The following is a 113,193-nucleotide window of genomic DNA, read 5'->3' as shown; positions in this document are numbered from 1 at the left end:
TACCGGCACCTTCCGGGGCAACCAGCTCGCCTTCGCCGCGGGGGCGGAGGCGGTCCGGATCCTGCACCGCGACGAGATCCTGGCCAACGTCCGCGAGCGCGGGGCGCAGGTGGCCGACCGGCTCGGCGAGCTGCGGGCCCACCCGGTGGTGCGCGAGGTGCGCGGCCGGGGCCTGATGTGGGGCGTCGAGCTTGCCGACCCGGGCGACGGGCGCTCGGCCGGGCAGCTGGCCCGCCAGGTGCAGGCTCGGGCGCTGCGCCGCGGCCTGATCGTCGAACTCGGCGGCCGGGACGACTGCGTGATCCGTATCCTGCCGCCGCTGAACGTGACCGCCGAGGTCATCGACACCGCGTGCGGCATCGTCATCGACGCCATCGAGGAGTCGTGCCGCCCCGGCGCCGAGGCCGACGAGCCGACGACCGCACGCACCGGAGCGGACGGCATGGGCTGAGCGGCGGGCGCCGCCAAGCGCCCCCGCCTGAAAGCGGTCTGTCCGGCGCGCCGCCCCGCGCGGCGTGCCGGGCAGGCGACCGCCTCGCCGAACGCGGCCCCCGCCTCACCCGGGCCGGCCCGTTCCGCTCAGCCGTCCTAGTCGTCCGCGGAGGGAGAAGCCCATGAGCACACGCGTCCTCGATGTCAATGATCTTCCTGAGTTCCCTGACGTCGAACCCGGTCGCAACGGAGGTCTCGTGCTGACCTGCCCGGGCTACGAACACGAGCCGCGCTGGCGGCCGGGCGAGCGGTTGCCGCAGCTGTTCGAGCAGCAGTGCGACCGGCTGCGCCGGTACGGCCGGGGCGAGCAGCTCGCCGTGGACACCGGCGAGGAGGCGCTCACCTACGACGAGCTCGACGCGCGCGCCAACCGGCTGGCCAGGCACCTGATCAGCCGCGGGGCCCGGCCCGGCGACCGGGTCGCGCTGCTGTTCGACCAGCCCGTGCAGTCGTACGTCGGCATGCTCGCCATCGGGAAGATCCACGCCGCGTACGTGCCGCTGGACACCGGATTCCCCGCCGACCGGCTGGCCTACATCGTCGGCGACTCCGGGGCGCGGCTGGTGCTGTCGGTGTCGCATCTGCGCGAGCACCTGGCCGAGGTCGCCGAGGCCGAGGTGCTCTGCCTGGACGAGATCACCGCCGAGCTGGCGGCCGCCGCCGACGACCGGTTGACCAGCGACGAGCGCGGCGAGCCCGCCGACGAGCTGGCGTACATCATCTACACGTCCGGCTCCACCGGCCGGCCCAAGGGCGTCGCCGTCGAGCACGCTGCCATCGTCAACTTCGTCCGGGTCGCCGCCGAGCTGTACGGGGTGCGCCCGGAGGACCGGATGTACCAGGGCATGACCATCGCCTTCGACTTCTCGGTCGAGGAGATCTGGGTGTCCTGGATGGTCGGCGCGACCCTGGTGCCCAAACCCGGCGGGGCCAGCCTGCTCGGCCGGGACCTGTGGGAGTTCCTCACCGCGCGCGGCGTCACCGCGATGTGCTGTGTGCCGACGCTGCTGGCCACGCTCGACGAGGACCTGCCCGACCTGCGCTTCCTGCTGGTCTCCGGCGAGGCCTGCCCGCAGGACCTGGTCTCCCGCTGGCATCGGCCGAACCGCCGCTTCCTCAACGTGTACGGGCCCACCGAGGCGACCGTCACCGCGACCTGGACGCCGGTGCACCCGGACAAGCCGATCACGCTGGGCCTGCCGCTGCCGACGTACGCCACCGTCATCCTCGACCCCGACGCGCCCCGCGCCCTGCCCCCGGGCGAGCTGGGCGAGATCGGCATCGCGGGCGTCGGCCTGGCCGTCGGCTACGTCAACCGCGACGACCTGACCGAGCGCGCCTTCATCCCCGACTTCCTGAAGCTCAAGAACAACCCCTCCGGGCGCATCTACCGCACCGGGGACCTGGGCCGGGTCAACGAGGCCGGTGAGATCGAATACCTGGGGCGCATCGACACCCAGGTGAAGATCCGCGGGTACCGCATCGAGCTGACCGAGATCGAGTCGGTGCTGCTGCAGGTGCCGGGCGTGGCTCAGGCCGTGGTGGACACGCACCGCCCCGAGCCGGGCGTGACCGAGCTGGTCGGCTACTACAGCCTGCGCAAGGACACCGTCGCGCTGGACCGCCAGCAGATCTACGCCTGGCTGCGGGAACGGCTGCCGGGGTACATGATCCCGTCGTACCTGGAGCAGCTCGACGCGATCCCGATGCTGCCCAGCGACAAGGCCGACCGCAAGAGCCTGCCGCCGCCGGGCAACCGCAGACTGGCCGCCCCGCCCACCGACGCCGCCGCTCCCGCCACCCCGGTCGAGCAGGGGTACGCCGAGGTGCTGGCCGAGGTGGTGCGGGTGGACCGAGTCGGCGTGGAGAGCCACTTCTTCGAGGAGGTGGGCGCGGACTCGCTGCTCATGGCGCGCTTCTGCGCCAAGGTGCGGCAGCGCGGCGACCTGCCCTCGGTGTCCATGCGTGACGTGTACGTGTACCCCACCGTGCGGGCACTGGCCGCCGCCGTCGCCCCGGTCGCCGCCGCCGAGAACGCGCGGCCGCGCACCGCGCCGGTCCCGGCGCGCCAGACCCGCCGGGCGAGCTCGCTCCAGTACTGGGCCTGCGGCCTGGTGCAGCTGCTGATGGGGCTGGGCAGCGCGGTGATGGCCGGCTACCTGCTGATCTTCGCGTTCCGCTTCATGGCCGCCGCGAACGGCTACCTCGACCTGTACCTGCGCTCGGCGGCCTTCAGCATCGTCGGCTTCCTGATCCTGACCATCTATCCGATCGCCGTGAAATGGCTGCTCATCGGGCGGTGGAAGGAACAGGAGATCCCCCTGTGGGGGCTGACCTACCTGCGCTTCTGGTACGTGCGCATGTGCATGGGCGCCAGCCGCCTGCTGATGTTCTACGGCACGCCGCTCTACCCGTGGTACCTGCGCCTGCTCGGCGCGAAGATCGGCCGCAACGTGGTGATCCTGTCGCCGGTCATGCCGATCTGCACCGACCTGCTGACGATCGGCGACAACACGGTCATCCGCAAGGACTGCTACTTCATGGGCTACCGCGCCCAGTCCGGCTACATCCAGACCGGCCGGATCACCATCGGCAGCGACGTGATCGTCGGCGAGCACACCGCGCTGGACATCAACTCGACCATCGGCGACGGCGCGCGGCTCGGGCACTCCTCGACGCTGCCGCCGGGATACACGGTGCCGGCCGGCGAGAGCTGGCAGGGCATGCCGGCCCAGCCGGGCCACCCCGGCCTGCCGCCGGTGCCCGCGCGCAGCTGCGGCTGGCTGCGCAAGACCGTCTACAGCGGCGTGAAGATCGCCAACCAGGTGCTCACCCGCGGCCCGCTGTTCTTCGGCGCGCTGGTCGCGCTGGTCACCCAGGTGCCGCTGCTGAAGGGCCTGGTCGACGGCAAGTCGTTCTCGATCAGCAGCATGATCTACCTGGACCTCGTGCTGGCCTCGGCGGTGCTCTTCGTGGTCGGGCTGCTGCTCGGCCTGGCCTCCATCGTGGTCATCCCGCGGCTGCTCAACCTGCTGTGGAAGCCCGACACCGTCTACCCGCTCTACAGCTTCCGGTACTGGCTCGCCTCGACGATCTCCGGGATGACCAATTCCGCGCTGTTCATGCGCCTGTTCGGCGACAGTTCGTACGTCGTCAACTACCTGCGCTGGATCGGCGTCGACCTGCAGCAGGTCGTGCAGACCGGGTCCAACTTCGGCATCGAGTTCCGCTTCGACACGCCGTTCCTGTGCACCATCGGCACCGGCACGATGGTGTCCGACGGCCTGTCCATGGTGAACGCCGACTACTCGACGACCTCGTTCATGATGTCGCGGGTCGTCGTCGGCGCCCGCTCCTTCGTCGGCAACGACGTCACCTTCCCGGCGGGCCACGCCGTCGGCCAGAACGTCCTCTACGCGACCAAGGCCACGGTGCCCACCGACGGCCCGATCCGCCACGACACCGGCCTGCTCGGCTCGCCGTCGTTCCCGATCGCGCGGGTCGTCACCCGAGAGGCCGGGTGCGAGGCGCCCACGGGGGACGCGCTGCGGCGGCAGTTGACCCTGAAGAACCACTACAACCTGCGCTCGATGGCCCTGTTCCTGTTCGTGATGTGGATCTCGGGTGCGGTCGGCCTGGTCGTGCTCGCCGCCGCGCTGGACATGTACTCCGAGTGGAGCGTGCTGGTCATCCCCGCCGCGGGCGTGGTCATGCTGGCCTTCCAGCTCTGCTACAGCGTGCTGGTGGAGCGGCTGGTCGGCGGGTTCCGGCGGCTGCGCCCGCGGCGCTGCTCCATCTACGACCCGTACTACTGGTGGCACGAGCGGCTGTGGAAGCTGGAGGCGCCGGTCCCGTTCGCGGGCACCCCGTTCCGCCCGCTGATCTGGCGGCTGCTGGGCGTGCGGATGGGCAAGCGGGTGTACGACGACGGCGCGTACATGTCCGAGCGGACCATGATGACCGTCGGCGACGACGCCTGCCTCAACGCGGGCGTGGTGATCCAGTGCCACTCCCAGGAGGACGGCATGTTCCGGTCCGAGCCGACCGTCATCGGCTCCGGCGCGACGCTGGGCGTCAAGGCGTTCGTGCACTACGGCGTCACCGTCGGCGAGAACGCGGTGCTCGGCGCGCACGCCTTCCTGATGAAGGGCGAGCAGATCCCCGACGGCGAGGACTGGACCGGCAACCCGGCCCGGCAGGTGTGCGAGCCGCTGCCCGCCGCGCCGCGCCGGACCAGGCCCGCGCCCTGCGTGTCCGGCCCCCGGGCCGGCTCCCGGGCGGCGGCCCGCGCCCTGCTCACCGAGCTGCGGGCGACGCCCTCGCCGCGGCGGCGGCGTCCGGCGGGCGTGGCGGTCTCCCTGTTCGCGCTGGCCGCGTGCCGGCGGCGGGAGAAGGACCTGGCCCAGTTCCTCAGCGCGGACGAGCGGGCCGAGGCCGCGAGCATGCGCTCGGACGAGCGCCGCAGCTCCTTCGTCGTCACCCGGGCGCTGGTCCGCATGATCCTGTCGATCGAGTGGCACGGTGAGGTCGCGCCGCGCAACTGGAGCCTGCACTACGGCGGATTCGGCAAGCTGACCGTGTCCGGGCCGCTGTCCGGCATCGACGTGAGCGTCTCGCTGACCGACTCGGCGATCGCGGTGGCGGTCTCCGACGCGTACGACATCGGGGTGGATCTTGAACCGGCGGGCCGGGAGGGCGCGTCGCTGCCCTGGACGGTGCTGTCCGCCGCGGAGCACGCCCGCCTGATGGAGGCCGACGACCAGGGGGAGCAGCTGCTGCGGATGTGGACGCTGAAGGAGGCCTTCACCCGCTGCGCCGGCGACGACGGCGAGGTCCGCTTCGAGCAGCTGGACACGCTGCTGGAACCGCTGCAGGTGGTCGGCTCCGCGCCGAACGGCCGCCAGCGCTACTGGTTCCACCAGGAGCAGTGGGGCAGCGCCGCCGAGCAGCACTGGGTGACCGTCGCGGTGCGGCGGCGGCCCACCGGCCGGCGCGGGCGCAGACCGGCCGGGCGGGGCGTACGTCCCGCGGTCGCCAAGTCGGTCGGCCGCGCCCCGCGCCCCGCCACCCGCTCCGCCGCGGGCCAGGACGTGATGATGCAGATCCTGGCCGGTGGCCGGGTCACCGCCCGCACCGTGGCGTCGCCGAACAGCGCATCCGGCGGGGGCGCCTGATCCTGCGCGGGCACGGGCGTCACCGGTCGCGTCGCCGCACAGGCGCCGACCGGTGACGCCTAGACTGCGGGGTCATGGGCGTCACACACCACGGGCGCACCGAGCGCCTCGACCTCGCCGATCCGACCCTGCGCGACTGGACCTGCACCGTGCTGGCCGCCGATGCCGAACAGGGCATCGTGCTGGACCGCTCGGCCTTCTACCCGGGCGGCGGCGGCCAGCCGCCGGACCACGGCGTGCTGCTCTGGCAGGGCGTGCAGACCCGGATCACCGGCACCCGCAAGGGCGACGACCTGTGGCTGATCCCGGCCGAGGGGGACCCGGTTCCGCCGGTCGGCACGCAGGTCGCGGGAGCGGTCGAGGACACCCGGCGCACCCTGCTCATGCGTACCCACTCCGGGCTGCACGTGCTGTGCGGGGTGGTGTTCCGCGACTTCGGCGCGCTGGTCACCGGCGGCAACATGGAGCCGGGCGAGGCCCGGATGGACTTCAACCTGCCCGAGGTGCCCGCCGACTTCAAGGCGCGGCTGGAGGAGCTGGTCAACACCGAGGTCGGCGCGGACCGCCAGGTGGTGACCAAGGTGCTCGGCCGGGACGAGGCGCTGGCCCTGCCCGACATCATCCGCACCCAGTCCAACCTGATCCCCGCCGACGAGCAGGAGATCCGCATCGTCGACATCGTCGGCCTGGACGTGCAGGCCGACGGCGGCACCCACGTCGCCTCGACCGCCCAGATCGGCAAACTCCAGGTCGTCAAGGTCGAGTCCAAGGGCAAGGCCAACCGCCGCGTCCGCGTCCGCCTGGTCTGACCGCGCCGGCCTTCGCGCGGCCGCGCTGCGCACCGCGCGCCGCTCATGATCGTCCGACTTGCCGGGCACCTGTGCGTACCTTGAACGCGCTTTCGCCCAGGTGCCTGGCAAGTCGAGCGATCATGGCGGGCGGGCCGGCGGGCCAGCGGGCCGGCGGCGGACGGCCGCGCGAGGCGCGTGGGCGGGCGGGTGTTTGGGCGGGCGAGTGGTGTGGGCGGGTCAGGCGGGGCGGCCGGGGTCGGCCGGAGGCGGGGCGTCTTCGACGGTGCCCTCGTAGACGGGGCCGGCGGCCTGGGCGGGCAGGGCGTTCGCCGGGACCGTCTGGTGGCGGTAGCGCTTGAAGCGGTGCTCGTCCTTGGGCGGGCGGTCGTTCGCCAGGATCACGGCCAGCCAGGGCAGCAGCACCATGCCCAGGCCGCACAGCGGCAGCCACAGCCACAGCAGCGGCACCTGCAGCATGGCCAGCACCGAGCCCAGGATCAGGCAGCCCGCGCGCAGCAGCATCATGAAGATGTAGCGCCGCTCGCGGCGACGTAGCTCGACCTCCGGGCTCTCCGCCGCATCGGTGATCAGCGCCGGGCGGTCCGCCTGCCTTTTCACGATGCCTCCCGCACGATGCCTCCTGATAGCCGGGGAACCCTTCCATCCTGCTCCCCTCCGATCGGCATGCCGACAGCGGGCCGCGGACCGTGCCGGACGCCACGGGTCAGGCCGACGGCAGGGGCGGGCGGGCCCCGACGATGCCGACCGCGCGAGCGCCCAGGCGGCAGCCCGCGAGCAGGGCGTCGTGCGGCCCGGCCCCGGCTGACCAGGCGGCCAGCAGGCCCGCGGCGAAGGCGTCGCCCGCGCCGGTGGCGTCCACGATCGGCACCGGGTCGCCCATGACGTGCACCACGCCGGCCGGACCGGCCCACAGCGCTCCGTGCGCGCCGAGCTTCACGACCACGTCGCCGCCGATCGCGTACGACATCCGCAGCGCCTGGTCCGCCGGGTCTCCGGGGCCGGCCAGCGCGGTCGCCTCGTCGGCGTTGGCCAGCAGCAGGTCCACCCCGCGCACCCAGTCCAGGAACGGGTGCCCGGTCACCCCGTCCTCGATCAGCTCGGTGGTGACCGCGTACAGCGGCGCGGCCGAGGCGGCGTCGACACAGGTGCGCAGCCCCGCCGCGCGGGCCGAGGCGAGCGCGTAGCGCCCGGACGGGCGGGACGGCTGGTCCAGCAGGGTGTATCCGGACAGGTGCAGCAGCGACGCGCCCTGAGCGATGGCGGCGTCCACGTCGGCGGAGGCCAGCAGCAGGTTCGCGCCCCGATCGCTGATCATGGTGCGCTCACCGCCGTGCGTCAGCACCACGATGCTGCCGGTGCTCGCCCCGGGGCGCACGCTCACCTGGGTGCGTACGCCCGCCTGGTGCAGCTCGGCCAGCCGGTCGCGACCGGCCTGGTCGTCGCCGACCGCGCCCACGAAGGTCACCGGCGCGCCCAGCGCGGCCAGCCACGCGGCGGTGTTCGCGGCCTGGCCGCCCCCGGCGACGTGCACCGTCGCCGGGGTGTCCGAGCCCTGTGCCAGCGGCGCCCGCAGCACCGCCAGCACGTCGGTGACCAGGTCTCCGACGGAGAGGATCACTGCTGCCCGGCCGCGACGGCGATCTGCGCGGCCAGCGCCGCGTTGCGCAGGATGATGCGTACGTTGACCGCCAGGCTCTGCCCCCGCGTCGCGGCGTGGAAGTGCGACAGCAGCACCGGCGTGACGCGCTTGCCGGTCACCCCGTCGCGTTCCACGATCGCCAGGCCCTCGGCCAGGGTGCGGTCGTGCAGCTCGCGGTCGAGCTGCTCGTCCTCGGGCAGCGGGTTGGCCACCACCAGCGCGCCGCGGTGCACGCCCTGGTCGCGCTGCGCGCGCATGGCCGCCGCGATCTGCTCGGGGGAGTCCAGCCGCCAGTCCACGCCGAACCCGCTGTCCCGGATGAAGAAGCCCGGGAAGCGGTCCGTGCGGTAGCCGGCCACCCCGACGCCGAGCGTCTCCAGCCGCTCCAGGGTCGCGCCCACGTCGAGGATCGACTTCACCCCGGCGCAGACCACCACGATCGGGGTCTGCGCGAGCGTCCACAGGTCGGCGGACTCGTCGAAGGTCTGCGCGGCCTCGCGGTGCACCCCGCCCAGGCCGCCCGTCGCGAACACGCCGATCCCGGCCGCGGCGGCGATCGCCGAGGTGCTGGCGACCGTGGTCGCGCCGTCGGCGCCGAGCGCGGCCGCGATGGCCAGGTCGCGCACCGAGAGCTTCGCCACGTTCTCGCCCGTGGCCAGCCGGGTGAGCGCCTCGTCGTCGAGCCCCGCCACCAGCCGGCCGCCGACCATGCCGATCGTCGCCGGGACCGCGCCGTTGTCGCGTACCACCTGCTCGATCTCGCGGGCGACGCGCAGGTTGTCCGGTCGCGGCAGGCCGTGCGAGACGATCGTGCTCTCCAGCGCCACCACCGGCTGCCCGGCGGCCAGCGCCGCCTTGACCTCGTCACCCAGCTGAATGCTCACACCAGTCACGATCATGAGCTTACGGGTTGCCTGGCGACGGGCTCCTGCCAGCGTGGCGTGATATCAGGCTGGGCTGCCAGCCGGTGACCTGAGACAATGTTCGGGTGACCACACCAGTGACGAACCCCAGCACCATCCTTGATGAGCGCGTTGCGACGGACTATCGCCTAGATGAGGGCGACCACGAGCGTTTGTCGCACTATGCGCCCAAGGACAAACTGCTCGAAGCCATGATCGAGGGAACGCCGGTGCGCGCCCTGTGCGGCAAGGTCTGGGTGCCCACCAGAGACCCGAACCGCTTTCCGGTGTGCCCGGAGTGCAAAGAGATCTACGAGAACCTCTCCGAATGATCCGGCTCGCGCGCCGACGGACGGCCGGGTGGGCCGTGCGGCACGGGGGTCTCGGCGCGCCGCCAGGAGCCCGCGTTGCGGGCTCCGTCAGGTCGTAGCGCCCGCGGGCGCAGCGAGGAGCGGGTATGACCGCGAGCGTGGTCGTCGTGGGCAGCGCGAACATGGACCTGGTGGTGGCGACTCCCACCCTGCCGCGCCCCGGCGAGACCGTGCTCGGCGACGGATTCTCGACTGTTCCCGGTGGTAAGGGCGCCAACCAGGCGGTCGCCGCCGCGCGGGCCGGAGCCCGGTGCCATTTCCTGGGCGCGGTCGGACTGGACGCCTTCGGTGACGAGCTCAAGGGCTGTCTGGCCGCGGCGGGCGTGGAACTGGACGGGCTGCGCCGGGTGGCCGGGCCCTCCGGCGTGGCGCTGATCGCCGTCGACGCCGCCGCGGAGAACCTCATCGTCGTCGCGCCCGGAGCGAACGCATTGCTCACCGAGCTGGACGCGGTCGACCGTGAGCTGATCGAGAGCTGTGACGTGCTGCTCTGCCAGCTGGAGATCCCGCTGGAGACGGTCACCCAGGCAGCGGTGGCCGCCCGTGCGGGCCGGACGGTCTTCGTGCTCAACGCCGCCCCCGCCCGCGCCCTGCCGGGCGAGCTGCTGGCCCTGGTGGACGTGCTGGTGGTGAACCAGACCGAGGCCGCCGCGCTGGCCGGGCTCGACGGCGGCCGCGACCCGTCCCGGGCCGACAACGTGCCCGAGCTGATGGCGAACCTGCTGGCCTCGGTGCCGCGGGTGGTGCTGACCCTCGGCGCGGCCGGGGCCGCGTACGCCGACCGCGACGGGACGCGGCTGGAGGTCGGCGCGCCGCCCGTCGCCGCGGTGGACACCACCGCCGCCGGGGATGCCTTCACCGGCGCGTTCGCGGTGGCCTGGGCGCAGGGCAGGCCGGTCGAGGAAGCGCTGCGCTGGGCCTGCGCGGCGGGCGCGGCCTGCGCCCAGCACTGGGGCGCGTCCTCGTCCCTGCCGCTGCAGGCCGACATCGACGCCCTCTACGAGCGCGCCTACCAGCCCCAGAACTGATCCGGCCGGTTGCCGCCGCCCCGGCACGGTGCCGTGGCCCGCTTGGGGGATCGTGAGCCACCGGGCTGCGGGGCCGGTTCCGGTGGGTGGTCGGCGGCGAGGCGGCGCGGGGGTACGGCACACCGCGTCGTAGCCTGCGCCGGTGGACAGTTCGTCGGCCCTGCTCGTCGGGGACCTCACCGGGGTCGCCGTCTTCGCCGCCTCGGGCGGCTCCGCCGCGGTCGGCAAACGGCTCGACCTGTTCGGCGTCGTGTTCGTGGGTTTCGTGGCCGCGCTGGGTGGCGGCATCCTGCGCGACCTGGTGATCAACCAGGTGCCGCCGCTGGCGTTCGCCGACTGGCGCTATCCGGCCACCGCGGTCGTCGCCTCGCTGGCCGTGTTCTGGCTGCACCCGCACCTGGACCGGCTGCGGCGTACCGTGCTCGGCCTGGACGCGGCAGGGCTGGGGCTGTTCACGGTCACCAGCACGCTCAAGGCGCTCGACGCCGGGGTGCCGGCCGTCGGCTCGTGCCTGCTGGGCATGCTGACCGGCATCGGCGGGGGACTGGTCCGCGACCTGCTGCTCAACGAGATCCCGGTGGTGCTGCGCCGGGAGATCTACGCGGTCGCCTCGCTGCTCGGCGCGATCGCGGTGGCGTCCCTGGTCCGGTTCGGCTGGGGAAGCGTGCTCACCTTCACCGGCGCGGCGCTGCTCGTCTTCGTGGTGCGTATCACGGCCCTCTACCGCCACTGGTCGGCGCCGCGGCCGCGCCTGGGCGGCGGTGCGACCACGGATTCCGGCTGACCGCGGCCGCCGGATCGGGTGGTGTGCAAAGCGACTCACCACATTCGGGCCGACAGTCGCGCGGACCTGTCCTGACGAGCCGATAGACTCAGGGCCCGCCTTCGAGGTCCGGCCGGCCTCCCTCCGGTAGTGGCCGACCCGAGGGCTCTTTCGTGCGATCCCCCGTCTGAGCAGGAGGCTGCCGCGTGGCGCTGGCCCGCCCCGTCCCCGAGTCGTTCCCGGCGCTGCGCGCCTGGCAGCGCAAGGCACTGGTCGAATACATCCGCCGGCGCTCACCCGACTTCCTGGCGGTCGCCACGCCCGGCGCGGGCAAGACCACGTTCGCCCTGCGCATCGCGGCCGAGCTGCTGGCCGACGGCAGCGTGGACGCGGTCACCGTGGTCGCCCCGACCGAGCACCTGAAGCTCCAGTGGGCGCAGGCGGCGGCCAGGGTGGGCATCCAGCTCGACGCCATGTTCCGCAACGCCGACCTGCACACCAGCTCCGACTTCCACGGTGCGGTGGTGACGTACGCGCAGGTCGGCATGGCACCGCAGGTGCACCTGCGGCGCACCCTGACCCGCAAGACGCTGGTCATCCTGGACGAGATCCACCACGCGGGCGACTCGCGCAGCTGGGGCGACGGCGTGAAGGCGGCGTTCGAGCCCGCCGTGCGGCGGCTGATGCTGACCGGGACGCCGTTCCGGTCCGACGAGAACCCGATCCCGTTCGTCACGTACGAGCGGGTCGGCGAGGTGCAGCGCTCGCGGGCGGACTCGGTGTACGGCTACGCCGACGCGCTCGCCGACGGCGTCGTCCGGCCTGTGATCTTCCTCGCCTACTCGGGCGAGACCCGCTGGCGCACCAGCGCCGGCGACGAGCTCGCGGTGCGCCTCGGCGAGCCGCTCACCCAGGACCTGATCGCGCACGCCTGGCGCACCGCGCTGGACCCCAAGGGCGACTGGATGCCGCAGGTGCTGCGGGCCGCCGACGCGCGGCTGCAGGTGCTGCGCTCCGGGGGCATCCCGGACGCCGGGGGCCTGATCATCGCCTCGGACCAGCAGACCGCCCGCGCGTACGCCAAGCTGATCGAGACGATCTCCGGCGAGAAGGCCGTGGTGGTGCTCTCCGACGACACCGGGGCGTCGGCCAAGATCGCTGAATTCAGCGCCTCCCAGCAGCGCTGGATGGTCGCGGTGCGCATGGTGTCCGAAGGCGTCGACATCCCGCGCCTGGCCGTCGGCGTGTACGCCACCAGCGCCTCCACGCCGCTGTACTTCGCCCAGGCGATCGGCCGCTTCGTGCGTGCCCGCCGCCCCGGGGAGACGGCGAGCGTCTTCGTGCCCAGCGTGCCGACGCTGCTCGGGCTGGCCAGCGAGATGGAGCTGGAGCGCGATCACGTGCTCGGCGGTCCCAAGGCCAAGGACGGCCTGGACGACGAGCTGCTGGAGCGCGCGCAGAAGGCGGAGGACGCCAGCGGAGAGCTGACCAAGTCGTTCGAGGCGCTGTCCGCCACCGCCGAGCTCGACCAGGTGATCTTCGACGGCGCCACCTTCGGGCTGCCCGCCCAGGCCGGCACGCCCGAGGAGGAGGACTTCCTGGGGCTGCCCGGCCTGCTCAGCGCCGACCAGGTGGCCGCCCTGCTGAGCAAGCGCCAGGCGGAGCAGGCGGCCGCCGTACGCCGCAACCGGGCCGAGCAGACCCCCGCCCAGCGCGAGCCGGTGGCCCGCGACATGTCCGCCACCGAGCGCCGCATCCACCTGCGCCGCCAGCTCAACGCCCTGGTGGCCGCCCACCACCACCGCACCAACCTGCCCCACGGCAAGATCCACGCCGAACTGCGCTCCAAGTGCGGCGGCCCCCCCAGCGCCCAGGCCACCATCGAACAGCTCGAAGAACGCATCGCGACGATCCAGTCCTTCTGACCCGAATCCGCGTGCTCGCGTCCGGCCGCCGACGTGGGCCGCGCCGTCGGCCCCGTCGGCCCTGCAGGCCCCGTCGCGCCGCCGGGGCGCGGCCATGATCGCTCGCACGGAACACGCCGAAGGGGGCACCGCTGGTGCGGTGCCCCCTTCGGGTCAAGCCTGTGGTGTTACTTGGCCATCATGTCGGCGCCCCGCCAGGTGAACTCGGGGTCGGCCGCCACTTCCACGGCAATCTTGACAAGGTCGTCGGCGTACTTGTTGGCGTGGTGTCCGCAGAACACCAGCTCGCCCCCACCGGCCAGCTTCACACGCAATTTGCCCGCCGCGTTACAGCGGTCGCACCGTTCATCGGCGGCTGGGGCAGCCACCGTTTCCGGCGGCGGCGTGAGGGTCTGGGTCATCGCCTTCCTCCTCTGGTCGTCACCGATGCTGATATCCATCGTCGATCCGCCGAGTCCAGCAGCGCCGAACCCGCCATTGTCATTCAGCTCGTTGCCCATGTAAGCCTCCAACACCGGCCGTGCCGAAGGGCTTCCCGGATGGGGCCTCGGGGGGACCGGGGTCACAGCCGTCGAGCGGTCGAGCCTACCTGGTCAGACGGGTTATCGGGGTGATGACCCGTCCTGCACAGTGTGCCGTCCCACCAGAGTGCCACGTCAACGATCGCGCGTCGAACAGAAACAGAGCGCCTACCCGTCTATGTACGCACGGTGAGTATCTCTGTACGTTCGGTGGATACCAAACGCCCGATATGCGCGGAGTGTCGACTTGACTTACTGGCTTTAGTCGAGGTAGTCGCGCAGGACCTGCGAGCGCGACGGGTGCCGGAGCTTCGACATGGTCTTGGACTCGATCTGCCGGATCCGCTCGCGCGTGACCCCGTACACCTGGCCGATCTCGTCTAAAGTCCGTGGCTGGCCGTCGGTGAGGCCGAACCGCAGCCGCACCACGCCCGCCTCGCGCTCCGACAGCGTCTGCAGCACCTGCTGGAGCTGGTCCTGCAGCAGCGAGAAGGAGACCGCGTCGACGGCCACGACCGCCTCGGAGTCCTCGATGAAGTCGCCGAGCTGGCTGTCACCCTCGTCGCCGATGGTCTGGTCCAGCGAGATGGGCTCCCGGGCGTACTGCTGGATCTCCAGCACCTTCTCCGGGGTGATGTCCATCTCCTTGGCCAGCTCCTCCGGGGTGGGCTCGCGGCCCAGGTCCTGGAGCAGCTCGCGCTGGATGCGGCCGAGCTTGTTGATCACTTCGACCATGTGCACCGGGATGCGGATGGTGCGGGCCTGGTCGGCCATGGCGCGGGTGATGGCCTGGCGGATCCACCAGGTGGCGTACGTGGAGAACTTGTAGCCCTTGGTGTAGTCGAACTTCTCGACGGCGCGGATGAGGCCGAGGTTGCCCTCCTGGATCAGGTCCAGGAACGCCATGCCGCGGCCGGTGTAGCGCTTGGCCAGCGACACCACCAGGCGGAGGTTGGCCTCCAGCAGGTGGTTCTTGGCGCGCTCACCGTCCCGGGAGACCCACAGCAGGTCCCGCTGCATGTCGCGGGTGAGCTGCAGGCCCTCCTCCTCGGCCTGGCGCAGCCGCTCGGCGGCGTACAGGCCGGCCTCGATGCGCTTGGCGAGCTCGACCTCCTGCTCCGCGTTGAGCAGCGGCACCTTGCCGATCTGCTTGAGGTACGCCCGGACGGAGTCGGCCGATGCGGTCAGCTCGGCGTCCTTGCGGGCCTGCTTGAGCGCCTCGGACTCCTCGGCGTCCCACTCGAAGTCGTCGGAGGCGGCGGCGTCGGCCTCGGCGGCCTGGGCCACCTCGACCGGCTCGTCGACCACGACGTCCTCGAGGTCGGCGGCCAGCTCCTCGATCGAGAGGTCGGCGCCGTCCGGCTCGTCGCCCTCGCCCGGCTCGCCCTTCTTGGCGGCCTTGGCGGGCGCGGCCTTCTCGGGTGTCTTCTTCTCGACAGCCTTCTTGGCAGCGGCCTTCTTGGCGGGCGCGGCCTTGGCGGCGGCCTTCTCCTCCGCGCCGTCCTCCGCCTTCGCGGGGGCGGCCTTCGCGGCGGCCTTCACCGGCTTGGCCGCGGGGGCGGCCTTGGCCGGAGCGGCCTTCGGGGCCAGCTTGACCGGAGCGGGCGCGTCGGCGCCGCTCTCGGTGGGCGTGGCCTGCTTGGGTGCGGCCGGCTTGGCGGCCTTCGACGCGGCGGGCGGGGCCGCCTTCGCGGTGGTGGCCTTCGACGCCGGGGTCGCGGCCCGCGCGGCGGCCACCTTGCGGCGGCCGTTGGCGGAGTCGTCGACCTCGACCGTCACGCCCGCCTCGAGCAGAGCGCGAAGCATCTTCTTGGCCTGGGCGGGGGTGACGTCGGCAGCCTCCACGGTGCGCGCGACATCCGCAGGCGTGAGCCGGCCGCCGGCGCCTGCGGCTTGGGCGAGCAGCATGTCGGTGAGCGAGCGAACGTCGGCGCTGATCTGGCGGGCTTCAGTCACGGACGACCTTCCGGAGGCGAGTATCAAACAAGAATCTGCGGCTTCGGCCGCGTCGCATGGCGCGTCGCGGTGGGTCAGCCAGTGTGATGTGTGGATGCGCCTCGCACCTTCGGCACGACGCAGGCGTGAATTGTAGCGCCGTACTCGGCGATCATCTCGGCGCGCACGCCGCAGGAGGTCCGCGAGCGGGCTCCGGAGCCTTGGCAGGATGGCACCAGGTGACGAGGAGGACGGTCGTGAACGAGCTGGAACTGCTGGATATCGCGGTACAGGTGGCCGCTGACGCGGCCGACACCGCCCGCCGTATGCGTAACGAGGCGATCACCGATGTCGGCACGAAATCCACGGCCACGGACGTCGTGACGGCCGCGGACCGCGCGGTCGAGCAACAGGTGATCGCCGCGCTGGCGGCGCGGCGCCCGGGTGACACGGTACTCGGCGAGGAGTACGGCGGCGCGGGAATTGCCGGTGAGAGCCGGGTCCGCTGGATCGTCGACCCGATCGACGGGACCGTGAACTACCTCTACGGGCTGGCCCAGTACGCCGTGTCGATCGCCGCGGAGGTGGACGGGGAGGTCGTGGCGGGGGTGGTGCGCAACGCCGCGACAGGGGAGACCTGGACGGCCGCACGGGGCCACGGGGCGTTTCGGGACGGGCGGCGGCTGACCGGATCGTCGGCCACCGAGCTGCCCCTGTCGCTGGTCGGCACGGGATTCGCGTACGCCCGGGAGCGGCGGGCGCACCAGGCGGCGGTGGTCGCGCACGTGCTGCCGCAGGTGCGCGACATCCGGCGGATGGGCGCGGCGGCGCTGGACCTGTGCGCGGCCGCCGAGGGCATGCTGGACGCCTACTACGAGAAGGGCCTGGCCGAGTGGGACCTGGCCGCCGGCGGCCTGATCGCCCGCGAGGCGGGCCTGCTGGTCACCGGCCTGTCCGGCCGCCCCGCCGGGGGTCAGATGGTCCTGGCGGCCCCACCGGCCCTGCACGCCCCGCTGGAAGCCCTGCTCACCGAACTCGACGCGGACGGCGGCCCGTAGCCCTCAAAGCCATCCGGGACGGGCGAGAAAGCCATCCGGGACGGGCGAGGCCCGGCTCCACGTGGTGGGGCCGGGCCTCGCCTCACGAGGAGGGCGGCAGGTCAGGGCTTCTCGGCGCAGGTGCCTTCGGGCAGCTCGGGCCGACCCAGCGCGGCGACCGCCTGGCGCATCTCGGTGGGCGTGGCGAGCTGCTTGAACTGCCCGCCGATGATCACGTCGATGGTGTCGTTCTCGCGCTTGATGTCGAACACGGGCTCGACGTCGTTGAGGAAGTAGGCCTTCAGCAGCTGTGCCGCGCCGACCGTCTTCGGGCCGTAGCGCAGCTCCGCGACGATGTCCGGCTGGGCCTTCTTCTCGTTGCCCGTCTTCTCCACCTTGAACTTGCGGTTGGTGAAGTCCGCGGCCACGTTGCGGGCGAGATCCGGGGTGTTCGTGGCGTTGTAAACGTTGATTTTGACCTGACTCTCGGAGTCGGGCAGCGTGTCGTCGACGGGCACCCAGCCCGCGGGGCAGCTCTTGGCCACCGGAGCCTCGCTCTGCGTGTCACGATTGAGCGTGATCACGGCGAGGGTGATACCGATGATCGCCAGGGTGCTGATGATGGCGATCGCCCGAATTCGTGCTAGTTGCATCTCGGTGCCGCTCCCCGTGAGCCAGAGGTCCGCTGCCGCCACTTTGACGGCATGGGCCAGAGGTTATCGGTTGACCGGCCCGCCGGGGGCCGCGACCCGACAGACGGCCGGAATTGGCCGTACGTTCCCGGCGCGCCGACCGTGATCGGCGGGCGGCTGCCCCTACCTTGGTCTCGCCTGACCCGACGGCCCCATGACGCTGTCTGCTCAGTCACATCGGGAACAACTTCGTGTGCGGGAGCGTACAACTCCCACACGGGCGCGCTAAAGTACCGCGCTCGTTGAGAGTGACAACGAGCGCGCGCATGACGGACGAGTACACAAATTGGGAGTGTGACAATCGATGGCCACCGACTACGACGCCCCGCGCCGTGACGAGGCCGACCTCGGTGAGGACAGCCTCGAGGAGCTGAAGGCCCGGCGTGTCGACACACAGTCGGGCAGCGTGGACGTGGATGAGACCGACCTCGCCGAGAACTTCGAACTGCCCGGCGGCGACCTCGCCGACGAGGAGCTCACGGTGAAGGTCGTGCCGATGCAGGCCGACGAGTTCCGCTGCTCGCGGTGCTTCCTGGTGCATCACCGCAGCCAGCTGGCAGGCGAGCGCAACGGCGAGCCGATCTGCCGCGAGTGCGCCTGAGCGCGTGAGCCGGCCGGGCGCTTCCGGGGCTTGACGCGATGGGGTGAGATGGCGCAGAACATCTGGGTACACGGATCGAGGCACGCCGCAACGGACGCGGCGTGCCGCACACGGTCCGGGTCCGCAGCGGGCCCGACGACCGTCGTGGACCGGATGCCGTCTCAGCCGACAGGAGCCAGCCATGACCACGAGCCCCGACCAGGTGCCCGGCGACGCTGAGTCATCGACAGGCGTGTCGGGCACTGCCGCACCCGGCGCCGCCGCGGGCAAGCCCGACGAACTGGCCCTGGCCGTGGCGGGGCTCGCCGACGAGGACCTGGACAAGGCGGGGCGGCGCAAGCTGCTCGGGCGGATGCTGGTGGGCCTGCGCGAGCGCGGCGTCAAAGAAGTGTTCATGCCGCGCAAGGCGATCAACTGGATCACCGAGGCGGTCTCCGACCTGGCCCCGCACGTGCCGGTGCGGAACCTGGAGACGCTGCGGCGGCACTACCCGGGGCTCGACGACGAGGCGCTCGCCGAGCGCCTGATCCGCAACGCGGCCCGCGCCGCGGCGGGTGTCGGCGCGGTCGGCGGCGGCATGGCCTCCATCGAGTGGGCGGTGCCGCCCACCCTGCTGTCCACGCCGGTCCTGCTGGCGACCGAGACGGTCGGCGTGGTCGGCATCGAGCTCAAGCTCATCGGCGAGCTGCACGAGGTGTACGGCCAGCCGGTGGTGGGCACGCCGACCCAGCGGGCGGTCAGCCTCATGCAGGGCTGGGCCAGCCACCGGGGCATCAGCCCGATGCTGCCCGGCGCGGCCGCGGCCACGGTGCTCGGCACGGCCACCCGCAAGCAGCTGCGCGACATGATCCTCAAGCGGTTCGGGCGCAACCTGACCACGCTCGGGCCGCTGCTGACCGGCGCGGCCATCGCCAGCTACCTCAACCGCAAGGCCACTCGCCGGCTCGGCGACGACATCCGCAACGATCTGCGCAGGCAGCGGCGCGGTCCGGCGCTGCCGCCCGGGTCAGCCGACGCGGCGTAGCGCGCGGGCCAGGTCCTCGGGCCGGCGGCTGCTGATCACCCAGTACGGCGTGACGTCGTCGGGGTCGTCGAGCACCACCTGCACGGCGCCCGGGACCCAGGGCCGCTGGATCACGAAGGCCATCGGGTCGGCGCTCGGCCCGAGCAGCTCGCGCTTGGTGGCGGCGTCCAGCGGGATCGCCTGCGCCACGTGGCGCAGCGGCAGCCGGGCGTCGTCCACCAGGAACTCGTCCTGCGTCACGCTGATCCGGATCCGGCCCAGCCGCCACAGGCCGACGGCGACCAGGGTCAGCACCACCGGGTACGCCACCCAGCCGCGCGGTCCGGCGGCGCCCAACCCGACCTGAGCGGCCAACACCGCTCCGACCAGCAAAGACGGCAGCCACAGCCACCACGGGACGGACAGGCGCTCGGTGTGACCGGACACAAGCCGTGCCGCGCTGCCCCCTGTCGCCGTTGTGCCTGAGGATGCCGTGCCGCTGCCAGGATGTGTCACAGCATCGAGGGTAGGGCCCGCCGGGTCCACCGGGCGCGGCAGGATAGAGGCAAGGAGACGCAGCTCCCCGTCGCGGGCGCGCGTCAGTCACTTCCCCCGGAGGTTTGACCGTTGTATCCCCCTGCGACCCCACCCGTCGTGGTGCCGATCCGCCGGCTCGACCCGGACCTGCCGCCGCCGTCGTACGCCCATCCGGGCGACGCGGGCGCTGACCTGTACGCCGCCGAGGAAGTCGTGCTCGCCCCGGGCGAGCGCCGGCTGGTGCCCACGGGCCTGGCCATCGCCCTGCCGGACGGGTTCGTCGGATTGGTCCACCCCCGGTCCGGTCTGGCGGCGAAAATGGGGGTGACCGTGCTCAACGCTCCCGGCACCGTCGACGCGGGCTACCGGGGCGAGATCCTGGTTCAGCTGATCAACCACGACCGGGCGAACACCGCCAAGATCTCTCGCGGCGACCGCATCGCGCAACTTGTCGTGCAGCGGGTGGAGCGGGCACACTTCCACGACGTCGCCGAACTGCCGGAGTCCGTACGGGGCACCGGTGGTCACGGCTCGACGGGGAAATGAGGAGGAACAGTGATCTTCTCGCGACGACGTGCGGCCAGCGGTGGTCGGCACGCCAAGGCCGAGGAGCCGAAGTTCGTGGACGCCCGCGCCGCTCGGCGCGCCGCGCTGCTCGGCGAGGACTGGCAGCCCGACGACGAGGTTGACGCCCGCGACGCCCAGACCGCCAACGGCACGAACGGCTCCCACTTCCCTGCCGAGTCCTCGATCTTCGGCGACGACGGCCCGTACGACCTCTCGGACGCGCCCGACGCGCCCCGCCTGGACCTGGGCAGCCTGCTGCTGCCCGCGGTCGACGGGGTCGAGATCCGGGTGCAGGCCGGCGAGCAGGGCCTGATCCAGCAGATCGCGCTCGTGCACGGCCCCAACGCGCTCCAGCTCGGCGTCTTCGCGGCGCCGCGCACCGAGGGCATCTGGGACGAGGTGCGCGAGGAGATCCGCAAGTCCCTGTTCGCCGACGGGGTCGGCGCCGAGGAGGTGAACGGGCGCTGGGGCATCGAGCTGCGCGCCCGCATCCGCACCCCCGAGGGCTTCAACGACCTGCGCTTCATCGGGGTCGACGGCCCGCGCTGGATGGTCCGCGCCGTGTTCCAGGGCCCGGCGGCGATCGACGTCACCGAGGCCGGTCCGCTCACGCTGGTGCTGACCGGCCTGGCGGTCCGCCGCGACGACACCGCCCGCCCGGTCCGGGAGGCGCTGCCGCTGCGCCTGCCGCCGAACATGGCCGAGGAGGCCGCCGCCCGGCAGGCCGCACAGGCCGAGCCCGAGCCGCCCGTCGAGCAGTCCCGCCCGCCGCAGTACGGCGAGGGAGCCTACGGCGGCGACCCGTACGGCGGTTCCGGCAGCCGGCTGGTGCCCGGCCGGGTGCCGCCGACGCCCGCGCCGACGCCGTTCGGCTCGATCGCACCGGCGGGCGGCAGTGGCGGCGCGGCCCCCGCCCCGGGTGACGCGCCGCGGCGCAAGCCGTCCCCCCGCCCGCGTCGCGACTGACCCAGGTCGGCCCCGGAAGCGCCGCCGTCGCAGCGGCGCGCCGGGGCCGTCCCATGTTCGGGCCGGGGTGTCCCCACCCGGGTCGCCCCGCAGTAGGCTGGCTGTTACGCGCCGCTCGGGGACCTCGCCCCGGTGGGGAAGGATGAAGCAGGTCATGTCGACCGACGACGCTCGATCACGGCACAAGGGGCTGCGTGGCATGCTCCACCGGCTCACCGCCACCGACTCCGAACTCGAGTCGGAGGAGCTGCGCCGGGACACCGAACTCGCGGGCTGCGTCTGCGCGGACACCGTGCACCGCGGCGATCTCGTCAACGTCAGCGGTCGGCTGCGCACGGTCGTCTACACGCCGCGCACCAACCTGCCCACCCTGGAAGCCGACCTCTATGACGGCACGGACCTGATCACCCTGGTGTTCCTGGGCCGCCGGCACATCAACGGCATCGAGCCGGGGCGCGGGCTGCACGTGCGCGGCCGCGTCGCCGTACGCGACGGGCGCAAGGTCATCTACAACCCTTACTACGAGCTGGAAGCGGCCGCGTGAGCGAGCGATCCGCACGCAGCGAGGAGCAGTCATGAACGAGCCTGTCACTGACCGTAATCGGACCCTGACAGAGGAGGATCCCGAGCAGCTCCCGCCGTTCGCCGAGCAGGTGGCGCAGCAGCTGGGCGGCTGGCGCGGGATGACCGAGGCGGCCATCCCGGTCATCGTGTTCGTGCTGACCAACATCGTGCTGGGCTTCTGGTTCCCGGCGGAGGAGTCGCGCACCGCGCTGCAATTCGCCATCGGCGCGTCCGCGGCGGTGGCGATCGGCGTGGCGGTGGTGCGGCTGATCCAGAAGCGGCCTGTGCGCTTCGCGCTGAACGGACTGTTCGGCATCGGGCTGGGGGCCTGGATGGCCTGGGACTCCGGCAAGGAGGTCGACTTCTACCTGCCGGGCATCTGGATCACCATGGGCCAGATCGTGATCCTGCTGGGCTCGATCGCGCTGCGCCACCCGATGGTGGGCTGGTTCTGGTCGGTGATCGCCAACGGCGGGCGCAACGACTGGCGCGAGGACAACCGGCTGGTACGCGTCTTCTCCCAGCTGACCGCGCTGTGGGCGGTGGTGTTCGCGATCAAGGTCGCCGTCCAGGGCGGGCTGTGGATGACCGAGCAGGGCACCGCCCTCGGCATCGCTCGCATCGTGATGGGCACGCCGCTGTTCGCCCTGCTCGTGGTGATCAGCTTCGGCGTCGTCCGCCGCGTCCGCCGGGACGCGCCCCAGCCTGCCTGATCGCCCTCCGCTTGGCGAGTGCGCCGCACCGGCCTCCGGGTCGGTGCGGCGCTGTCGTTCCGGTGCGCGGGAAGCGCTGGTTCCGGTCAAGATCTGCGGTCAGACGCCGTCTCGACCGGAAACGGCGATCTTGCCAGACCGGCGGCCGAGAGTGGGTCAGCGCCGGCGGGAGCGGGTCTTCTCGACGCTGTCGGCGCCGAGCATGACCGAGCGGACCTGCTCCTCGACCTCGACCGTGCAGACGAAGACCAGCTCGTCGCCGGCCTCGACCGGGTCGTCGGGGGTCGGCGTGAGCACGCGGCGGCCGCGCACGATGGCGACGAGGGCGCTGTCCGGCGGCAGCGGGATGGAGCGGATCGGCAGGCCGACGTGCGGGGCGTCCTCGGGCAGGGTGATCTCCACCAGGTTGGCCTCGCCGTGCCGGAAGGTCATCAGCCGGACCAGGTCGCCGACCGTCACCGCCTCCTCGACCAGGGCCGCCATGACGCGTGGCTTGGAGACGGAGACGTCCACGCCCCACTGCTCGGTGAACAGCCACTCGTTCTCGGCCCGGTTGACCCGGGCGACCACCCGCGGCACCGCGAACTCGGTCTTGGCCAGCAGCGACACCACCAGGTTGACTTTGTCGTCGCCGGTGGCGGCGACGACCACGTCGCAGGCGGCGAGGTTGATCTCCTGGAGGCTGGACAATTCGCAGGCGTCGGCGAGCACCCAGTCCGCGGCGGGCACCCGCTCGGGGCGCAGCATGCGCGGCTGGCGCTCCAGCAGCATGACCTGGTGGCCGTTCTCGATGAGCTCCTGGGCGATGGAGCGCCCGACGTTGCCCGCCCCGGCGATGGCGACCCGCATGGTGACTCCTCCTAGGCCGCGGCCGGCGGCGCGGCGGCGATCTTGGTGACGGTTTCCGCGATGTCGTCCGTGACCAGCATGAACACCTGGTCGCCATCCTGCAGCACGGTCGACGCAGTGGTCAGCGTGCCGAGGCCGAAGCGCATCAGGAAGGCGGTGCGGGTGCCGGTCGCCTCCTCCAGCGCGTGCAGCGGGTGGCCGATCCAAGCCGGGTTCACCGGGGTCTCGATGATGGCGACGGTGCTGGTGGGGTCGCGGTACAGCTCGGAGGCGCCCTCGGGCACCAGGTGCCGCACGATGCGGTCGGCGGTCCAGCGCACGGTCGCGACGGTGGGGATGCCCAGCCGCTCGTACACCTCGGCGCGGCGCTGGTCGTAGATGCGGGCCACGACGCGCTGCACGCCGAACGTCTCGCGCGCCAGCCGGGCGGAGATGATGTTGGAGTTGTCGCCGCTGGAGACCGCAGCGAAGGCGTCGGCCCGTTCGATGCCGGCCTGGATGAGGACCTCGCGGTCGAAGCCGACGCCGGTGACCGTGGTGCCCGCGAAATCGGGGGAGAGCCGGCGGAACGCGTCGGCGTCCTGATCGATGATCGAGACGGAGTGCCCGCGCGCCTCCAGGCTGTGCGCGAGCGTCGAGCCGACCCGGCCGCACCCCATGATCACAACGTGCACGTCACGCCCTCCCGACCGGCGTCCTGGCCCCCGCGGCAGCGGCTCGACCCGGCGCGGTGCCGCTCCGGACTGCCACCTTCGCCCAGCCTGCCATGCGCGCGTACGGCGCGCGACATCAGAGTGCCACGTGCCTTCGCGCCCGGGCGTCGTAGGCTCCCACATGTGGCGAGCCCTACCTCCCTGCTGAAGCGTCTCCTGCTAGGCAGGCCGTTCCGTTCCGACCGACTGCAGCACACCCTGCTGCCCAAGCGCCTCGCTCTGCCGATCTTCGCTTCGGACGCGCTGTCCAGCGTCGCCTACGCGCCGGGTGAGATCCTGCTGACCCTGTCGATCGCGGGCGCGGCCGCCTACGCGTACTCCCCCTGGGTGGCATTGGCGGTCGTGGTGGTGATGCTGACCGTCGTCGCGAGCTACCGGCAGAACGTGCACGCGTACCCGTCCGGCGGCGGCGACTACGAGGTCGCCACGGTCAATCTGGGGTCCAAGTCGGGTCTGGCCGTGGCCAGCGCGCTGCTGGTGGACTACGTGCTCACGGTGGCGGTGTCGATCTCGTCAGGCGTGGAGAACCTCGGGTCCGCGATCCCGCTGATCCGCCAGCACGAGGTGATCACCGCGGTGCTGCTGATCGCGTTGCTGGCCGCGCTGAACCTGCGCGGCCTGCGCGAGTCGGGCTTCATGTTCGCGATCCCGACCTACCTGTTCATGCTCGCCATGCTCGGCCTGATCGGCTGGGGCATCATCCGGATCTTCGTGCTGGGCGAGGACCTGAAGGCCCCGAGCGCGGAGCTGACCATCCTGCCCGAGCACGGCCTGCAGGTCGGCACGAGCTTCGCCTTCGCTTTCCTGCTGGTGCGGGCCTTCTCCTCGGGATGTGCGGCGCTGACCGGTGTCGAGGCAATCTCCAACGGCGTGCCCGCCTTCAAGCCGCCCAAGAGCAAGAACGCCGCCACCACGCTGCTGATGCTCGGCCTGCTGTCGATCATCATGCTGGTCTCGATCGTGGCGCTGAGCCTCAAGACCGGCCTGCAGTACGTGGAGAGCCCGGCCGAGCAGATCGTGGGGGCCGCCCCGAACTACGAGCAGCCGACCGTCACCGCGCAGCTCGCCGAGACCATCTTCGACCACTTCCCGCCGGGGTTCTACCTGGTGATCGCGATGACCGCGCTCATCCTGGTGCTGGCCGCCAACACCGCGTTCAACGGCTTCCCGGTGCTGGGCTCGATCCTGGCGCAGGACCGCTACCTGCCGCGCCAGCTGCACACCCGCGGCGACCGGCTGGCCTTCTCCAACGGCATCCTGCTGCTGGCCTTCTTCGCGGCGGTGCTGGTCATCGCGTTCCAGGCGGAGACCACCCGGCTGATCCAGCTGTACATCGTCGGGGTGTTCGTGTCGTTCACGCTGTCGCAGATCGGCATGCTGCGGCACTGGAACCGGCTGCTGCGCACCGAGCGGGACGTGTCGGCCCGCCGCCGGATGCAGCGGGCTCGGGCGATCAACGGCTTCGGCGCGGTGCTGACCGGCTTCGTGCTGATCCTCGTGCTGGCGACGAAGTTCACCCACGGGGCGTGGATCTCGATTGCGGCGATGGCGGTGATCTACGCGATCATGGTGGGTATCCGCAAGCACTACGACACGGTGGCCCGCGAGCTGGTGCCGTCGGAGGAGCGGCCGGTGCTGCCGGCCCGCAACCACGCCATCGTGCTGGTCAGCAAGCTGCACCTGCCGACCATGCGGGCGCTGGCGTACGCGAAGGCGACCCGGCCGGACACGCTGACCGCGCTGACCGTCAACGTGGACGTCGCGGACACCCGGGCCATCCAGGCCGAGTGGGAGCGCCGGGGCATCAACACCCCGCTGACCGTGGTCGACTCGCCCTACCGGGAGATCAGCCGGCCCATCATCGACTACGTGAAGTCGCTGCGCCGGGCCTCACCGCGCGACGTGGTGACCGTCTACATCCCCGAGTACGTGGTGGGCCGGTGGTGGGAGCACCTCCTGCACAACCAGTCCGCGCTGCGCATCAAGGGCCGGTTGCTGTACGAGCCGGGCGTGATGGTCACCAGCGTGCCCTGGCAGCTGGCCTCCACCAACAGCACCGACCTGGACCGGCTGGACCGCGACCTGGTGCGCACCCCGGCGCGCGGCCCGCGCGCCGGTGAGGACGTCTGATGGCCGCCGTGACCGAGCTCTACGAGGGCGACAAGGTCGAGGTGACGGTCGGGCCGATCGCGCACGGCGGGCACTGCGTGGCCCGGCACGAGGGTCAGGTGATCTTCGTGCGGCACGCGCTGCCCGGTGAGCGGGTGGTCGTGGAGATCACCGAGCTGCACAAGGCCTACCTGCGCGGCGACTGCGTCGAGGTGTTGCAGGCGTCCCCGGACCGGATCACCCCGCGCTGCCCGTACGCCCATGCGAACGGCTGCGGAGGCTGCGACCTGCAGCATGTCGCGTCCCCGGCGCAGCGGGAGTGGAAGGCGGCCGTGGTGCGCGAGCAGCTCGTCCGGCTCGGGAAACTGGGTGCGGCCGAGGTGGACGCGCTCGGTGTGACGGTCGCCGAGCTGCCCGGCGGGGACGAGGGCTGGCGCACCAGGGTCCGCTACCGGGCGGACGCGCTGGGTCGGCCGGGCCTGCTCAAGCACCGCTCCAACGAGGTGGTGGCGATCGGCCGCTGCCGGATCGCGCACCCGGAGATCCAGGCGCTCGACGTGCTGGAGCGGCGCTGGCCGGACGCCGACCTGATCGACGTGGTCAAGCCGTCGAGCGCCCCCGCGCAGCTGGTCCAGGACCCGCCGCAGCGGATCGTGGAGCGGGCCGCCGGGCACGACTTCACGATCTCCGCGGGCGGCTTCTGGCAGGTGCACCCGGCTGCGGCGGACACGCTGGTGGAGGCGGTGCTGGAGCTGCTGGACCCGCGCCCCGGCGAGCACGCCTGGGACCTGTACGGGGGCGCCGGCCTGTTCGCCGCCGCCCTGGCCGACCGGGTCGGGGTGACCGGCGCGGTGACCCTGGTCGAGTCGGCACGGGACGGCGTCGCGGCGGCCCGGGGCAACCTGTCCGCGCTGCCGGTACGCGTCGTCGAGGCGACCGTGGAGCGGGCCCTGCACCGCGACCGGCGGCCCAAGGAACGGCTGCCGCACCCCGACGTGGTGGTGCTGGACCCGCCGCGCACCGGAGCCGGTGCCGCCGTGGTCAAGGCGATCACCGCGGCAGGACCGCGAGCGGTGGCCTACGTCGCCTGCGACCCGGCCGCTCTGGGCCGTGACGTGCGCACCTTCCGCGAGCAAGGCTGGAAGTTGACGGCCCTGCGGGCCTACGACTGCTTCCCGCAGACGCACCACGTGGAATGTGTCGCGCTGCTGAACCCGGGGGAGTGACATGGTGTCGCCCAGGCGGCGGCCAGGAGTGAGTGAAGGTCTCGTGAAGGGGTGGCGAGCCGGTGAGCGGCCGTGCGTGCTGCCGATAGACTTCCCCGGCATGGGTAAGCGGAACGTGAGGCACCCCCACCGGAGTGCTGTGCGGTACGGCAGCGAGGAGAAGTCATGAACGAGGGTGTGACCCTGCTGAGCTCGGTCAAAGGGCCGCAGGACCTCAAGACGCTGTCCCCGGAGCAGCTGACCGGCCTGGCGGCCGAGATCCGCGACTTCCTGATCGCCAAGGTCGCGCGCACCGGCGGGCACATCGGGCCGAACCTCGGTGTGGTGGAACTCACCCTGGCCATGCACCGGGTCTTCGACTCCCCGGCCGACCGCTTCGTCTTCGACACCGGCCACCAGGCGTACGTGCACAAGATGGTCACCGGCCGGATGGACGGCTTCGACCAGCTGCGCCAGCGCGGCGGCCTCACCGGCTACCCGAACCAGGCCGAGAGCGAGCACGACCTGGTCGAGAACTGCCACGCCTCGACCGCGCTCTCCTACGCCGACGGCATGGCCAAAGGCTACGCGCTGCGCGGCGAGAAGCGCCACGTGGTCGCGGTCGTCGGTGACGGCGCGCTGACCGGCGGCATGTGCTGGGAGGCGCTGAACAACATCGCCGCCACGGACAACCCGCTGGTGATCATCGTCAACGACAACGGGCGCTCGTACGCCCCGACCATCGGCGGCCTGGCCGACCACCTCGCCACGCTGCGCCTGAACCCGGGTTACGAGAAGGTCCTGGACCTGGTCAAGGACGCGCTGGAGAAGACCCCGCTGGTCGGCAAGCCGCTGTTCGACGCCCTGCACGCGGTCAAGAAGGGCATCAAGGACGCGGTCGCCCCGCAGGCGATGTTCGAGGACCTGGGCCTGAAGTACATCGGGCCGGTGGACGGGCACGACCAGGCCGCGCTGGAGTCGGCGCTGGGCCGCGCCCGCCGCTTCGGCGGCCCGGTGATCGTGCACGCGGTCACCGCGAAGGGCTACGGCTACCAGCCGGCCCTCAACGACGAGGCCGACCGCTTCCACGCGCCGAGCGCGTTCGACCCGGAGACCGGCAAGCTGCTGGCCGCGCCCAGCCTCAAGTGGACCAAGGTGTTCGCCGAGGAACTGGTCGAGATCGCGGGCGAGCGGCCCGACGTCGTCGGCATCACCGCCGCGATGCCCGAGTCCACCGGCATCGACCGGCTCGCCGCGGCGTACCCGGACCGGGCGTACGACGTGGGCATCGCCGAGCAGCACGCGACGACCTCTGCGGCGGGTCTGGCGCTGGCCGGCCTGCACCCCGTGGTCGCCATCTACGCGACCTTCCTCAACCGGGCCTTCGACCAGGTCCTGCTCGACGTGGCGCTGCACAGGCTGCCGGTCACATTCGTGCTGGACCGGGCGGGCATCACCGGGCCCGACGGCCCGAGCCACTACGGCATCTGGGACATGTCGGTGTTCGGCGTGGTGCCGGGCCTGCGCATCGCCGCGCCCCGCGACGCCGAGACGCTGCGCGAGGAGCTGCGCGAGGCGGTCGGCATCTCCGACGGCCCGACCATCGTGCGCTTCCCGACCGGTTCGGTGCCCGCGGCGCTGCCCGCGCTGCGCCGCGTCGGCGGCTCGGACGGCCTGGGCGGCCTCGACGTGCTGGCCGAGGCCGAGCGCAAGGACGTGCTGCTGGTGTCCGTCGGCGCGTTCGCGCACCTGTCGGTGCAGGTCGCCGCGAAGCTCGCCGAGCGTGGCTACGGCGTGACCGTGGTCGACCCGCGCTGGGTGCGCCCGGCCCCGGTGGATCTGGTGCCGCTGGCCCGCGAGCACAAACTGGTGGTGACGCTGGAGGACGGCGTACGGGCCGGCGGTGTCGGCGACGCGGTCTCCAAGCTGCTGCGCGACAACGAGGTGGACGTGCCGCTGCGCGACCTGGGCGTGCCGTCGACGTGGATCGAGCACGGCACCCGCGCCGAGATCCTCGCCGAGATCGGGCTCACGGTTCCGGAGATCACCGAGAAGGTGACCAAGTGGGCCGCCGCGGTGACGCCCGCCGCCCCGGCCCCGCTCGCGACCTCGGTGCGCGGCTGACCCGTACCGCGTGACCGAAGCCGCCGACGACAACCCGTCGGCGGCTTCGGCGCGTCTGAGCACGCGGAGCCGGAGGACGGACGCGTGAGGTGGTGCGGGCGTGGTGCGTGAGCCGGACGGCGGCGCGGTCATCGACCTCGGGGTGCTGCCGTCCGACGAGCCCGACGAGCCCGCCGGGCCGGTGGTCGCGTCCGGGCGGGTGCGCCTGCTGGCGGCGGTGCTGGCCGTGGCGGCGGTGCTGACCGGGGTGACCGCGGCTGATCCGTTCCCCCGGCAGCGGGTGTCCACGCTGGCTCTCCTGCCCTCGTCGACGGGTAGCACGTGGGTGGTCGACGACGCGCTCGTCATGGTCTTCGAGAACCAACGCGCGGTGGCCTACGACCCGCGCGGCTGGCACGAGCTGTGGTCGGTCCAGGAGGCCGCGATCGTGCACGCGGTCGCGTACGACGACCTGGTGGTGCTGTTCCGCGGTGACGCGATGAACGAGCCCGCCGCGGAGAAGCCCGAGTGGGCCCTGGCCGTGGACCGGGCGACCGGGCAGCGGCGCTGGAGCAGCGAGCGGCAGGTCGAGGTGCGCGGCGACGTCATGGTCGCCTATGAGCCCGCCGCCGTGGTGCCGGACATCGAGGTGCGCGACACCCGCACCGGCCGGGTGCGCTGGCGCGTGCCGGAAGCGCTCAGCTGGACGGTCGACTCGCGGCGGTCGGCGCTGTGGCGGATCGCCCCGGCCGGCGAGCTGGTGGAGCACGATCTGCGCACGGGAGCGGTGCGCCGGGCGGCCCGGGTGCCGCTGCCCGAGCCGCGCCGGTACCTCAACCTGACGCTCGGCCGCGGCGCGGTGGGCCTCACCGGGTTCGGCGACGGCGGCTGGGGTCGCAGCACGACGTTCTGGTACTCCGCGACCGACCTCACCGCGCTCGGCGCAGCCGACCAGTGGGCCTGGGAGCAGGACTGCGGCCGAGGTGTGCGCTGTGCGCACACCTTCGACGGCGAGCAGGTGTTCCTGGTCGACCCGGCCACCGGCGGCGTCCTGCGCACCCTGCCCGCCGGAGAGACGACCGGCAGCCCGCTGGGCCCGCTGGTCCTCGGACCGGACGGCCAGACCGAGTTCAGCGTGCCGACGGTGCGCGGGGTGCTCGATCCGCGGACCGGGGAGCTGCGAACCGGCTTGAAGGGCTGGCGGGTGCTCGGGGTCAACGACGATCTCGTACGCGTGCTCGGCTACTACGACCTGCCGAACCGGCGCACGTACCTGGCGGAGCTGACCGAGCGGGAGGCGGTGCGCCTCGGGGCGGTGCCGTACCTGCTGCGGGAGTGCACGCTGACCGGGCGGACCCTGGTCTGCGCCACGATGGCGGGGGAGATCGTGGTGCTGCGGGTCGAGCAGGAGCAGCGGTGACCGGGCCCGGTCTGTCCGGCGCCGCCGTGATCGACCTTGGTGAGGGCTGGGCCGCCGATCCGGCCGGTCAACCGGCGCAGCGACGCCGCTGGACCGCGCCCGCCGCCGCGGTCTGCCTCGCGCTGCTCGCCCTCACCGTGACCGCGGACCGGCCGCGGCCGCCCGCCCGGCTGACCGAGCTGGCCCGGTGGGCCGAGCCGCAGGCGTTCCTGCTCGCCCCGGCCGGCACCGACACGCTGCTGGTGCAGACCCACGACGCGATCACGGCGTACGACGCGGCCGACGGCCGGCCGCGCTGGAGCCTGCCGCGCGTGGTGGACTCCATCCACGACGCCGGTGGCCTGCTCGTGCTGGGAATGTCCACACCGGAGGGCGAGTCGACGGAGCCGCGGTACGCCTCGAACGAGGCGGTGGCCGTGGACCGGATCACCGGGCAGGTGCGCTGGCGCGCGCAGGCCTACCTGCAGCCGGTCGGCGGCCTGCTGCTCGCGTACTCCGGCGACCCGGATCGCCCGGCGGTCGAGGTGCGCGATCCGGCGACGTACGCGTTGCGCTGGCGAGTGCCGGCCCGGTCGTTCGCCGTGGACGCCTGGGGCTCGGCGCTGTGGGAACTGGCCGGGGACGGGGAACTGGTGGAGCACGATCTCGCCACGGGCGAGGTACGCCGCCGGGCGAGGGTCGGGCTGCCCGAGGGCACGCGGCGGGCCGTCCTGGCCGGCCGTGACGCGGTCGGTGTTTTCGGATACCGGTTCGACGCCGACGGGCTGGAACAGATCGCCGGGGTGCGGTGGTACGCCCGGGACGGGCTGGCCCCCGTGGGCGCGCAGCACCGGTGGATCGGCGAGTACGACTGCGGAGCCGGAACCTCCTGCGCCTATCCGGCCGACGGGGCGACGCCCTTCCTGATCGACAGCGCCACCGGCACGCCGATCCGGTCCCTGCCGGACACGGCGCACGTCGGCAGCGATGCGGGCCTGCTGGTGTTCGCGGACGGCAGAGTCGGGAGCGACGTCAGCGGCCGGCTGGAACCGGGCAGCGGCCGGTTGCGCACGGATGTGGCGGGCTGGCGCGTCCTGTCCACGACGGGGCAGGTGGCCCGGATCCTCGGGCACGAGGATCATGATCCGTTCGCCACCCACGTCGCCGAGCTGACCGCCGACGGACTGCGCCCGCTCGGCCGGGAGCCGCACGGGCTGGTGCAGTGCGCCACCGTGCCACGGGCGGCGGTCTGCACCACGACGTCCGGCGAGGTCGTCATCTGGCGTATCGGGGAGGAGCTGCCATGAACACCGTGTCGCAGGGCACGGACGCGGTCATCGACCTGGGCGGCGGCTGGCGCGAACCACTGCCCGAACCCGGTGCGACGGGCCGCCGCCTCCGGGCCGCCGCGCTGGCGCTGGCCGCGGTGCTGCCGCTGGCGCTCGGCGGTGCGGCCCCGCCGACGGTGGGCCTGGTCGAGGTGGCTCGGGTGTCGGTGGCCGACGCGCGGGCCACCGACCTGGTGTTCGCCGGGGGAGCGGTGCTGCTGCGCGGGCAGGGCCGGCTCACCGCGTACGAGCTGGCCGACGGCGCGCCCCGCTGGAGCGTGGAGTTGCCGGACCGGCCCGAGATGAGCAACATCGTGGTCTCGCCCGCGGTGCCCGACGTCGCCGTGATCGCGCAGTCGGACGGGAGCGGAGCGGAGTTCAGCGTCGCGCTCGACCTCGCCACCGGGACCGAACTGTGGCGGACCGACCAGCTGATGGTGCCGGCCGGCGACACCGTGTACACCACGGGCTCGGTGTACGGGACGAACGGCGCTCCCGCGATCCACGTCCACGACCTGCGAACCGGAGCCCGGCTCTGGACCATGCCGGACGCGGTGAACGCCGCATTCGACGACAAGGGCGGCACAGCCTGGACGGTGAGCCCAGACGGGCTGGTGACGGCGTACGCCGGGCGCGACGGCCGGGTGCTGCGCAGCGGCAGGGTGCGGTTGCCCGCGACGGTCGATTCCGCATTCGCCGCCGGTGGTGAGCTCGCCGTCGGCTACCCGACCGAAGCCGGCCACCGGGTGGCCTGGTTCGACGGGACGACGCTCGCGGAGCTGCCCAGCCCCGCGCCGGACGGGTGGGGTGTCGACTGCGGTGCGCTGCTGCGATGCGTACGGACGTCCGACCCGGCCCCGGGCCTGGAGGTGATCGACAGGGCGACCGGCACGGTGGTGCGTCGGCTGACCACAGGGTCGTATCTGTCCAGAGGCTCCTACCTGCTCATCTTCGACCGCGAGGGCGACATGGACGGCGGGCTCGGCCTCCGCCCGCGCACGCTGATCGACCTGGGCACCGGCCGGGCGACCGACGTCGCGGGCTGGGAGGTGCTGTGGCAGCAGGTGCCGGTCACGGTGCTGGTGCGGCTGGTGGAGAAGGGCAAGGTGCTGCAGGTGGCCCGGCTCGGCCCGGACGGGCCCGAGATCCTGGCGCAGTTGCCCGGTGATGTGCAACGGTGTGCGTTCGAGCAGCGGACCCTGCTCTGCACACGGTACGGCGGCCAGGCGATCCTCTGGCGGCTGCGCGACTGATCAGGCCCGGCGGGAGGCAGGGTGACCGTGCTCATCGACCTCGGCGACCCGCGCGGGCTCGCGGATGAGCCGGACGACGGGCCGCGGCTGTCCCGGTCGGGCCGGCGGGCCCTGGCGCTGCTGACCGTTGCGCTCGCCGGGCTGCTGGCCTGCGGCGGGTCCGCGCCCGTGCCTGCCGCGCCGCTGCGCTGGACCACCCAGCTCGCGCCCCCGCTCGCCGCACCCGTGGTGTTCGCGGGCGATCTGGTGCTGGCGATGCACCGCGGGGAGGCCGCCCGGAGCCTGGTCGCCGTCGGCGGCGACGGCACGCAGCGCTGGCGGCTGCCGCTGGACGGCGACTCCACCGAGGTGCACGAAGCCCGGCAGGTCGGCACAACCCTGCTGGTGACGGTGCTCGACAGCGCCGCAGCGGCCGAGCCGTGGACCACGTACGGGCTGGACCCGGCGACCGGGGCGCGGCTGTGGCAGGAGCGGGCGTATCTGCTGGGCGTGGGACCCGGCGGCGCGACCGCGGTGCTGGTCGGCATGTCCGCCGCACTCGACTGGTACGGCGGCTGGGACGTGGCGACCGGGCGGCGGCTGTGGCGGCGCACCCTCGACAAATCCTTCTGGCTCGCCCCGCACCTGGTCGACGGGCAGCTCGCCGGGGCGGTGCTGGTCGACACCCGTGACGGCGACCGGGTACGCATGGTCGGCCTCGACGGAGGGCTGAGTGCCGCTCACCCGCTGCCACCGCAGGCGAGCGGCATGCAGGTGGTCGGCGGCCTGGCGGTGGTGGCGTACGAGCGCGACGGGCGGCGGCGGGTCGCCGCGCTGCGGCTGCCCACGCTGAAGACGGCGTGGGACGTCGCGCCGACGTTCGACAGCCGCCACGTCTACCTGACCGCCTGCTCGCCCCTGGTCTGCGCCAGCGCGGCGGACGAGGTGTGGCTGCTCGACCCCGCCGACGGCGCGGTGCGCTGGCAGGGGCAGGTCGGCGGGTTCACCCCGCTCGGGCCGGGCCGGGTGCTCACCGGCACCGACGAGCGCCCGCTGTCCGGTGTGCTGCGCGACGTCACGACCGGGGCGGAGCTGCTGCGGCTGGACGGCTGGACACCGGCCGGGACCGACGGCAGCAGGCTGGTGCTGACCCGGACCGACGGCGACCGGACCTGGTTCGGGGTGGTCGACATGGCCCGGCCGGACCGGGTCCGGCTGGTCGGCACCGGCGGGATCACCCTGGACCGGTGCTGGCTGGGCGGCGCGACGCTGGTCTGCCAGTCCCTGATCGGCCTGGACGTCTACCGCCTCACGGACTGACGCGGGCCGCGCGCCGTCACCAGTTGGCCTGGCCCGGCGGGGTCGGCAGTGGCACGGACGCGGGATGGATGACGTACACCACGCCGCGGCTGCTGTTGAGCCAGGCGGACTCCCACTCGGCCCGGCCGACGGGCTTGCGCACCTGCGCGTTGCTGGCCGAGTTCGGGTCGTTGAGCACCGGGTCGCCGTCGGCGGTGAAGCCGACCAGCGTCATCAGGTGGCCGCTGGTGCTGTAGTCCAGGCCGGGGACCTGGCCTTTCTTGTAGGACGCCGAGGCGACCAGCGGGATGCCCGCGGCGATGAACCGCTCGGCCTCGTTGAGCGAGCGCAGCCGGGTCACGAAGCCGCGCAGCCCGAACCGGCCCGCGTACGCGGTGTTGAACGGCCAGTTGCCGCACCCGTCGAAGTCGTGGTCGAAGGTGTGCCGGGCGGCGAAGTCGACCCACGGGTCGGCGTAGGAGGGGTCCACCCAGGCGTAGTCCGCGGGGGTGGGGCCGACGCCCCAGTAGGCCAGCACCATCGACGTGGAGGTGGGGCTGCACCACGCCTCGCCGCCGCCGTTCCACTGCGGGTACTCGCCCTGGTGGATCTGCTGCGAGTACTGCGGCACGTCGAGCACGACGCCCTGCGCCGCGAGCGGCACGCTCGGGGTGAGCTTGCCGGGGGCGGGCAGCGCCGAGGCGACCGCGCCGACGGTGCGCAGCACCGGCACGTCCGTGCTGCCGACCGGGCGCAGCAGGGTCGCCCGCAGCCGCCAGGAGGCCAGGGCGCGCCCGTCGGCCGCGACGTAGGTGTCGGCGTACACGGTGCCGTCCGCGTCGCCCTGGCCGCGCACGGAGGTGCGCCGGAAGGACACGTCGTCGGCGGCCCAGCGGCCGAGGTCGAACCACTTCGTGGTGGTGCCCGCGACGGTCGTGCCGCTCAGCTCGATCCGGACGAAGCAGGCGCCGGGGGTGTCGGCGGTCCAGGACGGGATGACCTCGGTGGCGGCGAAGCCGACCGCGGTCTCCGGCCCGGTCCAGGCGGCGGTCTCGTAGTCGGTGGTCAGCCCGGTGACGGGGTCGGTGTGCGAGAAGGTCCCGGTCGGGGCGACGAAGGTGAGACCTCCGGTGCCGGCGAAGACGCCGCTGCCCGTACCCTCTGCCCAGCGCTGCGGCGAGTCCCACCGGCGGAAGGCGATGTCCCGGCCGGCGGGCGGCTTCTTGCCCGCCGCGGCGGCCTGCTCGGCCGGCACGGCGGTGGCCGCGACGACCGCGCCCGCGGCGGTACGCAGGACGTTGCGTCGGTTCATCGGTGCCTCCCGTGGTGCGCCGAGCGCTGGCGATTCTCTGCAATGAGAGTTCTATAGACGAAGATTTTTTGCAATGGCTCCGGGGTTCTATCTTCGTGGACGGAACCGGGCCGAAGGAAGGCGGAGACGTGCGGGTGCTGGTGGTGGAGGACGAGCGGCACTTGGCCGATGCGATCGCCCGAGGGCTGCGCCGGCACGGGCTGGCCGTGGACGTCGCCTACGACGGCAGCGTCGGACACGAGATGGCCTTCGTCACGCGGTACGACGTGGTGGTGCTCGACCGGGACCTGCCCGGCATGCATGGCGACCAGCTGTGCGCCGCGCTCGTCGGCTCGGGGGCGCTGACCCGGGTGCTGATGCTGACCGCCAGCGGCAGCGTCGCCGAGCGCGTCGAGGGCCTGCGCCTGGGCGCCGACGACTACCTGCCCAAACCGTTCGCCTTCGACGAACTGGTGGCCAGGGTGCAGGCGCTGGGCCGCCGGGCCACCCCGGTCACCCCGCCGGTGCTGCGCGCCGGGGACCTCGAACTCGATCCCGCCAAGCGCTCGGTGACCCGGGGCGGCGTGCTCGTCGACCTGACCAACAAGGAGTTCGGCGTGCTGGAGGAGCTGCTGCGGGCCCGCGGCGGCGTGGTCTCCACCGAGGAGCTGCTGGAACGGGTCTGGGACGCCAACACCGACCCGTTCACGACCATAGTGCGGGTCACCATGCGCACGCTCCGGATGAAGATCGGGCAGCCCGCGCTCATCGAGACGCTGGTCGGCGCCGGTTACCGCATCCCGTCGGCGGCCCAGGACGGCGCCGCGTGACGGCCCGGCCGAAACGCGTGCCCGCCCGCCGCGGCTTCCGGCCCACCCTGCGGCTGCGGCTCACCCTGCTCAACGGTGTGCTGCTGGTGGGGGCGGGCATCCTGCTGATGCTGGTCGCCTGGCTGGTCGTGAACGCCGTGCTGCACCCCGCCGACGAGCTGGCCCCGGGCACCGTGGTCCGGCTCGCCGACGGGCAGCAGCTGGACGCCCGGCAGTGGCAGGAGTCGGTGCTGTCCGCCGCGCAGACCGAGCTGACCGTCAAAGGCCTGGTCGCCGTGCTCGCGATCAGCGTGGTCGGCGTCCTCGGGGCGTACGCCGTCGTCGGCCGCGCCCTGCGCCCGCTGCACCACGTCACCGCCACCGCCCGCAAGCTCGGCGGGGAGACCCTCGACCAGCGCATCCGCTACACCGGCGCGGACGACGAGGTGGCCGAGCTCGCCGACACCTTCGACGCGATGCTGGACCGGCTCGGCGCGGCGTTCACCGCGCAGCAGCGCTTCGTCGCCAACGCCTCGCACGAGCTGCGCACCCCGCTGGCGGTGATGCGCACCGAGATCGACGTGACACTGTCCGACCCCGCGGTGGACACCGCCGAACTCAAGCGCATGGCCACCGTCGTACGCGACGCGTCCGAGCGGGCCAACGCCCTGGTGGACGCGCTGCTCATGCTGGCCCGCAGCGAGGGCCGCACCGGCCTGCGCAACGAGCCGGTGGACCTCGGCACGGGCGTGCTGGGCGCGCTGTCCGCCATGGACCACGAGGTGCGCCGGATCAAGCTCGCCGTCGACACCCGGCTGGACCCGGCTCCGGTCATCGGCGATCCGAGCCTGCTGGACCGGCTGGCCGGCAACCTCATCGAGAACGCGGTCCGCTACAACCACCTGGGCGGGCAGATCTGGGTGGAGAGCCGGCACGACGGCGAGTACGCCCGGCTCATGGTCGGCAACACCGGGTTCAAGGTGGACCAGGCCGACGTGCCCGGACTGTTCGAGCCGTTCCGACGCGGCGGCCGCGAGCGCACCGGCGCGCGGGGTTCCGGCCTGGGCCTGTCCATCGTGCGGGCGGTGTGTGTCGCGCACGGCGGCACGGTCGGCGCGGTAGCGCTGCCCGGTGGAGGTATGGAGGTCACCATCGCGCTGCCCCTAGCATCGGAGAGATGACCTCTCTGATCCGGCACATCACCGTGGACTGCACCGATCCCTACGCGCTGGCGGGCTTCTGGAGCGAGGTCACCGGCTACCCCCGCGACCCCGACGACAAGCCCGAGGACCCGGCCGCGCTGCTGATGTCGCCCGACGACGGGCCCGGCCTGCTGTTCATCGCCGTGCCGGAGGGCAAGGCCGTCAAGAACCGCGTGCACTTCGACCTGCAACCGACCGACCGCACCCGTGACGAGGAGGTCGAGCGGCTGCTCGCGGCCGGCGCGACGCTGGTCTCCGACCTGCGCAACCTCGACGGCACCGGCTGGGCGGTCATGGCCGACCCCGAGGGCAACGAGTTCTGCGTCGAACGCTCCGCCGCCGAACGCGCCACGGCAGCAGTATGAGCGAGGTCCGTTTGCAGGCATTGCTGGAGGAGGCGGCGGACATCCCGATCATCGCCGATCCCGAGGCGCACTATCGCTCTGTGCAGTCCCGGCTGGAGGATCAGGCGCAGCGACCTGACGAGGCTGACGATCCGGGCCGCTGAAACGCGATGATCGCTGTTTCCGGTCGAGAAGTCAGGCCGAAGCCCGTCTTCTGACCCGAAACAGCGATCATCGCGTCGCGTCAGGCGAAGGTGCGGCCCGTCACCGCGGCGGAGACGCCCGCGCGGTCCAGGTACGGCGTGATGCCGCCCAGGTGGAACGGCCAGCCCGCGCCCAGGATCATGCACAGGTCGATGTCGGCGGCCTCGGCCACCACGCCCTCGTCCAGCATCAGCCGGATCTCCTGTGCGAGCGCCGCCAGCGCCTTCTCCCGGACCTGCTCGCCGGTCAGCGGGGCGTCGCCCTGCACCAGCAGCGCCTCGACCTCAGGGTTGAGCCGCTCGTCGACCAGCAGCGGCAGGCCCGACTTGGCGATCGCGGCCAGGTTGGGGCTGGCCGAGAAGCGGTCCGGGAACGCGCCGTGCAGGGTGCCGCCGACGTGCGCGGCCACCGCCGGACCGACCAGCGCCAGCAGCGCCATCGGCCGCATCGGCAGGCCCAGCGGGTCCAGCGCGCGGTCGGCGGTCTTGAGCGGGGTGCCCGCGTCGACGGCGTTCCAGATCTCGCCCAGGAAGCGGGTCAGGATCCGGTTCACCACGAACGCCGGGGCGTCCTTGACCAGCACGCAGCTCTTCTTCAGCTGCTTGCCGACGGCGAACGCGGTGGCCAGCGTGGCGTCGTCGGTGGCGTCGCCGCGCACGATCTCCAGCAGCGGCATCATCGCGACCGGGTTGAAGAAGTGGAAGCCCACCACCCGCTCGGGGTGCGCCAGGTCGGCGGCCATCGCGGTGACCGACAGCGACGAGGTGTTGGTGGCCAGCACCGTCTCCGGCTTGACGATCTGCTCCAGCTCGGCCCAGACCGCCTTCTTGACCGACAGCTCCTCGAACACGGCCTCGATGACGAGGTCGGCGTCGGCGAACACGGACTTGTCGACCGAGCCGCTGACCAGGCCGCGCAGCTTGGCTGCGGTGCCCACGGACATGCGGCCCTTGCTCACGGCCTTGTCGATCTCGGCGTGCACGTAGCCCACGCCCTTGTCGACCCGGGCCTGGTCCAGGTCGGTCATGACGACCGGCACCTCGAGCCGCTTGGCGAACAGCAGCGCCAGCTGCGAGGCCATCAGGCCCGCGCCGACCACGCCGACCTTGGTCACCTTGCGGGCCAGGGACTTGTCCGGGGCACCCGCGGGGCGCTTGGCCCGGCGCTGCACCAGGTCGAAGGCGTACAGGCCGCTGCGCAGCTCCGAGGTGACGGCGAGGTCGGCCAGGGCCTGGATCTCGGCCTCGATGCCCTCGGCGGTCACGCCGTTCTTCGCCAGCGTGAGCAGGTCGAGCGCCTTGGAGGCGGCCGGGACCGCGCCGTGCAGGCGCTTGTCCAGCTCGCCGCGGGCGAAGCCGACGACCGCGTCCCACATCTCCGAGCGGTCCACCTCGGCCCGGTTCACCGTGACGGTGCCGTTGACGACCCCAGCGGCCCACTCCAGCGAGCGCTCCAGGAAGTCGGCCGGCTCCAGCAGGGCGTCGGCGATGCCCATCTCGAAGGCCTGCTTGGGCTTGAGCATCTTGTTCATCATCAGCGGGTTCTGCACGACGACCTGGGCCGCGGGCACGATGCCGATGAGGTTCGGCAGCACCTGCGAGCCGCCCCAGCCGGGGATGAGGCCCAGCGAGACCTCGGGCAGCGCCAGCGCGGCCGCGCCGGACGACAGGGTCCGGTAGTGGCAGTGCAGCGCCACCTCCAGGCCGCCGCCCATGGCCGCGCCGTTGACGAACGCGAACGTGGGCACGCTGCTCTCACGCAGCTTGGCGAAGGTGGCGTGGCCCAGCCGGCCGATCTGCTCGACCTGCTCGCGCGAGGTCATCGCGGAGAAACCGGTGAGGTCCGCGCCGACGCAGAAGATGTACGGCTTGCCGGTGACCGCGATGAACGACGGCTGCGCGGCGTGCGCCTCGTCGATCGCCTGCGACAGCGAGGTCAGGCCGCCGGGGCCGAAGGTGTTGGGCTTGGTGTGGTCCAGGCCGTTGTCCAGGGTGATCAGCGCGGCGGGCCGGTCCAGCCCGGGTACGGCGACGAGCCGCAGCTTGGCGTGGGTGACGATCTCGCTCACTTCGCACCTTCCCAGTTCGGGTTCTCCCAGATCACAGTGCCGCCCATGCCGATGCCGATGCACATGGCGGTCAGGCCGTAGCGCACCTCGGGGTGCTCGGCGAACTGGCGCGCCAGCTGCGTCATCAGCCGTACGCCGGAGGAGGCCAGCGGGTGGCCGACGGCGATCGCGCCGCCCCACGGGTTGACCCGCGGGTCGTCGTCGGCGATGCCGAAGTGGTCGAGGAACGCCAGCACCTGCACCGCGAACGCCTCGTTCAGCTCGAACAGGCCGATGTCGTCGATGGTCAGCCCGGCCAGGCGCAGCGCGCGCTCGGTCGACGGGATCGGGCCGACGCCCATCACCTCGGGCTCGACACCCACGAAGCCGTACGAGACCAGCCGCATCGCGATGGGCAGGCCCAGCTCGCGGGCGGTGTCCTCGGCGGCCAGCAGGCAGCTCGTCGCGCCGTCGTTGAGGCCGGCCGCGTTGCCCGCGGTCACCTTGCCGTGCGGGCGGAACGGGGTCTTCAGCCCGGCGAGCTTCTCCAGCGTGGTCTCGCGCGGCGCCTCGTCGGCGGTGGCCAGGCCCCAGCCGCTCTCCGGGTCGCGGGTGGCCACGGTGACCAGGTCGCCCTGCAGCTTGCCCGCGGCGTACGCGGCGGCGGTCTTCTGCTGGCTGGCCAGGCCGAACGCGTCGGCCCGCTGCTTGGTCAGGTGCGGGAGCCGGTCGTGCAGGTTCTCCGCGGTCGCGCCCATGACCAGCGCGGACGGGTCCACGATCTTCTCGGCCAGGAAACGCGGGTTCGGGTCGACGCCCTCGCCCATCGGGTGGCGGCCCATGTGCTCGACCCCGCCCGCGATCGCGACGTCGTACGCGCCGACCGCGATGCCGGAGGCGACGGTCGTGACGGCGGTCATCGCGCCCGCGCACATGCGGTCGATCGCGTACCCGGGGACCGTCTTGGGCAGGCCGGCCAGCAGGGCGGCGGTGCGGCCGATGGTCAGGCCCTGGTCGCCGATCTGGGTGGTGGCGGCGATGGCCACCTCGTCGACGCGCTCCGGCGGCAGCTGCGGGTTGCGGCGCAGCAGCTCGCGGATGCAGCGCACGACGAGATCGTCGGCGCGGGTGTTCGCGTAGATGCCCCCGTTCGCCTTGCCGAACGGGGTGCGCACGCCGTCGACGAAGACGACGTCGCGGACTTCACGGGGCACGGTCTGCCTCCTTGCAGTTAGGGAGCTGCCCCGGATGCTACTCGCGAGTAACTAGTTCGGTGAAGAGACCCGCTGTGGCTTGACTCACATGCTCGGCGAACGGCGACGACCGCGCGGCCAAGATCGTCGGACTTGCCTGGCACCCGTGCGTATCTTGAGCGCGCATACGCACATCTGCCTGGCAAGTCGAGCGATCATGGCGGCTCGGCTCGGCGCGGCGGGATCGCCCATGCCACGGGGCGGCGCGCCCGGCTCAGGCGGTCGCGCCGTCCGGCGTCGCGTCCGGCCCGGACGGTTCCCCGGTGGAACCGTCCGGCTCGGGTTCGGCGGGGACGGCGACCAGCGCCTGAGCCAGCTCCTCGGCCAGCAGGCCGCACTGCCAGGCCCGGGCGCCCAGGTCGCTGAGCACCTTGGTGACCGCGGCCGCGTCGGGATCGGCGGGCGGTTCCCAGGCCAGGCGGCGGACGAACTCCGGGGTGATCAGGTTCTCCGGCGGCAGGTGGTGCTGCTCGGCGGTCTTGGTGACCACCTCGCGGCAGCGGGCCAGCCGTGCGGCGGCCTCGGGGTCCTTGTCGGCCCAGCGGTGCGGCGGGGGCGGCCCCTCGAACACCGGAGTCGTGGGCAGCGCGTCGTCCGGCAGGGCGCGGGCCTCGTCGAGCGCCTCCAGCCAGGTGTTCGCCAGGCGGCGTACCGAGCGGCCGCCGAAGCCGGGCAGCAGCAGCAGCTCGCGCTCGGTCTTGGGGTTCATCTCCGCCGCCGCGACGATGGCGGCGTCGGGCAGCACCCGGCCGGGCGCGGTGTCGCGGCGCACCGCGATGGTGTCCCGGGCGTACCACAGGGCGCGCACCCGCGACTGGGCGCGCGCGCCGCGCACCCGGTGCATGCCGGAGGTGCGCCGCCACGGATCGGTGCGCTGCTTGGGCGGCCGTGCGCCCCCGGCGACCAGCGCGGCGAACTCCTGTGCCGCCCAGCCGGTCTTGCCCTGGCGGTCCAGCTCGGCGGCGAGCGCGTCGCGCAGCTCCACGAGCAGCTCCACGTCCAGCGCGGCGTAGACCAGCCAGTCGTGGGGCAGTGGACGGGTGGACCAGTCCGCCGCGGAGTGATGCTTCTCCAGGGTGCGTCCCAGTAGCTGTTCGGTCAGCGCGGCCAGGCCGACCCGCTCGAAGTCGGCCAGGCGGGCGGCCAATTCCGTGTCGAACAAGCGGCGCGGCCGCAGGCCCACCTCCGCGAGGCAGGGCAGGTCCTGGCTCGCCGCGTGCAGCACCCACTCGGTGTCGGCCAGCGCCTCGTCCAAGGCGGACAGATCACCCAGCGGCACCGGGTCGATGAGCGCTGTGCCGGCCCCGCGGCGGCGCAGCTGCACCAGGTAGGCCCGCTGGCTGTAACGGAAGCCGGAGGCTCGTTCGGCGTCCACGGCGACCGGTCCGGTGCCCGCGGCGAACCTGGCCACGACCTCGGCGAACTCCGCCGGGGTGACCACCGGTTCGGGGGTGCCGTCGGCTGGTTCGGTCAGCAGCGTCGGCCCACCGCCGTTCGGTGTTCCGTCCGGCGCGCCGTCGCCCGAAGGGGTGCGATGGCGGGTCCGACGGCGCAGTGGTGCGTCCTCGTCGGTCATGGTCACACCGTACGGCCAGGCGGTCGGCGATGACGGCAGCACCCCGGGTATGGCGCGTCGGTGACCGGTGGGGCGGATGTGACGGACCTGTGAACGTCGGAGCAAAAGGGCTCCGAACGGGGGTGATGCGATTCGACAGCACCCAGTATGGTGTGCCAGCCCGATCACACCTGATCGGTGCACGGGGAGGAACACATGAGCACGGGCCCGCAGCCCGACACGTCGCCGGGCGCTGTCCCGCAGGGCGTGCCCGCACCGCATGCCGGTGCCCCGATCCCGGCCCAGCACATGCCACCGCAGCCGGGCGTGCCGCAGCACCCGGTGCCGCCGCAGCCCGTGCCGGCCCACCTGATTCCGGCGCAGCCCGGTCCCGCCGGGGTCCCGGGCCCTTACCCGCCGGTTCCGGCGGGTCCGTACCCGCCCGTGCCGGCCGGTCACCTGCCGGGCCCGTTCCCGCCCGCGCCCGCCGCACCGCCGCACCAGCCGTGGCCGCCGCAGGTCCCGCCGCATCCCGTCCCGATGGCGCACCCGCTGGTCCCGCACCCCGCGTCCGCGGTGCCGACTCCGCCCGCGGCACGCCCGTCGGGTGGCGGCTGGCGTCGCGTGCTGCGTTTCAACACGGTCCTCGCCGTGCTGCTGGCCGTGCTGATCGGCATGGTGGCCTGGCAGAACGTGCGGATCGGGGAGCTGAGCACCGCGCTGGACAGCGCCGACCGGCGCCTCACCGAACTCCAGCAGAAGGACGGCGGCCGCCTGACCGACGCGGAGTCGCGGCTCGGTGCGCTGGAGAAGGAGGTCGGCGGGGCCTTCAACGTGGAGAAGCTCGCCGCGGCCGTGCTGCCCAGCGTCTTCCGCGTGGAGGCGGGCCCCTTCACGGGCACCGCGTTCGCGGTCGGGCCCAAGGCCTCCGACGGCGGCACCAACCTGTTCACGAACTTCCACGTGGTCGAGTCGGTCTACAAGGACGGCGGCCGCACCGTGAAAATCACGCGTGACGGACAGCGGTTCGATGCGAAGATCGTGCGCGTCAACAAGCTCCGTGATGTGGCCCAGCTGCACACCACGGCGAAGTTCACCGGACTCACGGTCGCCAAGACGCCCGCCAAGCCCGGTCAGCAGATCATCGCGGTGGGCGCCCCCCTGGGCCTCACCGACACCGTCACCAGCGGCGTCATCAGCGCGATCCGGGAGTCCGGATACGAGGAGGGCCCGATGGTGCAGTTCGACGCCGCCATCAACCCCGGCAACTCCGGCGGCCCGGTGATCAACGGCCAGCAGGAAGTGGTCGGCATCACCGTCGCCGGATACCTCAACGCCGAAGGCCTCGGGCTCGCGATCCCCATCGCCGACGCCTGCAAGCTCTTCACCGTCTGCTGACCGGAACCCCTTCGGTTCAGCGCGCACCACCATTCACGGAGGAAACAGATATGACCCACCCCGCGTCCCCGGCCGACGAGGTTCCCACGACGGCAGTGCCGGCGCAGGCGCCCGCTCTCCCGGAGACCGCGCCTGCCACGGAGCCCGTGGCGGCCGCGCCCGCCCCGGCCTATCCCGCCGCCCCGGCGGCCGACGCCACCGTCGCACAGCCGGCCGCGTACCCGGCCACCGCGCCGCAGCCGGTCGCCGGCTACCCGGCCGCGACCCCGCAGCCGGCCGCCGCTTACCCGGCCACCGCACCGCAGCCGGTCGCCGCGGGTTACCCGGCCACCGCACCGCAGCCGGTCGCCGCGGGTTACCCGGCCACCGCGCCGCAGCCGGTCGCCGTGGGTTACCCGGCCGCCGCGCAGCCCGCCGGCTACCCGGCCGGTTACGCCCCGATCCCGGCGCAGCCCGAGGGCTACCCGGTGTCGGCCGTGCCGGTGTCGGCGTACCCGACCTCGGGCTACGGCTACCCGGCCGCCGCCCCGGCTCCGGTCAAGAAGTCCAAGGCGCCCCTGGTGCTGGGCATCGCCACCGGCCTGCTCGTGCTGGCCACCGGCGTGATGACCACGCTGTTCGTGCTCAAGTCGGGCGAGCTCGCCGACACCAAGACCACGCTGACCCAGCAGGTCGCCGAGCGTGACAAGACCATCAAGTCCAAGGACAGCGAGATCTCCTCGGGCAAGTCCCAGCTGGAGACCACCAAGGACGAGCTGGAGAAGTCCAAGCAGGATCTCCAGGGCGTGCAGAACGAGAACAAGGCGATGGTGGTCTGCCTCGACAAGCTCGACGCGTTCTTCAGCGCGCCGTCCGAGGCGCGGGCGAAGGCCCTGGACAAGGCCTGCAAGGCCTACCTCTGACGCGCAGGCGCGGGTGGGACGGTCCGCGCCCGGCGCGTGACCTGGTGAACCGCTGACAAGGGCGGCCGGTGATCCGGCCGCCCTTCGTCGTCAGCGCTGTTCGGTGCGGCGCAGCGGCAGCGCGGACACGCCGACCGGCGGCAGGCCCGCGGTCGAGGCGAGCAGCGCGCACCAGGCCGCCACGTGGCCCTCCAGGTTCAGGTCCAGCGGGGTCCAGGAGGCGCGCAGCTCCAGGTCCGTGGTGGGCGGGCCGTCGGCGGCCAGCGCGCCGAAGCGGCTGGAGATGGTCTGGGTCACCGTGCCGCCGATCGCGGCGTATCCGGAGCTGTGCGCGTCGAGCGCGTCCACCAGCCAGCTCCAGCCCACCTGGGGCAGCAGCGGGTCGGTGGCCAGCTCCGGCTCCAGTTCCGCGGTGACGTACGTGACGAGCCGGGTGTCGCCCTCCCACGCCTCGTGCCCCGCCGGGTCGTGCAGCAGGATGAGCCGCCCGGTGGTGACCTCTTCGCCACGGCGCAGCACGGTCGCGCCGAGGGCGAAGGCGTGCGGGGCGAGCCGGCTCGGAGCCGGCACCTCCTCCAGCGCTATCTCGCTCCGGGGGTGGGCGGCACGCAGCGCGGTGACGGCGCGCGTGAACGTCTCGGGGAGTGCCGTCGTGAGCGCCATAGCCGTACCCTAGGGGGCCGCGGGACCGTTGTGGTGGTTCGGCGCGCCGATACGGCTCACATCCGCGCCACCCGTTCGGAGATCGTTATCTGACCGGTGGCACGATGGCCGTGATGAGCAGTGCAACTGACACCAGTCCCGCGGGCCGCACGGCCGGCTCCGCATTCGTCCGGGCGTGCCGCGGCGAGTCCGTGCCGCATACGCCGGTGTGGTTCATGCGGCAGGCGGGGCGCTCGCTGCCGGAGTACCGCGCGCTGCGGGCCGGGGTCCGCATGCTGGAGTCCTGCCGGCAGCCCGACCTGGTCACCGAGATCACCATGCAGCCGGTACGCCGCCACGGCGTGGACGCCGCCATCTTCTTCAGCGACATCATGGTGCCGCTGGACGCGGCCGGGGTCGAGCTGGACATCGTGGCCGGCACCGGCCCGGTCGTCGCCGAGCCGGTCCGCACGCTCGCCGACCTGGACCGGGTGCGCCCGCTGGACCCGGCCGCCGTGTCCTACGTGGACGCCGCGGTCCGGATGCTCACCGCGGAGCTGCTCGACAAGCCGCTGATCGGCTTCGCCGGGGCGCCGTTCACGCTCGCCAGCTACCTGGTCGAGGGCGGCCCGTCGCGCAACCACACCCAGACCAAGGCCCTGATGTACGGCGACCCGCAGCTCTGGCACGCGCTGCTGGACCGGCTCGCCGACATCACGCTGACCTTCCTCAAGGTGCAGATCGGCGCGGGCGTCAGCGCCGTGCAGCTGTTCGACTCCTGGGTCGGCGCGCTGTCCGAAGCGGACTACCGCCAGTACGTGCAGCCGCACTCGCGCAAGGTGCTGGCGGGCCTGGCCGACGCCGGGCTGCCCCGCATCCACTTCGGCGTCGGCACCGGCCTGCTGCTGCCCGCGATGGCGCAGGCGGGTGCGGACGTGGTCGGCGTCGACTGGCGCACCCCGCTCGACCAGGCCGCCAAGCAGGTGCCGGGGCATCCCGTGCAGGGCAACCTCGACCCGGCGGTGCTGTTCGCGCCGTGGGAGGTCGTCGAGCGCGAGGTGCGCCGGGTGCTCGCCGAGGGCCGCGCGGCCCCCGGGCACGTCTTCAACCTCGGCCACGGCGTGCTCCCCGAGACCGACCCCACCGTGCTCACCCGCGTCGTGGAGCTGGTGCACACGCTCAGCGCCCGATGAGCGAGCCCGCCGAGCGAATCATGACGCCGTTGCATGCTCGTGGCGAGCGGAGCGAGGAGCGGGCATGAGTGAGCGTGGCGAGCGAATCATGACGCCGTTCCATGCTCGTGGCGAGCGGAGCGAGGAGCGGGCATGAGTGAGCGTGGCGAGCGAATCATGACGCCGTTCCATGCTCGTGACGAGCGGAGCGAGGAGCGGGCATGACCAGGCACACCGTCGTCGTCGGGGGAGGCGTCGCCGGGCTGGCGGCCGCGCTGCGGCTGTCCGGGGCGGGCCACCGGGTGACCGTGGTGGAGCAGTCGGCTCGCCTGGGCGGGCGGATCAGCACCCGGTCGGACGGCGTCGACACCGGTGCGGAGCAGTTCCTGATGCGCGACCCGGCCGGTGGTCCGAGTGGCGCGAAGCGGCTCGTCGACGCACTGGGGCTGGGGGACCAGCTGGTCCACCCGGCGATCGCGGGGGCGGGGCTGTGGCTGGACGGGCGGCTGCGGCCGCTGCCTGGCGGCACCGTGATGGGTGTGCCGGGTCCGCAGGCCGCGCTCGACGGCATCGCCGCCCTCGACGACCACGACGCGGACCGGGGTGTCCCGGTGCTGACGGCGGGCGAGGACCGGTCGGTCGGCGCGCTGGTGCGCGAGCGGCTCGGCGGCGAGGTGGTCACGCATCTGGTCGACCCGCTGCTCGGCGGCGTGTACGCGGGCAGCGCGGACGGCCTGTCGCTGGCGGCCACGGTGCCCGCGCTGCACCGGCTGCTCGGCACGGAGCACACGCTGCGCGGCGCGGTGGCGCTGACCGCGGCCGCCAGCCGGGCGCACCAGCCGGGCAGCCCTGTCTTCGGCACCCTGCGCGGCGGCCTGGGCGGCCTCATCGACGCCGCCGCCGCGGAACTGGCCCGCCGTGGCGTCGAGGTGCTGACCGGCGTGCCGGTACGGATGCTGGTCCGGCGCGGCGACGGCTGGACGCTGTCGGTCGGTGCGGCGGCGCCCGACGCCCCGGACAGCGTGCGCGCGCGGCAGCTCGACTGCGACGCGGTCGTGCTGGCCGTTCCGGCGCGTCCCGCGTCGCGGCTGCTGCGCGACGTGTCGCCGGACGCGGCGGCGCTGGTAGGCGTGCTCGACTACGCCAGCGTCGGGCTGGTGACGCTGGAGCTGGCGGGCGTCGAACTGCCCGCGCTGACCGGCTTCCTGGTCCCCGCCGACCAGGGGTTGACCATCAAGGCGGCCACCTTCTTCAGCACCAAGTGGGCGCACCACGCCCGCCCGGACGGCCGGGTGCTGCTGCGCGCCAGCGTCGGCCGGTACGGCGAGCAGGCGGTGCTCCAGCGCCCGGACGCGGAGCTGGTGCGGGCGGTGCTCGCCGATCTGGGCACGGTGCTCGGCACGACACTGCCGGCGCCCGTCGCGGCAGAGGTGACCCGCTGGGGCGGCGGGCTGCCGCAGTACGCCCCGGGGCATGTCGACCGGGTCGGGCAGGCCCGGACTCTGCTGGCCGACCTGCCGCTGGCCCTGGCCGGCGCGGCCTTCGACGGGGTGGGCATCCCCGCCTGCGTCACCTCCGCGGAGCAGGCCGCCGACCGGATTCTGGAAGGATGACTGGCATGACCGAACAGACCAACGCGGCCCGGCTGCGGGAGCTCAACGACACCATCCGGTACACGATGTGGTCGGTGTTCCGGGTCAAGGGGCCGCTGCCCTCGATCCGGTCGGAGGTGTCCGGTGAGGTCGACGCGCTGTTCGCGCAGCTCGCCGACAAGGACGTCACGGTGCGCGGCGTCTACGACGTGGCGGGCCTGCGCGCCGACGCGGACGTGATGATCTGGTGGCACTCGGGCTCCTCCGACGCGCTGCAGGACGCGTACGGCCTGTTCCGGCGTACGGCGCTGGGCAAGTGCCTGACCCCCGTCTGGTCGCAGGCGGCGCTGCACCGCCCGGCCGAGTTCAACAAGAGCCACATCCCGGCATTCCTGGCCGGTGAGGAGGCGCGGCGGTACGTCTGCGTCTACCCGTTCGTGCGCTCCTACGAGTGGTACCTGCTGCCGGACGAGGAGCGCCGCGAGATGCTCGCCGAGCACGGCAAGATGGCGCGCGGCTACCCGGACGTGCGGGCCAACACGGTCGCCTCGTTCGCGCTGGGCGACTACGAGTGGATGCTGGCGTTCGAGGCCGACGAGCTGCACCGGATCGTGGACCTGATGCGCGACCTGCGCGCCTCGTCGGCGCGCCGGCACGTGCGCGAGGAGGTCCCGTTCTACACGGGCCGCCGCCGCTCCATGGAGGAGCTCGTCGCCGCCCTGCCGTAGGGGGAGCGCTCCCGGCGATCACGCGGCCCTGACGTCCTACGAACAGGGCCGCGGGAAGTTTTGCAAACTGTAGGGCAACCCGTGCAACTGATTTGCACGATCGTGCCCTACACTTGCGTACCATGACGCGCAGACTCGCCGAAGTGGCGAAGTACGTGGGAGTGAGCACGGCCACCGTGAGCAGGGTGCTCAACGGTCGCCCCGGCATCTCCGAGGCCACCCGTACGGCCGTGCTCACCGCGCTGGACGTGCTCGGCTACGAGCGCCCCACCAAGCTGCGCGGCGAACGGGCCCGGCTCGTCGGCCTGGTCCTGCCCGAACTGCAGAACCCGATCTTTCCGGCGTTTGCCGAGGTCGTGGCCGGCGCGCTGGCCAAGCGCGGGTTCACCCCCGTGCTGTGCACCCGCACCGCCGACGGCGTCGCCGAGTCCGACTACGTGGACATGCTGCTGGAGCAGCAGGTGTCCGGCGTGATCTTCGCGGGCGGCAACTACGCCCAGGCCGACGCCGACCACGAGCACTACCGCCGGCTGCTCGACCGCGGGCTGCCCGCGATACTGGTCAACGCGGGCATCGACGACCTGGGCTTCCCCCGGGTGTCGGCCGACGACGCGGTGGCCACCGAGCAGGCGTACAACCACCTGGTGTCGCTGGGCCACGACCGGATCGGCCTCATCCTGGGCCCGCCCGACCACATGCCGTCCTCCCGCAAGCGCCAGGCGTTTCCCGGGGCCGACGACATGGTCGAGCGCACCATCTTCTCGATGGAGGGCGGCCACGCCGCGGCGGCGCGGCTGATCTCGCGCGGCGTCACCGGCCTGATCTGCGCCTCCGACGTGCTGGCGCTCGGCGCGGTGCGCGGTGCACGCCGCCTGGGCCTGTCCGTGCCCGGTGACGTGTCGCTGGTCGGGTACGACGACTCGGCCGTGATGACCTGCACCGACCCGCCGCTGACCACGGTGCGCCAGCCGATCGAGGCGATGGGCCAGGCCGCGGTGGCGCTGCTGGTCAGCGAGATCGCCGGCAACGTCGTCCCCGCCGACGAGCTGCTCTTCGAGACCGAGCTCGTGGTACGCGGCTCCACCGCCGCCGTCCCCGCCAGCGCCCGCCTCGTCCCCACCCAGTCCCGCTCCGCCGACTGACCTCTCTTCCCCCGAACGGCTCCACGCACCCGTGCAAACGGCGTGCCTGGAGCCGTTCGCCGTTTTCCGTCCCGCCGCGTGCCCGCCTGCGACCGGCACCGCCGCCTGCTCAAGATCGCCCGACTTGCCAGGCAGGTGGGCGAATGCGCGTTCAAGATACGCACAGGTGCCAGGCAAGTCGGACGATCTTGGGGCGGTCGGGCGGTCGCGGGGCGCGGTTCTGGGCGACGAAACGTTGCGTAAACGTGACCGCGGTCGGCCGTGGTCGATGTCCCGCGCCCGTCCGCGGGTGACGCGGCACGCCCCGCTGTGCCGATCGGCCGAGCCATTGCCACTTTTGCAGGCCTGACCTGCATGTTTCCGATCTGATGCTGATCATCTCGTACAGCAGGACGCAAAGACGTGACTGTGCGCAAACCAGATTGCGAAACGGTATCGACACATGTCCTGTGAACCAGGCCACAGGCATCCCTTGCAGCGCAGACATTGGCTCGCGTGCGACAGCGTTACGTCAAAAAATTGCGTAACTATCTCGACACCTTGCGGACATGAGTCGCCAACGCTACAGTGACTTCACCTAAGCCTGACCTTGGAAAATGCGAGGCAGGTCACACGGAAGTCAGCGCAACAACAAGACGCCGCCGCGGCGATCCGTCCTCGCGGCTCCGTAGATCAAGAACTGTTTCCCGAAGGGATGGACAGATGTCCGTACCGCACTTCCGGAAGGTCGCGGCGATCGCGCTCGCGACCGGCCTGGGACTGGGCCTCGCGGCCTGCTCCACCAAGAGCGACGACTCCACGGATGCTGCCGGCAAGACCATCATCACGGTCGACTGCCAGCCGGTCGGCGCGCAGAAGAACCTGCTGCAGGCGTGGAACGACGACGTCAAGGCGTTCGAGGCGGCCAACCCCAGCATCAAGATCAAGAGTGTTTCGGTCGGCACCCAGTGCGCCAACCCGCCGGACTTCACCGCCCGCCTGCAGGGCGGCTCGATGACCGACGTGTTCTACGGCTACATGACCGACGTGCAGCAGGTCATCGACTCCGGCCAGGCGATGGACATCACCGCCTTCGCCACCAAGGAGAACCTCCCGACCTGGGACGACGTGCTCGGCGACGCCAAGGCCACGTTCACCAAGGACGGCAAGGTCTGGGGCATCCCGACCAAGAACTACTCGATGGGCCTGGTCTACAACAAGACCCTGTTCACCAAGGCCGGTCTGGACCCGAAGAGCCCGCCGAAGACCTGGGCCGAGGTGCGCGAGGCCGCCAAGAAGATCTCGGCGCTCGGTGACGGCATCGCCGGCTTCGGCGAGTACAGCTCCGGCAACACCGGTGGCTGGCACTTCACCGCCGAGCTGTACTCGCAGGGCGGCGCCCTGGTGACGGCCGACGGCAAGAAGGCCGACTTCAACAACGACATGGGCAAGAAGGTCCTGCAGAACCTCAAGGACATGCGCTACGGCGACAACAGCATGGGCGCCCGCCAGCTGCTCGGCTGGGGCGACCTGCTGACCATCGCGGGCGCCGGCAAGGTCGGCATGTTCGTCGGCGCGCCGGACGCGACCACCGCGATCGTCACCCAGTTCCAGGGCAAGTACGAGGACTGGGCGATGGGCCCGATGCCGGGCCAGGACGGCCCCGCCAAGGGCACCCTCGGTGGCGGTGAGGGCTACTTCTTCAAGAAGGGTCTGACCGACGACCAGGTCAAGGCTGGTCTGAAGTGGCTCGCCTTCGAGAAGCTCACCCCGGGCAAGGGCCAGTTCGACTACGCCCGCGCCAAGGCCCAGGGCGAGCAGGTCGGTCTGCCGCAGCCGCAGCTGTTCACCCCGGCCAGCGCGTCGCAGAAGTCGGAGTTCGACCTGCGCAAGGCGAACGGCAACATCGCGCCGGACGACTTCGCCGCCTTCGAGAACAACCCGGTGACGATCAAGTTCGAGCCGGCCAACGCGCAGGGCATCTACGCGATCCTCGACGGTGCCATGTCGGCGATCCTGACGAACCCGAACGCGAGCGTCGACGCCGAGCTCAAGAAGGCCGAGGACAAGGTCAACCAGCTCCTCGCTCAGGCCGCCAAGTGATTGAAGGACGGGGAGCCGGGCATCATCGCCGGCTCCCCGTCCTCGCGCGGACCTGACCCCGCACCTTCCCTCAGGAGTGATGACATGGCGATCGCCACCGTTCCGGGTGCCGGCATCGACGTCGGCAGCCAAGCGCCAGCACCCGTCGATCCGCGACGCGCCCGGCGCAACCGCCGCATCAAGGACAACCTGACCGGCTACGCATTCCTGATCGGCGCGGTCATCTGCTTCGCGTTCTTCTCCTGGTACCCGATGATCCGCGGCGTGGTGATGAGCTTTCAGCGCACCCGCGCCGGCGAGACCACCTGGGTCGGCTGGGACAACTACGAGCGGATCATCAACGACCCGAGCTTCTGGACGGCCTGGCAGAACACCCTGTACTTCACGGTGCTCGCGCTGATCGCCGGCTACGCGGTCCCCTTCTTCCTGGCGGTGCTGCTCAACGAGTTCCGGCACGCCAAGGGCTACCTGCGCATCCTGATCTACCTGCCGGTGATGCTGCCCCCGGCCTCGGCGCTGTTCCTGTTCAAGTACCTCGCCTACGACCCGAGCGACGCGGGCCTGTTCAACTCGATCCTCAAGGCGGTCGGCCTGCCGACCTCGCAGTGGATGCAGTCGACGGACATGACGATGCCCGCCATGGTGCTCGCCTCGACCTGGATGAACATGGGCGGCGCGGTGCTGATCTACCTGGCGGCGCTGCAGAACATCCCGGGCGAGCTGTACGAGGCCGCCGAGCTCGACGGCGCCGGCCTGTGGCGGCGCATCACCAACGTGACCATCCCGCAGACCAGGCTGATCCTGTCGCTGATGGCGATGCTCCAGGTCGTGGCGACCATGCAGCTGTTCATCGAGCCGCTGATCCTGGCCAACGGCGCGGGCTCGGAGGATTCGGCCACGTCGGTCGTGTACCTCATCTACCAGCACGGCTTCTTCCAGAACGACCTCAACGGCGCGGCGGCGCTCGGCGTGATCATGCTCGTGGCGCTGATCGGCTTCTCCGCCGTGTACGCCCGGCTGAACGCGAAACAGGACTAGGGGAACGAGTCATGGCGCACCAATCCGAGACCCGGTCGCTGATCTCCTTCGCGCAGCTCCAGCGGGGCCGCGGCAAGGCGATCTACTGGACCCTGCTCATCACCGTGGTCATCCTGTTCACGCTCTGCTTCATCGGGCCGCTGTACTGGATGGTCACCGGCGCGCTGAAGTCCAGCCCCGAGCTGGCGCAGACCCCGCCGACACTGTGGCCGTCGGATCCGCAGCCGGGCAACTACGCCGAGGCGTGGAACCGGCTGGACCTGGCCAAGCTGCTGTTCAACACCTTCTACTACGCGATCGGCGCGCTGGTGTTCCAGCTCGTGCTGGACACGGCGGCGGCGTACGCGCTGTCGAAGCTGCGGCCGAAGCTGGGCAACCTGATCCTCGGCCTGATGCTGGCGACGCTCATGATCCCGGCGATGGTGCTGATCATCCCGCAGTACGTGACGGTGATCGACATGCCGATCCCGTTCACGGAGCTCAGCCTGATCGACTCGCCGTTCGCGATCTGGCTGCCCGCGGTGGCGAACGCGTTCAACATCTTCCTGCTGAAGCGGTTCTTCGACTCCATCCCCGAAGACCTGATGTCGGCGGCGCGGATGGACGGCGCGGGCTCGATGCGTACCCTCTGGTCGATCGTGCTGCCGATCTCCCGGCCCATCCTCGGCGTGGTCTCGATCTTCGCGGTGACCGCGGTGTGGAAGGACTTCCTCTGGCCCAAGCTGGTCATGCCCTCGCCGGAGACCCGCACCATCAGCGTCGGCATCTACGCCTTCTCCGGCGGCACGCCGCAGAACGTGGTCGTCGCCGCGGCCGTCATCGCCGCGATCCCGACCATCGTGTTCTTCCTGATCTTCCAGCGCAGCATCATGTCCGGCCTGACCGCCGGCGGTCTCAAGGAGTAGCCGGCCGCGGGCCCGCCGGGCCCGCCCGCCGTGCCCCACGTCCAGTTCGTGTTCCGTAACAGGAAGCAGGTATCTCGTGGTTGACATCGGAGCCCCCGCGCCGCAGGGGGTGCGCTCGGCGACCGACGCCTGGTGGCGCGATGCCGCCATCTACCAGGTGTACGTCCGCAGCTTCGCCGACGGCAACGGCGACGGCGTCGGCGACCTGGCCGGTGTCCGGGCGCATCTGCAGTACCTGAGGGACCTGGGCATCGACGCCATCTGGTTCAACCCCTTCTACGTCTCGCCCCAGGCCGACGGCGGGTACGACGTCAGCGACTACCGCAACATCGACCCGATCTTCGGTGACCTGGCCGAGTGCGAGGAGATGATCCGCGAGGCCCACGCGCTGGGCATCCGCGTCATCGTCGACGTGGTCCCCAACCACTGCTCGGACCAGCACCCCTGGTTCCAGGCGGCGCTCGCGGCGGGCCCCGGCTCACCGGAGCGCGAGCTGTTCTGGTTCCGCCCCGGCAAGGGCGAGCACGGCGAGCTGCCGCCGACCGACTGGACCTCGAACTTCGGCGGCGGCACCTGGACCCGGGTCGCCGACGGCGAGTGGTACCTGCACCTGTTCGACGGCGCGCAGCCCGACTGGAACTGGGACCACCCGGCGGTGCGTGAGGAGCACGAGAACGTGCTGCGCTTCTGGTTCGACCTCGGCGCCGACGGCATCCGCATCGACTCGGCCGGTCTGCTGATCAAGGACCCGAACCTGCCCGAGGTCGGCACCACCGAGCGCCACCCGTTCGAGGACCTGGACGAGGTGCACGACGTGTACCGGGCCTGGCGTCGCATCGCCGACGAGTACGGCGGCCGCGCCCTGATCGGCGAGGTGTGGATGCCCGACGTGCAGCGGTTCACCAACTACCTGCGCCCGGACGAGATGCACACCGCGTTCAACATGAACTTCCTGTGCTCGGCCTGGGACGCGACGCTGCTGCGCGACGTCATCGACGACACGCTGCGCTCGCACGCCCCGGTCGACGCCCCGGCGACCTGGGTTCTGTCCAACCACGACGTGACCCGCCACGTCAGCCGGTACGGCCGCGCCGACACCTCGTTCAGCTTCAAGGGGCGCACCCACGACACCCCGGTCGACCTGGAGCTGGGCACCCGCCGCGCCCGTGCGGCGGTCATGCTGGCGCTGGCCCTGCCCGGCTCGGCGTACCTGTACCAGGGCGAGGAGCTGGGCCTGTGGGAGGTCGAGGACATCCCGGCCGAGCTGAAGCAGGACCCGATGTGGCACCGCACCGCGGGCGCCGACCCGGGCCGCGACGGCTGCCGGGTGCCGCTGCCCTGGTCGGGGGCCGAGGCCCCGTTCGGGTTCAGTCCCGACGGCGCGGCGAACAAGCCGTGGCTGCCCCAGCCGGCGGCGTGGAAGGCGTACACCGCCGAGGCGCAGACCGGTGACCCGGGCTCGATGCTGGAGCTGTACCGCCGCTGCCTGAGCCTGCGCCACAGCGAGCCCGCGCTCGGCGACGGCCCGATGTCGTGGCTCGACAGCTCCGCCCAGGTGCTGTCGTTCCGCCGTCCCGCCCCGGACGGCCTCGACCTGGTCTGCGTGGTCAACCTCGCCGACCATGCCGTGGACCTGCCCGCGTACGCGCAGGTGCTCGTCGCCAGCGGCCCGCTCGACGGCGACCGCCTGCCCGCCGACACCGCGGTCTGGATCCGCCCCGCCTGATCGTCACCTGATCCATCCAGCGGGTTCGAAAGGAGCCCGACGCTCAGCATCGCCAAGGCCGCGGCGGCGCGGTCCCCCCACCGCGCCGCCCCCTCCGCTCCGGTCACCCCGTCCCACACCGGAAGGCATCACAGGCAATGAACGAGCACAGCAGCCCTCCCACACCCCTGACGAGCCCGTCCTCGCGCCGGCGCGGACTGGCCGCCGCGGCGGCCGGTGCGATGCTGGCCGGCGTCGCGCTGGTGGCGGTAACCGCCGCCGGCGCCCTGCTCCCCTCGGCGGCGCAGGCCGCCTCGCTGTCGCCGCTGGCCGTGCCCGGCCGGGGCGCGACCGTCGCGTTCACCGAGTTCGAGGCCGAGGAGCAGCCGACCAACGGCACGATCCTGGCGCACACCCGCTACTACGGCCAGCTCGCCTCGGAGGCCTCGGGCCGCCAGGCGGTCACCCTGGACGCGGTGGGCGAGTACGTCGAGTTCACCCTGACCAAGCCCGCCGACTCGATCAACTTCCGGTACAGCCTGCCGGACAACGCCGCGGGCACCGGCCGCGACGCCACCATCGACCTGCGGGTCAACGGGAACTTCCTCAAGAGCGTCCCGGTGACCTCGAAGTACGGCTGGTTCTACGGCGGTTACCCGTTCAACAACAACCCGGGTGACACCAACCCGCACCACTTCTACGACGAGCAGCGCAGCCTGCTCGGCAGCACGTACCCGATCGGCACGAAGATCCGGCTGCAGGTGAACTCGACCGCGCAGTCGCCGACGTTCACCATCGACCTGGCCGACTTCGAGGTCGTCGGCGGCCCGAAGAGCAAGCCCGCCAACGCGATCGACGTGGTGGCCGACTTCGGCGCCGACCCGACCGGCGGCACCGCCGACAACACCGCCAAGTTCCAGGCCGCGGTGGACGCGGGCAAGGCGCAGGGCCGGATCGTCTGGATCCCCGCCGGCACGTACACCGTCTGGGACCACATCGTGGTGGACGGGGTGACCCTGCAGGGCGCTGGCATGTGGCACTCGGTGCTCACCGGCCGCCACCCCACCAATCGCAACCGCGCGGTCGGCGTCTACGGCAAGTACGTCGCCGGCGGCGGCTACGGCGGTGAGATCCGCTCCCACGAGGCGGGCGGCCCGAGCCGCAACGTCACCCTCAAGGACTTCGCCATCATCGGCGACGTCCGCGAGCGGGTCGACGACGACCAGGTCAACGCCATGGGCGGGGCCATGACCAACTCGGTGGTCGACAGCGTGTGGATGCAGCACACGAAGGTCGGCGCCTGGATGGACGGCCCGATGGACAACTTCACGATCAAGAACAGCGTGATCCTGGACCAGACCGCCGACGGCGTGAACTTCCACACCGGCGTCACCAACTCCACCGTCACCAACACGTTCGTGCGCAACACCGGTGACGACGGCCTGGCGATGTGGCCCGAGCGCATTCCGAACGTCAACAACACGTTCTCGTTCAACACGGTCGGCGTGACGATCCTGGCGAACAACATCGTGTCGTACGGCGGTCGGGACATCAAGATCACGGACAACGTGGTCGCGGACACCATCACCAACGGCGGTGGCATCCACATCGGCAACCGCTACCCGGGCGTCAACTCGGGCCAGGGCACGGCCGTGGCGGGCACCTTCACCGTCGCCCGCAACACCCTGATCCGCACCGGAAACTCCGACTACAACTGGAACTTCGGCGTCGGCGCGATCTGGTTCTCCGGCCTCAACGAGCCGATCAACGGAGCGACCATCAACATCACCGACACCGACATCCTGGACAGCTCCTACGCGGCGCTGCACTGGATCGAGGGCGGCGCGACCGGCATCCACTTCAAGAACGTGCGCATCATCGGCGCGGGCACGTACGCGCTGCAGGTGCAGTCGCAGGGCCAGGCCACGTTCGAGAACGTGACCGCGTCCGGCATCGCGCAGAGCAACCCGATCCACAACTGCGTGGGCCCGTCGTTCCAGATCACCCAGGTGGGCACCAACTCCGGCTGGTACGCCAACCCGCCCGCCTGCACCGGCATCTGGCCGACCCCGGTCTGGACCGGCGGCCCGACCACCCCGCCGAGCAACAGCCCGCCGCCGCCCAGCTCGCCTCCGCCGCCCTCGGCGCAGCTGAGCCTGAGCACGTCGAACCTGGTCTTCGGCACGCAGAACGTGGGCACCACCAGCGCCGCGCAGACGGTCACGGTGAGCAACCCGGGTTCGGTCGCGGTCAGCCTGAGCGGCGTCGCCGTCAGCGGTGACTTCGCCCGGACCACGAACTGCGGTTCGTCGCTGGCCCCCGGCGCGAGCTGCACCGCCTCGGTGACGTTCACGCCGACCGCGACCGGCACCCGCAACGGGCAGCTGTCCGTGGGCAGCAACGCGCAGGGCAACCCGCACGTGGTGAACCTGACCGGCTCGGGCTTCAACCCCAACGGCAACCTCGCCGCGGGCCGCCCGACGACGCAGACCAGCCAGACCCAGTCGTACGGGTCGGGCAACGCGGTCGACGGCGACGTGAACACGTACTGGGAGAGCGCCAACAACGCCTTCCCGCAGTCGATCACCGTGGACCTGGGCACGAGCGCGACCGTCAACCAGGTGGTGCTGAAGCTGCCGCCGTCGTGGGGCACCCGCACGGAGACCCTGCAGGTGCTGGGCTCGACGGACGGCTCGACCTTCAGCAGCCTGGCGGCTTCGGCCGGCTACACGTTCAACCCGGCCACCGGCAACAGCGCGACGATCAACTTCACCGCCGGTTCGCGCCGCTACGTCCGGGTGACGGTCACCGGCAACACCGGCTGGCCGGCCGCGCAGTTCAGCGAGTTCGAGGTGTACGGCAACGGCACCCCGCCCCCGCAGACCCCGGCCATCGGCCTGTCCGCCGCCAGCCTGTCGTTCGCGAACCAGACCGTCGGCAGCACCAGCGGCGCGCAGTCGGTGACGGTGACCAACACCGGCACGGCGTCGGCGACGCTCGGCTCGGTGACCGTGACCGGCGACTACGCCCGGACCACCACCTGCGGTTCCTCGCTGGCGGCGGGCGCGTCCTGCACGATCTCGGTGACGTTCACGCCGGCCGCGTCCGGGGCCCGCTCCGGCACGGTCAGCTTCACCAGCAACGCCACCGGCAGCCCGCACACGGTCAACCTGTCCGGCAACGGCGTCGTCGCCAACACCAACCTGGCGCTGAACCGCCCGGTGACCGAGAGCGGCCACGCCGACGTGTACGGCGCGGGCAACGCGGTCGACGGCAACGCCAACTCGTACTGGGAGTCGCTGAACAACGCCTGGCCGCAGACCATCACGGTGGACCTCGGCGCGACGACCTCGGTCTCCCGCGTGGTGCTCAAGCTCCCGCCCGCGGCGGCCTGGGCCACCCGCACCCAGACCCTGTCGGTCCTCGGCAGCACCAACGGCTCCTCCTACAGCACCGTGGTGGGCTCGGCCGGCTACGTCTTCAACCCGTCCTCGGCCAACACCGTCACCATCACCTTCCCGGCGACCAGCCAGCGCTACCTGCGCCTGAGCTTCACCGGCAACACGGGCTGGCCGGCCGGCCAGCTCTCGGAATACGAGGTCTACGCCTCGTAACCACCCCGAACCCCGGTGGAGAGGGTGAGCGGCCCTCTCCACCGGTTTGATGAAAGGAAGGGCACCTTCACATCGCTCCGCGATGTAGAAGGTGCCCTTCTTGACGCCGCCAGGACAGTCGCCCCAGGCCGTTGCGTGATCCGGTTTACCGGTTCGCCCGGCAACCGTCACGCGGCCGACCGGTTACAGTGACCGGCGTGACGCGCAGACTCGCCGAAGTGGCGAAGTACGTGGGGGTGAGCGAGGCGACGGTGAGCCGCGTGCTCAACGGCAAGCCCGGCATCTCCGAAGCGACCCGCACCGCGGTGCTGACCGCCCTGGACGTGCTCGGCTACGAGCGACCCACCAAGCTGCGCGGGGAACGCGCCCGCCTGGTCGGTCTGGTGCTGCCCGAACTCCAGAACCCGATCTTCCCGGCGTTCGCCGAGATCGTGGCCGGGGCGCTGGCGCAGCGGGGCTTCACCCCGGTGCTGTGCACCCGCACCGAGGAGGGCGTGGCCGAGTCGGCGTACGTCGACATCATGATGGAGCAGCAGGTCTCCGGCGTGATCTTCGCGGGCGGCCTGTACGCCCAGGCCGACGCCGAGCACGAGCACTACCACCGGCTGCGCCAGCGCGGCCTGCCCGTGGTGCTGGTCAACGCCGCGATAGACGGGCTCGGCTTCCCGGTCGTGGCCGCCGACGACGCCGTCGCGGTGGACCAGGCGTACGGCCACCTGTCCTCGCTCGGCCACACGAAGATCGGGCTGCTGCTCGGGCCGGTCGACCACGTGCCGTCGGCGCGCAAACTCGCCGCGTTCCGCAAGCGCACCGGGCAGAAGAACCCGCCGGTCGCGCGCACCATCTACTCCATGGAGGCGGCGCAGGCCGCGGCGGTACGCCTGATCAAGGAGGGCGTGACCGGGCTGGTCTGCGCCTCCGACGTGTTCGCGCTGGGCGCGGTGCGCGCGGTGCGCCGGATGGGGCTGCGCGTTCCCGAGGACATCAGCGTGGTCGGATACGACGACTCGCTCTTCATGGCGTGCACGGACCCGCCGCTGACCACGGTGCGCCAGCCCATCGGCGCGATGGGCACGGCCGCGGTGGCCATGCTGGTGTCGCAGGTGGACGGCGGCGAGGTCGCCCCGGACGAGTACCTGTTCGACCCCGAGCTGGTCGTACGCGGCTCGACCGCGGTGGTCGCGGCTTCCGCCTGACCAGCTCCGCGGAGCCCCGCAGGTCCCCCTGCCTCGCGGCACGTCGCGGGCGTGCGGGTGCCCCATGATCGTCCGACTTGCCTGGCACTTGTGCGTATCTTGAAGCGCTGTTCGCCGGGTTGCCCGGCAAGTCGAACGATCGTGGTGTGGTCCGCGCCCGTGCCGACTCAGCCGCGGCGCATGGGCACGTGCGGGATGCCGTCCTCCAGGAACTCGGGGCCGCTGGCGGCGAAGCCGTACTTGGCGTAGAACTTCGCCAGGTGCGACTGCGCGTCCAGGACCGCGGGACGGTCGCCGACCGCGGCCAGCGCGGCTGTGAGCAACTGCCCGGCCAGGCCGTCGCCGCGTGCCTCAGGGGCGGTCACCACGCGGCCGATGCGGCACACCGGGCCGCCCGGCTCGGCGTCTTCGAGCATGCGCAGGTAGGCCACCGGCTTGCGGTCCACCTCGTACCAGAGGTGCCGAGTGCCGGGCTCGCCGTCGCGGCCGTCCAGCTCCGGGTAGGGGCAGGACTGCTCCACGACGAACACGTCCACCCGCAGCTTCAGCAGGGCGTAGAGGGTCGCGGCGTCCAGGTCCTGGAAGCTCGCGGTACGGAAGATCATTGGCTCTGCCGAGATCACCTCTGGATCGTAGTCGGTGAGACGGCTCACGCTCACTTCCGCTCTCGTCGCATCGTGAGCGAGTATTTAGACCGACTGGTCAGTTCAAATACTTTGGGGGCGGCGTGGAGCCGGCACTGCTGCGGGCCGAAGGGCTCGGACTGCGTACCCGCCGGGGGTGGGTCTTCCGGGATCTCGGCTTGGCGGTCCACCCCGGTGAGCTGGTCACGCTGACCGGCCCCGCGGGCGGCGGGCGGACCAGCGCGCTGCTCGCGCTCGGCGGCCGGTTCCGCACCACGCACGGGGTGCTGACCCCTGGGCGTACGGCGTTCGGCCTGGTCCCCGGCGTCAACGAGCCCGAACCCGCGCTCACCGTCGCCGAGCACGTCGGCGAACGGCTGCGCCTGCTCGGCCGGGTCCGGCCCTGGCACCGCCGCAGCCGGCACGCGCTGCTGGCCGCCGAGCCCGGCGACCTGGTCCGCGACCTGCCCCCGCTCGACCGGCACCGCCTGATGATCAAGCTCGCCCTGCTGGAGGACCCCGACGTGCTGCTCATCGACGACATCGACGTGGGCCTGACCCCGTCCGAGACGCAGACCCTGCTCAGCGAGCTGGACGCCACCGGCCGCGCGGTCGTCGCCGTCTGCCGCGACACCGCCGCCGTAAGCGCTTCCGTCCCGCAGGGGGCCCGGACCGGCAGTGCCGTGCCGCTGCCCGCCCTGATCGTCGGCGGCGCCCCCGGCGACGGCGGCCCGCACCGCGACGACGCTTCGCACGGCACTCTGACCAGCACCTCTGCGCCGCGGTTGTGGGGAAGGGCACCTTCTACATCGCACAGCGATGTGAAGGTGCCCTTCCTTTCGCAGGTGGGGGTGGGGCGGTGAGTCTGGGCAGGTTGGAGTTGCGGCGGTTCCGGCGGCATCGGATGACGCGGGCCGCGCTGGTCGTGTTGACGCTGGTGCCGCTGCTGTACGGGGCGCTGTACCTGTGGGCGTTCTGGGATCCGTACGGCAACATGCACCGGATCCCGGTGGCGCTGGTGGTGGAGGACCGGACCACGAGCGACCCGGACGGCGGGCAGGTGCACGCCGGGCGGGATCTCGCCGAGGAGCTGGAGCAGCGGCAGGTCTTCGGCTGGCAGCGGGTGGACGCGGCGCGGGCCGCCGACGGCCTGCGCGACGGGACCTACCAGCTGATGCTGCGCATCCCGGCGGACTTCTCGGCGGCGCTGGTCACCGGGCCCGATCCGGCGGCGACGGCGCGGGCCGGGCAGCTCACCGTGGTCAGCGACGACGGGGTCAACTACATCTCCGGGATGCTGGCCCGCAGCGCGTTCACCGAGATCCGGGCCGCCGCGGCCGAGTCGGCGGCGGCGAAGTACTTCGACGGCATGCTGATCGGCTTCGGTGACGTGAAGTCGGCGCTCGGCGACGCCGCCGACGGCGCGGACGAGCTGGCCGGTGGAGCGACCGACGCCAGCGCCGGTGCGAACGCCCTGGCCGACGGCGCGGACAGCGCCCAGACCGGGGCGGGCACGCTCGCCGCCGGGCTGGCGCAGGCCGAGTCCGGCTCCCGCGAGCTGGCCGGGGGCCTGGCCACCCTGGAGGCGGGCTCGGCACAGCTCGCCGACGGGGCGGCACGCGCCGCCGCGGGTGGGGCACGGCTCGCATCCACCGTGGACGGGGTCGCCGACCGGGTCGAACCGGTGCTGCGCGAGCACGCGGACACCATCGAGCAGGGCGCGAACGCCGTCGCGGCGGCGGCCGACGCGCTCGCGGCACACCTGGACGCGCTGCCGGAACTCGCCGACCAGGCGGTACGGCGTACCGCGGAGGTCGTCACGGCGCTGGACGCGCTCGCCCAGGCGCACCCGGAACTCGCCGGCGACCCGGCGTTCACCGCCGCCCGGCGGGCCGCGACGGCCGCGGCCGACACCGCGCGGGACCTGGCGCACCGGCTCGACAGCGCCGGACTGCCGCAGGTCAAGGCACAACTGACCGAGGTAGCGAAGGCCGCCCGTGCCGTGGCGCGGGCCGCCCCGCACCTGGCCGACGACGTCGCCGCGGCCCGGCGCAGCGTCGACGAGCTGGCCACGGGCCTGGCCGCGCTGTCCACCGGCGCGGACCGGCTGCACGGCGGCATCGCCGACGCGGCCGGCGGCGCGAAGTCGCTGCACGGCGGCCTGTACCGGCTGTCCACCGGGGCGCGGCAGCTCGACGGGGGATTGGTCCGGCTCTCCGGTGGCGCGGGCGAGCTGGCCGACGGACTCGCCCGGCTCGACGACGGGGCCCGCAAGCTCGCCGACGGGCTGGCCGACGGGGCGGCGCAGGTGCCCGGCTACGACGCGGACACCCGCGCGCAGCGGGCCGGGGTGCTGGCCGCGCCGGTGACCCTGGAACGCGACGTGTGGCACGCGGCGGCCGCCTACGGGGCCGGGTTCGCGCCGTACTTCGTGGCGCTGGCGCTGTGGGTGGGCGCGATGCTGACGTACATGCTGCTGCGGCCGGTCACCCGGCGGCATCTGATGACCGGCGCGCCGGCCTGGCGGGTCGCGCTGGCCGGCTGGCGGCCCGCGGTCGCGATCGGCTTCGCCCAGACCACCGTGCTGTACGCCGTGCTGCTCCTCGCGCTGGGCCTGGACCCCGCGCACCCCTGGGGCATGTACGGCTACCTGCTGGCCACCATGCTCGCCTTCACCGCCGTGCTGCAGCTGCTCGGCGCGGCCCTGGGCTCGGCCGGCCGCCTGGTCGCCCTGATCCTGCTGATGCTCCAGCTCACCGGCTCCGGCGGCACCTATCCCGTGGCCACCAGCCCCGGCTTCTTCCAGGCGATCCACCCGTACCTGCCGATGACCTACGTCGTCGACGGCCTGCGCCGCCTCATCCTCGGCGGCTCCACCGCCACCGTCGTCACCGGCGTCGCCGTCCTGCTCGGCGTCGCCGCGCTCGCCCTGACCCTCACCACCCTGACCGCCTTCCGCGCCCGCCGCCTCACCCCCGACAAACTCCACCCCGCTCTCACCATGTGACCTCCCTGGGACGACCATGATGGGACTGCGGGCCGGGATGACGAGGAGGCACGGCGTGGACGGGCGGAGTGCGCGGCGGGACGCGACTCGGCAGAAGCTGTTCGAGGCGACGATGGCGCTGATCGCGGAGCAGGGGTTCTCCGATACGACGGTGGACCAGATCGCGGAGCGGGCCGGGGTGGCCAAGGGCACCGTCTACTACAACTTCGCCTCCAAGAGTGTGCTCTTCGAGGAGCTGCTGCGGTACGGGGTGGGCCTGCTGACGGCCGACTTCACCGCGGCCGTCGCGGGGCTGCCGCCGGTCGACGCGATGGCCGCCCTGGTCCGCGCCGAGCTGGCCTTCATCCAGCGCTACCGGTCGTTCGCGCAGCTGCTGCTGTCGGAGATGTGGCGCACCCAGCGGGACTGGCAGCAGACCCTGCGCCTGCTGCGCGAGGAGGCGATCACCGTCATCGCCGAGACGGTGCAGGCGGGCGTGGACAGCGGCGACTTCGCCGCGGACCTCGACGTGCGCCTGTCCGCCTCGGCGCTGTTCGGCGTGTGCCTGGTGGTGGCGCTGGACTGGCTGGTGTTCAACCCGGAGCAGCCGATCGAGCAGGTCGAATCGGCGGTGCTGGCCATCGTGCGCAGCCGCGCCGCCGTCAACGCCCAGCCCTGACCAGGTTCAGCGGGCGGCCCACGGCGGGCGGGCGCCGTTCACGGTCAGCCTGATCACGTACACCGAGGTCGTCGCGGTCATGAAGAGCAGGTTGCGTTTCGGGCCGCCGAAGACCAGGTTGGACACGATCTCGGGGAGCAGGATGCGGCCGAGCCGGGTGCCGTCGGGGTGGTAGCAGTGCACCCCGTCGTGGGCCGCGGCCCAGATCATGCCCCGGTCGTCCACGCGCAGCCCGTCGAACGAACCCGCGTCGCAGTCGGCCAGCACCTCGCCGCCGCTCAGGCCGCCCTCGGCGGTGACGTCGAAGACCCGGATGTGCTTGCGGCGCGTGTCGGCCAGGTAGAGCCGCCGCTCGTCGGGGGAGAAGGCGAGCCCGTTGGGCCGCTCGGCGTCCAGCACCACCGCCTGCGCCTGCCCGCCGGGCACGACGCGGTACACGTGGCACGCGCCGATCTCGCTGTCGCCCCGGTTGCCCTCGTAGTCGCTGGTGATGCCGTACGGCGGGTCGGTGAACCAGACCGAGCCGTCCGAGTGGACCACCACGTCGTTGGGGCTGTTGAGGCGCTTGCCCTGCCAGTTGTCGGTGAGCACGGTGACGGTGCCGTCGTGCTCGGTGCGGGTGACCCGCCGGTTGCCCTGCTCGCAGCTGATCAGCCGGCCCTGCCCGTCGAGGGTGTGCCCGTTGGTGTGCCCGGCGGGCTGCCGGAAGACGCCGACCGTGCCGGTGGTCTCGTCCCAGCGCAGGATGCGGTCGTTGGGGATGTCGCTGCACAGCAGGTAGCGCCCGGCCGGGTGGTAGACCGGGCCTTCCAGCCAGCGCGCGCCGGTGAACAGCCGCTGCACCCGCTCGTCACCGTTGCACTCGAAGCGCGGGTCGAGGGTCACGAGCTGGGCGGGGATGGTGTCGGTGGCGAGCAGAGCACTCACGATGTGCCTCCCATGCTGAACATCATTCGGCAAACAGCTAACATTGCCTGACAAGGTTCTGTCAAAGGCTGTCGGGAGTTGACATGGATGAGATCGACCGGGCGCTGATCACGCTGCTGCAGGCTGACGCGACGCAGCCGTACGCGGCCCTGGGTCAGGCGGTGGGCCTGTCCGGCGCGGCAGCCCACGACCGGGTCCGCAAGCTGCGGGAACGGGGCGTGATCCGGCGCAGCACGGTCGAGGTCGACCCGCACGCGGCCGGGCGCGGCGTGCTGGCGTTCGTGCTGATCGACGCGAACGCCTGGATGGGCGACGCGGACACCGCCGAGGCCCTGCGCGCGATCCCGCAGATCCAGGAGGCGCACATCACCGCGGGCGCCGCGTCGGTGCTCACGAAGATCCGGACTTCGACGACCGAGGAGCTGCAGGCGGTGCTCAAGCAGATCTTCGCGGTGCCGGGGGTGACCGGCACGCAGACCATCGTGTCGCTGGAGACGTTCTTCGAGCGCCCGGTCTCGGTGCGGCCGTAACGCCGCAGGCTGGCATACTCGCCGGTTATGAGGTTGTCGCGCGGCTGGTCGCTGTTCCTGATCGGGGTCGGCGTGTGGACCTGGCTGATCTGGCCGCGGTTCGCCCTCGCGATCTGGGACGACCCGCGGGCCTGGTCGACCGGCGTGTCCGGCGACGGCTCGCCGACGAGCTTCCTCTGGGTGCACGCCCTGCTGATCGGGGCGTCACTGGCCATCGGCACCACCGTCGCCGTGCTCGGGATCAAGGGAATGCGCGGCGCGGGCCGCACCGACTGACCGACCCCACCCCGCCGGGGTGCCCAGTGCGGGGACCGACCTCACCATGATCGCTCGACTTGCCGGGCACATGGGCGAAAGTACGTTCAAGATACGCACGGGTGCCAGGCAAGTCGGACGATCATGAGCGCGGCGGTGTGCCGGGCACGGTCAGCCGGGCAGGTGGCAGACCGCCTCCACGTTGTTGCCGTCGCGGTCGCGCACGAACGCGCCGAAGTAGTTCTCGTGGTACTCGGGCCACACCCGCGGCTCGTGCAGCACCTCCGCCCCGGTCCCGACGGCCGCCGCGAAGAACGCGGTGACCGCCGCGCGGTCGGCGGCGACGAAGGCGATGTGCGCCTCGCGCGCCGCGCCGTCGGTCGTCACCGGGCCGAGCCAGAACACCGGCCGGTCGACGCCGTAGCCGATGACGTCGCCGAACTCCAGGACGCGCCGCCCGCCGAGCGGCTCCAGCACGGTGTCGTAGAAGTGCGCGGCCGCCTCGACGTCGGCGACCTGGATCGACAGGTGATCGAGCATGCCTGCCAATCTAGCGGCGTACGCCGACCGGCGGGCTCAGGCGGACGGAGCCGCCGTCACCCGATCCGGTCCAGGAACGCGGCGATCAGCGGAGCCATCTCGGGCAGGCACTCCTCCAGCGCGAAGTGCCCGGTCGGGAACAGGTGCAGCTCCGCCTCGGGCAGGTCGCGCAGGTAGGCTTCTGCGCCCGGGACGGTGAAGAACGCGTCGCCGGCGCCCCACAGGACCAGTGCCGGCGGCCGGTGTTCGCGCAGCCAGCGCTGCCAGTCCGGGTACAGCGCGACGTTGGTGTGGTAGTCGAGCAGCAGGTCGATCTGGGCGTCGCGGCGGCCGGGCAGGTCCAGGTAGTGCTGGTCGAGCGTCCAGCCGTCGGGGGCGATCAGCTCGGCGTCGCTCGTGCCGCCCTCGTACTGGCCCCGGGTCACCGGGAGTACCAGGATCTCGGCGACCGCCTCCCGTGCGCCGGGCGCGCCGGGCCGGTGTGCGACCAGGCCCCGGGCCAGGTCGGACAGGCCTTCGTCGTACGCGTTGGCGTTCTGCACGATCAGGCCCGCGATCCACTCCGGACGCCGCGCGGCCACGCGCATGCCGACGGGCCCGCCGTAGTCGAAGACGTACATCGTGAACCGGTGCGGGCCGAGCCGCTCCACGAAGCCTTCGACCACGTCGGCCAGCCGCTCGAAGGTGTACACGAAGCCCGCCGGGGCCTCGGTCTGCCCGAATCCCGGCAGGTCCGGCGCGACGACGTGGAAGCGCCCGCCGAGCGCGTCGATCAGCCGCCGGAACTGCGCTGACGAACTGGGAAACCCGTGCAGGAGCAGCAGTGTCGGCGCGCCGGGGTCGCCGGCCTCGCGGTAGAACACGCGTACGCCGCCGACGTCGGCGAACCGGTGCCTGACTTCGGGAATGTCCACCACGTGCCTCCGTGCGCCGGCGATCGCCTTTCCCGGCCTCATCATCCGTCGCGCCCCGGTGTGCCGGCCGCGAAACGGCGACCTTGGCGCCGGGAGCGGCGTCCGGTAGACGAAGATTGCCGTTTCCGGCCGGAACCTGCGGCGTCACCCGAGGTTCCGGCCGGAAACGGCGATCTTGGCAGTGTGGCCGGGGTCAGGCGGCGGCGCGGCGGGCGGTGACGGCCTGGGCCAGGGTGGCCAGGGCCTGCTCGGTGGTCTCCCAGCTCATGCAGGCGTCCGTCACGCTCTGGCCGTAGGTCAGCGGCTGGCCGGAGTCGAGGTCCTGGCGGCCCGCGACGATGAAGCTCTCCAGCATCACGCCCGCGATACCGGCCTGGCCGCCCGCGATCTGCGCCGCGATCTCGTCGGAGACGACAGCCTGGCGCTCGTGGCTCTTTCCGCTGTTGCCATGGCTCGCGTCGATGACCAGGCGGTGCTTCATCCCGGCCTTCTCGGTCATGGCCAGCGTCGCGGCCACCGACTCGGGGCCGTAGTTCGGGCCGCTGCGGCCGCCGCGCAGGATCACGTGGCAGTCCTCGTTGCCGGTGGTGGTGACGATCGCTGCCCGGCCGTCGTGGTCCACGCCGAAGAAGACGTGGCTGTTGCGGCCGACCTCGCAGGCGTCGATCGCGCCCTGCACGCCGCCGTCGGTGGTGTTCTTGAAGCCGACCGGCATGGACAGGCCCGACGCGAGCTGGCGGTGCACCTGGCTCTCGATGGTCCGGGCCCCGATCGCGCCCCAGGTCACCGCGTCGGCGATGTACTGCGGGCTGGTCGGGTCGAGGAACTCGCAGCCCACCGGCACGCCCAGGTCGAGGATGTCGAGCAGCAGCGCCCGCGCGGTGCGCAGCCCGCGGTGCACGTCGTACGTCCCGTCCAGCCCCGGGTCGTTGATCAGGCCCTTCCAGCCGATCGTGGTGCGCGGCTTCTCGAAGTAGACCCGCATCACCACGCACAGCTCGCGGGAGTGCTTCTTCGCCGCCTCGGCCAGCCGGCGGGCGTAGTCCATGGCCGCCTCGGTGTCGTGCACCGAACACGGGCCGACCACCACCAGCAGCCTGTCGTCGCGGCCGGTGAGCACCTCCCGCACCTCCTGGCGGGACCGTTCCACCAGCGCCGCGCGATGATCACCGAGCGGCAGCTGCGTGAGCAGCTCGCGCGGTGGCTGCAGCGGCTCGAAGGACAGGACGTGGACGTCGTTGGTCTGGGTCATCGGAGCGTCTCCCGGTTCCGTGGGGGGACGGGCCCCGCACCTCGGAAAGTCCCAGGCCAGCCCGTCCATGACATGGCAAAGGGCGAAGACGAGACGTCTTCGCCCTGCTGGCTCTGGGTGGAATCGCGGTCAGCGCAATGAACCGCCGGCTCCACCCAGAGCCAGCGTAAAGCGCCAATACATGCGAACCACGGCGACAGCCTACCCCATGTGACGGCATCGATCCAGACCGCTGTTCCCGGGAACCGGACACCGGGGCGGAAACCGCCGGGCGGATCGGGCAGGCTGAGCGTGGCTGTGGTGATGGACTCATGGCAGCCGTCGCGTCGATACGTTTACTGTGGGCGCTCGGAAGCGACACGACGAGGGAGGCGGCCAGGTGCCCGCAGCGCAAGACCTGCCCGCCGAACCCATGCACGCCACCCGCACGCTGTCCGACAACGTCTACCGGTGGCTGCGCGACCAGATCGTGCTCGGCAAGATCGGCCCCAACGAGCCGCTGGTCGAAGCCGTGATCGCGGAGAAGCTCCAGGTCAGCCGTACGCCCATCCGGGAGAGCCTGCAGCGCCTGGCCGCCGACGGGCTGATCGTCTCGCACCGCCGCCGCTGGATCGTGCGCCAGCACGGCCGCGACGAGATCGTGGCCATCTACGAGGTGCGCATGGCGCTGGAGTCGTTCGCGGCCCGCTTCGCCTGCCAGCGCGCCGGCGACGCGGAGCTGGCCGCCATCGCGGCACACTGCGACACCTGGTCCGCCGACGGCCCGGCCGACGAGTTCGTGCTCTTCAACGACCGCTTCCACCACCTGATCGTCGAGGCCGCGCACAACCCCCGGCTCGCCCGCGTCATCGAGCAGAACCACCTGTACTACTTCAACGAGCAGATCGCCGGGCACTACCGCCCCGACGAGATCGTCGCCTCCCAGTCCGAGCACCAGGAACTGGTCGAGGCGCTGCGCGAACGCGACGCCGACCGGGCGGCCGAGCTGTCCCGCCGCCACGCCGAGGAAGCCCTCGCCCTGATCCTGGCCCGCCTGTTCTGATCCGCGGCTGCCGGGCGCGGCGCCGTGCCCGGCGATAGTCTGCGAGGGTGCCCTACACCGGAGACGTGAGCCGCGGCGCGGCCGCCGACGTACGCGAACTCGACGACCTCGTCATCAGCAAGGTGTCCGTCGGACCGCACGACAACAACGCCTACCTGCTGCGCTGCCGGGCCACCGGCGAGCAGCTGCTGATCGACGCCGCCAACGACGCGGACACCCTGCTGGCCCTGGCCGGTGACGCGGGCCTGGCCACCGTGGTCACCACGCACCGCCACGGCGACCACTGGCAGGCGCTCGCCGAGGTCGTGGCGGCCACCGGCGCGACGCCGATCGCGCACCCGGACGACGCCGACGAGCTGCCCGTCAAGGCGCGGACCGTCGCGGAAGGACAGACCGTGCGTGTCGGGCAGGCCGAGCTGGAGGTCATCCACCTCGTCGGGCACACCCCGGGGTCGATCGCGCTGCTCTACCGCGACCCGCACGGGCACCCGCACCTGTTCACCGGCGACTCGCTGTTCCCGGGCGGGGTCGGCAACACCTGGGGAGACCCGCAGGCGTTCGCCTCGCTGCTGCACGACGTCGAGACGAAGCTGTTCGACCGCCTGCCGGACGACACCTGGTTCTACCCCGGCCACGGCAAGGACGGCACCCTCGGCCGCGAGCGCCCCTCCCTGCCGGAATGGCGAACCCGCGGCTGGTGACCGCCGGGTGATGTGATCCAGGCGATGCCGGAGCGCCCCCACCGCGGTCGCGAAAGGTGGCAGGCTGTCGCAGTTCGCGTACTGATCAGGAGTGCGACACATGCGGCGTCTTCTCGTCTCGGCCGTGCTCGGTGCGGCCCTGCTTGCCACCACCGCCTGCGGCGGCAACCCGACCAGGCCCGGAGCGATGCCCTCCCCGGGTGCGGTCGTCGGTTCGGGGTCGCCCGCCCCGGGCGCGGCCGTGCCGTCGACGACCACGGGGTCGAGCGCAGCCCCGGGCGGGCCGAAGAGCCCGGTCCCGGGCGCGGCCGCCGGACTCTCCGCGGCCGACCAGGCGATCTGCGCCGGTCGCCGGGAGGTCTACCAGCGGGTCGTCACGTTGACGCAGCGCTACGTCGGGCTCGTCGAGGGCCGGATCGCGGGCGGCGACCCGGCCAAGCGCCAGGTTCTCGCGGACCTGCAGAAGGCGCTCGCGGACTACCGAGACCACCTGGCCCGGCGGGTGGCGAGCGCGGTGGACCAGCGGCTGGCCGGGGCGATGCGCGCCGACGTGAGCTATGTCAGCAAGCGGCTCACCGACCTCAGAGCGGCCGGGCCCGACTACGACGGCAAGGTGTTCACCGTGGTGGACGCGATCGTCAAGGGCACGAGCAAGGACCAGCGCGTACCCGCCGTGTGCGCGGGCTGATCGCGGCGCTCAGCGGCCCAGGGCGTCGTGGCGGTCCTGCAGGAAGGCCCGCTCGGCTTCGTTCGCGGTGCCGGTGATCGCGGTCCGGTAGGCCCGCGCGGCCTCGGTGTCGCGGCCCAGGCGGTGCAGCAGGTCCGCGCGGACGGCGTGGTAAACGTGGTAGCCGTCCAGGTCCAGTGTGTCCACCAGGGTCAGGGCGGGGCCCGGACCGTCCACTTCGGCCACGGCGACCGCCCGGTTCAGCGCCACCACGGGCGTCGGGGTCAGCGCGAGCAGGCGGTCGTACAGGGCGAGCACGCGCGGCCAGTCGGTGGACACGGCGTCGGGGGCCGTGGCGTGCACCGCGTTGATCGCGGCCTGGAGCTGGTACGGGCCGAGCTGCCGCCGCCGCAGGCACCGGTGGACCAGCGCCAGCCCTTCCTCCACGAGCTCGCGATCCCAGCGGGTGCGGTCCTGATCGGGCAGGGGCACGAGCTGCCCGGTCGCCGTGGTGCGCGCGGGGCGGCGCGACTCGGTGAGCAGCATGAGGGCCAGCAGGCCCAGCGCCTCCGGCTCGTCGGGCATCAGCTCGGCGAGCAGCCGTCCCAGGCGGATCGCTTCGCGGCACAGGTCGGCGCGCACCAGCGTGTCCCCGGAACTGGCCGTGTAGCCCTCGTTGAAGACGAGGTAGACCACGGCGAGCACGGAGCGCAGGCGCGCGGGCAGGTCGGCGTCGCGCGGAACGCGATACGGGATGCCCGCGCCCTTGATCTTGTTCTTGGCACGGACCAGCCGCTGCGCCATCGTCGCCTCGGGCACCAGGAACGCGTGCGCGATCTCGGCGGTGCTCAGGCCGCCGAGCAGGCGCAGGGTCAGCGCCACCTGGGCGGTGACCGCGAGCGCCGGATGGCAGCAGGTGAAGATCAGGCGGAGCCTGTCGTCGGGCACGGGCCCCTCCTCGGCGGGCGGGTCCGGGACGGCCAGCAGCGCGGCCTGCGCCTGCCGGTCGTCCCTGGTCGCCTCGCGCCGCAGCCGGTCCACGGCGCGGTTGCGGGCGGTGGTGATGATCCAGCCGGCGGGGCTGGGTGGCATGCCGCCGTCTGGCCAGCGCCGGACGGCTTCGGCGAACGCGTCCTGGACGGACTCCTCGGCGAGGTCGATGTCGCCGAACGCCCGCACCAGCACCGCCACCGCGCGGCCGTACTCGGCGCGGAAGACCCCGGCTACGTCGGCCGGCTCAGGCACCGGAGTGCAGCGGGCGTACCTCGATCGGCAGGGTGACCGCGCGGGCCGCCTTGGCCGCCCAGCGCAGCGCCGCGTCGAGGTCCGGCGCCTCGATGATCCAGAAGCCGCCGACGTGCTCCTTGCCCTCCAGGTAGGGGCCGTCGGTGAGCAGGACGTCGTCGCCCTTGGCGCGGACCACGGTGGCGGTCTCCGGCGGCAGCAGGCCGTTGCGGAAGACGGTCACGCCGGCGGCGTCGAGTTCGGCGTTCAGCGTGGCCAGCGCCCGCATGACCGGGTCCAGCACCTCGGGCGGCGGTGGTCCGCCGTCGGGCTGGTAGATGCTGAGCAGGTACTGCTTCATGGCGGCGCTCCTCGTCCCGGCGGCCGGTGACGTGGCGGCCGCTCACTGTCCATACGAACAGCATCCGCCGGAATCGACACCACCCGGCACGCGGTGTGGAAAGCGGGCCTGACCTGGCCGGACGGGGAGCGTATGTGTGGCGTGGTGCACGTATAGACGAACACCCCTTCCCCCAGGTGGGGGCGCGGAGGTAACGTGAGCGCTCCCCGCCCCCTCCGGAGAGTCACATGCTCGTCACTGAACCTGCTGTCGCTGATCGCCTGCTGCTGGTCAGCGTGCTGACCATCGGCGACTACGTGATGGAGCTGTCCGAGACCGTGCTGGTCCGCCCGGGGCAGCGCACCTGGGTGCGCGGGAGCACCTACTTCGTGCAGTCGCCGGACGGCCAGACGCGCACGGTCGAGGGCCGCGTCTACCCGTTCTGCCGCCGCTGAGCTTCACGATCACAGGCGTGGGCCGCCCAGCCGGCTGAGCGTCTGCTCGGGCTCCTCGCCGCCGGCCAGTGACACGTCCTGCACGACCTCGCCGTCGCGCAGCCGGATGAGCCGGTCGCAGGCGGCGGCGACGTGCTGCTCGTGCGTGGCGACCAGCACCGTCATGGCGTGCTCGGCGCGCAGTGCGGCCAGTAGGTCGAGGATCTCGGTGCCCGTGCGCGAGTCGAGGTTGCCGGTGGGCTCGTCGGCCAGCAGCAGGCTGGGCGCGCCGATCAGCGCGCGGGCGATGGCGACGCGCTGCTGCTGCCCGCCGGACAGCTGCGAGGGCAGCGCGTTCTCCCGGCCCGCCGTGGCGCCGGCCCCCGTCGTGCTGTCGGTCATGGCGATCACTGTCGGTGTTACATTGTCACAATGCAAGGTCCGTTCGGGCGGTTGTGACACAGCTGTGATGTCGAGAAGGGAGGGTGGTGAGCCATGCCGATCCAGCATGCGGTGCTGGCCCTGCTGCGCGAGGGGCCCAGCCACGGCTACGAGCTGAAGAGCGCTTTCGAGTCCGCCGTCGGGCCACAGTGGGGCGCGCTCAACATCGGGCACCTCTACCAGGTGCTCGACCGGCTCTCCCGGGACGGCCTCGTCGACTCCAGCCGGATGGCGCAGGAGGTCAAACCCGACCGCGTGGTGTACCGGATGACCGACGCCGGTGAGCGCGAACTCGACGACTGGATGACCTCGCCCAGCCCGCGTACCGCCGGTTTCCGGGACGACCTGTTCCTGAAGGTGGTGGCCGCGACCCGGACCGGCGACCGCGACACGATGGCGCAGGTGCTCGCCGCGCAGCGCGCCCACCTGCTGCGCGAGCTGCGCAACCTGGAGACTCTGCGCCGCGACCCGGATCGCGACACCGTGGTGCGCCTGCTGCTGTCGGCCGCGGCCCGGCACGTCACCGCGGACCTGACCTTCCTGGAGGACGCGGAGGCCGAACTGCTCGGCTGATGCGTGGCGGGGCGGCGCCCACCGTCCGCAGTGGATCGTGGCAGCATGGAGCCGTATTCATGAGCCTCTACGGGGATGGTGGCGATGGCACAGGTGATCGCGCACGTGACGATGTCGCTCGACGGCTACATGGCCGGGCCTGACGTGGGTGCGGACCACCCGATGGGCCGAGGCGGCGAGCGGCTGCACCGGTGGATCTTCGACGACGCGGACGAGGTGGACGCCGCGGCGATGCGGCGGCAGTTCGCGCTGACCGGGGCCGTCCTGCTGGGCCGCCGTACGTTCGACGTCGGGGTGGGCGTCTGGGGCGACACCCCGTACCCGGTTGCCTGCTTCGTGCTGACCCACCGCCCGGCGCCGGACCGGACCGAGCGCAGTGGCACGTTCACCTTCGTGACCACCGGGCTGGCCGACGCGCTGGACCGGGCCGCCGAGGCGGCGGGGGAGCGGGCGGTGACGCTGATGGGCGCGGACGTCGTGCAGCAGGCGCTGCGGGCCGGCCGGCTCGACGAGATCCACCTGCAGCTCGCGCCGGTGCTGCTCGGCGGCGGGCGGCGGCTGTTCGAGCACCTCGGAACCGACCACATCGAACTCGAACGGCTCGCGGTCGAGGAGTCGCCCCACGTCACGCACCTGCGGTTCCGAGTCGTGAAATAGCAACGGCGGTCACTGGCCCCGCAACCGCGCAGCGGCTACCTTCGGTCGCATGTCTGCCGGTGAGGTCCTGCTGTGGGCGCTGCTCGGCCTGGCCGCGCTGGCCATCCTGGCCTTCGCCGGCATCGTGGCGAAGTTCGTGCTGAAGGCCGCCATGTCGTACGCGCGGCGCAAGCCACCGCAGGCGGCGGCCTTCTTCGCGATCCCGGGCGCCCTCGCCACCTTCGTCGCCACGTTCTTCGGGGCGGGCCTGCCGCTGGCCATGGCGATCGGGATCACCACCGGTCTGGCCGTATTCCTCCTGGTCGCGATGGAACTGGGTTAGCCAGGACACACCTGGCGGCACCCGGGACGCCCACCGGGCGGCCTCCCGGCGTGTAGTGTGGAGAATAATTGATCACGCACGGCCCACCGGGCCCTGCGTTCCCGCCGGAGAATCCCGCCGCGCCGCCGAGCGTGGCATGCGATGCTCTGTCGTCCGGTTCCACGGCATTCCCGCCGCTGAGCCGGGTCCAGCACCTCCGTCAGCCGGTTCGTTACCTGTCGACTCTCCCTGGCGTGACCGGGTCGAGAGCCTTCGCGCGGCGTGCCGACAGCGAAAGGCTCCGTTTTGACCACCGTAGTTCCCGGTTCCTCCCAGCACCCCGCCCGTCGCCGCCGTCGCCGCCCGGCGTCCGCCGCCCAGTCCGGCGGCACGAAGGCGACCGGCCGCCAGTCCGAGGCCGCCACCGGCGCGGCCACGACGTCGGCTGCCAGAAGGTCCGTCATCGATGCGCCTACCACCAAGACGCCCAAGGCCAAGGTGCCCGCCGCCAGGGCGGCAGGAGCCCAGTCCAGCCCGGGCCGGGCGACTCGACCGGCCGGCGCGCCCGCCCAGGCGCAGGCCGCGCCGCCGGAGGCCACGGGTCCGCTGGCGGCGAGCTTCGCCGAGCTTCCGCTGCACCCCTCGCTGGCCGCCGTGCTCACCGCGCAGGGCCTCACCGTGCCGTCGCCGATCCAGGCGCGCACCATCGCCGACGGCGTCGCCGGACGCGACGTGCTCGGCCGGGCCCGCACCGGTTCGGGCAAGACCCTCGCCTTCGGGCTGCCGATGCTGACCCGCCTGGCGGGCCGGCGCGCCCGCTCCCGCCAGCCGCTGGCCCTGGTGCTGGTCCCCACCCGGGAACTCGCCGCCCAGGTCGCCGCGGCGCTGGCCCCGTACGCCGCCGCGCTGAACCTGCGCACCGTCACCGTCGTCGGCGGCCTGTCCCTGGGCCGCCAGGGCGACCAGCTGCGCAACGGTGCGGAGATCGTCATCGCCACCCCGGGTCGCCTCAACGACCTGCTGGACCGCGGCGACTGCCGGCTCGACCAGGTCGAGATCACGGTGCTCGACGAGGCCGACCAGATGGCCGACATGGGCTTCCTGCCCCAGGTCAGCTCGCTGCTGACGGCGACCGTGCCGGGCGGACAGCGCCTGCTGTTCTCGGCGACCCTCGACGGGGACGTCGACCGGCTGGTCCGGCGCTTCCTGAACGACCCCGCCCGGCACTCGGTGGACCCGCCGGCCGGGGCGGTCACCACCATGGAGCACCACCTGCTGCACATCGACGCCGCCGACAAGGACGCCACCACGGCCCACATCGGCGCGCGCGACGGCCGGGTGATCATGTTCGTGAAGACGAAGCACCGCGCCGACCGGGTCGCCCGGCGGCTGCTGGCCAGCGGCGTCACCGCGGCGGCCCTGCACGGCGGCAAGTCGCAGCCGCAGCGCACCCGCATCCTCGACCAGTTCAAGTCGGGCGCGGTCAACGCGCTGATCGCCACCGACCTGGCGGCGCGGGGCATCCACATCGACGACCTCGACCTGGTCGTCAACTACGACCCGCCGAACGACGCCAAGGACTACCTGCACCGCGGCGGCCGCACCGCCCGCGCCGGGCGCACCGGCACGGTCGTCACCCTGGTGGTGGCCGAGGAGCGCCGGGAGACCGCGCGCCTGCTCGCCGCCGCGGGCGTCGACGCTCGCACCACCGCGGTCCGCCCGCACGACCAGGAACTGGCCCGGATCACCGGAGCGCGCACCCCGTCGGGCACCCCGGCCGTGCTTCCCTCCCAGGCCCCCGCTCAGGTCCCCGCCGCCTCCGGCTCGGACCAGCCCGCCCGCCGCTCCAGCCGCTCGCGCCGCGGCCGCCGCTCCCGCTGACCGGGCACCCGCCTCCCCAGCCCCGACCTCCGCAGACGTTGGCCCAGCTCATCGACTATCAGTAGGTCGAAGTCGATGAGAGGGGCCAACGTCGTTGCAGGGGGAGGGGCGACGGCGACGCAGCGTGGTCGCGTTTGGACAGGCCGCGTATGGCTGCGGCACAATGACCGCATGACGCGCTGGCAGTACGCACGGCTCGAGTACCGATCGGCAGGCACCCTGGGCGCGGACCGCTTCATGGACTGGGACGCGGTCTTCCACGGGCCCGACGGTGTCGAGCGGTGGGGCACCGACGAGCGCTTCGACGACCTGCGCCACCTGAACCGGGCCGGCGAGTCGGGCTGGCAGGCGTACGACCGGGGTGCCGTGTTCCTGCACACCGAGCCGTACCGCCTGCACGCCGTCACCTACTCGATGCGCCGCCGGGTCGCCTGACCGGTCAGGCGGTGCGGCGGCCCAGGTAGAGCAGGGTCTCCACAGCCAGCGTCACCTTCTCCGGCAGTCGCTGCAGCAGCGCCGTGAACAGCGCCTCGCGAGTCGCCTCCGGCAGGATCCGGTACGTCGGCTGGGTCGACAGGTACGAGACGTAGTCGTCGGCCGACAGCGTGCGCTCCCAGGTGTAGAGGCGCTCGGTGAGGTCGCCGAACTCGGGCAGCGCGGCCAGGTCCGGGCCCGGCCAGTACGCCGACAGGTCGGTGCCGTCCGCGGGCTCCTCGTCGATCATCGCGTGCGGGGCGTATCCGGCGTGCACCTCGCGGACCAGTGCGCGCAGGTCGTCGTCGGCGATCCGGTCGAAGTTCCAGAACAGCGCGATCGTGCCGCCGGTGGTGAGCGCCGCCGCGGCCCGCCGCCAGCGCTGCGAGCCGTCGGTCCACTGCCACGCCTGCGCGCAGAACAGCAGGTCAAAGGCGAGGTCGGGCTCGTACTGCTCCCACAGCGCGACCACGATGCGCACCGCCGACTGCCCGGCGAGCCGCTCGGACAGCAGCGCGGCCATCTTCGGGTCCGGCTCGATCGCGGTGATCTGCAGGCCGCGTGCCGCGAACGCGGTGGTCGCCTTGCCGGTGCCCGCCCCGACCTCCAGCGCCTGCACCCCGATCCCGGTGTACGCGAGCACGTCGTCGACGAGCCCTTCCGGGTATCCGGGACGGATCCGGTCGAACTCCTCGGCGATCTCGCCGAACATGAGGCCCTGGGCGCGCGCGTCACTCATTCGCGAGAGCGTAGTGCCATCGCGGCCGCCGCGACACTCGGGGGAAACGATCGCGTCGCGTGCGCCGCCCGCTCCGAAATGGAGCGGCCGGCGTCGTTACGCTCCCGGCCAGTCGTCGCCCGCGTCCAGGCGGCGCTGCAGCAGCGTCTCCAGCGGCATCGACTCGCCGTCCCGGGCGCCCCGGCCGACGATCAGCGGCGGGTCGGCGGGCGGCACCTCCGCGCCGAGCAGGCGGGCTCGCAGCGACGAGGGCACGCCGAGCACGTAGTAGCGGCCGTCCTCGGTGACGGCGAGGGTGCGGTTGCGGTGCACGTACCAGCCGCGCAGGCTGGTGCGGTACCGCCCGCCGCCGTCGTACGCGAAGGCGGTCAGCGCCGTGGTGCGCAGCCCGCGCGCGGCCGCCTCCCGGGCGAACCGGGTCACCAGCTCCATCGCCCGCGCCGTCTCGGCCGCCCGGCGGCGCTGCTCGGCCAGCGCATGCTGCGCCACCGCGTGATCGCGCTGCGCGCGCCAGTCCGACTGCTCCGCCACAGCCCGACCCTAACCCGCCCGTCCGGCGCGCCCGAGGTCAGCCCGCGGGCATCACCGCCAGCCACCAGTCCCCGGTCAGGTGCTCGGGCTCGACGGTGATGGTGAGCTGGTCCGGATACTGGGCGCTCAGCCCGCGCACCTTCGCGTCGTCGCCGGCGGGCGCGAATTCCGACTGCCACGTCCGCTGGTCGTAGTCCCACCAGGTCTTCACGTCGACGAGCACCCCGTTGATCCGCAGCCGGAGCACGCCCGGCGTCTGCGAGCGGGCCATGATGCGCACCCCGCCGCTGCGCCAGTCCAGCGTGGCGGTGCGCGGCCCGTCGGCGGTGAGCAGCACGCTGGTGCCGCTCGCGTACGCGGGCCGCTCCAGCGGGGCCAGCACCGCCGGGCGCTCGGGCAGGTCGACCTGGTCGAACCCGACGGCTTCGCCGACGAGCAGCGCGAGCACACCGTCGGCCGGGGCGGGCGACGTCGGCTCCGGGACCGAGCCGGAGGTGCCCGGGTAGACGTACGTCACGTCCAGGTCGAACCTGACCGTTACCGGCTTGCCCACCTCGACACCCGCGGCGCGCAGGGTGTCGGCGGCCGGGGTGAGCCGGCTCTCGAAGGACAGCCCGTCCGTCTCGCAGCCCACGGCCCCGAGCTCGCGGCCGCCGACCCACACCTTGATCTCCAGCGGCAGCTCGTATCCCGAGTGCGTGCACGCCGGGAAGAACGCCAGGTCGAGAGTGGACGGGGTGAAGGTCAGCTCGCCGGTCCCGTCGGGGAAGCCGGCCTGCGCGCGTTCGGTGATGCGGTAGCCCTGGTGGAAGTCGGGCACACCGGCCAGCCCGTCGGTCTGGCCGCCGGGCGCGACGACGTATCCGGCGAGGCCGGCCAGGATCACGGCGAGCGCCGCCGCGGCGGAGGCCAGGCGGCCCCGGCGCTGCTGCACGATCCGGCGGCGTACGCCCGCCAGCCGCTCGTTGCCGGCCGGGGCATCCTCGGTGACCGTGGGCAGGGCCTGCAGGTCGGGGTCGAGCCGCAGCCGGGCCAGGCCCTTGGCGGCGTAGCTCTTCACCGAGCCCGGCGAGATGTCGAGCGCCTTGGCGATCTCGGCCTCGGTCAGGTCCTCGAAGTAACGCAGCACCAGCACGACCCGCTGCTGCCGGGACAGCCGGCCGAGCGCCCGCCACACCTCGTCGCGCTCGTCGACCGCCGTCTGCGGCGCGGGCATGGCCTGTTCGGGCAGCGACTCGGCGGGCCGCTCGCCGTTCCACCGGCGGCGCCACCAGGAGCGGTACGTGTTGAGCAGGACCTGCCGCACGTATGGTTCCGGGTCGCCGTGGATGCGCCGCCAGGCCGCCCACGACTTGACCAGCGCGGTCTGCAGCAGGTCCTCGGCCAGGGCGTGATCGCCGGTGAGCAGGTACGCGATGCGCAGCAGGTGCCGCGACCGCGCCATGACGAACTCGTCGAACTCCGCCGTGCCGGCCATGCTCCGCAAGCCTCCTGATCGCCGCCGTCAGCAACACGTACCGGTTGGACGGCGGCGTCGGTGGGGTGGTGTCGCCAGAAAACTTCGCCCGTAGGTTACGTGCCCGGCCGGGTCGCGGTCAGCCACCGGTCGCATCAGTTCGGCTGCTGCGGGTAGATCGCCACGTACCAGTCGCCGGTCATGCGTTCGGGTTCGACCGTGATGGTGAGCTGCGAGCCGGGCCGCGGCGTGAAGCGGAAGCCGCTGTCGTAACGCATCGCGGGGTCGAGCGAGATGCCCGTGCCGCCTGCGAGAGTCATGAACGGTGCGCCGAAGTCCAGCGTGGACACCAGCACGCCGTCCACGAGGATGCGCAGACGGCCTGGTGCCTGCGTGTTCGCCCACACGGTGAGCGGCCCGTTCCAGGTGAGCGTGGCGGTGCGCGCGCCCACGGACTCCAACATGGCGACCGTGGCCGGGTCGACACCGCTGTGCAGGGTGCGGTCCAGCGGCGTGCTCGACGGGGTCGCGCCGGGCCACGGCAGCTCCGCGTAAGTGGCGGGCTCGCCGACCGCCACCGCGACGGTGCCCTCGGGCAGCGGCTCGTCGCCGTGCTGGCCGAAGGCGAGGTCCAGCGTCACGGTCGCCGGGCGGCCCGCGACCAGGTCGAGCGCCACCGGGTCCAGCACGGTGAAGAAGCCGTCGAAGCCCATCCGCCCCTCGCCGTTGCAGAGGTCCAGGCCCATGCCCGCTGTTCGCCCGTTCACCCGGACACTGATGATCAGTGTGTTGAGCTCTCCCAGGTGGCGGCAGGAGAGGAACAACGCCTCCAGGCGGCCGCTGGGCGTCCAGGTGAGCGCGGGGTCGAGGTGCGGCGTGTAGTCGTGCTGGGCCGACGCGGTCAGGCGGTAGTAGTCGACGTCGGCGAACGCCGCCCGGTTCTGCGCGTACCGCGGCATCTCGATCGGGAAGGCGGGTTCCGGCAGCGCCCGCGTGCGCAGGTGCGGCAGCAGCGCGTACGCGGCGATCAGCGCCAGCGCGATCAGGCAGGCCGTCGCCACCCCGGCGATGCCGCGGCGGCGGCCCCGCGTGATGCGGGCGCGCACCGCGGAGAGCCGCTCGTTGCCGGTCGGCGCGTCCTCGACGGGCTGCGGCAGCTCCCGCAGGCTCGGGTCCAGCCGCAGCTTCGCCAGCCCCTTGGACGCGTGCGTCTTCACCGAGCCCGCGGAGATGCCCAGGGTCCGGGCGATCTCGGCCTCGCTGAGGTCCTCGAAGTAGCGCAGCACCAGCACGACCTTCTGCTGCCGGGGGAGCCTGGCCAGGGCGCGGCGCAGCTGGTCGCGGTCGTCGACGGCGCTGTGCGGCGACGGCGCGGCGTGCTCGGGCAGCGTCTCGGTGGGGCGCTCGCCGTGCCAGCGGCGTCGCCACCAGGAGTTGTACGTGTTGGCGAGCACCCGCCGCACGTACGGCTCGGGGTCGCCGTGGATGCGCCGCCACGCCGCCCAGGACTTGGCCAGCGCGGTCTGCAACAGGTCCTCGGCCAGCGCGTGATCGCCGGTGAGCAGGTACGCCACGCGCAGCAGGTGCCGCGACCTCGTCACCACGAACTCGTCGAACGTCGCCGTATCGGCCATCCCCGTCGCCTCCTGATCGTCCCGGTCAGCAACAGGTACCGTCTGACCGGCGGGTCAGGTTGAACCGCTGGTCGAGCAGATCCCGGGATGGGTGAGGATAGCGGCGTGGAGATGTGGAACAACCCCTCGTGCTCGAAGTGCGCCGCCGCCCGGGAGGCCTTCGAGCTCAACCAGGTGCCGGTGACGCTGCGGCCGTACCTGGACGCGCCGCCGACCGTGGCCGAGCTCGCCGACGTGCTCGACCGGCTCGGCGCTCAGCCGTGGGAGATCTGCCGGCTGGGTGAGCCGGCCGCCGCCGAGCTGGGGCTGGCCGGCTGGAGCCGGGACGAGGCCGACCGGCCGCGCTGGATCGCCGCGATGGTCGCGTATCCGCAGCTCATCCAACGCCCGATCCTGCTGCTCGACGACGGCACGGCGATCGTGGGGCGCTCGCCGGAAGCCCTGGCGCAGGCCCTGGACGCCGCAGCACCGGCACCCGCGACCCCGATCACCGACTGACATGGCACAGGCGACAGTCCCGGCGGACGCCGCCGGGACCGGGCCCACGCGCGCCCGGACCAGGGGTCTCGACCTGCTCGCGTTCGCGCTGCTCGGCACGGGGTTGGTCGCGGTGGCGACCGGGCTGGTGCCGCCCGCCGGCGCGCTGGCGACCGGCGGCCGCATCCTGCCCATCCTGATCTTCCTGGGCACCGTGATCGTGCTGGCGGAGCTCGCCGCACGGGCCGAGCTGTTCGACGTGATCGCCACCCGGCTGACCGGCTGGGCCCGCGGTCGCAACGTCGCCCTGTTCGCGCTCTGCTTCGCCTTCGCCGCGGCGACCACCGCGCTGCTCAACCTCGACACGACCGCGGTGCTGCTCACCCCGGTGATGCTGGCGACCGCGGCGCGGGCCGGGGTGCCGCCGCTGCCGCTGGCGATGACGACGATCTGGCTGGCCAACGGGGCGAGCCTGCTGCTGCCCGTGTCGAACCTGACGAACCTGCTGGCCGCGGAACGGATCGGGCTGTCGGTCAGCGGGTTCGCCGGGGCGATGGCGCTGCCGCAGCTCGCCGTGCTCGCCGCTGTCGGCGCCTGCCTGTGGATCTTCTACTGGCGCGGCAACCCGGCCCGCTACCTCCCGCCCGCGCCGGTGCGGCCGCGCGACCGGCGGCTGCTGCTGGCCGCGGCGGCCGCCTGCACGGCGTTCCTCGCGGGCGTGCTGTGGGGCGAGCGGCTGGACCTGGTGTCGGCGGTCTGCGCGCTGGTCCTGGTCGCCGCGTACGCCCGCTGGGACCGGGCCGCGCTGGGCTGGAGCCTGCTGCCGTGGCGGCTGCTCGTGCTGGTCACCGGCCTGTTCCTGACCGTCGAGGCGGTCGGGCGGCTCGGCCTGGCCGACCTGATGGCGGCGATGATCGGGGCGGATCCCGGTGCGGTGGGCGTGGTGCGGGCCGCGGTCACCAGCGGGCTGCTCGCCAACGCGGTCAACAACCTGCCCGCGTACGTGGCGGGCGAGGCCGTGGTCGCCGCCGGGCACCGCGACCAGTTGCTCGGCCTGCTGCTCGGGGCGAACGTCGCCCCGCTGGTCACCGCGTGGGCGTCGCTGGCGACGCTGCTGTGGGCGCAGCGCTGCCAGGCCGCCGGGGTGCGCATCCGGTGGGGCAGGTTCGCGCTGACGGGGGCGGTCACCGGGGCCGCGGCGCTGGCCGCCGGGACCGCCACCCTGCTGCTGACCCGGTGACTCAGGCCAGCAGGCGGTTCAGCTCGCCGTAACTGACGGCCCCGGCCAGGGTGTCGTAGGTGCCCTTCGCCAGCAGCTCCTCGGTCGCCCGGCGCATCACCGCGTACGCCGCCTCGGCCACCGACGAGCCCAGGCTCACCCGGGCCACCCCCAGCTCGGCCAGCTCGGCGACGGTGGGGGAGCCCGGCCCGGCCAGGATGTTCAGCGGCGCGTCGACCCCGCCGACCAGCTCGGCGATCACGGTGCGGTCGGCCGTGCCGGGCACGAAGACGCCGTCCGCGCCCGCGGCGACGTACGCCCGCGCCCGGGTGAGCGCGTCCGCGACGTCGCCGCCGCGCAGGAAGGTGTCGACCCGGGCGTTGATGAACAGGCCCGCGCCGGCGGCGTCGCGGGCGGCGGCGATCCGCCGGGCGGCCTCGTCCACCGGCAGCAGCGGGGCAGGGCCGACCCGGTCGCTGTCCTCCAGGTTGACCCCGGCCGCACCGGCCGCGACCACGAGCCGGATCGTCTCGGCGACCCCGGCCGCGTCATCGGCGAACCCGCCCTCGATGTCGGCCGTCACCGGCACGGACACCGCGCCGACGACCCGGGTCACCAGCGCGACCGCGCGGTCGCGGTCCAGCACGCCGCCGTCGGCCGCGCCCAGGCTCCAGGCCACTCCGGCGCTGGTCGTCGCGACCGCGGCCGAGCCCGCCTGCTCGGCGAGCCGGGCCGTGGCCACGTCCCAGGCGTTGGCGAGCAGGAGCGGGGTGCCCGGCTGGTGCAGGGCGCGGAAGGCGTCGTACTTGGTGATCGTCATGGGCCCAGTCCACCACGGGCCCCCGACGGCGGCTGGCGGGAAAACGACATCAGCGTGGCTCGCGATCATGATGTCGTTTTCTCGCGAGTCACCCGGTCCGTGCCCTGGTTACGGTGGGGGCATGCACGAGGACTTCGAGAGCTGCGTCCGGGCGGTGCACTCCCGCGACGCCCGCTTCGACGGCTGGTTCTTCACCGCGGTGACCAGTACCCGCATCTACTGCCGCCCGAGCTGCCCGGTGCCGCCGCCGCAGGTGCGGCACATGACCTTCCTGCCCAGCGCGGCCGCCGCCCAGCAGGCCGGATTCCGGGCCTGCAAACGGTGCCGCCCCGACGCCAGCCCCGGCTCGCCGCAGTGGAACGCCCGCGCCGACCTGGTCGGCCGTGCCGTCCGGCTCATCGCCGACGGGGTCGTCGACCGGGAGGGTGTGCCCGGCCTGGCCGGCCGGCTCGGCTACAGCACCCGGCAGGTACAACGGCACGTGCAGGCCGAACTCGGCGCGGGGCCGCTCGCGGTCGCCCGCGCGCAGCGTGCCCAGGCGGCCCGCACCCTGATCGAGACCAGCACCCTGCCGATGGGCGACATCGCGTTCGCGGCCGGCTTCGGCAGCATCCGCAGCTTCAACGACACGGTCCGCGAGGTCTTCGGCCTGACCCCCGGCGAGCTGCGGGAACGCGTCAGCCGCGGCGCACGGGCGCAGGTCGCGCCGGGCACCGTCACGGTCCGCCTGCCCTACCGGGCCCCGCTGGCCGCTGAGCAGCTGTTCGCGCAGCTCGCCGCGGATGCGCTGCCCGGCGTCGAGCAATGGCGCGACGGCACCCTGCGGCGCACCCTACGGCTGCCGCACGGCACCGGCATCGTCGAGCTGCGCCCGGCCGCCGGGCACGTCGATTGCCGGCTGGTCCTGGCCGACCTGCGCGACCTCGGCAGCGCCGTCCACCGGTGCCGGTGGCTGCTCGACCTCGACGCCGACCCGGTCGCCGTGGACGCCGCGCTCGCCGCCGACCCGCTGCTCGCCCCGCTGGTCGCGGCCGTGCCGGGGCGGCGGGTGCCGCGCGCCGTGGACGGGGTCGAGCTGGCGGTGCGCGCGGTGCTGGGCCCGGCCGCGGCCGCGCGGCTGGCGATGGCGTACGGCGACCCGGTCACCGACCCCGACGGCGCGCTCACCCGGGTGTTCCCCGACCTGTCCGCCCTGGCCGGAGCCGACCCGGCGGTGCTCGACGTGGAAGCCCCGGTCGCGCAGGCGTTCGCCGCGCTCGTCGGCGCGGTGGCTTCGGGCAGGCTGGACCTCGGGGTCGGCGCGGACTGGGTGGAGGCCCGGCAGCGGCTGCGGGACCTGCCCGGACTGGACGAGTCCACCGTGGAGCACATCGCCATGCGCGCGCTCGGCGACCCCGACGCCTGGCCCGGCGACGGGGAACCGGCGCAGCGGTGGCGGCCCTGGCGGGCGTACGCCTTCGGACACCTCGCCGGGTGACGGTCCGGTGGCTTGCCGGGCGGCACGGCTCGCGTTACGGTGCGCCGATGCGAGCAACATCGATCAGCCGCGGCACCGCCGGGATGCTCAGCGCCGCACTGCTGGCCCTGGTGCTGGCCTACCTCTACGGGGCCGTCGCCTACCTCGTCACCGACGCCGCGTACTTCCCCGAGCAGTCCCCGCCCGGCTGGTCCTGGCCGGCGGTCCTGGTGACCATGTTCGGGTTCGTGCCCGCCGCGGTCATCCTGCTGTTCGCGTGGCGCGCCTGGCGCTCACCGCAGGTCCAGGCCGACGTGTTCACCCGCCGGCTGCTCGCCGTCGCCGGGGTGGCGGCCGCCCTGATGCTGCTGGTGATGGCCACCCCGCCCGGCTGGGAGCTGTTCGACTGGTACGTCAGCTGACCGGCTGCTGCTCCGGCTCCGAGCGGCGCACCGTGCGCTGCTCGGCCCACTGCGACGTCTCGGCGGCGACCAGGCTCTCCACGTTCTCGACGAGCAGTGTTTCCGCGCGCTCGCCGTCGTAGGGGACCGCGCCCGCGCTCCACACCACGGCCTCGCGCTGCATCGCGACCAGCGTGGCGCTGGCCCGGACCCAGCTCTCGCCCGGCCGGATCAGCTGCCGCAGCCCCGCCAGCACCGCGACCGCCGCGCCGAGCACCGCGGTGACCGCGGTCGACGCGCCGAGCGCGGCCGCGGCGGGGATGCTCGCGGCGACCACGACGGTCACGCCCTCCAGGGTGTAGTTCGTGATCCGCTGGCGGGTCACCTGCTTTGCGTACCACAGCAGGCGCTCCTGCACGCTCATCGGCAGCTGTGCGCCGCCGGGTGAGGTGAGCCGCTGCCACCAGATGCTCTGCGCCGTGCCGTCCGCCATCGCGTCCTCCTGAAAGTCCCGATGATGGTGGCACGCAACGTGTTCCGGGACCAGACGCGATGGAACTACCTGACACACCCGACGGTCACAGGGGCGGTCCGACCGACTGCACCTCGGCGAACCAGTCCCCGGCCAGACGGTCCGGCACGACGGTGATGGTGACCTTGGTGCCGCGGGCTATGCCGGGGTCCGGTTCACCGTAAGCCGGGTGGTACAGGCCCGCGTCGTCCTGTTCGTAGTCCCAGAAGTCCAGCGTGCCCACCACCCTGCCGTCGACGTGGATGTGCAGCCGTCCCGGTGTCTGGGCGCGCGCATCGACCGCGAGCGGCCCGAGCCAGACCAGCTCGACGCTCTCGGCGCCGGGCCGCAGCAGCACGGTGTTGGTCCGCCGCTCGTAGAGCGGCTCCAGGGCGGGCAGTTCGGCCGGCGGGGCGGGTAGCGGGTAGCCGTCGAAGGGCACGGGCTGACCGATACCGACCACGAGCGTGCCCGACTGCGGCATCGGCGCAGGCCGGCAGACCAATTCGACCATCTGTCCGCGCCTGGTCTGCCGGTTGAGGCAGACGCCGCTGACCCGTGCCTCGACGACCGCCGCCCGGCCGGCCTCGGCCCTCAGGTCGAACCAGTCCACCCGCAGACCCATCCGCCGGGAGTCGTCACACGTGGCGGAACGGTACTGCTCGCCGTTCACGCTCACCGAGACGTGCACCGAGGAGCCCGGCAGGTCGTGGAAGCACTCGACGAAGATGTCCAGGTCCTGACCAGACTCCGGGGTCCAGGTCACGGTCACTACCTCGCTGCGGGTCAACCCGCCCGCGGTGGCGGCGAGCACCCGGCGGCCGTCGAGGAAGCGCGGTCCCGGCCGCTCCGAGGTCGCGGGGTCGGGCAGGGAGCGGCTGCGCAGGTGCGGCGCGACGGCGTACCCGGCGATGGCGGCCAGGACCACGACACACGCTGCGGCGACCGCCGCGATGCGGTTGCGGCGGCGCTGCGCGATCCGGCCGTGCACGGCGGCCAGCCGCTCGTTGCCGGCCGGGGCGTCCTCGGCCTCGGGGTGCGGCAGTTCCCGCAGGCTGGGGTCCAGGCGCAGCCGGGCCAGGCCCTTGGCCGCATGGCTCTTCACCGCGCCGGGGGAGATGTGCAGGAGCTGCGCGATGTCGGCCTCGCTGAGATCCTCGAAGTAGCGCAGCACCAGCACCGTGCGCTGCTGGCGGGACAGCCGCGACAGCGCCCGCCACACCTGGTCGCGCTCGTCGACGGCCGCCTGCGGGGCGGCCCCGGCGCGCTCGGGCAGCAGGTCGGTGGGGCGCTCACCGTTCCAGCGCCGCCGCCACCAGGAGTTGTACGTGTTCAGCAGCACCTGCCGCACGTACGGCTCCGGGTTGCCGTCCAGCCTCCGCCACGCCGACCACGAGCGGGCCAGCGCGGTCTGCAGCAGGTCCTCGGCCAGCCCGTGGTCTCCGGTGAGCAGGTGCGCGACGCGCAGCAGGTGCCGCGATCGCGCCGTCACGAACTCGTCGAACTCCGCCGTCTCGGCCATCCCCGCTCCCGTCGCCGTCGTCAGGAACCTCTACCGGGTGGACCGGGGAACCGGTTGCCCCTCTCCGGGCTGGTTGCGACGTGCCCATCGACAGCGCCATAATTCTGTACATGACGACCACGCTGCCACTCGCCGAGGTACGAGACCGCCTGTCACCGCTCGTCAACTCCGTGGAGACAACCCATGAAAGGATTGTGATCACGAAGAACGGGCGACCCGCGGCGGTGCTCATCTCATACGACGATCTTGAATCTCTGCAGGAGACGCTGGAGATCCTCTCTGAACCAGGCATCGCAGCGGAGATCAGGGATGCGCTCGTGGACCCGGAGCGGTTCAGCATCGACGACATCCGGCGCGATCTCGAAGCCCGCAGCTCGCGGACCGGGGCCGGGGAGTGACGTATCGCGTCGAGTTCACAGCGGCGGCGCGACGAGACATGGCCAAGCTGCCGGAGAGGATCGCCTGGGCCGTGCTCGAATTCTGCGCCGGCCCACTCGCCGAGAATCCGCACCGTGTCGGCAAGCCGCTGATCGCGGAGCTGGCCGGACTGCACTCCGCGAGACGGGGCGAGTACCGGATCATTTACGCGATCCATGACGAGCGCGTGGTGGTGGAGGTGGCCAACGTGCAGCGACGATCCACCGTCTACCGCAGCCGGTGATCCGCCCAACGGGACGTGCCCGATACCCGGGTCGGGGGAGTGGGCACGTCCCGTCTCGGTGACGGCTAGCTCGGCTGCTCTTCGAGGTCGAGGCAGATGCTGTTGATGCAGTAGCGGGCGTCCTTGGCGGTGAAGCCCTCACCGTCGAACCGGTGCCCCAGGTGCGAGTCGCAATTGGCGCAGCGCACCTCGACCCGCACCATGCCCAGCGACCGGTCCTCGATGTAGCGGATGGTCCCCGGAATGGCCTCGTCGAACGACGGCCATCCGCAGTGGCTGTCGAACTTGGTCACACTGTCGAACAGCGCGACGCCGCACGCCCGGCAGCGGTAGGTGCCCGGGGTCTTGGTCTCCACGTACTTGCCGCTCCACGGGGCCTCGGTGCCCGCCTGGCGAAGCACCCGGAACTCCTCGGGGTTGAGGCGCACGCGCCACTCGTCCTCGCTCAACCGGCTCACGTTCTGCTCCATGCCTCGACCGTACGCGGTAGCGTCGGGCCATGCCCAAGGCCCCAGCGCTCGAGTACGAGGTCGGTAACCGTTCCGTAAGACTCAGCAGCCCGGACAAGATCTATTTCCCGGACCGCGGCTTCACGAAGCAGGACGTCTTCGAGTACTACCTCGCCGTGTCCGAGCCCATGCTGCGGTACATGCGCGACCGGCCCACCATGCTGCAGCGCTTCCCGGACGGGCTCGACGGGGAGATGTTCTTCCAGAAGCGGGTGCCGACCCGGGGCGTCCCGGACTGGATCACCACCGCGGAGATCAAGTTCCCGAGCGGGCGCAAGGCCGACGAGCTGTGCCCGAAGGAGCCCGCCGCCCTGCTGTGGGCCGCGCAGATGGGCACCATCGTGTACCACCCGTGGCCGGTCCGCGCACCCGCCACCGAGAACCCCGACGAGCTGCGCATCGACCTCGACCCGCAGCCCGGCACCGACTTCGCCGACGCGGTGAAGGTCGCCGGGCTGGCCCGTACGGTGCTCGACGACGCGGGCCTGGTCGGTCACCCGAAGACCTCCGGTGGGCGGGGTATCCACATCTACGTGCGGATCAAGCCGGACTGGTCGTTCGTCGAGGCGCGCCGGGCGGCGATCGCGTTCGCCCGCGAGCTGGAGCGGCGCGACCCGAAGCTGATCACCACGGCGTGGTGGAAGGAGGAGCGTGGCGAGCAGGTCTTCATCGACTACAACCAGATGGCCCGCGACCGCACCATCGCCGCGCCGTACTCGCTGCGCGCCAACCCCCGGGCGACCGTCAGCACCCCGGTCACCTGGGACGAGCTGACCCAGGTCGAGCCGAACGACTTCGACCTGCGCACCGTGCCGGCCCGGCTGGCCGAGGTCGGCGACCTCTACGCGGGTATGGACGACGTGCGGCACGATCTCGGCACGTTGCTGGAGTGGTGGGACCGCGACGAGCGCGACCGCAAGCTCGGCGAGATGCCGTACCCGCCGGACTACCCGAAGATGCCGGGCGAGCCGATGCGGGTGCAGCCCAGCCGGGCCAAGGACCCCGTCGAACAGGCCGACGGCTGACCAGGCCGCGCCGCGCCGCGCTCATGATCGCTCGACTTGCCAGGCACCTGGGGGAAAACGCGCTCAAGATACGCACAGGTGCCGGGCAAGTCCGACGATCATGAGCGGCGGCGCGGTCTCAGGCGGGCAGGCCCAGCTCGGCCGCGCGCATGCCGGCCTGGAACCGTGAGTCGGCCTCCAGTTTGATCACGCCGTCGACCAGGGTCTGCGCGGTCGTCACCGTGTATTCGCGGCCCGCCGGGGTCTCCCGGCCGGCGAGGATCATGACCCGCGTGCCGAACTTCCCGCTCGGCGGCGGTGCCCGCCCCCTCGACGCGGACCGGCTGGACGCCGTCGCGGCCCGCTTGGGCGTGACGACGGCGCAGGTCGCGATCGCCGCACTGCTGGCGACCTCACCGTCGGTGCTGGCGATCCCGGGCACCGGTTCGCTCGATCACCTGGCGGAGAACCTCGCGGCCGACCGCCTCGACCTCACCGACCAGGACCTTGCCGACCTGCGGAGCTGACCGGCAGCGTCCGTGGACAGCCCTTCGTCGTCATCGCGGCGAATAGCCGTGCACACGACGAGGCCCCGCCATCGATGACGCGTGGCGGGGCCCCGTCGTGCTGCCACGGGTTCACTGCGGTGGGCACACCGTGCCCGGCGGCGGCACCACCAGGTTGATCAGGAAGTCGTTGACGTGCTTGTTGATGCAGCGCGTCTCCGGGTAGGCGGTGTGGCCCTCGCCGTCCCAGGTGAGCACGACGCCCACGCCGAGCATGTCGGCGAGCTTCTGGGTCTGCTCGTACGGCGTGGCCGGGTCGCCCTTGGTGCCCACCACCAGGATCGGCGGCGCCCCTTCGGCCTTGCCGGTCGGGTACGGCTCGCGCTTGGCGGGCCAGACCGAGCAGGTCATCATGCCCACCGCCAGCGGCGCGCCGAACAGCGGGTACTTCTGCCGCCACTCCGACTGCAGCCGCCGGATCTCCTCCACGCTCGCCGGTTTGGCGTCGTCGGCGCAGTTCACCGCGGCGTTCGCGTCGAACAGGTTGGTGTACTCGCCGTTGGCGTCGCGGTCGGCGTACGAGTCGGCCAGCGCGAAGATCGCCTCGGACTTGCCGTCCTGCAGGTCGGCCAGGGCCTGGCCCAGGTCGGGCCAGCGGGCCTGGGTGTACAGCGACGACACCACGCCCCAGAAGATCCAGCCGGCGGTGGCCTTGCGGCCGTCGGGATTGCCGACCGGGTTGGTGTCGGCCTCCTGCATGAGCTTCTCCACGACCGCGCGGGCGTCGCCGTCGATCGGGCACTGGTTCTTGTTCTTGGCGCACCAGGCGGCGAAGTTGTCGAACGCGCGCTCGAAGCCCATCGCCTGGCTCTCCGAGGACTGGATCGACGTCTGCAGCGGGTCGACCGCGCCGTCGAGCACCATGGCCCGGATCTCCTTCGGGTACAGCTGCGCGTACACCGCGCCGAGCAGCGTGCCGTAGGAGTAGCCGAGGTAGTTCATCTTGCCCTCGCCCAGCGACAGGCGGATCGCCTCCATGTCCCGGGCCGCCTGCACGGTGGCGAACAGGCCGAGCCGGTCGCCGTACTTGGCCTTGCAGCCGTCGGCCATCTTCTTGGTCAGCGCGAGCGCCTCGTCGAACTCGTCCTGCGTCACCGGGTCGGGCTGGCTGGCGAAGGTGGCGTCCAGGTCGGCGTCGGTGTAGCAGTCGACCGGGGTGGACCGGCCGACGCCGCGCGGGTCGAAACCGACGATGTCGAAGCGCCGGGTGATCTCCGCGGGCAGGCCCAGGGTCAGGTACGCCGCGAGGTCGACGCCGGACGCGCCCGGGCCGCCGGGGTTGACCATCAGCGCGCCGATGCGGTCGCGCTGGTCGGTGGCCCGCGCCCGCATGACCTCGATGTCGAAGGTCTGGCCGTCGTCGGGCTTGTTCCAGTCCTGCGGCACCTTCACCGTCTTGCATTCGAAGGTGTAGCCGGACGGCGCCTTGCCCAGCAGGTCCGCGGCGATCTCCGGACACAGCCGCCAGCCCGGTTCGGGGCTGACGGCCGCGGCCTCCGGGCGGCCGCCGAAGTCGGGCAGCGGCAGTATGCAGCCGCTGGTCGTCAGTGCCGATGTCAGCAGCGCGACGGCGGTGCCCGCCACCCTCTTATTGAGCCTGAGTCGCACGAGCGTGTTCACTCCCCCCGGAACGGATCCGCCCGAGCCTACGGGGTACGCAGTACCTCGTCGACGTTGAGGCTGATAGGACGGTCGAGTTGGTCATAGGTGCAGGACCGGGGGTCGCGGTCCGGCCGCCAGCGCTTGAACTGGGCGGTATGCCGGAAGCGGTCGCCCTCCATCGCGTCGTAGCCGACCTCGACCACGAGTTCGGGGCGTAGCGGTTCGAAGCCAAGGTCCTTCCCCCCACTCCATCGGCTGGGCGCACCCGGCACGCGCTGGCCCTCCGTCGCCGACCCCCACGTGTGCTCGCCGGGGTTGCGGTAGGGAGCCAGTTCGTCCAGCAGCTCGGCTCGGCGTGCCGCGGTGAACGCCGAACTCGCGCCGACGTGGTGCAGGACGCCGCTGTCGTCGTACAGGCCGAGCAGCAGTGATCCGACCACCGGCCCGGAGGTGTGGTACCGGAAGCCGGCCACCACCACGTCCGCGGTACGCGAATGCTTGATCTTGAACATGAGCCGCTTACCGGGGGAGTAGGGCATGTCGGCGGGCTTGGCGATGAGACCGTCCAGGCCCGCCCCTTCGAACTCGGTGAACCACGTGCGGGCCGTGTCCGCGTCGGTGGTGACCGGGGTCAGGTGCACGGGCGGCTCGACGTGGGCGAGGGCCTGTGCCAGCAGGGCGCGGCGCTGGGCGTACGGCTGGTCCATCAGCGACCGGTCGTCCAGCGCCAGCAGGTCGAACGCGATGACGTCGGCGGGGGTCTCCACGGACAGCTTGTTCACCCGGGAGGCCGCCGGGTGGATGCGCTGGTTGAGCATGTCGAAGTCGAGGCGGGGGATGCGGTCGGCGTCGCGGCGGATGCAGACCAGCTCGCAGTCGATCACCGAGCGGGCCGGGAACTGCTTCAGCGCCAGATTCACGACCTCGGGAAAGTATCGCGTCAGCGTCTTACCGCCCCGGCTGGCCAGCTCGACCTCGTCACCGTCACGGAAGACGATGCAGCGATACCCGTCCCATTTGGGCTCGAACGTCATACCCGGCTCATCGGGAATCTTCGACACCGGCTTGGCCAGCATCGGCTCCACAGGGGGGTTAACCGGCAAATCCATACCCCCAGTCAACCAGCAAACCGCCCACCCCGCGCCGAACCTCCTGGTTGATCATGAACCTGTGGCACGGCTCGGCGGCGTGTCGTGTCCACAACTTCATGATCACGCAATGCGCGGCGTTCAGTCAGTCCGCCCGTCCGGTGCGACCGGGTTGAGGCTCGCCTGCTCCTGCTCGAACCGGAACTCGCGGATGAAGCAGTCCCGGGGCTGGCCCACCGCGAACAGCACACAGTCGGCGACCGAGCGCGCGGTGAGCATCGAGTCCGCGGTGCGCGGCCCGTCCTGCACGAAGTCCGGCGGGTACAGCGAGATCACCCGGATGCCTTCGGGGCGCAGCCGGTACGACAGGATGTCGGCCAGCCCGGCCTGCGCGTGTTTCGCCGCGTAGAAGGCGGGGTGGGCGGTCGAGCGGTGGTGGCCGGTCTCGCCGCAGCCGGAGACCAGGTTGACGATGTCGGGACGCGACGAGGCCCGCAACAGCGGCAGCAGATGCTTGACCAGCAACGTGGTGCCGGTAGCCGCGCCGGCGATCATGGACACGATGGCGTCGTCGGGAACGTCTTCCAGGCCGGGGCCGTCCGCGTACGCCGCCGCGTTGTTGACGAGCAGGTCGAGGTGCCCGGTTCGCGCGGTGAGGCCGGCGGCGAACCCGCGTACCGACGCGGGGTCGGCAAGGTCGCATCGGTACGCCTCGGCGCTGCCGGGCCCCTCGCGGTTGATCAGGTCGGCGGTCGCCGCGGCGGCGGCCTCGTTCCGGGCGGACAGGTACACGTGCGCGCCCCGCGCCGCGAACTCGCGGGCGAGCAGCCGCCCGGTGTCCCGCCCCGCGCCCGTTACCGCCACCCGCAGCCCTTCGAAGGTCATCATGCCGAGATCCCACCACCTCCACCGCGCTTGAGGTCAACCGAGCGCCCCCAGTCGGTGATCACGGCGGCAGGTAGGGACACGCCGTCGAACACGTCCCCAAGTTCATGATCAACGCGGCGGTGGTAGGGCGGGGGCTGCAACAAACCTGCACATGGGAGGGGTTGCGGGGAGGGAAAGCGCTTTCCTATGCTCGCGGAACGAACGTCGAGTTGCATCGATGTTTCGATCTCTTGACGTCCCGATCTCGCGGAAGGAAGGCGCATGAAGGTACGTTCCCGGCTCGCCACCGCCGCGGTGGCTGCCACGGTGGCGGCGGCGTTGCTGTACGCGGGCACCGCCAACGCCGCCACCCTGTTCAACGACGACTTCGACGACGGCAACTCCTCCGGCTGGACCACGTCCGGCGGGACCTGGTCCGTCACCACCGACGGCACGCCCGTGCTGCGGCAGACGGGCACGAGTTCCGACGCCCGGGCCCGAGCCGGTTCGACGGCCTGGGCGAACTACACGGTCACGGCGCGGGTGAAGCTGACCGCGGTCAACGGCTCGAACCGGTTCGCCGCGCTGCTGGCCCGGGCGCAGTCGAACACCAGCTACTACTACCTGGCGCTGCGCACCAACCACACGGTGGAGCTGAAGAAGCTGGTCGGTGGGTCGTCCACGACCCTGGCCAGCGCTGCGGTCACCGTCACCACCGGGTCCTGGTACACGCTGAGTCTCACGGTCAGCGGGACCAGCCTGCAGGGCAGCGTGAACGGCGGGGCGTCGGTGTCCGCGACGGACGCGCAGTTCGCCACCGGGCAGATCGGCGTGGCCACCTACAACGCGGCCGCGAACTTCGACGACGTGCTCGTCGCCGACGCGGGCGGGCCGTCGCCGAGCCCGAGCGCTTCCAGCGGCCCGAGCGCGAGCCCGCGGCCCAGCAGCAGCCCCAGTGTGAGCCCGAGTCCGAGCCCCAGCCCGAGCGGACCGCCGCCGAATCCGCCGGGGCCGGGGCAGCCGGACGGGTTCGCCACCGTCGCCGGATACGGCCAGGCCACCACCACGGGCGGGGCAGGCGGCCCGACCGTCACCGTGGACACGACCGAGGAGTTCCTCGACTACATCGCGCGCACCGGGCCGTACACGATCCAGGTGTCCGGCACGATCACGCTGCCGACCGGCACCAGCGACGGCATGCACAACGTGACCTCGGACAAGACGATCGTCGGGCTCGGCTCGACCGCGCGCCTGGTCGGCGGCGGGCTGAACATCGGCCTGCCGATCAGCGACGCGGTGACCTCACCGCCCGCGAACGCCGTGCACAACGTCATCATCCGGAACCTGTCGATCAGCGGCGCGTCCGACGACCTGATCAACGTCCAGATGTTCTCGCACCACATCTGGATCGACCACAACGACCTGTCCGACGGCGGCGACGGCGCGCTCGACATCAAGCGCGGCTCCGACCTGCTCACGGTGTCCTGGAACAGGTTCCACGACCACGACAAGACGACCCTGGTCGGCCACGACGACGCCAACGGCGCGCAGGACACCGGCCGGCTGCGGGTCACCTACCACCACAACTTCTTCGACCGCTCCGACCAGCGCAACCCGCGGGTGCGCTTCTCGCCGCTGGTGCACGTCTACAACAACTACTACTTCGACAACAGCTACGGCATCGCGTCGACCAACGAGTCCGGCCTGTTCGTGGAAGGCAACTACTTCTACAGCGTCAACAACCCGGGCCGGGTCGAGTTCAGCGGGCCGCTGGGCCGCATGGTCGAGCGCAACAACATCCTCGTCGAGTGCAACCACCCCATCGAGGTGCGCGGCACCGTCACCGACCCGGCGACGTACTACCCGTACACCGTGGACGACCCGGCGACCGTGCCGGCGATCGTCCCGGCGGGCGCGGGCGTCGGAAAGATCTGAGGGGGTACGCCATGAGCGAGAGCGCAGCTCCTCGGGGGCTGAGTGCGGCGCGCCGGGCCTGGGTCGCCACGGCCGTGCTCGCCGCGACGGTGGCGGTCAGCGCCGTCGCGGTCAGCCGGGCCGACGCGGCCGTCCTGTTCGGCGACGACTTCGCCGACGGCAACGCGAGCGGCTGGTCGACCTCGGGCGGCAGCTGGTCGGTGTCCGGGCAGGCTTACCGCCAGTCGAGCACCGGCGCGGACGCGAAGGCCCAGGCGGGTTCGACATCCTGGACCGACTACACGGTGCAGGCCAGGGTGCAGCCGACGGCGTTCGGCAACAGCACCCGGGCGGCCGGGGTCGTCGCCCGCGCCCAGAACATGACCAGCTTCTACGCCCTGGTGCTGACCGGCGGCGGCACGGCGCAACTGCGCCGCGTCTCCGGCGGCGGCGTGACGACGCTGGCCAGCGCGCCGGTGCCGGTCGCCACGGGCAGCTGGTACACGCTCGCACTGCGGGTCAGCGGCTCGTCGCTGTCGGGCGCGGTCAATGGCACGACGCTGGTCAGCGCGACCGACGGCACCTTCGCGGGCGGCCGGGTCGGGCTGACGGCGTCGTACGCGAGCGCGTACTTCGACGACGTGACCGTGGACAGCGGCACCGGCCCGCAGCCGAGCCCCAGCGCCAGCGCCAGTCCCGGGCCGTCGCCCTCGGCGAGCCCGAGCGCGTCCCCGTCGGCGAGCGCGTCGCCGAGTCCGAGCAGCAGCCCGAGTCCGAGCGCGTCGCCGTCGCGGCCGCCGAGCCCGTCGCCCAGCACCAGCCCGGGGCCGGTGCCGCCGAACCAGGCCGACGGCTTCGCGAGCGTGAACGCGCTCGGCCAGAACGGCACCTACGGTGGCGTGGGCGGGCCGACGGTCGTGGTCGACACGACCGCGGAGCTGCTGGCCGCCATCGACACCATCGGGCCGATGATCATCCAGGTGCAGGGCACGATCACGATCGACAGCAAGCGGGGAGTACGCCCGAACAAGACGATCGTCGGGCTCGGCTCCAACGCGACGATCAACGGGGGCGGGTTCGACTTCTACCGCTCGTACAACGTGATCGTCAGGAACCTGACCTTCATCAATGCCGAGGACGACGCGGTCAACGTGGGCCAGAACTCGCACCACGTCTGGATCGACCACAACCGCTTCGTCGCGCCGGTCGACGGCTCCATCGACATCGTGCGCGGCGCGGAGTACGTCACCGTGTCCTGGAACCACTTCGACCACACCGACAAGTCGATGCTGATCGGCCACTCCGACGGCAGCGCCAGCGAGGACGTGGGCCACCTGAAGGTGACCATCCACCACAACTTCTTCGACCACAGCCGCCAGCGCCACCCCCGGGTGCGCTGGGGCGACCCGGTGCACGTCTACAACAACTACTTCCTGGGCAACGAGCTGTACGGCGTCGCGTCCACCCAGGACGGCGGGGTACTCCTGGAGGGCAACTACTTCCAGGACGTGCCGTTCCCGTGCTTCTCCGCGAGCGGGTACGCCGACAGCGGCCCCGGCCGCCTCGTCCAGCGCAACAACATATTCACCGGCTCCGGCCCCTGCGAGGTCTCCGGCACCGTGGCCGACCCGGGTGCCTATTACGCCTACGCCGTCGCCAACCCGTCCACCGTTCCGGCAGCGGTCATCGCCGGCGCGGGACCCAGCTGATCCGGTCGAGGGGGCGGGTCGGCGTCCGCCCCCTCGCGGTTCGACGTCGTATCGGTGGCGGGCGGGTTCGCCGCAGGGCGCGAGCCACGGGACCGCGCCCGCCACCTCACCTGCCGGCGGTCGGCAGGAGTTTCGTGCCGTCAGGCGGAGTCGGGCTCGGGCGGCCAGTCGGCATAGTGCGCCAGTAGTTGTGCCCCATGGACGCGCCGCTCGCAAGGGTGACTGCGGCCGCAATGGCAGCAGCAGCCGCTCAGGTCACGCCGGTGCGTGGCCAGCAGGTGTGCGCCGTAGCCGGCCTGAGCCTTGGCGTACCGCAGGAAGTCCGCTGCCGGGATCGGAGCATCCATGTCACTCCTTCGCTGGATTGACAGCAATCGTATCTGTGTCGTGAATGGACGCTCGTATGTACTAGGTCAATGAGGCTATGGCGATTGCCGGTGGTTGTCGTGGGCCACCGAGTAGGCCGCCGACACGTGGTAGGCCAGGCACGACCCATGGGGAGGAAGCTCCGATGACGGTTCCGGAGCCGCTCGGCGCGCTGATCACCCATCGCAGGCGGCAGCTCGGTCAGAGCCAGGAGCGGCTCGCCGAGCAGTTGTGCGCGTTGTCCGGGCGGGTGACGATCACGAAGAATGAGGTCTCACGGTACGAACGCGGTCGGCGCGTTCCGAACGCCAGGTCGCTGAAACTGCTCGCCGCCGCGCTCGGCCTACCCCTGGTCGACCTGGAGCGGGCGGCGGCAGGTGCGCGAAGCCGCGCGGTGACCCCCGCGGAACCGGTCGCCGCCGCCGTGGCCGACGCAGCCGAGCGCGAGGAGGGCGCCGTGGACAGGCGGGAGATGCTTCGTCAGCTGGCTGCGGCGAGCCTCGTGGTCGCGGGCTGGCCGGTCGGCACCGCGCACGGCGTGGACCTGCCCGCGCGTGTCACCGCCGAGCACGTCGCCGAGTTGCGCGAGGCGACCGGCCTGTACCGGACCTGGGTGCGCCGCCACGGGGGCGGTGGGCTGGGCAGGCACGTCGCCGCCCTGCTGGAGAGGGCGAGCATGATGCACAGCGCCGCCCGTGACGGGGCTACCCGCACACTGCTGCTGGAATGCATCGCCGACCTGGCCGGCCTCGGGGCGTACGTCGCCCGTGACGTCGAACTGCACGACTACGCGGGACGGATGTACCAACTCGGCCTGCAGGCGGCGAACGCGTCCGGCGACCGGCACCTCGGCGGCCACCTGATCGTGCGCATGGCCGGGCACAACATCGAACTGCGCCGGCCGGAGGAGACCCTCGGACTGCTGTCCGCCGCGCGGCAGGCGGCCGCCGCCGTCCTGACTCCCGGCGAGCGGGCCAATCAGCACTGCATCGAGGCCTGGGCGAACGCTCAGCGCGGCGACGCGGCGGCGGTGCGGCGCGCGGTCGGGCAGGCCGAGGACGAGTTCGCGAGGAGCGACGGGACCGCCGCGCCGGAGTGGGGTGGGCAGCACGTGACGGAGGCGGAGCTCTACAGCCTGACCGGGGCGGGGTACGTCGACCTGGCCCGTACCGATGCCAGGCACTGCGCTCACGCCGTCGAGCGGTTGGAGCGCGCGATCGCCCTGCGCGGCGACGCCCACGCTCGCAACCGGACGCTCGACCTGCTGAGCCTCGCCGAAGCGCTGGCCATCGCGGGGGAGCCGGTCGAGGCCTCGCGCACCGCCGATCAGGCGCTCGGCCTGTTCGGCGGGATCACGTCAGGCCGCCTGCGTCGCCGGTTCGCCGAGACCGCGGCCACGTTCGGCGCCCACGGCGGACGCGCCGCCGAGGCCGAGACCGCGCGCCTGCGCCTGCTCTCGGCCTCGGCCGCCGGTAGCGCCTGACCGCACCCGTCGGCCAAATGCGTTGATCATGAACTTGTGGCAGGGACGCGCCGTCGAACCTTGCCATAAGTTCATGATCAACGCGGGTGGGGGTCAGCAGGAGCCGAGGTTGGTGGTGCGGGTGACGCGGAGGGTGGTGAGGGGGGTGACCGGTGGGTTGTCGACGGCGTACGGCGTGCCGTCGTGTTTGCGGAACTCGACGACGGCCTGCACGGACATCGGGACCAGGACCAGGTTGAAGTCCTTGCCGGCGTCGCCGGGCGCGCCGATCACCACCCGGTCGGCCCGCCACGCGTCGCCGTCGAAGGTGATGATCTTCTCCCAGTAGTACTTGCTGTCGCCGGGGACCTGGATGAACAGCCCGACCTCCCGGCCGGGCGGTTTGGTGCCGTACCCGGTGAGGTCCGCGCACTGCGGCACCTGTGTGGCGCTGGTCAGTTGGAAGGCGACCGGCGACGGGGAGGCCGAGGGCGAAGCGGCCGGTGGCGGGGACGAGCCGGTGACCGTGGGGGAGTCGTCGGGCAGCAGCCGGTCCAGCAGCGCGGGGGTCACGCCGATGAGGGCGGCCAGCACGACGCCGAGGAAGGTCCACTGGGCGGCGCCCCAGGAACGGCGGGTCCGGGTGTTCTCCGGTGCAGACATCCTTTGTGGATACCGCACGCGGGCAAGGCGCGCCATCGCCCGCGTGCGGGAGACCGGATCAGCGCAGTGTCGCCTCGGCCAGGATCGTCGGGGAGCCGCCGTCCCATGAGCCGGTGAGCGTGAGCCCGCCGCCGGCGGTGGAGCCGAGCACGCGGTGCACGGTCAGGTCGACGGTGGCGGTGGTGATGCGGGTGGGGTCGCCGTCGGTGTTCTGCTCGATCGGGCCGACCGTCGGGACGGCCGTGCCCGGGGCGCCGCTGCCGCGCAGCGTCATCGCCGGGGCGCGCTTCTCCTGCCGGCCGTCGGCGTCGACGAACTCCTCGGCCTCGCCGCCGCCGGTGAGGATGGCGGTGGCCAGGGCCTGGAGGTACACCGGGTCGCCGGTGGCGTCGTACACCCAGCGCTTGCCGAGCACGGAGTGCTCGGTGGTGCCGACGAGCCACGGCTCGCCGCCGGGCAGCGGCGCGCCCCGGTAGGTGAGCGGGACGTGCAGCACCGGGCCGTCGCCGGCCTGGACCAGGATCGTCTCGACGCCGACCTCGCCGTCGGGGTCGTCGAAGCGGCATGCGGCCACCCGTTGCACGCCCGGCTGCGCCGGTCCCTGGTACCAGGGACGGGTGGGCAGCCAGGAGTCGATCAGTTCGAGCTTGGTCGGCTTGATGTCCGCGCGGTACAGAAGTGCCATGTCCGGCATCGTAGACGCCCGGCCGGGCCGGTCGGCGAGGCCGTTTCGGGCGCGACCAGGCCGGACGAGGGGGACACGGCGATCCGGCCGGGATCGGCGAAGCGGGCACCGGGCGTACGCCCGGCTTGTAGGTTCGATGGGTGGCCACCCTGCTGACGGTGAGCGTAGGCCTGCCCAAGGATGTCGACTGGCGCGGGCGCACCGTGCACACCGGGGTGTGGAAACGGCCTGTGGACGGCCCGGTGATGCTGCGGCGGCTCAACCTGGACGGCGACGGCCAGGGCGATCTCGGCGGCCACGGCGGCGAGCAGCGTGCGGTGCTGGTGTACCAGCGGGACTCCTACCGATACTGGGCGAAGGTGCTGGGCCGCGACGACCTCGTGCCCGGCCAGTTCGGCGAGAACTTCACCGTGGACGGGCTGCCCGACGACGAGGTGTGCGTCGGCGACCGCTACCGCGTGGGCGGGGCCGTCGTGGAGGTGACCCAGCCGCGAGTGACCTGCTACCGCGTCGGGATGCGGATGAACGAGCCGCGGATGGCGGCGCTGATGGTCGCGCACCACCGGCCCGGCTTCTATCTGCGGGTGATCACCGAAGGGCTGGTGCAGGCGGGCGACGAGATCGTGAAGCTGTCGACCGGGCCCGAGGCGATGACCGTGGCGGAACTCGACGCCCTGCTGTACCTGCCGGGCCACTCCCGCGCCGACGCCGCGCGGGCGCTGAGCATCCCGGCGCTCAGTCCGGGCTGGCAGGCCTCCATGCGGGGCCTGCTCGACCAGGCCGATGGGCAGGAGGGCAACGCCGGGCTGGAGACGGCCGCCGCGCCGCCCGCGTGGACCGGGTTCCGGCCGCTGACCGTCACCGCACTGGACGAGGAGACGCGGGACGTGTTCTCGCTGCACCTGGCTGCCGCCGACGGGTCACCGCTGCCCGCGGCGCTGCCGGGCCAGTTCCTGACGCTGCGGCTGCCCGGCCCCGGCGGGCCGCTGGTGCGCAGCTACTCGTTGTCGGGCACCCCCGGCGACGCGGTGTACCGGATCAGCGTGAAGCAGGAGCCGCACGGCGCGGCGGGGACGTACCTGCGCGCCAACGCCCGCCCCGGGCTGGTCGTCGAGGTCGCGGCGCCCCGCGGCACGTTCACGCTGGAATCCGGCGACGGGCCGGTGCTGCTGCTGTCGGCGGGCATCGGGGCCACGCCGGTGCTGGCGATGCTGCACGCCCTGGTCGCGTCGCAGCCGGACCGCGCGGTGTGGTGGGTGCACGGGGCGCGCGACGGCAGCGAGCACGTCTTCGCCGCGGAGAGCCGGGAACTGCTCGCCGGGCTGCCGCACGCGCACGTGCACATCTGCTACAGCCGGCCCGCCCCGCAGGACCGGCCGGACCGCGACTTCACCAGCGCCGGGCGGATCACCGCCGCCGTGCTGCGCGGGCTCGGCCTGCCGCCGGACACGTCGGCCTACCTGTGTGGGCCGACGGAGTTCATGCAGGACGTCACCGCCGAACTCGGCGCGCTGGGGCTCGACGCGGGCCGGGTGCACAGCGAGCTGTTCGGCGCGCAGGCGGGCCTGACGCCCGGCATCGCCGCCGCGCCGGTCCGTCCGCCGCACGCGCCGGAGGGCGCGCCGGGTCCGGGTCCGGCGGTGTCCTTCGTCCGCAGCGGGCTGACCGTGCCGTGGAGCCCGGCGTACGCCAGCCTGCTCGAATTCGCCGAGGCGTGCGACGTGCCGGTGCGCTGGTCCTGCCGGACCGGGGTGTGCCACACCTGCGTGAGCGGCCTGCTGTCGGGGCAGGTGGCGTACTCGCCCGAGCCCGTCGAGGAGCCCGGCGACGGCAACCTGCTGATCTGCTGCTCCGAGCCGACCTCAGAGCTCGCCCTCGACCTGTGACGCGGCGGCCCGTGCGTCCGGCCTGAAGTGCCGGAGCCGGAGCGGGTCAGAACGACTTGAAGCTGCGGATCGGCATGCGGGGGCCGTACTTCGGCGCGCCGATGCCGGAGGCCTCGATGAGGTGGCAGACCCGGCCGCGGTGCCCGGCGAACGGGGCGAGCAACTCCAGCATCCGCGCGTCGGTGCCCCGGGGCTCCCCGGCCAGGGCGTAGCAGACGAAGTTCGGCAGGTGGAAGTCGCCGACGCTGACCGCGTCGGGGTCGCCGAAGACGACGGCCGCCGTCTCGGCCGCCGTCCACGGGCCGATGCCCCGGATGGTCAGCAGGTGCGCGGTGAGGGCGGCGCTGTCGGGGCGGCGTTCCAGCCGGCCGGCCTGGGCGGCGACCCGCCGCAGCGTGTCGGCCCGGCGCTGCTCCAGGCCCAGCGGATGGAACTCGTAGTACGGCGTGGCGGCGACGACCTCCGGGTCGGGCGGCAGCCACAGGTTCTCCACCGGGCCGGGGGCCTTCGTGCCGAGCTTGCGCACGATCGCCGAGTACGCGCGGTACGCCTCGGTGCCGGTGACCTTCTGCTCGCACACCGCCCGCAGCAGCCGGGGGAACGCCAGGCGCGTCGCGGGCAGGCGCAGGCCGGCGTGCTCGCGGGCGAGCCGGGCGACGAGCGGGTGCGCCTTCGACAACGCGGCGAACCCGGTGACGTCGTCACGCAGCCCGGCGATGGCGTCGGCCCGCTCGGCCAGCCAGCCGGCGCCCTCGCCGTACGCCTCGACGTGCAGGAACCCGCCGGCGGCGCGCAGCGCCAGGCTGCCCGGACCCTCGGGGGTCCGGGCAGCCAGCCAGTAGACGCCGTCGACCCAGCGTGAGCAGGGATCGTGCCGGCCGAGGCTGAGCTGGGCGAGCGTGCCGGCGATGTCGTATCGCTCAGGCAGCTCGTGTCGCTCGGTCACGGCATCGAATCTGCCACGCTCAGGCGGCCAGCCACAGTGCGGGGGTGGTGGCGGGCTCCCAGCCGGTCAGCGAGGTGTGTGCCTGCCGGCAGGTGTAAACGACACCCTGGTAGGTCACCTTGGCGCCGGTGGTGTAGGCGACGTTGGGCGCCCAGGCCGGGTAGGAACCGGTCGGGCTGGCGCTCGGCGAGGCCGACGGGGACGCGCTGGGCGACCTGCTCGGCGACGGCGACGTGCTGGGAGACGCGCTGGGCGAGGCGCTGGGGGACGTGCTCGGCGAGGCGGACGGCGACGGGACGGTGCCGCCGATCACCACGTCGGCGCACGAGTAGAACGCCTCCGGACTGTCCGAGCGCTGCCAGATCATGTAGATCAGGTGGCGGCCGGGGTGCCCGGACGGGATCGTGCCGGACAGGTTGTAGTAGCCGTCGGTCACCGCCGGGTTGGTGACGGTCAAAAACGGGCTGGCCTCCAGGTCGCCCCAGCGCAGCGGGGTGGTTGGCTGGTAGCCGGGCCGGGTGACGTAAAGCTGCCAGGTGCCCAGGTGCGGGGCGGTGGCGCGGACCCGGAAGTTGTACGCCCCGGACGCGGGCAGCGTGGTGGTCGGCCAGTCGCCGCGACCGAGGTCGAGCCCGGCGTACTTGCTGCGGTTGGCGCTGCACAGCTTGCCGTCGGGGATGATGCTGCGGTGCTGCCCGGCGGCGTTGGCGATGTTCACCTCGTTCCAGTCGTACAGCGGCTGGGTGCCGCCGAGCGCGACGACGGCCTTGCAGGCGTCGGTGTCGGGCGACTCGGGGCCTTCCAGGTAACACGTGTAGACGCGGCTGGCGGGCGTGACCATCGTCCCGTGGCTCGCCGCTGGCGTGATCAGGGTGACCACGGCGAGGGTCGGGGCGAGGACCAGGACCGTCGTGGCGAGGGCAGCGCGGGTTGCGGCGCGCATGCGTTCCACCTCTCTGTGGAAGTATTCCAATAAGGAAACTTTACTAAGAGATGAATTTACGCCTCACGTCCACGGCGATCAATGGCCGTGTCCGTACCGTTGCCGTGGCTCAGGCGGTGGTGCGCTGGGCGGCCAGGGCCAGCGAGCGGTGCAGGAGCTTGCCGTCGCCGAGCAGGTGGCGCAGCTTCTTCTCCAGCCCGGCGATGGGCACCAGATTCTGCGGGGCGCGCGGGTCCTTGTACGGCAGGGAGGCGAAGCGGGGAATCGTCGCCGTGGACAGCTCGGCCAGCGCGACGGCCTGGTGCTCGGGCACCTCGGCCGAGCACTCGACGCGCACGATGCCCGCCCACGGGGAGCTGCCGCCGTGCGGCAGGCGCAGATACCAGGTGAGCCGCTCGTACACGCCGGTGATCCGGAACACCGGGGTGCGCTGCGCGGGTTGGAGCGCGGCCACCACGCTGATCAGGCGATCGGGCAGGTACTGCTTCTGCTGGGTCTTGATGTAGCCCAGGGTGCGCGGCAGCGCGTCGCGGCTGCGCAGCGGCCCGTCCACGATCAGCAGATCGCCGTCCTCGCGCAGCTGCCGGGACACCTCGATCTCCAGCTCGGTGAGGGCCCCCTGCAGGCGGTTCGACAGGTCCTTCTCGTCCGCGTTCAGGACGGTCTCGGCGCGGTAGCGGGCCGCCTGCCCCGCGTCGACGTCGGAGGGCTGCTCGGCTGCGGTGAACAGGGTGCGTTCCACCTTCACGCCGGTGACGCTGGCTCCGGTCGAGCGCTCGCAGCGCACCACCCCTGCCGCGTAAGAGCTGGCCAGGCCGGGGCGGGTCACCCCGTCGTGGTCCTCGATCCACAGCCGGGCGTCGGTGCGGCGCACGCCGTCGACGAGCAGCACCACGTCGGGCGCGCGTACGCCCGGCGGGGTCTCCAGGGGTCGCCAGTCCGCCGCCGGCAGCTCGATCTCGGGGTCGAGCTTGGCACTGCTGGCCTCGGCCGGCCCGCGCTCCGCGCCGTCGAGACTGGCGCCGAAGCCGGGATCCCAGGCGTCCACATGGAACTTCATGAGATCTGTCTACCAGCTCTCGTCTATCCGACCCGCTCCACGCGGGCCGTACGGGCGTCCTTGCTGATCTCGAACCGGACCGGGATGCGCTCGGCCAGCGCCTGGACGTGCGTCACCACCCCGACCATGCGATCGCCGGTGGCAGCGAGGTTCTCCAGCGTCGCGGCGACGGTGTCCAGGGTGGACGCGTCCAATGTGCCAAAACCCTCGTCGAGCATGATGGACTCCAGGCTCGCCGTCGGCGACAGGCCGCCGAGCTGGTCCGCCAGCGCGAGTGCGAGTGCCAGCGAGGCCTGGAACGTCTCGCCGCCCGACAGCGTGCGCACCGTGCGCCGCAGCCCGGCGTCGTGGTGGTCGACCACGAAGAACTCGCGGTCCTCGTGGATCAGGTCGTACTGCCCACCGGACAGCTCGCGCAGAATCGCCGACGCCCCGTCCACTAGCGCGTCCAGCGCCTCCTGCAGCAGCCACGCCTCGAAGTTGTTGGCCCGCAGGTGGTTGGCCAGCGCCGTGGCCACCTGCCGGTCGGTCTCGACCACGGCCCGCTGCGCCCGCAGCGCCTCGGCCTGGGCGCGCCGTTCCAGCAGCGTGTCCCGGGCGGCGGCCATGCGTTCCACGGTCACCGCGGCGGCCCGCTGGTGCTCCCCGGCACCGGGCCGGGGCAGTTCGGCCGCGGCGAACAGCTCGTCCAGCCGGTGCACCAGCCCGGCCGCGTGCTCGCGGGCCTGGGCCAGCCGGCCCCGCTCGCCGTCACGCGCGGTCAACGCGGCGGCGGCCTGCTCCCGGGCCCAGCCGTCGAGGGCGCGCCACGCGGCGGCGAGATCGTCGCGGTCGGCGGCGGGCGGGACCAGCGCGGTCACCGTGTCACGGGCCGCGTCGAACGAGCGCCAGCCCGCCGACAGCCGGTCCTGGGCCTGCTGGGCGAAGCCGGCGGACTGCCGCTGCGCCTCCCGCGCCGCCCGCAGTGCCGTGGTCGCCATGGCCAGCTCGCGGCGCAGCGCCTCGGCGGCGGTCAGCTGCTCGCGCAACTTCGGCACCGGGGCCGCCCCGTGCAACACCCGGGCGACCTCGGCGGCCCGCACCGCCAGCTGCTCGCGCTGCGCGGACGCCTTCGCGTGCCGGACGCTCGCCTCGTTGACTTTGCGATCCAGCTGCTCCCGACCGGCACGGGCGGCGGCCACGGCCTGCTCGGCCTGCTCGACGACCTTCTTCGCAGCGGTCATCGCGGGCTGGTCGGGCATCGCGGGCACGGTCGCCACGTGCTGGGTGCAGACCGGGCAGGCGTGTCCCGCCTTCAGGTCCCGGCGCAGCCAGGCGGCCCGGTCGGAGGTCTGCGCGGCCTGCAGCGCCTGCTGCGCCTCGGCCAGCGCCCGCTCGGCCTGCGCCTGGCGGGCCACCGCGGTCTGCTGCGCGCCGAGCGCGGAGTCGTGCAGCTGCTGCGCCTGCGACGCGGCGGCGTCAAGTTCGGACAGCTGGGTGGCCAGGCGCGAGTTCTCGGCGTGCGCCTCCAGCAGGCCGCGCAGCACCGTCGGGTCGGCGGCGGCCTCCAGCTGGGCGCGCACCTTCTCCTCGGACTCCTCGGCGGCGCCGACCGCGATCGCGGCGTCCTGCGCGGCGGCCGCGGCGTCACGGGCGGTCTGCGCCAGCGTGGTCACCCCGGCGGGCGCGGCGACCGCGGTGAGCAGGCGCAGCCGCTGCTCGGCGGCGGTCGCCTCGGCACTGACCTGCTCGACCCGGCGCTGCGCCTCGACCAGCTCCGGCAGCGCGGCGTCGACGTCGGCGGCCAGCACGCGAGCCTGCTCCACGCGAACCTCGGCGGCCTCGATCGCCTCGTCGGAAGCGGCGGCGGTCAGCTCCTTCAGCACCGGCTCGGTCGCGGCCAGCTTGCCGTTGGCCTCGGTGACCAGCACACCGGCCTTCTCCCGGATCTTGTCGTAGACGTCCAGGCCGAGCAGGCGGACCAGGATCTCCTGCCGCTCCGCGGGCCGGGCGTGCAGGAACGCGGCGAATTCGCCCTGCGGCAGCACCACACACTTGATGAACTGGTCGTACGGCAGCCCGACCACGTCCGCGACCGCGTGGTCCAGCTCGCCCGGCGTGCCCGCGAGGGCCTCACCCAGCTCGTCGAGCAGGTCCTCGCCGTCCAGGCTGGACGCGTCGAAGCCCGGAGTGAGCGCCTGCAGCCCCGCGGCCCGGGTCGCGGTCCGGCCCTTGCCGTCGCGTCGCACCACCCGCGTCGCCGCGTACCGGGTGCCGCCGGCCTCGAAGATGAGCCGCACCGCGGCCTCGGTGGCCGACGGGGCCAGCGCGTGCGCGACGCTGCGGCCGCCGCCCCAGCGCGGGGCCGTGCCGTAGAGGGCGAAGCAGATCGCGTCGAGCAGCGTCGACTTGCCCGACCCGGTGGGGCCGACCAGCGCGAAGAAGTCGCAGTCGGTCAGGTCGACGGTGGTCGGCTCCCGGAACACGGTGAACCCGCGCAGATCCAGCCGCAGCGGCCTCATGCCATGACCTCCCTCGTGATGACACCGCACCGCGAACCCGGCGCGCCGGCGGCGGCCCGCCCGTCGGCCCTGCCGCGTCCGGCGGCGTCGGCCCGTGGCTCGCTCATCCGGCGACCTCCGTGTAGAGGCGGTCGAACAGGTTCTTGGTCGCGGTGTCCTCGTGGCCGCGGTGGGTCAGGTAGTCCGAGAACAGCTCCGGGGCGCTGCGGCCCGAGCGCTGCGGCCGGGCGGAGCGGGTCGCCGCGTCGGGCAGCATCGACGGGTCGACCCGGATCTCCAGCGCCCGCGGGTACAGCTCCTGCACCTGCTCGCGCAGCCCGGCCCGGGGCGGCTCGGCGACGTACACCCGCAGCCAGGCGTCGTCTTCGGCCTGTGCCTCGGCCTGCGCGGTCAGCTCCTCCAGCGTGCCGCGCAGCGTGCGCAGCGGCGTGACGCTGGGCAGCTCCACGATGCGGGCCTGCGCCGACGTCTGGGCGGTCACCTCGACGATGGTCACGCTGGGGCGGTTCTCCTGCTCGCCGAAGTCCACCGCGATCGGCGAGCCGCTGTAACGGACCGGGCACGCCCCGGGCAGCAGCTGCGCCCGGTGCAGGTGGCCCAGCGCCACATAGTGGGCGTTGCTCGGGAACACCGACGACGGCACGGCGTAGCCGAGGATGCAGTGCGCGTCGCGCTCGCCGCCACCCATGGTCCCGCCGACCACGGTCAGGTGCGCCGTGAGCAGGTTGACGGTGTTCGGTTCGCCGAACGCCTGCTCGGCCAGCCGCGCCATCAGCCGCGCCAGGTGATCGGCGTAGGTCGCCTGCGCCTGCGCCTCGGTCAGGTCGAACATCTCCAGCGCGCGCACCGCGTACCGCTGGGACAGGAACGGCAGCGCGACGCAGCGCCACGCCTCGCCGCTCTTGGTCGTGCCGGACACGATGTGGTCGGCCGGGTTCTCGCTGATCCGGCCGCGCAGGCTGATTCCTGCCGCGTCGGCCCAGGAGCGCAGCGCGTCCAGCGCCGCGCCGTTGTCGTGGTTGCCGGCGATCGCGACGACCTCGGCCCCGGTGGCGCGCAGCGCGCTCAGCGCCCGGGTCACGATCTTCGTGGCCTCCGGCGACGGCGCGGCCACGTCGAACAGGTCGCCGGCGACGATGACGAGGTCGGGCTGCTCGGCCTTCGCGATCTGGACCACCGCGTGCAGCGCCGCGATCTGCTCCCCGGTGCGGGAGCGGCCCTTGAGCACCTTGCCGACATGCCAGTCGGAGGTGTGCAGAATCCGCATCGTCAGTCCTCGCCTCAGAAGGGGATCTCGTCGTCGGCCAAACCGTTGCGCGCGCCCGAGCCGACCACCGCGAACGGGTCGGTGGCGCTGACCATGCTGGCCAGCGTCGCCCGGGGCGCGGGTCCGGCCTCGCCGGGCCGGGTCGCCCAGGCCGGGAACGGGAACTCCACCGCCAGCGGCACCGGGATCTCCGGCTGGCCGACGAACATGGTGCCCGGCTTGGCCAGCAGCACCCGCTGGCGCTGCGCGGGCGGCAGGAAGCCGTACTCCGGGCGGCCGGCCTCGGCCGGGTCCAGCCGGCCGACGACGCGGATCGCCGAGTTCGCGACGATGCGCCGCTCCACCTCCGAGGCGGTCTGCTGCGCGCCGATCAGCACCACACCCAGCGAACGGCCGCGCTCGGCGATGTCGAGCAGGACGTCCTTGATCGGGCTGGAGCCGTCACGGGGCGCGTACTTGTTCAGCTCGTCGAGCACCACGAACAGCAGCGGCTTGGCCGTGCCCGCCTTCTCCTTGCGCTCGAACTCGGTCTTCAGCGTCACACCGACCACGAAGCGCTGCGCCCGGTCCGGCAGGTTGTGCAGGTCGACCACGGTGACCTGCGAGCTCTCCGCGGTGGAGATGCTGTGCGCGCGGCGCTCCGGCAGGTCGCCGCGGATCAGCCGGCCCAGGTCGCGCTTGCTGTTGATCAGCCGACGGGCGAACGCGTTGACCGTGGCGACGCCGATGGAGCTGCCCGCCCACTGGCCCCGGGTGTCCTCGTCGTTGAGCTGCTCGACGAGGTGGTCGACGAACTGCTCGTAGCTGTTGATCCGGAAGCCGTCCAGGGTGATGCCGCCGTCGCTGGGCACCGCGTGCTTTGCCAGGTGCGCGGTGACCGAGTGCACCACCATCGTGTACTGCTGCCGCTCGTCGTCGGCGTCGGCGAACACGTACGGCAGCAGCCGGTCGGCGCAGAACTGGGCCAGCGTCCAGTAGAACGGGTCCACGCCGGTGAGCCGGCTGGCCACGTCGGGGCTGCCCGTCGGGTCCCCGGCCCGGGCCGGGGCGAACACGCTGACCTGCGGGAAGGGCGCGGCCTCCAGGCCGAGCTTGTGGTACTGCGCGCGGGTGCGCTCGTCCAGACGGGTGTTCTGGTGGTCGAGGAACAGCAGGTCCTCGCCCTTGACGTTGAAGATGAGCGCCTTGGTGTTGACCGCGTCGCCGCCGAAGACGCCCGAGCGGAACACCGAGTAGAGCAGGAAGGTCGCGAAGCTGGTCTTCGTCGCCACGCCCGAGATGCCCGAGATGGAGACGTGTGCGCCCCGGCTGCCGTCGAGGAAGTCGGCGTTGAGGTAGACCGGGGCTCCGTCGCGGCCGGTGCCGATGGGCAGGCGGCGGTGCATGCGGTCGAACGACAGCGCGCTGTCGCGGGACTCGCCCTGGGCCCGGAAGGCGACCGCGCCGGGCAGCGGCGGCACGTACACCTCGGGCTCGACCCGGGTGACCGTGACCTCGGCCGCCTCCTGGACCTGCGCGGGCAGCATGCCCTCGGCGATGGCGAACACGTCGGAGTCGAAGCTCGCGCCCTCGTGGCGGGCCCGCACGCTGGTCACCACCCCGGCGATGGTGACCATGCCGATGTCGGGCAGCGGCCGCTGGGTCACCACCACGTCGTCCAGCTGCAGGTATGACCCCTCGGCGACCGCGACCCAGAAGGTCAGCGGACTCGCGTCCTCGGTGCCCAGCACCCGCCCGACCGGCGTTCCCGGCTGCTCCTCGCTCACCCGACGAACCCTAGCGGTCACCAACGACAAAGCCACCGTTCCGAGCCCTTCGCAGTGACCGGTGCCGCTCCCCGTGTCGCCACCACGACATCTGCTGGCGCCGATCTCGCGCGCGGCGCGGGCCGGTCATGATCGCCGTCGTCGGGCGAGAAGTGAGGTCTGACTGCGGGCGCTGGCCGCCTCCGGCATCGGCGGCGGCTTGATGCTGCTGGTGGCGCTGA

Annotated in this window: 104 protein-coding genes and 2 pseudogenes (1 of these 106 only partly in view); 63 read left to right on the top strand and 43 right to left on the bottom strand. The window is 72.5% G+C overall.

Going from position 1 to position 113,193, the window contains the following annotated elements:
* The 3 genes from AB0B35_RS13655 to AB0B35_RS13645 all read left to right on the top strand — a co-directional run.
* Positions 1-451 carry the final stretch of a diaminobutyrate--2-oxoglutarate transaminase family protein gene (locus AB0B35_RS13655; protein ID WP_361044686.1) on the top strand. The gene continues 971 nt to the left of window position 1, outside the view, so 451 of the gene's 1,422 nt are visible here — the last part of the coding sequence; its start codon lies off the left edge, out of view; its stop codon occupies positions 449-451.
* A 163-nt stretch (positions 452-614) separates the two neighbouring features.
* Complete coding sequence (locus AB0B35_RS13650; protein ID WP_361044684.1) at positions 615-5,666, top strand: Pls/PosA family non-ribosomal peptide synthetase; 5,052 nt, start codon at positions 615-617, stop codon at positions 5,664-5,666.
* A gap of 74 nt (positions 5,667-5,740) precedes the next feature.
* On the top strand, positions 5,741-6,475 hold the full coding sequence (locus AB0B35_RS13645; RefSeq protein WP_360529937.1) for an alanyl-tRNA editing protein: 735 nt from the start codon (positions 5,741-5,743) through the stop codon (positions 6,473-6,475).
* A gap of 219 nt (positions 6,476-6,694) precedes the next feature.
* On the opposite strand, the gene AB0B35_RS13640 is transcribed toward AB0B35_RS13645, so the two are convergent.
* The 3 genes from AB0B35_RS13640 to AB0B35_RS13630 form a co-directional block, all read right to left on the bottom strand.
* The gene (locus tag AB0B35_RS13640) at positions 6,695-7,075 is read right to left on the bottom strand and encodes a DUF3099 domain-containing protein (protein WP_360529934.1); all 381 of its coding nucleotides are present in this window, start codon (positions 7,073-7,075) and stop codon (positions 6,695-6,697) included.
* Between the two features lie 106 nt (positions 7,076-7,181).
* On the bottom strand, positions 7,182-8,096 hold the full coding sequence (locus AB0B35_RS13635) for a sugar kinase (RefSeq protein WP_361044682.1): 915 nt from the start codon (positions 8,094-8,096) through the stop codon (positions 7,182-7,184).
* Positions 8,093-9,016 (bottom strand): pseudouridine-5'-phosphate glycosidase, encoded by a 924-nt coding sequence (locus AB0B35_RS13630; RefSeq protein WP_361044679.1) that lies wholly within the window; start codon positions 9,014-9,016, stop codon positions 8,093-8,095. The genes AB0B35_RS13635 and AB0B35_RS13630 overlap by 4 nt, the downstream gene beginning before the upstream one ends.
* An 89-nt stretch (positions 9,017-9,105) precedes the next feature.
* Between AB0B35_RS13630 and AB0B35_RS13625 the strand changes: the two genes are divergently transcribed.
* The 4 genes from AB0B35_RS13625 to AB0B35_RS13610 all read left to right on the top strand — a co-directional run bounded on the left by AB0B35_RS13625 (position 9,106) and on the right by AB0B35_RS13610 (position 13,106).
* Entirely contained in the window at positions 9,106-9,351 is a 246-nt protein-coding gene (locus AB0B35_RS13625; RefSeq protein ID WP_155372228.1) for a DUF3039 domain-containing protein, read from the top strand.
* Between the two features lie 125 nt (positions 9,352-9,476).
* Positions 9,477-10,418 carry a ribokinase gene (locus AB0B35_RS13620; protein ID WP_361044677.1) on the top strand — a complete coding sequence of 314 codons (942 nt, stop codon included), beginning with the start codon at positions 9,477-9,479 and terminating at the stop codon, positions 10,416-10,418.
* Positions 10,419-10,560: 142 nt separating this feature from the next.
* Positions 10,561-11,202 (top strand): trimeric intracellular cation channel family protein, encoded by a 642-nt coding sequence (locus tag AB0B35_RS13615; RefSeq protein WP_361044675.1) that lies wholly within the window; start codon positions 10,561-10,563, stop codon positions 11,200-11,202.
* Positions 11,203-11,387: 185 nt separating this feature from the next.
* A complete protein-coding gene (locus AB0B35_RS13610; protein WP_361044672.1) occupies positions 11,388-13,106 on the top strand; it encodes a DEAD/DEAH box helicase in 1,719 nt (572 codons plus the stop codon).
* 167 nt (positions 13,107-13,273) lie between these two features.
* On the opposite strand, the gene AB0B35_RS13605 is transcribed toward AB0B35_RS13610, so the two are convergent.
* Positions 13,274-13,507, bottom strand: a complete 234-nt coding sequence (locus AB0B35_RS13605) for a hypothetical protein (protein WP_120321755.1) — start codon at positions 13,505-13,507, stop codon at positions 13,274-13,276.
* Positions 13,508-13,888: 381 nt separating this feature from the next.
* Positions 13,889-15,583 carry an RNA polymerase sigma factor gene (locus AB0B35_RS13600; RefSeq protein WP_361044669.1) on the bottom strand — a complete coding sequence of 565 codons (1,695 nt, stop codon included), beginning with the start codon at positions 15,581-15,583 and terminating at the stop codon, positions 13,889-13,891.
* Positions 15,584-15,819: 236 nt separating this feature from the next.
* Between AB0B35_RS13600 and AB0B35_RS13595 the strand changes: the two genes are divergently transcribed.
* Complete coding sequence (locus AB0B35_RS13595; protein WP_361044666.1) at positions 15,820-16,620, top strand: inositol monophosphatase family protein; 801 nt, start codon at positions 15,820-15,822, stop codon at positions 16,618-16,620.
* 101 nt (positions 16,621-16,721) lie between these two features.
* Here the strand turns inward: AB0B35_RS13595 and AB0B35_RS13590 are convergent, their stop codons facing one another.
* Positions 16,722-17,252, bottom strand: a complete 531-nt coding sequence (locus AB0B35_RS13590) for a LytR C-terminal domain-containing protein (RefSeq protein ID WP_361044664.1) — start codon at positions 17,250-17,252, stop codon at positions 16,722-16,724.
* A gap of 343 nt (positions 17,253-17,595) precedes the next feature.
* On the opposite strand from AB0B35_RS13590, the gene AB0B35_RS13585 reads away from it, so the two are divergent.
* Together AB0B35_RS13585 and AB0B35_RS13580 are read left to right on the top strand one after the other, a co-directional pair.
* Positions 17,596-17,892 carry a DUF4193 domain-containing protein gene (locus AB0B35_RS13585; protein WP_155372233.1) on the top strand — a complete coding sequence of 99 codons (297 nt, stop codon included), beginning with the start codon at positions 17,596-17,598 and terminating at the stop codon, positions 17,890-17,892.
* A 181-nt stretch (positions 17,893-18,073) separates the two neighbouring features.
* Positions 18,074-18,916 carry a hypothetical protein gene (locus AB0B35_RS13580; RefSeq protein WP_361044662.1) on the top strand — a complete coding sequence of 281 codons (843 nt, stop codon included), beginning with the start codon at positions 18,074-18,076 and terminating at the stop codon, positions 18,914-18,916.
* Here AB0B35_RS13580 and AB0B35_RS13575 read toward each other — a convergent pair.
* Complete coding sequence (locus AB0B35_RS13575) at positions 18,899-19,342, bottom strand: DUF3093 domain-containing protein (protein ID WP_361044659.1); 444 nt, start codon at positions 19,340-19,342, stop codon at positions 18,899-18,901. The genes AB0B35_RS13580 and AB0B35_RS13575 overlap by 18 nt on opposite strands.
* A 180-nt stretch (positions 19,343-19,522) precedes the next feature.
* On the opposite strand from AB0B35_RS13575, the gene dut reads away from it, so the two are divergent.
* The 4 genes and pseudogenes from dut to AB0B35_RS13555 all read left to right on the top strand — a co-directional run bounded on the left by dut (position 19,523) and on the right by AB0B35_RS13555 (position 22,242).
* Complete coding sequence (gene dut / locus AB0B35_RS13570) at positions 19,523-19,978, top strand: dUTP diphosphatase (RefSeq protein WP_361044657.1); 456 nt, start codon at positions 19,523-19,525, stop codon at positions 19,976-19,978.
* Between the two features lie 75 nt (positions 19,979-20,053).
* Positions 20,054-20,707 (top strand): annotated as a pseudogene (locus AB0B35_RS13565) (DUF3710 domain-containing protein); the annotation flags it as partial.
* Positions 20,708-21,119: 412 nt separating this feature from the next.
* The gene (locus AB0B35_RS13560) at positions 21,120-21,509 is read left to right on the top strand and encodes an OB-fold nucleic acid binding domain-containing protein (RefSeq protein ID WP_360529899.1); all 390 of its coding nucleotides are present in this window, start codon (positions 21,120-21,122) and stop codon (positions 21,507-21,509) included.
* A 31-nt stretch (positions 21,510-21,540) separates the two neighbouring features.
* Positions 21,541-22,242 carry a DUF3159 domain-containing protein gene (locus AB0B35_RS13555; protein ID WP_361044654.1) on the top strand — a complete coding sequence of 234 codons (702 nt, stop codon included), beginning with the start codon at positions 21,541-21,543 and terminating at the stop codon, positions 22,240-22,242.
* 156 nt (positions 22,243-22,398) lie between these two features.
* On the opposite strand, the gene AB0B35_RS13550 is transcribed toward AB0B35_RS13555, so the two are convergent.
* Together AB0B35_RS13550 and AB0B35_RS13545 are read right to left on the bottom strand one after the other, a co-directional pair.
* Positions 22,399-23,091, bottom strand: a complete 693-nt coding sequence (locus AB0B35_RS13550) for a TrkA family potassium uptake protein (RefSeq protein ID WP_120318650.1) — start codon at positions 23,089-23,091, stop codon at positions 22,399-22,401.
* 11 nt (positions 23,092-23,102) lie between these two features.
* Positions 23,103-23,765, bottom strand: coding sequence for a TrkA family potassium uptake protein (locus tag AB0B35_RS13545; protein WP_361044652.1), 663 nt, complete (start codon positions 23,763-23,765; stop codon positions 23,103-23,105).
* 162 nt (positions 23,766-23,927) lie between these two features.
* Between AB0B35_RS13545 and AB0B35_RS13540 the strand changes: the two genes are divergently transcribed.
* The 7 genes from AB0B35_RS13540 (at position 23,928) to AB0B35_RS13510 (ending at position 34,500) form a co-directional block, all read left to right on the top strand.
* Entirely contained in the window at positions 23,928-25,934 is a 2,007-nt protein-coding gene (locus tag AB0B35_RS13540) for an APC family permease (protein WP_361044649.1), read from the top strand.
* On the top strand, positions 25,934-27,139 hold the full coding sequence (locus AB0B35_RS13535; protein ID WP_361044647.1) for a TRAM domain-containing protein: 1,206 nt from the start codon (positions 25,934-25,936) through the stop codon (positions 27,137-27,139). The genes AB0B35_RS13540 and AB0B35_RS13535 overlap by 1 nt, the downstream gene beginning before the upstream one ends.
* Before the next feature lie 165 nt (positions 27,140-27,304).
* The gene (dxs, locus tag AB0B35_RS13530; protein WP_361044644.1) at positions 27,305-29,242 is read left to right on the top strand and encodes a 1-deoxy-D-xylulose-5-phosphate synthase; all 1,938 of its coding nucleotides are present in this window, start codon (positions 27,305-27,307) and stop codon (positions 29,240-29,242) included.
* Between the two features lie 100 nt (positions 29,243-29,342).
* Complete coding sequence (locus AB0B35_RS13525; RefSeq protein ID WP_361044641.1) at positions 29,343-30,641, top strand: hypothetical protein; 1,299 nt, start codon at positions 29,343-29,345, stop codon at positions 30,639-30,641.
* A complete protein-coding gene (locus AB0B35_RS13520) occupies positions 30,638-31,927 on the top strand; it encodes a hypothetical protein (RefSeq protein ID WP_361044639.1) in 1,290 nt (429 codons plus the stop codon). The genes AB0B35_RS13525 and AB0B35_RS13520 overlap by 4 nt, the downstream gene beginning before the upstream one ends.
* Complete coding sequence (locus AB0B35_RS13515; RefSeq protein ID WP_361044637.1) at positions 31,924-33,201, top strand: PQQ-binding-like beta-propeller repeat protein; 1,278 nt, start codon at positions 31,924-31,926, stop codon at positions 33,199-33,201. Before AB0B35_RS13520 ends, AB0B35_RS13515 begins: the two co-directional genes overlap by 4 nt.
* A gap of 21 nt (positions 33,202-33,222) precedes the next feature.
* Positions 33,223-34,500 carry a PQQ-binding-like beta-propeller repeat protein gene (locus AB0B35_RS13510; protein WP_361044634.1) on the top strand — a complete coding sequence of 426 codons (1,278 nt, stop codon included), beginning with the start codon at positions 33,223-33,225 and terminating at the stop codon, positions 34,498-34,500.
* Positions 34,501-34,516: 16 nt separating this feature from the next.
* Here AB0B35_RS13510 and AB0B35_RS13505 read toward each other — a convergent pair whose 3' ends face one another.
* Entirely contained in the window at positions 34,517-35,791 is a 1,275-nt protein-coding gene (locus AB0B35_RS13505) for a C39 family peptidase (RefSeq protein ID WP_361044632.1), read from the bottom strand.
* Positions 35,792-35,919: 128 nt separating this feature from the next.
* Here AB0B35_RS13505 and AB0B35_RS13500 point away from each other — a divergent pair, with 128 nt between their 5' ends.
* The 4 genes from AB0B35_RS13500 to AB0B35_RS13485 are packed head-to-tail and all read left to right on the top strand — an operon-like array spanning position 35,920 to position 38,289.
* A complete protein-coding gene (locus tag AB0B35_RS13500) occupies positions 35,920-36,600 on the top strand; it encodes a response regulator transcription factor (protein ID WP_361044630.1) in 681 nt (226 codons plus the stop codon).
* A gap of 17 nt (positions 36,601-36,617) precedes the next feature.
* On the top strand, positions 36,618-37,760 hold the full coding sequence (locus tag AB0B35_RS13495; RefSeq protein ID WP_361044947.1) for a HAMP domain-containing sensor histidine kinase: 1,143 nt from the start codon (positions 36,618-36,620) through the stop codon (positions 37,758-37,760).
* Entirely contained in the window at positions 37,757-38,146 is a 390-nt protein-coding gene (locus AB0B35_RS13490) for a VOC family protein (RefSeq protein ID WP_361044628.1), read from the top strand. Before AB0B35_RS13495 ends, AB0B35_RS13490 begins: the two co-directional genes overlap by 4 nt.
* Positions 38,143-38,289 (top strand): hypothetical protein, encoded by a 147-nt coding sequence (locus AB0B35_RS13485; protein ID WP_361044625.1) that lies wholly within the window; start codon positions 38,143-38,145, stop codon positions 38,287-38,289. Before AB0B35_RS13490 ends, AB0B35_RS13485 begins: the two co-directional genes overlap by 4 nt.
* Before the next feature lie 80 nt (positions 38,290-38,369).
* On the opposite strand, the gene AB0B35_RS13480 is transcribed toward AB0B35_RS13485, so the two are convergent.
* From AB0B35_RS13480 to AB0B35_RS13470, 3 genes are all read right to left on the bottom strand, one after another.
* Entirely contained in the window at positions 38,370-40,397 is a 2,028-nt protein-coding gene (locus AB0B35_RS13480; RefSeq protein WP_361044623.1) for a 3-hydroxyacyl-CoA dehydrogenase NAD-binding domain-containing protein, read from the bottom strand.
* Complete coding sequence (locus AB0B35_RS13475) at positions 40,394-41,590, bottom strand: thiolase family protein (protein WP_361044621.1); 1,197 nt, start codon at positions 41,588-41,590, stop codon at positions 40,394-40,396. The genes AB0B35_RS13480 and AB0B35_RS13475 overlap by 4 nt, the downstream gene beginning before the upstream one ends.
* Before the next feature lie 253 nt (positions 41,591-41,843).
* Positions 41,844-43,205: a ribonuclease D gene (locus AB0B35_RS13470; RefSeq protein ID WP_361044619.1), complete on the bottom strand. Its 1,362-nt coding sequence runs from the start codon at positions 43,203-43,205 to the stop codon at positions 41,844-41,846.
* 195 nt (positions 43,206-43,400) lie between these two features.
* On the opposite strand from AB0B35_RS13470, the gene AB0B35_RS13465 reads away from it, so the two are divergent.
* Together AB0B35_RS13465 and AB0B35_RS13460 are read left to right on the top strand one after the other, a co-directional pair.
* Entirely contained in the window at positions 43,401-44,582 is a 1,182-nt protein-coding gene (locus AB0B35_RS13465; RefSeq protein ID WP_361044616.1) for a trypsin-like peptidase domain-containing protein, read from the top strand.
* Positions 44,583-44,632: 50 nt separating this feature from the next.
* Positions 44,633-45,484 (top strand): hypothetical protein, encoded by an 852-nt coding sequence (locus tag AB0B35_RS13460; protein ID WP_361044614.1) that lies wholly within the window; start codon positions 44,633-44,635, stop codon positions 45,482-45,484.
* A 90-nt stretch (positions 45,485-45,574) separates the two neighbouring features.
* Here the strand turns inward: AB0B35_RS13460 and AB0B35_RS13455 are convergent, their stop codons facing one another.
* A complete protein-coding gene (locus AB0B35_RS13455) occupies positions 45,575-46,147 on the bottom strand; it encodes a DUF3000 domain-containing protein (RefSeq protein ID WP_360529845.1) in 573 nt (190 codons plus the stop codon).
* A gap of 113 nt (positions 46,148-46,260) precedes the next feature.
* On the opposite strand from AB0B35_RS13455, the gene hemE reads away from it, so the two are divergent.
* From hemE to AB0B35_RS13405, 10 genes are all read left to right on the top strand, one after another.
* Positions 46,261-47,319 (top strand): uroporphyrinogen decarboxylase, encoded by a 1,059-nt coding sequence (gene hemE / locus AB0B35_RS13450; protein WP_361044612.1) that lies wholly within the window; start codon positions 46,261-46,263, stop codon positions 47,317-47,319.
* 200 nt (positions 47,320-47,519) lie between these two features.
* Positions 47,520-48,911 (top strand): protoporphyrinogen oxidase, encoded by a 1,392-nt coding sequence (gene hemG / locus AB0B35_RS13445; protein ID WP_361044610.1) that lies wholly within the window; start codon positions 47,520-47,522, stop codon positions 48,909-48,911.
* Positions 48,912-48,916: 5 nt separating this feature from the next.
* Positions 48,917-49,618, top strand: a complete 702-nt coding sequence (gene hemQ, locus AB0B35_RS13440) for a hydrogen peroxide-dependent heme synthase (protein ID WP_361044607.1) — start codon at positions 48,917-48,919, stop codon at positions 49,616-49,618.
* 122 nt (positions 49,619-49,740) lie between these two features.
* Complete coding sequence (locus AB0B35_RS13435) at positions 49,741-50,760, top strand: LacI family DNA-binding transcriptional regulator (RefSeq protein ID WP_361044606.1); 1,020 nt, start codon at positions 49,741-49,743, stop codon at positions 50,758-50,760.
* A gap of 702 nt (positions 50,761-51,462) precedes the next feature.
* Entirely contained in the window at positions 51,463-52,842 is a 1,380-nt protein-coding gene (locus AB0B35_RS13430; protein ID WP_361044604.1) for an extracellular solute-binding protein, read from the top strand.
* 84 nt (positions 52,843-52,926) lie between these two features.
* Complete coding sequence (locus AB0B35_RS13425) at positions 52,927-53,880, top strand: sugar ABC transporter permease (RefSeq protein ID WP_360529827.1); 954 nt, start codon at positions 52,927-52,929, stop codon at positions 53,878-53,880.
* Between the two features lie 11 nt (positions 53,881-53,891).
* Positions 53,892-54,785 carry a carbohydrate ABC transporter permease gene (locus AB0B35_RS13420; protein ID WP_361044602.1) on the top strand — a complete coding sequence of 298 codons (894 nt, stop codon included), beginning with the start codon at positions 53,892-53,894 and terminating at the stop codon, positions 54,783-54,785.
* Between the two features lie 76 nt (positions 54,786-54,861).
* The gene (locus AB0B35_RS13415) at positions 54,862-56,511 is read left to right on the top strand and encodes a glycoside hydrolase family 13 protein (protein WP_361044600.1); all 1,650 of its coding nucleotides are present in this window, start codon (positions 54,862-54,864) and stop codon (positions 56,509-56,511) included.
* 221 nt (positions 56,512-56,732) lie between these two features.
* Positions 56,733-60,104, top strand: a complete 3,372-nt coding sequence (locus AB0B35_RS13410) for a discoidin domain-containing protein (protein ID WP_361044944.1) — start codon at positions 56,733-56,735, stop codon at positions 60,102-60,104.
* 197 nt (positions 60,105-60,301) lie between these two features.
* Positions 60,302-61,300 carry a LacI family DNA-binding transcriptional regulator gene (locus tag AB0B35_RS13405; RefSeq protein WP_191837633.1) on the top strand — a complete coding sequence of 333 codons (999 nt, stop codon included), beginning with the start codon at positions 60,302-60,304 and terminating at the stop codon, positions 61,298-61,300.
* A 167-nt stretch (positions 61,301-61,467) separates the two neighbouring features.
* On the opposite strand, the gene AB0B35_RS13400 is transcribed toward AB0B35_RS13405, so the two are convergent.
* The gene (locus AB0B35_RS13400) at positions 61,468-61,905 is read right to left on the bottom strand and encodes a GNAT family N-acetyltransferase (protein ID WP_360530203.1); all 438 of its coding nucleotides are present in this window, start codon (positions 61,903-61,905) and stop codon (positions 61,468-61,470) included.
* A gap of 122 nt (positions 61,906-62,027) precedes the next feature.
* Between AB0B35_RS13400 and AB0B35_RS13395 the strand changes: the two genes are divergently transcribed.
* From AB0B35_RS13395 to AB0B35_RS13385, 3 genes are read left to right on the top strand one after another with little or no spacing between them, the layout of a single operon-like run.
* Positions 62,028-62,786: an ABC transporter ATP-binding protein gene (locus AB0B35_RS13395; RefSeq protein WP_361044598.1), complete on the top strand. Its 759-nt coding sequence runs from the start codon at positions 62,028-62,030 to the stop codon at positions 62,784-62,786.
* A complete protein-coding gene (locus tag AB0B35_RS13390) occupies positions 62,783-64,930 on the top strand; it encodes a YhgE/Pip domain-containing protein (protein WP_361044595.1) in 2,148 nt (715 codons plus the stop codon). Before AB0B35_RS13395 ends, AB0B35_RS13390 begins: the two co-directional genes overlap by 4 nt.
* 55 nt (positions 64,931-64,985) lie before the next feature.
* Positions 64,986-65,588 (top strand): TetR/AcrR family transcriptional regulator, encoded by a 603-nt coding sequence (locus AB0B35_RS13385; protein ID WP_361044593.1) that lies wholly within the window; start codon positions 64,986-64,988, stop codon positions 65,586-65,588.
* Between the two features lie 6 nt (positions 65,589-65,594).
* Here the strand turns inward: AB0B35_RS13385 and AB0B35_RS13380 are convergent, their stop codons facing one another.
* On the bottom strand, positions 65,595-66,506 hold the full coding sequence (locus AB0B35_RS13380; RefSeq protein WP_361044941.1) for an SMP-30/gluconolactonase/LRE family protein: 912 nt from the start codon (positions 66,504-66,506) through the stop codon (positions 65,595-65,597).
* 92 nt (positions 66,507-66,598) lie between these two features.
* Between AB0B35_RS13380 and AB0B35_RS13375 the strand changes: the two genes are divergently transcribed.
* Together AB0B35_RS13375 and AB0B35_RS13370 are read left to right on the top strand one after the other, a co-directional pair.
* On the top strand, positions 66,599-67,045 hold the full coding sequence (locus AB0B35_RS13375) for an Lrp/AsnC family transcriptional regulator (RefSeq protein ID WP_361044590.1): 447 nt from the start codon (positions 66,599-66,601) through the stop codon (positions 67,043-67,045).
* A gap of 27 nt (positions 67,046-67,072) precedes the next feature.
* Positions 67,073-67,321, top strand: coding sequence for a hypothetical protein (locus AB0B35_RS13370; protein ID WP_361044587.1), 249 nt, complete (start codon positions 67,073-67,075; stop codon positions 67,319-67,321).
* A gap of 150 nt (positions 67,322-67,471) precedes the next feature.
* Here the strand turns inward: AB0B35_RS13370 and AB0B35_RS13365 are convergent, their stop codons facing one another.
* The 3 genes from AB0B35_RS13365 to AB0B35_RS13355 all read right to left on the bottom strand — a co-directional run bounded on the left by AB0B35_RS13365 (position 67,472) and on the right by AB0B35_RS13355 (position 70,006).
* Positions 67,472-67,840, bottom strand: coding sequence for a VOC family protein (locus tag AB0B35_RS13365; protein WP_361044585.1), 369 nt, complete (start codon positions 67,838-67,840; stop codon positions 67,472-67,474).
* Between the two features lie 56 nt (positions 67,841-67,896).
* Positions 67,897-68,754, bottom strand: a complete 858-nt coding sequence (locus AB0B35_RS13360) for an alpha/beta hydrolase (RefSeq protein ID WP_361044583.1) — start codon at positions 68,752-68,754, stop codon at positions 67,897-67,899.
* 193 nt (positions 68,755-68,947) lie between these two features.
* Positions 68,948-70,006: a 3-deoxy-7-phosphoheptulonate synthase gene (locus AB0B35_RS13355; RefSeq protein WP_361044580.1), complete on the bottom strand. Its 1,059-nt coding sequence runs from the start codon at positions 70,004-70,006 to the stop codon at positions 68,948-68,950.
* A gap of 379 nt (positions 70,007-70,385) precedes the next feature.
* Here AB0B35_RS13355 and AB0B35_RS13350 point away from each other — a divergent pair, with 379 nt between their 5' ends.
* The 3 genes from AB0B35_RS13350 to AB0B35_RS13340 all read left to right on the top strand — a co-directional run bounded on the left by AB0B35_RS13350 (position 70,386) and on the right by AB0B35_RS13340 (position 72,437).
* Positions 70,386-71,048: a GntR family transcriptional regulator gene (locus tag AB0B35_RS13350; RefSeq protein WP_361044578.1), complete on the top strand. Its 663-nt coding sequence runs from the start codon at positions 70,386-70,388 to the stop codon at positions 71,046-71,048.
* Positions 71,049-71,095: 47 nt separating this feature from the next.
* The gene (locus AB0B35_RS13345; protein ID WP_361044576.1) at positions 71,096-71,749 is read left to right on the top strand and encodes an MBL fold metallo-hydrolase; all 654 of its coding nucleotides are present in this window, start codon (positions 71,096-71,098) and stop codon (positions 71,747-71,749) included.
* 100 nt (positions 71,750-71,849) lie between these two features.
* Positions 71,850-72,437, top strand: a complete 588-nt coding sequence (locus tag AB0B35_RS13340; RefSeq protein ID WP_361044573.1) for a hypothetical protein — start codon at positions 71,850-71,852, stop codon at positions 72,435-72,437.
* 9 nt (positions 72,438-72,446) lie between these two features.
* On the opposite strand, the gene AB0B35_RS13335 is transcribed toward AB0B35_RS13340, so the two are convergent.
* Positions 72,447-73,661 (bottom strand): RNA polymerase sigma factor, encoded by a 1,215-nt coding sequence (locus AB0B35_RS13335; protein ID WP_361044571.1) that lies wholly within the window; start codon positions 73,659-73,661, stop codon positions 72,447-72,449.
* A complete protein-coding gene (locus tag AB0B35_RS13330; RefSeq protein WP_361044569.1) occupies positions 73,654-74,001 on the bottom strand; it encodes a YciI family protein in 348 nt (115 codons plus the stop codon). The genes AB0B35_RS13335 and AB0B35_RS13330 overlap by 8 nt, the downstream gene beginning before the upstream one ends.
* A gap of 227 nt (positions 74,002-74,228) precedes the next feature.
* Here AB0B35_RS13330 and AB0B35_RS13325 point away from each other — a divergent pair, with 227 nt between their 5' ends.
* Positions 74,229-74,435, top strand: a complete 207-nt coding sequence (locus AB0B35_RS13325; protein WP_203692689.1) for a hypothetical protein — start codon at positions 74,229-74,231, stop codon at positions 74,433-74,435.
* Positions 74,436-74,444: 9 nt separating this feature from the next.
* On the opposite strand, the pseudogene AB0B35_RS13320 reads toward AB0B35_RS13325, so the two are convergent.
* Positions 74,445-74,783, bottom strand: a pseudogene (locus AB0B35_RS13320) (ATP-binding cassette domain-containing protein); the annotation flags it as partial.
* Positions 74,784-74,909: 126 nt separating this feature from the next.
* Here AB0B35_RS13320 and AB0B35_RS13315 point away from each other — a divergent pair.
* The 5 genes from AB0B35_RS13315 to AB0B35_RS13295 all read left to right on the top strand — a co-directional run bounded on the left by AB0B35_RS13315 (position 74,910) and on the right by AB0B35_RS13295 (position 78,702).
* The gene (locus tag AB0B35_RS13315) at positions 74,910-75,428 is read left to right on the top strand and encodes a PadR family transcriptional regulator (RefSeq protein ID WP_361044566.1); all 519 of its coding nucleotides are present in this window, start codon (positions 74,910-74,912) and stop codon (positions 75,426-75,428) included.
* Positions 75,429-75,512: 84 nt separating this feature from the next.
* Positions 75,513-76,085 (top strand): dihydrofolate reductase family protein, encoded by a 573-nt coding sequence (locus AB0B35_RS13310; protein ID WP_361044563.1) that lies wholly within the window; start codon positions 75,513-75,515, stop codon positions 76,083-76,085.
* A 49-nt stretch (positions 76,086-76,134) separates the two neighbouring features.
* Positions 76,135-76,407 (top strand): hypothetical protein, encoded by a 273-nt coding sequence (locus tag AB0B35_RS13305; protein ID WP_360529764.1) that lies wholly within the window; start codon positions 76,135-76,137, stop codon positions 76,405-76,407.
* Positions 76,408-76,692: 285 nt separating this feature from the next.
* The gene (locus AB0B35_RS13300; protein ID WP_361044561.1) at positions 76,693-78,267 is read left to right on the top strand and encodes a DEAD/DEAH box helicase; all 1,575 of its coding nucleotides are present in this window, start codon (positions 76,693-76,695) and stop codon (positions 78,265-78,267) included.
* A 171-nt stretch (positions 78,268-78,438) separates the two neighbouring features.
* Entirely contained in the window at positions 78,439-78,702 is a 264-nt protein-coding gene (locus tag AB0B35_RS13295; RefSeq protein ID WP_203692694.1) for a hypothetical protein, read from the top strand.
* Between the two features lie 4 nt (positions 78,703-78,706).
* Here the strand turns inward: AB0B35_RS13295 and AB0B35_RS13290 are convergent, their stop codons facing one another.
* The 4 genes from AB0B35_RS13290 to AB0B35_RS13275 all read right to left on the bottom strand — a co-directional run bounded on the left by AB0B35_RS13290 (position 78,707) and on the right by AB0B35_RS13275 (position 83,101).
* Complete coding sequence (locus AB0B35_RS13290; protein ID WP_361044559.1) at positions 78,707-79,480, bottom strand: class I SAM-dependent methyltransferase; 774 nt, start codon at positions 79,478-79,480, stop codon at positions 78,707-78,709.
* A 96-nt stretch (positions 79,481-79,576) separates the two neighbouring features.
* Positions 79,577-80,011, bottom strand: a complete 435-nt coding sequence (locus tag AB0B35_RS13285; protein WP_361044556.1) for a hypothetical protein — start codon at positions 80,009-80,011, stop codon at positions 79,577-79,579.
* A 37-nt stretch (positions 80,012-80,048) separates the two neighbouring features.
* Entirely contained in the window at positions 80,049-81,488 is a 1,440-nt protein-coding gene (locus AB0B35_RS13280) for a SigE family RNA polymerase sigma factor (protein ID WP_361044554.1), read from the bottom strand.
* 134 nt (positions 81,489-81,622) lie between these two features.
* Complete coding sequence (locus AB0B35_RS13275) at positions 81,623-83,101, bottom strand: SigE family RNA polymerase sigma factor (protein ID WP_361044553.1); 1,479 nt, start codon at positions 83,099-83,101, stop codon at positions 81,623-81,625.
* Between the two features lie 87 nt (positions 83,102-83,188).
* Between AB0B35_RS13275 and AB0B35_RS13270 the strand changes: the two genes are divergently transcribed.
* On the top strand, positions 83,189-83,599 hold the full coding sequence (locus tag AB0B35_RS13270; RefSeq protein WP_361044550.1) for an ArsC/Spx/MgsR family protein: 411 nt from the start codon (positions 83,189-83,191) through the stop codon (positions 83,597-83,599).
* A 1-nt stretch (position 83,600) separates the two neighbouring features.
* Positions 83,601-84,818: an SLC13 family permease gene (locus tag AB0B35_RS13265; protein ID WP_361044547.1), complete on the top strand. Its 1,218-nt coding sequence runs from the start codon at positions 83,601-83,603 to the stop codon at positions 84,816-84,818.
* Between the two features lies 1 nt (position 84,819).
* On the opposite strand, the gene AB0B35_RS13260 is transcribed toward AB0B35_RS13265, so the two are convergent.
* Entirely contained in the window at positions 84,820-85,617 is a 798-nt protein-coding gene (locus AB0B35_RS13260; RefSeq protein WP_361044544.1) for an isocitrate lyase/phosphoenolpyruvate mutase family protein, read from the bottom strand.
* 121 nt (positions 85,618-85,738) lie between these two features.
* Here AB0B35_RS13260 and AB0B35_RS13255 point away from each other — a divergent pair, with 121 nt between their 5' ends.
* Both AB0B35_RS13255 and AB0B35_RS13250 read left to right on the top strand, forming a co-directional pair.
* Complete coding sequence (locus AB0B35_RS13255) at positions 85,739-87,094, top strand: AlkA N-terminal domain-containing protein (RefSeq protein WP_361044541.1); 1,356 nt, start codon at positions 85,739-85,741, stop codon at positions 87,092-87,094.
* Between the two features lie 47 nt (positions 87,095-87,141).
* Entirely contained in the window at positions 87,142-87,495 is a 354-nt protein-coding gene (locus AB0B35_RS13250) for a hypothetical protein (protein ID WP_361044539.1), read from the top strand.
* On the opposite strand, the gene AB0B35_RS13245 is transcribed toward AB0B35_RS13250, so the two are convergent.
* Both AB0B35_RS13245 and AB0B35_RS13240 read right to left on the bottom strand, forming a co-directional pair.
* On the bottom strand, positions 87,488-87,967 hold the full coding sequence (locus AB0B35_RS13245) for a DUF4231 domain-containing protein (protein WP_361044537.1): 480 nt from the start codon (positions 87,965-87,967) through the stop codon (positions 87,488-87,490). The genes AB0B35_RS13250 and AB0B35_RS13245 overlap by 8 nt on opposite strands.
* Before the next feature lie 85 nt (positions 87,968-88,052).
* Entirely contained in the window at positions 88,053-89,507 is a 1,455-nt protein-coding gene (locus AB0B35_RS13240; RefSeq protein WP_361044534.1) for a SigE family RNA polymerase sigma factor, read from the bottom strand.
* A 110-nt stretch (positions 89,508-89,617) separates the two neighbouring features.
* On the opposite strand from AB0B35_RS13240, the gene AB0B35_RS13235 reads away from it, so the two are divergent.
* Positions 89,618-89,905 (top strand): type II toxin-antitoxin system prevent-host-death family antitoxin, encoded by a 288-nt coding sequence (locus AB0B35_RS13235; protein WP_361044532.1) that lies wholly within the window; start codon positions 89,618-89,620, stop codon positions 89,903-89,905.
* A complete protein-coding gene (locus tag AB0B35_RS13230; RefSeq protein WP_361044529.1) occupies positions 89,902-90,168 on the top strand; it encodes a type II toxin-antitoxin system RelE/ParE family toxin in 267 nt (88 codons plus the stop codon). The genes AB0B35_RS13235 and AB0B35_RS13230 overlap by 4 nt, the downstream gene beginning before the upstream one ends.
* A gap of 65 nt (positions 90,169-90,233) precedes the next feature.
* Here the strand turns inward: AB0B35_RS13230 and msrB are convergent, their stop codons facing one another.
* Positions 90,234-90,638 carry a peptide-methionine (R)-S-oxide reductase MsrB gene (msrB, locus tag AB0B35_RS13225; protein ID WP_361044527.1) on the bottom strand — a complete coding sequence of 135 codons (405 nt, stop codon included), beginning with the start codon at positions 90,636-90,638 and terminating at the stop codon, positions 90,234-90,236.
* Positions 90,639-90,667: 29 nt separating this feature from the next.
* On the opposite strand from msrB, the gene ligD reads away from it, so the two are divergent.
* Entirely contained in the window at positions 90,668-91,702 is a 1,035-nt protein-coding gene (ligD, locus tag AB0B35_RS13220; protein ID WP_361044525.1) for a non-homologous end-joining DNA ligase, read from the top strand.
* Between the two features lie 118 nt (positions 91,703-91,820).
* On the opposite strand, the gene AB0B35_RS13215 is transcribed toward ligD, so the two are convergent.
* Positions 91,821-91,967, bottom strand: coding sequence for a hypothetical protein (locus tag AB0B35_RS13215; RefSeq protein WP_361044522.1), 147 nt, complete (start codon positions 91,965-91,967; stop codon positions 91,821-91,823).
* 7 nt (positions 91,968-91,974) lie between these two features.
* Between AB0B35_RS13215 and AB0B35_RS13210 the strand changes: the two genes are divergently transcribed.
* Positions 91,975-92,208, top strand: coding sequence for an aldo/keto reductase (locus tag AB0B35_RS13210; protein ID WP_361044520.1), 234 nt, complete (start codon positions 91,975-91,977; stop codon positions 92,206-92,208).
* 111 nt (positions 92,209-92,319) lie between these two features.
* Here AB0B35_RS13210 and AB0B35_RS13205 read toward each other — a convergent pair whose 3' ends face one another.
* The 3 genes from AB0B35_RS13205 to AB0B35_RS13195 all read right to left on the bottom strand — a co-directional run bounded on the left by AB0B35_RS13205 (position 92,320) and on the right by AB0B35_RS13195 (position 95,822).
* Positions 92,320-93,831: an alpha/beta hydrolase gene (locus AB0B35_RS13205; RefSeq protein ID WP_361044517.1), complete on the bottom strand. Its 1,512-nt coding sequence runs from the start codon at positions 93,829-93,831 to the stop codon at positions 92,320-92,322.
* A 62-nt stretch (positions 93,832-93,893) separates the two neighbouring features.
* A complete protein-coding gene (locus tag AB0B35_RS13200; protein WP_361044514.1) occupies positions 93,894-94,958 on the bottom strand; it encodes an ATP-dependent DNA ligase in 1,065 nt (354 codons plus the stop codon).
* A gap of 120 nt (positions 94,959-95,078) precedes the next feature.
* Complete coding sequence (locus AB0B35_RS13195) at positions 95,079-95,822, bottom strand: SDR family oxidoreductase (protein WP_361044939.1); 744 nt, start codon at positions 95,820-95,822, stop codon at positions 95,079-95,081.
* A gap of 264 nt (positions 95,823-96,086) precedes the next feature.
* On the opposite strand from AB0B35_RS13195, the gene AB0B35_RS13190 reads away from it, so the two are divergent.
* Both AB0B35_RS13190 and AB0B35_RS13185 read left to right on the top strand, forming a co-directional pair.
* The gene (locus AB0B35_RS13190; protein WP_361044512.1) at positions 96,087-97,739 is read left to right on the top strand and encodes a family 16 glycoside hydrolase; all 1,653 of its coding nucleotides are present in this window, start codon (positions 96,087-96,089) and stop codon (positions 97,737-97,739) included.
* 11 nt (positions 97,740-97,750) lie between these two features.
* Complete coding sequence (locus tag AB0B35_RS13185) at positions 97,751-99,427, top strand: pectate lyase (protein WP_361044510.1); 1,677 nt, start codon at positions 97,751-97,753, stop codon at positions 99,425-99,427.
* Positions 99,428-99,567: 140 nt separating this feature from the next.
* Here the strand turns inward: AB0B35_RS13185 and AB0B35_RS13180 are convergent, their stop codons facing one another.
* Entirely contained in the window at positions 99,568-99,774 is a 207-nt protein-coding gene (locus tag AB0B35_RS13180; protein WP_361044508.1) for a hypothetical protein, read from the bottom strand.
* Positions 99,775-99,938: 164 nt separating this feature from the next.
* Here AB0B35_RS13180 and AB0B35_RS13175 point away from each other — a divergent pair, with 164 nt between their 5' ends.
* Positions 99,939-101,276 (top strand): helix-turn-helix transcriptional regulator, encoded by a 1,338-nt coding sequence (locus tag AB0B35_RS13175; protein ID WP_361044505.1) that lies wholly within the window; start codon positions 99,939-99,941, stop codon positions 101,274-101,276.
* A 93-nt stretch (positions 101,277-101,369) separates the two neighbouring features.
* Here the strand turns inward: AB0B35_RS13175 and AB0B35_RS13170 are convergent, their stop codons facing one another.
* Positions 101,370-101,918, bottom strand: coding sequence for a hypothetical protein (locus AB0B35_RS13170; RefSeq protein ID WP_361044503.1), 549 nt, complete (start codon positions 101,916-101,918; stop codon positions 101,370-101,372).
* Positions 101,919-101,976: 58 nt separating this feature from the next.
* Positions 101,977-102,603 carry a hypothetical protein gene (locus AB0B35_RS13165; RefSeq protein ID WP_361044501.1) on the bottom strand — a complete coding sequence of 209 codons (627 nt, stop codon included), beginning with the start codon at positions 102,601-102,603 and terminating at the stop codon, positions 101,977-101,979.
* 140 nt (positions 102,604-102,743) lie between these two features.
* Between AB0B35_RS13165 and AB0B35_RS13160 the strand changes: the two genes are divergently transcribed.
* Positions 102,744-104,489 (top strand): MOSC and FAD-binding oxidoreductase domain-containing protein, encoded by a 1,746-nt coding sequence (locus AB0B35_RS13160; RefSeq protein WP_361044498.1) that lies wholly within the window; start codon positions 102,744-102,746, stop codon positions 104,487-104,489.
* Between the two features lie 46 nt (positions 104,490-104,535).
* Here AB0B35_RS13160 and AB0B35_RS13155 read toward each other — a convergent pair whose 3' ends face one another.
* The 6 genes from AB0B35_RS13155 to AB0B35_RS13130 all read right to left on the bottom strand — a co-directional run bounded on the left by AB0B35_RS13155 (position 104,536) and on the right by AB0B35_RS13130 (position 112,993).
* Positions 104,536-105,435, bottom strand: a complete 900-nt coding sequence (locus AB0B35_RS13155) for a DNA-3-methyladenine glycosylase 2 family protein (protein WP_361044496.1) — start codon at positions 105,433-105,435, stop codon at positions 104,536-104,538.
* Between the two features lie 19 nt (positions 105,436-105,454).
* Positions 105,455-106,378, bottom strand: a complete 924-nt coding sequence (locus AB0B35_RS13150) for a lytic polysaccharide monooxygenase (protein WP_361044493.1) — start codon at positions 106,376-106,378, stop codon at positions 105,455-105,457.
* A gap of 109 nt (positions 106,379-106,487) precedes the next feature.
* Positions 106,488-107,438 carry a hypothetical protein gene (locus AB0B35_RS13145; RefSeq protein ID WP_361044491.1) on the bottom strand — a complete coding sequence of 317 codons (951 nt, stop codon included), beginning with the start codon at positions 107,436-107,438 and terminating at the stop codon, positions 106,488-106,490.
* Between the two features lie 23 nt (positions 107,439-107,461).
* Positions 107,462-109,939 carry an SMC family ATPase gene (locus AB0B35_RS13140; RefSeq protein ID WP_361044488.1) on the bottom strand — a complete coding sequence of 826 codons (2,478 nt, stop codon included), beginning with the start codon at positions 109,937-109,939 and terminating at the stop codon, positions 107,462-107,464.
* Between the two features lie 103 nt (positions 109,940-110,042).
* Positions 110,043-111,206: an exonuclease SbcCD subunit D gene (locus AB0B35_RS13135; protein ID WP_361044486.1), complete on the bottom strand. Its 1,164-nt coding sequence runs from the start codon at positions 111,204-111,206 to the stop codon at positions 110,043-110,045.
* Between the two features lie 14 nt (positions 111,207-111,220).
* Positions 111,221-112,993 carry an ATP-binding protein gene (locus tag AB0B35_RS13130; RefSeq protein ID WP_360529656.1) on the bottom strand — a complete coding sequence of 591 codons (1,773 nt, stop codon included), beginning with the start codon at positions 112,991-112,993 and terminating at the stop codon, positions 111,221-111,223.
* Positions 112,994-113,193: the final 200 nt, after the last annotated feature.

This window comes from Catellatospora sp. NPDC049133 (assembly GCF_040648455.1).
In the GTDB taxonomy this organism is placed as follows: Bacteria; Actinomycetota; Actinomycetes; order Mycobacteriales; family Micromonosporaceae; genus Catellatospora; species Catellatospora aurea.
The sequence above is the reverse complement of the archived record's forward strand: the minus strand, read 5'-3'. Positions and strand labels throughout refer to the sequence as shown.

Coding starts and splice junctions, on each gene's coding strand:
- AB0B35_RS13505 (WP_361044632.1), bottom strand. CDS start 35,791: ATGAACCGACGCAACGTCCTGCGTACCGCCGCGGGCGCGGTCGTCGCG.
- AB0B35_RS13485 (WP_361044625.1), top strand. CDS start 38,143: ATGAGCGAGGTCCGTTTGCAGGCATTGCTGGAGGAGGCGGCGGACATC.
- AB0B35_RS13265 (WP_361044547.1), top strand. CDS start 83,601: ATGGCACAGGCGACAGTCCCGGCGGACGCCGCCGGGACCGGGCCCACG.
- dxs (WP_361044644.1), top strand. CDS start 27,305: ATGAACGAGGGTGTGACCCTGCTGAGCTCGGTCAAAGGGCCGCAGGAC.
- AB0B35_RS13290 (WP_361044559.1), bottom strand. CDS start 79,480: ATGAGTGACGCGCGCGCCCAGGGCCTCATGTTCGGCGAGATCGCCGAG.
- AB0B35_RS13580 (WP_361044662.1), top strand. CDS start 18,074: ATGACCACGAGCCCCGACCAGGTGCCCGGCGACGCTGAGTCATCGACA.
- AB0B35_RS13315 (WP_361044566.1), top strand. CDS start 74,910: ATGCCGATCCAGCATGCGGTGCTGGCCCTGCTGCGCGAGGGGCCCAGC.
- AB0B35_RS13240 (WP_361044534.1), bottom strand. CDS start 89,507: ATGGCCGAGACGGCGGAGTTCGACGAGTTCGTGACGGCGCGATCGCGG.
- AB0B35_RS13560 (WP_360529899.1), top strand. CDS start 21,120: ATGTCGACCGACGACGCTCGATCACGGCACAAGGGGCTGCGTGGCATG.
- AB0B35_RS13135 (WP_361044486.1), bottom strand. CDS start 111,206: ATGCGGATTCTGCACACCTCCGACTGGCATGTCGGCAAGGTGCTCAAG.
- AB0B35_RS13270 (WP_361044550.1), top strand. CDS start 83,189: ATGGGTGAGGATAGCGGCGTGGAGATGTGGAACAACCCCTCGTGCTCG.
- AB0B35_RS13425 (WP_360529827.1), top strand. CDS start 52,927: ATGGCGATCGCCACCGTTCCGGGTGCCGGCATCGACGTCGGCAGCCAA.
- AB0B35_RS13150 (WP_361044493.1), bottom strand. CDS start 106,378: ATGCGCGCCGCAACCCGCGCTGCCCTCGCCACGACGGTCCTGGTCCTC.
- msrB (WP_361044527.1), bottom strand. CDS start 90,638: ATGGAGCAGAACGTGAGCCGGTTGAGCGAGGACGAGTGGCGCGTGCGC.
- AB0B35_RS13410 (WP_361044944.1), top strand. CDS start 56,733: ATGCTGGCCGGCGTCGCGCTGGTGGCGGTAACCGCCGCCGGCGCCCTG.
- AB0B35_RS13490 (WP_361044628.1), top strand. CDS start 37,757: ATGACCTCTCTGATCCGGCACATCACCGTGGACTGCACCGATCCCTAC.
- AB0B35_RS13650 (WP_361044684.1), top strand. CDS start 615: ATGAGCACACGCGTCCTCGATGTCAATGATCTTCCTGAGTTCCCTGAC.
- AB0B35_RS13325 (WP_203692689.1), top strand. CDS start 74,229: ATGCTCGTCACTGAACCTGCTGTCGCTGATCGCCTGCTGCTGGTCAGC.
- AB0B35_RS13370 (WP_361044587.1), top strand. CDS start 67,073: ATGAGGTTGTCGCGCGGCTGGTCGCTGTTCCTGATCGGGGTCGGCGTG.
- AB0B35_RS13555 (WP_361044654.1), top strand. CDS start 21,541: ATGAACGAGCCTGTCACTGACCGTAATCGGACCCTGACAGAGGAGGAT.
- AB0B35_RS13260 (WP_361044544.1), bottom strand. CDS start 85,617: ATGACGATCACCAAGTACGACGCCTTCCGCGCCCTGCACCAGCCGGGC.
- AB0B35_RS13310 (WP_361044563.1), top strand. CDS start 75,513: ATGGCACAGGTGATCGCGCACGTGACGATGTCGCTCGACGGCTACATG.
- AB0B35_RS13515 (WP_361044637.1), top strand. CDS start 31,924: ATGAACACCGTGTCGCAGGGCACGGACGCGGTCATCGACCTGGGCGGC.
- AB0B35_RS13250 (WP_361044539.1), top strand. CDS start 87,142: ATGCGAGCAACATCGATCAGCCGCGGCACCGCCGGGATGCTCAGCGCC.
- AB0B35_RS13215 (WP_361044522.1), bottom strand. CDS start 91,967: ATGATCCTCGCCGGCCGGGAGACCCCGGCGGGCCGCGAATACACGGTG.
- AB0B35_RS13585 (WP_155372233.1), top strand. CDS start 17,596: ATGGCCACCGACTACGACGCCCCGCGCCGTGACGAGGCCGACCTCGGT.
- AB0B35_RS13365 (WP_361044585.1), bottom strand. CDS start 67,840: ATGCTCGATCACCTGTCGATCCAGGTCGCCGACGTCGAGGCGGCCGCG.
- AB0B35_RS13140 (WP_361044488.1), bottom strand. CDS start 109,939: ATGAGGCCGCTGCGGCTGGATCTGCGCGGGTTCACCGTGTTCCGGGAG.
- AB0B35_RS13470 (WP_361044619.1), bottom strand. CDS start 43,205: ATGACCGACGAGGACGCACCACTGCGCCGTCGGACCCGCCATCGCACC.
- AB0B35_RS13590 (WP_361044664.1), bottom strand. CDS start 17,252: ATGCAACTAGCACGAATTCGGGCGATCGCCATCATCAGCACCCTGGCG.
- AB0B35_RS13400 (WP_360530203.1), bottom strand. CDS start 61,905: ATGATCTTCCGTACCGCGAGCTTCCAGGACCTGGACGCCGCGACCCTC.
- AB0B35_RS13535 (WP_361044647.1), top strand. CDS start 25,934: ATGGCCGCCGTGACCGAGCTCTACGAGGGCGACAAGGTCGAGGTGACG.
- AB0B35_RS13235 (WP_361044532.1), top strand. CDS start 89,618: ATGACGACCACGCTGCCACTCGCCGAGGTACGAGACCGCCTGTCACCG.
- AB0B35_RS13175 (WP_361044505.1), top strand. CDS start 99,939: ATGACGGTTCCGGAGCCGCTCGGCGCGCTGATCACCCATCGCAGGCGG.
- AB0B35_RS13200 (WP_361044514.1), bottom strand. CDS start 94,958: ATGGATTTGCCGGTTAACCCCCCTGTGGAGCCGATGCTGGCCAAGCCG.
- ligD (WP_361044525.1), top strand. CDS start 90,668: ATGCCCAAGGCCCCAGCGCTCGAGTACGAGGTCGGTAACCGTTCCGTA.
- AB0B35_RS13275 (WP_361044553.1), bottom strand. CDS start 83,101: ATGGCCGATACGGCGACGTTCGACGAGTTCGTGGTGACGAGGTCGCGG.
- AB0B35_RS13330 (WP_361044569.1), bottom strand. CDS start 74,001: ATGAAGCAGTACCTGCTCAGCATCTACCAGCCCGACGGCGGACCACCG.
- AB0B35_RS13305 (WP_360529764.1), top strand. CDS start 76,135: ATGTCTGCCGGTGAGGTCCTGCTGTGGGCGCTGCTCGGCCTGGCCGCG.
- AB0B35_RS13295 (WP_203692694.1), top strand. CDS start 78,439: ATGACGCGCTGGCAGTACGCACGGCTCGAGTACCGATCGGCAGGCACC.
- AB0B35_RS13340 (WP_361044573.1), top strand. CDS start 71,850: ATGCGGCGTCTTCTCGTCTCGGCCGTGCTCGGTGCGGCCCTGCTTGCC.
- AB0B35_RS13195 (WP_361044939.1), bottom strand. CDS start 95,822: ATGACCTTCGAAGGGCTGCGGGTGGCGGTAACGGGCGCGGGGCGGGAC.
- AB0B35_RS13550 (WP_120318650.1), bottom strand. CDS start 23,091: ATGCGGGTCGCCATCGCCGGGGCGGGCAACGTCGGGCGCTCCATCGCC.
- hemG (WP_361044610.1), top strand. CDS start 47,520: ATGACCAGGCACACCGTCGTCGTCGGGGGAGGCGTCGCCGGGCTGGCG.
- AB0B35_RS13145 (WP_361044491.1), bottom strand. CDS start 107,438: ATGAAGTTCCATGTGGACGCCTGGGATCCCGGCTTCGGCGCCAGTCTC.
- AB0B35_RS13605 (WP_120321755.1), bottom strand. CDS start 13,507: ATGACCCAGACCCTCACGCCGCCGCCGGAAACGGTGGCTGCCCCAGCC.
- AB0B35_RS13180 (WP_361044508.1), bottom strand. CDS start 99,774: ATGGATGCTCCGATCCCGGCAGCGGACTTCCTGCGGTACGCCAAGGCT.
- hemE (WP_361044612.1), top strand. CDS start 46,261: ATGAGCAGTGCAACTGACACCAGTCCCGCGGGCCGCACGGCCGGCTCC.
- AB0B35_RS13355 (WP_361044580.1), bottom strand. CDS start 70,006: ATGACCCAGACCAACGACGTCCACGTCCTGTCCTTCGAGCCGCTGCAG.
- AB0B35_RS13455 (WP_360529845.1), bottom strand. CDS start 46,147: ATGGCGCTCACGACGGCACTCCCCGAGACGTTCACGCGCGCCGTCACC.
- AB0B35_RS13375 (WP_361044590.1), top strand. CDS start 66,599: ATGGATGAGATCGACCGGGCGCTGATCACGCTGCTGCAGGCTGACGCG.
- AB0B35_RS13435 (WP_361044606.1), top strand. CDS start 49,741: ATGACGCGCAGACTCGCCGAAGTGGCGAAGTACGTGGGAGTGAGCACG.
- AB0B35_RS13280 (WP_361044554.1), bottom strand. CDS start 81,488: ATGGCCGGCACGGCGGAGTTCGACGAGTTCGTCATGGCGCGGTCGCGG.
- AB0B35_RS13465 (WP_361044616.1), top strand. CDS start 43,401: ATGAGCACGGGCCCGCAGCCCGACACGTCGCCGGGCGCTGTCCCGCAG.
- AB0B35_RS13255 (WP_361044541.1), top strand. CDS start 85,739: ATGCACGAGGACTTCGAGAGCTGCGTCCGGGCGGTGCACTCCCGCGAC.
- AB0B35_RS13620 (WP_361044677.1), top strand. CDS start 9,477: ATGACCGCGAGCGTGGTCGTCGTGGGCAGCGCGAACATGGACCTGGTG.
- AB0B35_RS13460 (WP_361044614.1), top strand. CDS start 44,633: ATGACCCACCCCGCGTCCCCGGCCGACGAGGTTCCCACGACGGCAGTG.
- hemQ (WP_361044607.1), top strand. CDS start 48,917: ATGACCGAACAGACCAACGCGGCCCGGCTGCGGGAGCTCAACGACACC.
- AB0B35_RS13645 (WP_360529937.1), top strand. CDS start 5,741: ATGGGCGTCACACACCACGGGCGCACCGAGCGCCTCGACCTCGCCGAT.
- AB0B35_RS13170 (WP_361044503.1), bottom strand. CDS start 101,918: ATGTCTGCACCGGAGAACACCCGGACCCGCCGTTCCTGGGGCGCCGCC.
- AB0B35_RS13185 (WP_361044510.1), top strand. CDS start 97,751: ATGAGCGAGAGCGCAGCTCCTCGGGGGCTGAGTGCGGCGCGCCGGGCC.
- AB0B35_RS13245 (WP_361044537.1), bottom strand. CDS start 87,967: ATGGCGGACGGCACGGCGCAGAGCATCTGGTGGCAGCGGCTCACCTCA.
- AB0B35_RS13165 (WP_361044501.1), bottom strand. CDS start 102,603: ATGGCACTTCTGTACCGCGCGGACATCAAGCCGACCAAGCTCGAACTG.
- AB0B35_RS13430 (WP_361044604.1), top strand. CDS start 51,463: ATGTCCGTACCGCACTTCCGGAAGGTCGCGGCGATCGCGCTCGCGACC.
- AB0B35_RS13630 (WP_361044679.1), bottom strand. CDS start 9,016: ATGATCGTGACTGGTGTGAGCATTCAGCTGGGTGACGAGGTCAAGGCG.
- AB0B35_RS13420 (WP_361044602.1), top strand. CDS start 53,892: ATGGCGCACCAATCCGAGACCCGGTCGCTGATCTCCTTCGCGCAGCTC.
- AB0B35_RS13190 (WP_361044512.1), top strand. CDS start 96,087: ATGAAGGTACGTTCCCGGCTCGCCACCGCCGCGGTGGCTGCCACGGTG.